Here is a 111,851-nt window from a genome sequence, read left to right as displayed (position 1 = left end):
GCCATGACTATCGCCATCGGCGACACGCTGCCTGCCGCCACCTTCAAGGAAAAGACCGCCGACGGCCCGGTCGAGATCAGCACCGAACAGCTGTTTGCCGGCAAACGCGTGGTGCTCTTCGCCGTTCCCGGCGCATTTACGCCCACCTGCTCGCTCAATCACCTGCCAGGCTTTCTCGAAAACCGCGACGCCATTCTTGCCAAGGGCGTCGATGACATCGCCGTCATTTCCATCAACGACTGGCACGTCATGGGCGCCTGGGCGCAATCGTCCGGCGGCTTGGGCAAGATCCACTTCCTCGCCGACTGGGACGGCTCCTTCACCAAGGCACTCGGTCTCGAAGCCGACCTTTCCGCCGGCGGACTTGGCATTCGCTCCAAGCGTTATTCCATGCTAGTGGAAGACGGCGTCGTGAAGACGTTGAATATCGAGGAAAGCCCCGGCCAGGCGACGGTTTCGGGTGCGGCTGCGATGATCGAGCAGCTTTAGGATTTTGATGAAATCGAGAAAGGCCGGGCGCCCTGCGCCGGCCTTTCGCTTGGCTGCGGGAGGACCTCAAGTCCTCTCTATTCCCTTTATCTGCTTGTTACCCGGATATAATAGCCATCCGGATCTGCGATGCAGAAATCGCGCAACCCCCATGGCTGTAGGGTAAGCTCCGATGCCGGATGGCCGCAGGTTCTGGCGACGTTATAAAGACCTTCCACATCCTCAAAGCTCAGCACGATTTCGACGCCAAGGCCAACTCGTTCTCCATTCGCAGCTCGTAGTGGATGATGAGGTCCGAGAGCCTCCCGCTTGTTGACGGAAATGATAGCCTCCCCATTCGAGAGCATCGTGTATTGCTCGCTTGTCTCGCCAACCACCTGGAAATTCAGTGCTCGTCGATAGAATTCTGTCGACGCCGCCACATCGGCAACAAACAGCTCTAGCCTTAGCTTCATGACATTGTCTCCTACCCGTCTCGTAAATTTTGTCACTCGATGCTGCGTGAAAATACAATTGCCGTGAGACTCATGGCGATAAGGCGCGGACATTATTGCCGGTAAATACTCCAGCCTTGTTCACCGCAAATTCCTGGCAGTTCTCCACCCGCCTCTTTTTCGCCGCATTTTATCGGCTACTAAACGTAATGTTATTACATAAATGAAAGCCCCGAGATGCCCTTTGACCGTGATCCCTTCGCTTCGTCCCTCATGGGGCGCTCGGCCTTGACGCGCCTTGCCTATGTGGCGGTTGGCATCGCAGTGCTTTGGGCTGTTATCGGCTGGGCGGTGGCGCTGGCATGAGCGATCTCATCCGACTCAATAATCTCACCGTCACCTATGAGCGTCATCCAGCCGTGCACCATATCTCGGGCGGCTTTGCGGCTGGTAGCCTGACGGCGATTGCCGGGCCGAACGGGGCGGGAAAGTCGACCTTGCTCAAGGCGATTGTCGGCGAATTGCGGCCGGCGGAAGGGTCGATCGATCGAGGAGCGCTGACGCGCAACGATTTCGGCTATCTGCCCCAAGCGGCCGATATCGTCAGACGCTTTCCGATTTCGGTTGCCGATACCGTTATGCTCGGTGCCTGGAAGAACGCCGGCGCCTTTGGCCAGTTCTCCCGCAAAGATACCGAGCGGGCGCGCGAGGCGCTTGGCGTCGTCGGGCTCTCGGGTTTCGAAAAAAGGCATATCGGCTCGCTTTCGGCCGGGCAGTTCCAGCGGGTGCTGTTTGCGCGGCTGCTGCTGCAGGATGCACGTGTCATCTTGTTGGACGAACCGTTCACTGCAATCGACCAGCGCACAACGCGCGACCTGCTTGACCTCGTGCTGCGATGGAACCGGGAGGGACGCACGGTCATCGCCGTGCTGCACGATTTCGAGCAGGTGCGAAGCTATTTCCCCGAAACGCTGCTGATCGCCCGGGAGCTCGTGGGTTGGGGCAGGACGGAAGACGTCATGAGCCCAACGAACCTCGTCAAGGCGCGCGCCATGGCCGAACGCTGGAATGAGGAAGCCGAAGCATGCCTGCCGGAAGAGGAGCATGATGGTCGCGAGCTCGCGAAGCGGGAGCCGGCCGAATGACCGTCTACGACATCTTCCTCGCACCTTTTGCGGACTACGGCTTCATGCGGCGCGCGCTGATCGCCTGCGTCTGCCTCGGCCTCGGCTCCGGACCGATCGGCGTCTTCCTGATGCTCAGGCGCATGAGCCTGATGGGCGATGCCATGAGCCATGCTGTCCTGCCTGGCGCCGCCATCGGCTATCTCATTGCCGGCTCGCTGTCGCTGACCGCGATGGGGCTTGGCGGGCTCGTGGCAGGCCTTTCGGTGGCGCTGCTCTCCGGGCTTGTCAGCCGCGCGACCGTGCTGCAGGAGGATGCAAGCTTTGCCAGTTTCTATCTGACCTCGCTGGCGCTGGGCGTCCTCATCGTGTCGCTGCGCGGCTCCAACATCGATCTCCTGCATGTGCTCTTCGGCACTATTCTCGCAATCGACGCGCCGGCTCTCTATCAGATCGGTGCGATTACAACGGTAACGCTGATGGCGCTTGCCGTCATCTACCGCCCGCTCGTCATGGAATGCTTCGATCCAGGTTTCCTGCGCGCCGTTGGCGGGTGGGGGCCGCTCTATCACTTCCTATTCCTGCTGCTGGTCGTCCTCAATCTCGTCGCAAGCTTTCAGGCGCTCGGCACCCTGATGGCCGTCGGGCTGATGATGCTGCCGGCCGCCGTCGCGCAGCTCTGGTCGCGCAGCCTGCCCGCAATGATGATGATCGGGACAGGAACGGCGACGGTATCAGGCTATATCGGCCTCATCGCATCCTACCATCTCGAATTTGCATCAGGCCCGACCATCATCATCACCGCCAGCCTGATCTACAGCTTCTCCATTCTCTTCGCACCCTCGGGCCTTGCCCGGCGGTTCTTTCCCCGTCCCCATCTCCGGGGCTAATCCGAACAAGGAGACTCGCATGAACACACAGAGACTGCTTCTCTCAGCCGCTGCGGCAGCCTTCGTCGCCTTCGGCGTCGCTGCCCCAGCCTCCGCCGAGACCCTCAATGTGGTCGCGTCCTTCACCGTGCTTGCCGATGTGGTGAAACATGTCGGCGGCGACCATGTGAAGGTGTCTAGCCTCGTCGGCCCGAACGGCGATCCCCATGAATTCGAGCCCTCGCCGGCCGATGCCAAGACGCTGAATGCCGCGAAGGTCGTCTTCGTCAGCGGCGAAGGGCTGGAAGGCTGGATGGACCGGCTGATCAGCGCCTCCGGTTACAAGGGGACACCTATTGTCGCTTCAGAAGGCATCAATACGCGCACCATGGTCGATGACGGCAAGACCGTCACCGATCCGCATGTGTGGAACAGCCCGGTTAATGTGAAAATCTGGGTCGCTAATATCGAGAAGGCTCTTTCCGCCGCCGATCCGGCCGACGCCGCCGACTTCAAAGCTAATGCCGAGCGCTATACGAAGGTGCTGACCGAACTCGACACCTATGCGCACGGCAAGTTCGACAAGATCCCGGACGATCGCCGCAAGGTGCTGACCAGCCATGATGCCTTCGGCTATTTCGGCCGGGAATATAAAGTAAACTTCCTTGCTCCGATTGGCTTTTCGACAGAGACGGAAGCTTCGGCCGCCAAGGTCGCTCAGCTGATCGAGCAGATCAAGACCGAGCATGTGAAGACCTATTTCTTCGAAAACTCGAACGATCCGCGCCTCGTCAAGCAGGTCGCCAAGGCAACCGGCGCGGAGCCAGGCGGCGAGCTCTATGTTGAATCGCTGTCAAAGGCTAACGGACCGGCTTCGACTTACGAAAAAATGTTCCGTTATAACGTAGACCAGCTCGCCGTAGCCATGGCGAAGTCGAGCTGATCGTTCAATGATCGAGGTCGCAGGCATAGGGTGCCTGCGACCACTCACTTAAAGGTTGAAATCGAAGACCATCAGGCCGGCCAGACCGCCGTCCGTGGAGGAAACGATCCGCTCGCCGACGGCGACGTGATCGGGATGCACCAGGTAAGCATCGCGTGCTTCGACACTTTCGAATGTGACGACAAATCCATCGGCGAAGCCGCCATGTAAGCCCTCAGGCGAGACATTCGGCCCATATTTCACGTCAACAATGCCCGGAATGACCTTCTGCAAGGCGACGACGGAGTCGAAGAGCGCGCTCTTCTCATCCTGTGTCAGGGCGGATTTGAGTCTAAGAAAAACGCAATGCAGGATCATAAGGCAATCTCCCTGGAAGTCGGCGGCAGCATAGAGGGAAAGGGCAGCCGTGCAAGGCGCCAATTCGCGAACATTGCGTTCCGGTGGCGGGGCGAATGACAACACGTTCAGCTCGAAGCGTAGCTCACGCAGACAGATGAGCTTTGGCTGCCGCAGCAATTTCGCGTGTCAGCTCAGCAAGCCGGTCGGCTGCGAGACGATTCACCTGCCAATATAGTGGAATGTCCAGTGGCGTATCGGGGACGAGTTCGATCAAACGCCCGGCCTTTAGATGCTCCCGCACGAGCTGGATGGGATTCATGCCCCATCCCATGGCTGAAAGACTGGCATCGACGAAGCCCTGCGTCGACGGCAGCCAATGGCTCGGATAGGCAAAATCCTCGCCGAATGTCTGGCGTATCCAGCGGCTTTGAAGCCTGTCCTTCTGGTTGAAGGTCAGTGCCGGTGCATTCTGGATCGCTTCCGGAGTCACGCCCTGTGAAAAATGCCGGGCGATGAAATCGGGGCTTGCCGTCGCATGGTAGCGGAGTGCGCCGAGGGACATGCGCCGGCATCCCTGGATCGGCTTTTCCGAGGCGGTGACAGCTGCGATAACCCGGCCGCGCTGCAGCCATTCTGCAGTATGATCCTGGTCATCGACAGCGATATTCAGCAGATAGGGGGAATTTTTGGCAAAACCGGATATGGCTTCCACGAACCACGTCCCGAGGCTATCGGCATTCGTGGCAATATGAAGCGTAACCCTTTGCTTGGGCTCGCGGGGATCGACGAGCGCCGGCAGGCGTCCGAACAGCTCGGCTTCCAACATGCCGACATTCTCCATATGGCGGCAGAGCCATTCGCCCTTTTCCGTCGCGGTGCAGGGGTTGCCCCTGACGATCAGGACGATGCCCAGGCGCTCTTCAAGCTGCTTCACCCGCTGCGACACGGCCGAAGGCGTGACGTTGAGAATGGCTGCCGCCTTTTCGAAGCTGCCGGTCTGGACGACGATGGAAACGGCGCGGAGAGCAGAATAGTCGAGCATAACTTAGTTTTTCTTAATCTGGATTAGCAACATTAAGTAGCCTAAATCTTCTTATGCCGATACCGGAAATGCTCATTGATTTTGGAGCATTTCGGCTAGGATGAATTTTTCGATCTATATGACGGGTCTCACGATGGGGCTCAGCCTGATTGTTGCGATCGGCGCGCAAAATGCCTTCGTCCTACGTCAGGGCCTTCGCAATGAGCATGTATTCGCCGTCTGCCTTGCATGCGCGCTCTCCGATGCCGCGCTCATCATCCTCGGAGTGACGAGCTTTCGCCAGATCTCCGCGCTGCTGCCATGGCTCGATCCTGTCATGCGCTATGCAGGAGCGGCCTTCCTCATCTGGTACGGAGCCAGGAGCCTCTATTCCGCCTTTCGTTCGTCCGCGGTGCTGGCTGCCGGGGAAGCGAAATCATCGAGCTTCCGGCAGACGCTTGCCATGTGCCTGGCGCTCACCTGGCTCAACCCGCATGTCTATCTCGACACGGTCGCGTTGCTCGGCACGATCTCAACCCGGTTTCCGGGAAACGAGGCTTCATTTGCGGCGGGTGCCATGACGGGCTCCTTCCTGTTCTTCTTTTCGCTCGGCTTTGGCGCGACATGGCTGAGGCCGATCTTCGCGAAACCCGCGTCCTGGCGCATCCTGGAAACGCTCATTGCTCTAACAATGTGGATGATCGCCACCAAGCTGCTGCGCGGAGTATGATTTCTGCGGCATATTCATGGACAGCCGCACGGCGCTCAGCGTAGAACAATTGTAGGTTTAGTTTTTGATCGCCACTACCGCTTGGCCTGACAGAGAAAGAAGACAATCGTGACGCCCTTTACCGGACTTTCGGCCTTTCCGATCACCCCTACCGACACTTTCGGACGTGTGGATGTTACAGCGCTCGCTCGCTTGCTTGAACGCATCCAGCTGGCGGGCGCTGATTCCATCGGGTTGCTCGGCAGTACGGGCGGTTACGCCTTTCTGTCACGCGACGAGCGCCGGCGGGCCGTACAGGCGGCGATGACAAGTGTCGGCGGCAAGATCCCGGTCATCGTCGGTGTCGGAGCGCTGCGGACAGACGAAGCGCAGGCATTGGCGCGTGATGCCAAGGCGGCCGGCGCGGATGGGCTACTGCTGGCCCCCGTATCTTATACTCCACTCACGGAGGAGGAGGTCTACCAGCACTTCGCAGCCGTCGCGGAAGCCGGGGAGCTGCCGCTCTGCATCTACAACAATCCCGGCACGACGAAATTCACATTCAGCGATGATCTGATTGCCCGCCTGGCAAAGGTGGCGAAAATCGCGGCGGTGAAGATGCCTTTGCCGCAGGGCGGCGATTTCCAGGGAGAAATAGGACGCCTGCGCCAGGAAACGTCAAAGGGTTTCGCCATCGGCTATAGCGGCGATTGGGGAGCAGCGGCCGCCCTACTGGCCGGCGCCGACGCCTGGTACAGCGTGATCGCCGGCCTCCTGACCGCCGAGGCGCTGGCGCTCACACGGGCTGCCCAAGCCGGCAACGTCGCCGAAGCCGAACGGCTCGATCAAAAATTCCAGCCGCTATGGAGCCTGTTCAAGGAATTCGGCAGCTTCCGCGTCATGTACGCGATTGCGGAAGCGCTCGATCTTTGCCGAGTCGATCCGCCGCGCCCGATCCTGCCGCTCTCCGCAGCCGAAAAGCCGCGCGTGAGAAGCGCGCTCGATCACATCTTGGCGTGATTGCGCCCCGCCTCCGCCGATATGCGGAGGCAACTCATCCATGACGGCAAATTCCGCGCCGCCGCTCCGGTCGCAGTCAGTATCAAGTCGCGTTAAAACCTTCATGATACTCGACACGCCCGTAGGGCACGGTCGCCCCCTTGAGGACCAATCTCATGAAATACTCTGCAGGCACTCCATCGAGCACCAGGTCGGGATCATTGTCGAAACCGAAACGCTTGTAGTAATCCGGATCACCAAGAACGACGCAGCCTTTGGCATCCATATTCGCCAGACGCAAAAGACCTTCGCGAACAAGCGCTCCGCCAATGCCGTGTCTCTGGCAATCCGGTGTCACCGAGAGCGGTCCAAGCCCATACCAGCCGACATCTTTTCCATCGATCGTAACCGGCGAGAAAGCGATATGTCCGACGACATCTCCGTCCTCGATCGCCACGAGAGAAATCGTCAACGCTTCGGCGCTGCGAAGAGCATCGACAATTTGCGCTTCAGTTTGACTGCTGTGCTCCATCGAGGCGAAGGCCATCTTCGTTGTACGGCGGATCGCTTCGGCGTCTCCCGGCTGCTCTGGGCGGATTTCCATTATGCGTCCTTTGTCGGTTGGCGATCCCATGCTTGCGGGCGTAAAAGGGGCTGTGCATCGCGCGAGCGGACGATAGAAGATCCTACTTCCGCTTAAACGGCTCCATACCCTTGCGCGCCAGCTCGTCGGCCCGTTCATTCTCCGGGTGTCCCGCATGCCCCTTCACCCAGTGCAGCGTCACCTTGTGCCTGCTGTAGGCCTCGTCCAGCGCCTGCCAGAGCTCGGCATTCTTCACCGGTTTCTTGTCCGCAGTCTTCCAGCCATTCTTTCTCCAGCCGAAGATCCACTTCGTGATGCCGTCCTTGACGTAGACACTGTCGGTGTAGAGATCGACCTCGCATGGGCTCTTCAGGGCGCCGAGTGCGGAGATCGCCGCCATCAGCTCCATGCGGTTGTTGGTCGTATCCGCCTCGCCGCCGGAGAGTTCTTTCTCCACCTCGCCGTAGCGAAGCACCGCGCCCCAGCCGCCGGGACCGGGATTGCCCGAGCAGGCGCCGTCCGTAAAAATATCGACGTGCTTCATGCCTTCAGCCCATATTCGGCTGAAGAAGCAATCTGGCGGTGGAAGCGCAGCTTGCGCAGATATTCGATCGGGTCTTTCTTCGTGACCATCGCACCGGCTGGAGTGGTCAGCCAGTCATAGAGCCGCGTCAGGAAGAAGCGCAGCGCCGAGCCGCGGGCAAGCGTCGGCAATGCAGCGATTTCGGCAGCATTCAGCGGCCGCACGCTCTGATAGCCCTCGAGCAGCGCCATGCCCTTGGTGATGTTGTAGGCGTGATCCTTCTCGAAGCACCAGGCGTTCAGGCAGATCGAGACGTCGTAGGCGAGCTGATCGTTGCAGGCGAAATAGAAATCGATCAGGCCTGACAGTGTATCGCCCAAGAAGAAGACATTGTCCGGGAAGAGATCGGCATGGATGACGCCTTCCGGCAGGTTCTTCGGCCAATGCTTTCCAAGGAAATCGAGTTCGCTGCGGATCTCATTCTGCAGGCCGGTTTCAACTTCGTCGGCGCGTGCCTCTGATTTTTCCCAGAGCGACTGCCAGCCCTCGAGCGAGAGTGCATTCGGGCGACGGATCTCGAAACCCTCGCCGGCAATATGCATGGCGGCAAGCGCCTTGCCGACTTCGCGGCAGTGATGTGCCTCGGGCTTGCGCAACCACATGCCCTCGAGGAAGGAGATCAGGGCGGCAGGACGCCCGGAGAGATGACCGAGCAAGGCGCCATCACGGCGCGGCAAGGGCAACGGGCAGGACAGGCCGCGGCTTGCCAGATGCTGCATCAACCCCAGGAAAAACGGCAGGTCACCCTTGTCGACGCGCTTTTCATAGAGCGTCAGGATCAGCGGATCGCGGCTCGTATGCAGCAGGAAGTTCGAATTCTCGACGCCTTCGGCAATGCCCTTGTAGGAGAGCAATTCACCGACATCATATTCGGTCAGGAACCACTTCAAATCGTCTTCGGTAATATCGGTATAAACGGCCACGAAACAGTCCCGAACTTGAGCGCCTTAGGTCGGCTATTCGCCGTTGACGAAAGCCATGTCTGCTGTCGTCAGCTCTATACTGCGAAGCTCGCGATTGACGAGGAAATTCTCGGTTTCCTTGACGGTTTCAGCGAGTTCCACCACAGCATTATAGCGGGCGCGGAAAGCTTCGATGATCTCGTTGACGATGACTTCTGGCGCAGATGCACCAGCCGAGAGGCCGACCGTCTTGATGTCGCCGATACTATCCCAATCGATCTCGGCCGCGCGCTGGACGAGCACGGATTTCTTGGCCCCTGCCCTCAGCGCCACTTCCACGAGACGCTTGGAATTGGAGGAGTTCGGCGCGCCGACAACGATGAAGAGATCGCAACCCGGCGCCGCCTCCTTCACCACTTCCTGGCGGTTGGTAGTGGCGTAGCAAATCGAGTCTGCCGCCGGTGCAGTGAGATTGGGGAAGCGCTCTTGCAGCCGCGCGATGACGCCGGCGGTATCATCGACCGAAAGCGTCGTCTGCGTGACGAAGCCGAGATTGTCGGGATCATCAGGCTCGTAGACGTCGGCATCCTCTACCGTTTCGATCAGCGACACGGCGCCTTCGGGCAGCTGACCCATGGTGCCGATAACTTCCGGATGGCCGGCATGGCCGATCAGGATGACGTGGCGGCCGAGGCGATTGTGGCGCATGGCCTGCTTGTGCACCTTGGAGACCAGCGGACAGGTGGCATCGAGGTAGAAGAGGTTGCGCGCATCGGCATCGGCCGGCACGGATTTCGGCACGCCATGCGCGGAGAAGACGACGGGCTGGGCGCGGTGCTCGGCCGGGATCTCTTCCAGCTCCTCGACGAAGATGGCGCCCTTGGCTTCCAGACCCTCGACGACATAGCGGTTGTGGACAATCTCGTGGCGGACATAAACCGGCGCGCCATAGGCCTTCAGCGCCAGCACGACAATCTGGATGGCGCGGTCGACGCCGGCGCAAAAGCCGCGCGGCCCGCAGAGCCGGATGGTCAGGTCAGGTTTGGAAACGGCTATGTTCATATCTCTTCCGAAATGCGACAGTGGCTTGAGCCATAGATAGGGCTGCCCTGCCGCCTGCTCCATTCAGTCCGCATGATTTTATTGGAAATCGCTACGCACTTGTTGGGATCATGCTCTAGACGAATATTCCTTCGAAATGAAGCTATTCTATTGCATGTCTCTACTGTGAGGGCGCGTCCGGATGGCGCTTGCGCCACCAGGATATGGCGACGATCGCTGCCAGCGCCACCGCCAAGCCATACCAGGTCACGGCATATTGCAGGTGATTGTTTGGCAGATCGATGATGGTGACGCCGCCGATCGGCAAGCCCCCTGGATTGGATGTCTTGTCGGCATCGATGAAGACAGGCAGCACCTTGTCCTTCGGCAGGCCGACGCTGGCAGCCATGACATCCAGATCCTTCCAGAAGAAGATGTTCTTGCCGAGATCATTGTCCGGCATGCCGTCGGGCCGGTCGACGAGCTTTGCGCGGGCCAGACCGATAACGGTCTGTTCGCCCGTCAGTTCGCCTTGCTTGCGCTTTTCGGGATCCTTGGCCTCGGTGGGAACGAAGCCTCGATTGATGAAGATGAAGCGGCCGTCGTCCAGCTGCAGCGGCGTGTAGATGTGATAGCCGGGGTCGCCGTCATAGGTCGCGAGAAAGTGCCTCTCCTTGTCATTGAGGTAATGGCCTGTCGCCGTCACCACACGATACTCAATGTCGCCGCCGGAGGCAGCCATCGTCTCTATCGTCGACAAAGGAACGGCGGGTGCGTCCTTGCGAGCGGCAATGTCGGCCAGAAGACCCTCTTTCCATTGCAGCCGCTCAACCTGCCAGGTGCCGAGCCCGACCAGAATGACGAATGCAACGAGCAGAAGTAGCGCCTTGGCGATTTGCCATAAGGGATTGGCACGGCGCACAGGCATTGCAGACTCAGTCACGATGGACGCGCCCTTCGGCGGCGTTGTTGCGATATTGCAGGGCGATCAGGATACCCTTGCACCAGCGCAGGGACAGAAGCGAAAGAATGATCGTCAACGGCGCGAACAGCACTATGTAGACCCAGATCGGCGGGGCATAATTGATCTGCATCCACAAGACCGAACCGATGATGATGAAGCCGACGATCAGGATGACGAAGACCGCTGGCCCATCACCTGCATCGGCGAAGGCATAATCGAGATCGCAGGCGGCGCAGCGCGGCTTCAGCGACAATAATCCATCGAAGAGCTTGCCTTGGCCGCAACGCGGACAACATCCCTGTATGCCGACCTTGAACGGATCGACGGGCGCAAAGAGAGCGCTGTCATTGTGGGATGCCTCGTTCGGCGTTTTGTCTTGCTCTGAGCTCAAAGTTCTGTCTCGATCGGTCTGCCATTGGGGGCGAACCTATCGATCTCGCCCCTGTCATTATCAGTAACTGCGATGCAAGCATCCGTCCAATCGAAAAGCGCGGCTAGCCGCGTAAGTAGCCCGGGAAAGGCATGCAGAAAGGATTGGATTTATGGTCCACAGTGAAGGCTCGACACCCGGCCAGATCATTATTCTCAACGGCGCGCCGCGGTCTGGAAAAAGCAGCATCGTCGAGGCGATACAGGCTGATTTCGAGGGCGTGTGGGTCAATCTCGGCGTCGATGCCTATGTGCGGCATATCACGCCCCCACGCTACCGTCCGGGCATCGGCCTGCGGCCCGGCGGCGGGCGGCCCGATCTCGAACCGCTGGTTCAGCGCTTTTATGCCGCACTCTATGCCTCGATCGCCGCGCATAGCCGCATGGGGCTGAATGTCGTCGCCGAGTTCGGTCATCACGACAGCTATTCGCAACCGCTCGGCATTCTCGCCGATTGCGCCCGGCTTCTGGCAGGGCTACCCAATCTGTTCGTCGGCGTGCGCTGCCCTCTCGATGTTGTTATGCAGCGGCGATTGGCAGAAGGGCCGGAAAGACAGGGCACTTACGTGAAGGTCGAGGCTGGCGTGCCTGCCCCTGGGCCGATCATTGCCTGGCAGGAACAGGTGCATCGCCCCGGAATCTATGATCTGGAGGTCGATACGTCGGTGAAAAGCCCTGAGGCCTGCGCCGAGGAAATCCGGCAATTGCTCGCTGGAGGTCTGCCCCATCCAACTGCGTTCGAAAGACTTGCCTCTAAAAATTGACGACGTAAAAAGGCGGACGCCTAGCGCCCGCCTTTATCTTCCCGAGATCGATACCGATCAGCCGGCCGCGAGCGGTGCGCCCCAGCTGCCCCAGATGTAGATGCAGAAGAACAGGAAGAGCCAGACCACGTCAACAAAGTGCCAGTACCAGGCGGCCGCTTCGAAGCCGAAATGCTGCTTCGGCGTGAAATCGCCCCGGATGGCGCGGACGAGGCAGACCAGCAGGAAGATCGTACCGATCAGAACATGGAAGCCATGGAAGCCGGTCGCCATGAAGAAGGTCGCACCATAGATCGAGTTTTTGAACGCGAAGGGCGCATGCGCATATTCATAGGCCTGCACGCAGGAGAACAGCGCGCCGAGCAGGACGGTCAGCGTCAGCCCCTGGATCAGCCCCTTGCGGTCGCCGTGCAGCAGCGCATGGTGTGCCCAGGTGACCGTGGTGCCCGAGAGCAGCAAGATGATGGTGTTGTAGATCGGCAGGTGCCAAGGGTCGAGAACTTCAAGGCCCTTCGGCGGGAACTGACCGCCGAGGAAGGCCGTCCGCGATGCCTGGATCGCCTCGTTCGGGAACAGGCTGACATCGAAATAGGCCCAGAACCAAGCGACAAAGAACATCACCTCGGAGGCGATGAACATGATCATGCCGTAGCGCAGATGCAGCGAGACCACGCGGGTATGCGCGCCCTCATGAGCCTCCTTGATCGTATCGGCCCACCAGCCATACATGACATAGAGAACCACGGCGAGGCCGATGAAGAACAGCCAGGGCTGGGCGAAATTGATTCCGAACAGATGCAGCGCGCCACCGTTCAGATAGCGCATGAAGCAGACACCGCCGAAGGTGATCACGAAGGCGCCAAAGGCCGCAATGATCGGCCACGGGCTGGGATCGATAATGTGATAATCGTGTTTTCTCTGATGCACTTCGGCCATATCAGCAATCCCCGAATAACTTTTTCCCATATTGCTTCCGGTCAAACCGAAAAGCACTCTCCATCAAAGTTTCTTTTCCACCGGCTTCGTACCGCCGTCGTTGGATGCCACGGGCTTTGCGCCTTCCCGTGGATAATAGGTGTAGGACAGTGTCAGCGCATTGATCGTCTTGGTTTCCACAGCCTTGGTGATCTCAGGATCGACATAGAAAACCACTGACATCTCGCGCTTTTCCCCAGGCGCGAGATCCGTCTCGTTGAAGCAGAAGCACTGGACCTTGTTGAAATAGACCCCGGCTTCCAGCGGCGAAACGTTGAAGATCGCCTGACCGCGTTCCATCTTGTCCGACTTGTTTTCGATCTGGAATTTCACCTCGACCGTCTCGCCGATCTTCGGGCTCACAGACTTCTGCAGTGGCTTGAAATCCCATGGCAGGCCCGGCGCGACGTTGGCATCGAAGGAAACCTGTATCTGCTTGTCGAGGATGACGTTCGAAACCTGCTCGACGCGCTGCGTGGTGCCGTTATAGCCTGTTACCTGGCAGAACATGCGATAGAGCGGCACGGCGGCGGCGCACATGGCACTCATGCCGACGACGAAGCTCAGGCACATGGCAACGATCATGCCGTTGTTACGGCCGTCGCTTCTGTTGCTCTTTGTGACCTCCCCCTCCATGACGCCTCCTCAAACGTGTCCGGAACCGACCTTGATGATGGTGATTGCGTAGAACAGCACCACCAGACCGGCAAGCACCAGCCCGAGCGCGATATTGCGCCCTCGCCGCGATTTCTTCTGCGCCTCGGTCAGCTTGACGAGCTCGATCATAGCCAGCCTCCGGCGCCGCCCGACATCAACACAGCAACGAGCCGGTCGATCAGCAGCGCGGAAAAGATCGCGAAAAGATAGAAAATGGAGAAGCCGAAGAGCTTCTTTGCCGGCACCATCTTTACGTCGCCATCGGCCATTCGCCAAACGGCGATGGAACAGTGGACGAAGATCACGCCCAGGATCGCGGCAACAATACCATAACCAAGGCTCGCAAAGCCCATGAAGGCCGGCACGACGCCGAAGATGGCGGTCAGCACCGCATAGACGACGATCTGATTCTTCGTCGTCTTAATGCCGGAGACATTCGGCAGCATCGGTACGCCGACGGCCTCGTAATCCCCCATCTTGAACAAGGCCAGCGCCCAGAAATGGGCCGGCGTCCAGAGGAAGATGATGAGGAAGAGCACGATGCTCTCGACCGGCACGCTGCCGGTCACGCATGCCCAGCCGATGACGGGCGGGAAAGCGCCGGCTGCACCGCCGATGACGATGTTCTGCGGCGTCGAGCGCTTCAGCCACATTGTGTAGACGACGGCATAGAAGAAAATGGTGAAGGCGAGAATACCGGCGGAAAGCCAGTTGATCGCAAGACCGAGGATCGTCACCGAGAAGCCCGACAACACCAAGCCGAACGCCAGGGCTTCTGACGGATTGATACGGCCTGAAGGTATCGGCCGGCGCGCGGTGCGGGTCATGACGGCGTCGATATCGGCATCATACCACATGTTCAAGGCGCCGGATGCACCGGCACCGACGGCAATACAAAGAATGGCGATAAAGCCGAGAACGGGGTTGATGTGGCCGGGCGCCAGCACCAGGCCAGTGAAAGCGGTAAAGACGACCAGCGACATCACGCGCGGCTTCAAAAGCTCGAAATAATCGCGCGCACCCGCTTCCGACAGGCTGGTTTCGCCTTGCTTCGCGAGCGCTTCGTGATTGTCGATGACAGTCATTCTCTCTTCCAATTATCCGTTGAACCGGACGCCGCTGATCACGGCGTCCGGAAATGAGCTACTTGATGCGCGGCAGCTCTTCCCATTGATGGTGCGGCGGCGGCGACGACAGCTGCCATTCCAGCGTGGTTGCGCCATCGCCCCAGGGATTGTCGCCTGCGACGCGCTTCTTTGCGAAGGCATCTATAACGCCCCAGAAGAAGAAGCAAAGGCCCACGGCTGCGACATAGGAGCCGATGGAGGAAACGAAGTTCCAGCCGGCATAGGCATCTGGATAGTCGATGTAGCGGCGCGGCATGCCCGCACGACCCAGGAAGTGCTGCGGGAAGAACACCATGTTCACGCCAATGAAGGTAATCCAGAAGTGCCAGTTGCCGATCCGCTCATTGTACATGTAGCCGGTCATCTTCGGGAACCAGTAGTACCAGGCTGCAAAGATGGCGAAGACGGCGCCGAGCGACAGAACGTAGTGGAAGTGGGCCACGACGTAATAGGTCGCATGCAGTTCTCGATCGAGGCCGGCATTGGCGAGCTGGACGCCGGTGACGCCGCCGAGCGTGAACAGGAAGATGAAGCCGAGCGCCCAGATCATCGGCGTGCGGAACTGGATCGAACCGCCCCACATGGTCGCAATCCACGAGAAGACCTTGACGCCTGTCGGAACCGCGATGACCATCGTCGCGAAGACGAAGTAGCGCTGCGTGTCGAGCGAGAGACCGGTCACATACATGTGGTGAGCCCAGACGACGAAGCCGACGGCGCCGATCGCGACCATGGCGTAGGCCATGCCGAGATAGCCGAAGATCGGCTTGCGCGAGAAGGTGGAGATGATGTGGCTGATCATGCCGAAACCGGGCAGGATCAGGATGTAGACTTCCGGATGGCCGAAGAACCAGAAGAGATGCTGATAGAGCAGCGGGTCACCGCCGCCTTCCGGCGCGAAGAAGGTCGTGCCGAAGTTGCGGTCCGTCAACAGCATGGTGATCGCACCGGCGAGAACCGGAAGCGACAGGAGCAGCAGGAAGGCGGTGATCAGAACCGACCAGGCAAACAGCGGCATCTTGTGCAGCGTCATGCCAGGAGCGCGCATGTTCAGGATTGTGGTAATGAAGTTGATTGCGCCGAGGATCGACGAGGCACCGGCGATATGCAGCGCGAAGATGACCAGATCGATCGCCGGGCCGGGATGGCCGACCGTGCCCGACAAGGGCGCATACATCGTCCAGCCGCCGCCCGCGCCGTAGGCGCCGGCCGGGCCTTCGACGAACATCGAAAGGATGAGCAGCAGGAAGGCGGGAACCAGCAGCCAGAACGAAATGTTGTTGAGGCGCGGGAAGGCCATGTCAGGCGCACCGATCATGATCGGCACCATCCAGTTGGCAAAGCCACCAATCATCGCCGGCATGACCATGAAGAAGATCATGATCAGCGCATGGGCGGTGACGAAGACGTTGTACATCTGCTTGCCGCCATCGATGGCGGCATCGCCGGAATAGCCATAGACCATCGATGCCAGACCGCTGAAGATCTGGATGCCGGGCTCCTGCAATTCCATGCGGATGGCAACGGAGAGGAGGAAGCCGATCACGCCCGCGAAGATCGCGAAGATCAGATAAAGCGTGCCGATGTCCTTGTGATTCGTCGAAAACAGCCAACGGTCAGCGAAGGATTGCTTGTGTGAGTGATGATCGTCATGCGCATGTGCGTCTTGAAGAGCGTGCGAGTGATCGTCGTGTGCCTTGGATCCAGCCATTGTTCCTACCCTCTTACTTCGCCGTGTTTTCCGCGACCTTGACGGTCGTCGGCTGATCGACGGCGGCCATCAGAGCCTTGTTCGCCTTGCCGACATCGGTTGCAGCAGCGGCAAGCCACTGCTTGTACTGATCATCGGAGACGACGCGGATGGCGATCGGCATGAAAGAGTGATCCTTGCCGCAGAGCTCGGAACACTGTCCATAATACAGGCCTTCTCGGTCGGCATTGAACCAGGTTTCGTTCAGGCGGCCCGGAATGGCATCGATCCTAACACCAAATGCAGGCATGGCGAAGGAATGGATGACGTCGGCCGGTGCGGCAGTGATGAGAAGGCGGATGTTCTTGCCGACGGGAACGACCATTTCGTTGTCGACGGCGAGCAGCCGCGGATATTTCGACTTGTCGTCCTTGCCAGCGGCGGTGCGGTCCTGCTCCTTCAGCATGAAGGAATCGAAGGCAACCGGGGTCGCGCCACTGCCTTCATATTCATAATTCCACTGCCATTGCGTCGCTGTCGCCTTGACGGTGACATCTGTCTTCTCCGGGAAGGTCAGCTGATCGGTCAGTAGATTGAAGGAGGGAATGGCCAGGAAGAGAAGAATGAGGACCGGTCCGATGGTCCAGATGACTTCGATCAGCGTGTTGTGGCTCGTCTTGGACGGAACCGGGTTCTTGGAAGCCCGGAACTTCACCATGACCACCACCAGGAGGACCAGAACAAGCAGCGTGATCGGAATGATAAACCAAAGCGTGTATGCTTCAAACCAGCGGATTTGATGCATGTTGCCGGTTGCAGCCTGCTGCATACCGGTTTCCCAAGGTCTCGGCTGATCGGCATAGCTACCTGTCGCAAAAAGCAGACAGATCATAGCCGCCAGAGCCGCGTAAGCTCTTTTCATCACGATGTCTCTCCCTCCAGCGTTTGATCCCAGATCTTCCTCAAACGCAGTATCCCTACAATCCATTGCGCTTCAAACCACAGTTTGGGGTGCTCCGCAACAACTCAAGCCATTTGTTAGTGCGGCATTTTTGCGCGAATCTCCCCCCATGCTTGTCCCGGACATGGCAAGCATTTCATCATCATACGAAAAATTGCATCGCGGTCCATGGCGGCGCCGGGACAAAATGGAGTAGACGTCGTATTTCCGCCGTACTCGGTTGGAATCCAGCAGCCGGGGCTTTTCATTTGCCGGCCTGGGCTTCAACAATAGCGGCACTGATTCGAATCTAGAGGTTTCCATGGGTTTTCGTTCCCTCGCCCGGCTTTTGCTTGTTACCGGCGGCGTCGCTGCCGCCGCGGCGGCACCCGCATGGGCGCAACAGGCACAGCAGACTCAGCCGCCGGCGCAGCAGACCCAACAGTTGCAGCCGGACCAGCCGGGCCAGCAACAGCCGCATACGCAGCAGGTTCCGACAAGTCAGGTTCCGCAACCGCCGGGTACGGTTCGCTCCAGCCATGGCGCGTGGTCCGTCGTCTGCGACAAGCCGGCCGGCGCCTCGACCGAGCAATGCGCTCTGATGCAGAACGTGATCGCCGAGGATCGTCCGGAAATCGGTCTGTCCGTCGTCGTGCTGAAGACGGCTGACCGCAAATCCAAGATCCTTCGCGTGCTGGCGCCGCTCGGCGTGCTGCTGCCGAACGGTCTCGGCCTCAATATCGACGGCAAGGATATCGGCCGCGCCTATTTCGTGCGCTGCTTCTCCGATGGCTGCTACGCCGAAGTTGTGCTGGAGGACCAGTTGCTGAAGACGCTGCGCAGCGGCGCCACGGCAACCTTCATCGTCTTCCAGTCGCCGGAAGAAGGCATCGGCATCCCTGTGGACCTCAAGGGCTTTGCGGACGGCTACGACGCCCTTCCCTGACCGGATGGGCTTGCTCTTGCGCGGTGCGAAGCCTACATCGGCTCTGAACGGAGCACCTGATCCATGAATACCGATCTCCTTACTCTTTTCGATGCCGATGAAGCCAAGCTGCGCGGCATCGTTGCTGAGGCGCTGTCCGGCGCCGACGACGGCGAACTCTTCGTCGAGCATGTACAGGCGGAATCGCTGACATTCGACAATGGCCGTATGAAGGGCGGCAGCTTCAACACCGAACAGGGCTTTGGCCTTCGCGCCGTTGCCGGCGAAGCGGTGGGCTATGCGCATGCGGGCGATCTGTCCGAAGCCGCCCTGAAACGCGCCGCCGATGCGGTGCGTGCGGTAACATCGGGCTATGCCGGTTCCTATGCGGCCGCGCCACAACGCACCAACAAGCTGCTTTACGGCGACGAGAACCCGATCGGCACGCCGAGCTTCGAGGAGAAGGCGAAGCTCCTGCAGCGGATCGACAGCTACCTGCGCGACAAGGACGATAAGGTCCGCCAAGTGACGGCATCAATCGCCGCAAGCTGGCAGGTGGTCGACATCCTGCGCGCCGACGGTCATCGCGTCCGCGATGTCAGGCCGATGACGCGCGTCAATATCTCCGTCATCGTCGGTGACGGCGACCGGCAGGAATCCGGCTCCTTTGGCACGGGCGGCCGCATTGGCTTCGGCGATTTCGTCACGGAAGACAATTGGCACCATGGCGCCGACGAGGCGCTTCGCCAGGCGCTTGTCAACCTCGAGGCGATCGAGGCACCCGCCGGCACGATGGACGTCGTGCTCGGCTCCGGCTGGCCGGGTGTCATGCTGCACGAAGCCGTCGGCCACGGGCTGGAAGGTGATTTCAACCGCAAGAAGACATCGGCTTTCGCCGGCCTGCTCGGCCAGATGGTGGCCGCTCCCGGCGTTACCGTCGTCGATGACGGCACGATCGAGAACCGCCGCGGCTCAATCACCGTCGACGACGAAGGCACGCCTTCGGCCTACAACGTGCTGATCGAGAACGGCAAACTGGTCGGCTACATGCAGGACCGGCAGAATGCGCGGTTGATGGGCATGAAGGCGACCGGCAACGGCCGTCGCCAAGGCTATGCCCATACGCCGATGCCGCGCATGACCAACACCTATATGCTCGGAGGCGACAAAACGCCGGACGAAATCATCGCCTCGGTGAAGAAGGGCATTTATGCCGTTTCCTTTGGCGGCGGTCAGGTGGATATCACCTCAGGCAAGTTCGTCTTCGGCTGCACCGAAGCCTACCTCATCGAGGACGGCAAGGTCGGCGCTCCGATCAAGGGAGCCATGCTGATCGGCAACGGGCCGGACGCAATGAAGCGTGTTTCGATGATCGGCAACGACATGAAGCTCGATACCGGCATCGGCAATTGCGGCAAGGCCGGCCAATGGGTTCCCGTCGGCGTCGGTCAGCCGCATCTGCGCATGGACCAGATCACGGTCGGCGGCACTAAGGCCTAGAGTTCCTCTCACCATTCGAGGGGGCGCCTGTCACGCCTCCGGACGGAAACGCCATTTGCGCTCCACCGCAGCGGTCAGATCCAGACCGTTGCGATGCGCGAATAGAAGAACATGGCCGAGCACATCGGCCGTTTCATCGGCAAGCGCGGTTGCCAGATCCGCGTCGCTCATGCCCTTGCTCCGCCCGCGGCCGGTGACCCTGTTCCAGATCTGGACCAACTCGCCCATTTCTTCCTGGAGTTTCAGCACGAACCAATCATCGTCGCGCTCCATGCCATTGTCGGCGGCGTAGCGTGCCGAAGCCGTTTCGAATTGCTCCATCAGATCTCTCAACATCGAAATCGTTCCCTTTATGTTCCCTTCATCAATGAACGATTCCCACCAAAAAGTCGAGCCGGCGGAGATTTGCTCCGCCGGCTCGCTTCTCTCCAATCGAGATTTTGCTCAGCCCTTGCTCGGTAGCAGCATGCAATCGAAGTCCTTGCGCTTCAGAGCGGAGCAAGCCGAACTTGCATCGTCGCGGCTTGCAAAGCCGGTGAAGCGGGCGCGATAGACCATGCTGGCGCCCTTGCCGACGGCCTCTGTATAGGGCGAGGCATTGGCGAGCGCATTGCCAGCCTTGGACTTCGCTTCCGAGAGCAGATCCTTGGCAGCCTGGGCGGTTGGCGTCGCGGCGATCTGCACCTGCCAGCTTCCGGACACCACCGGCTTGCTGGCAGCTGCCGTCTGCTTGTTATCGACGAGGATCTCGTCCATCGCAGCCGGACGATCCATCGGCACGGTGACATTCGAGGCGGCGGCGAATGCCATTGGGACGACCTCGGCACGCTTGCGTGCCGGTGCCGGTGTCGTCGTGGCAGTGGTCTGGGCATCGACATCGACGGCCACATCGTCCGATGCAGACGCCACTTCAACCTGCTTGCCCATCTTGCCGCCGCCGACGCTCGCCATCAGACGCGATGTCGCGACGGGGGCTGCCTTCGGCACGTAGCGGTCCAGCAGCGATGCCATCATCGCATCGCGGCCGCGCGCGGTGGCGCCGCCCATGACGACGCCGATCACCCGGCGATTGCCCTGACGCACAGCGCTAACGAGGTTGAAGCCGGAGGCATTGGTGTAGCCGGTCTTGATACCGTCCATGCCCTCATAGCGATACATCAGGTTGTTATGGCCGCGCACGTAATGGCCGCGGTAATTGAAGCTCGTCTGCGAGAAGAGCCGGTACTCCTGAGGGTAGTTGTTGATGAGTGCGACGGCGAGCGTCGACATATCGCGGGCAGTCGTCCACTGCTGCATGTTCGGAAGACCGGAGGCATTCAGGAAGGTGGTGCGGCGCATGCCGAGTTCGCGCGCCTTCTGCGTCATCATCCGCGCAAAGCCGCTCTCGCTGCCGCCGAGGGCTTCCGCCATGGCGGTGGCGGCATCGTTGGCGGACTTGATGATCATCCCGTCGACGGCTTCGCGGACCGTCACGGTGCCGCCGGGTTTCAGGCCGAGCTTGGTCGGCGGCTTAGTGGCAGCGAAGCGCGAAACCGGGATCCGGGTGCTCCAGCTCAGCTTACCGCGATGGATCGCCTCGAAGGTCATATACAGGGTCATCATCTTGGTCAGCGATGCCGGATGGTTGAGGTCATCCGCATTGCTCGATGCCAGCACTTTGCCGGTCTTTGCATCCATGATGAAATAGGCGCTGCCGGCGAAGCTTGCCACAGGAGCGCTCAACAGCAAGACGGCCGCAGACAAAGCCATCAAAAGTCGTTTCATAATTGTCCCCAACCGAAAGAATGCCAACACACCGCATCAATCCCTGTATGATTTTGCGACAAAAAGCCTGATATCGGTGCGATATTGAGGCAACAGCCTCGATAGTTCTTCAATTTTGCCTTTCCTGGTAAAATAACCATTAACGCATTGGAAATTATGACGAAGATTCAGTAAGGTTTAACGGGGATGCGCTACAGCGTTGACATTGGTCAACCGGGTCGAGCCGCATGGAACAGGGCATCAAGGTCCGCCTCAAGCGCACGATGATCTCAAGCGGGCTTGAGGCTTCCGCAATCTTGAAGGGTGCGGGACTGATGCGCGATGTGGCCGGGCTCGGCACGATCTTCACCCTTCATCACGTCCGCCCTGCCCTCTCCCGCCGTTTTGCGCCCAATGCCCATCTGGAGATCTCGCCCGACTTTCTCGATCAGGCGATCACTCGGCTGAAACAGGATGGCTACGAGTTCATCGCGCTCGACGCTCTTCCGTCACGAGCAAAAGTGGCTGCCGGCAAGCGGCCCTTCGTCGCCTTCACGCTCGATGACGGTAATCGCGACAATCTCGATTACGCATTGCCGATTTTTGCGCGCCATCACGTGCCCTTCACCGTCTTCGTTGCCCAGGGGCTTTCGGAGCGGACTCATAGCATATGGTGGGAGACGCTGGGCGAACTGCTGGGCCGGCTTGATCGGCTGACATTCGATTTCGGGTCGGGAGAAGAATTTCTGCCACTCGGCAAGAACAGCCAGAAGCATGCCGTATTTGCGCGCTTCGCCGCATTTGTCCATAATCATGAGGAAAGCGAAGCCGTCAGCCGGATCGATGAGCTTGCGCGGCGTCATGATCTGGAGCCGCTCGACATCGTCCGTACATCGATCATGGATCGCAACGAATTGCAGCAGCTAGCTTGCCATCCCCTTGCCTCCCTCGGCGCCCATACGGTTAGCCATCGGGCACTGGCAAGGCTTCCGGAAGCGGAGGCCGCGGCAGAAATGGCGCTTTCGGCTGACTACGTCGCCGATATCACGAGACAGCGACCAACCGCGATCGCCTATCCCTACGGCACGAACGAAGCCGTCTCGCCGCGCGAGGGTCGGCTTGCGGCGGAGCTCGGCTTCTCCGTCGGCGTCACCACGCGCCCCGGGACGATCACGACAGCAAACGCCAACTCGCCGCTATTGCTGCCGCGGCTATCGCTGAACGGCCATTACCAGAAGCCCCGCTATGCATCGGCGCTTGCATCCGGCATCCCCATGCGGCTGATGGGGCGCCGAGAAACGGCATAGGATTCAAAGCATGTCGCGCAAAAATGTGCAGCGGTTTTGCGGCGACGACATCCGTAACATCCAAAGACCTAAAGTGCGGGGAGCGAATCTTAGAGATCGCGGCGAACTTTAGGGATACATCCGCACCTTCTGCCAAGCACCCTCCGGTACATCGCGGCGAAATTCGATGCGATCGTGCAGGCGGAACTGGCGATCGTGCCAGAATTCGATCGACAGCGGCCGAATGCGAAAGCCGGACCAGTAAGGCGGGCGCGGAATATCGCCGATCGCGTAACGAGCTGTATATTCGGCGACGGCCTTTTCCAGCGCGAAGCGGCCTTCCAGAGGGCGTGACTGCTTTGAGGCCCAGGCCCCGATGCGGCTGCCGCGGGGCCTTGTCTTATAATACTCGTCGGCCTCCTTATCGCTCACCACCTCAACCAGGCCGCGCAGGCGCACCTGGCGCCGCAGCGACTTCCAGTGGAAACACATGGCCGCTTTCTTCTGAGAAAGAATTTCTTGGCCTTTCTGGCTCTCGAAATTTGTATAGAATACGAATCCGTCGCTATCGAAACCTTTCAGAAGAACCATGCGGACATTTGGCAAACCATCCTTATCCACCGTTGCCAGCGCTACCGCATTCGGATCGTTCGGTTCGGTGGTCTCCGCCTCACGCAGCCAGGACGCAAAGAGACTGAAAGGTTCGTTCTGCTCGGTGAAGTCACCGCTTGTTAACTCGTTTTCCGACATATTAATTCAAAAGCTCCGCAATTCCTAATAACCGCCGGCCTCTCTGGCTGGCCAAGAAGTTCGGGTGGAAGTCATAGCAAAGTCGATCGTTCATACAAAGCGCAAGCTTGCAAAAGGCGTGACGATGGCTGTCGCCCTCATCTCCCTTTTCACCCTTGGCGGCTGCGTCGGCGGCGGCATGGACTATCTGAGCTCGGCCAAAGTGGATCGCAGCGTATCGACGGGCACCGTGCCAACGGCCCCCGTAACAGCGGACAGCATCTCCGACGAGACCACAGTGCGCAATGCCGTCACCTCGGCGGATCTCAATAAGCTCAATGGACAGCCCATACCCTGGGCAAACACCTCGACCGGCAGCGCCGGTGTCATCGACACGATTGTCGAAAGCAACGCCTCCGGCGTGGTCTGCCGCCAATTCCGCACGAGCCGGCATTCCTATCAGGGTGTTGCCAACTTCTCCGGCAGGACGTGCCTTGTCGGCCTTGGCGAATGGCAATTGCTGAGCTTCCAGCAGGCGGGCTGACCGCCGCCCTCCTGTTTTTTCGTCGCCTTTAAAGCATTTTGGTTCCGCACGCATGATGTCGACATCTGCGCTCACGATTTGGCTGCGAATTTCGGGCATCATCTGTTAGCGATTGGCTAACCATGCCGCCAAATGGGGATCTGCCGCCCCTCCCCGCCGTAACGCCTGATTAGCAACTCTTCCCGCAGGATCGGTTCATCGGCGCACCAGCCTTGCCTCCCATGACAGGGGGCAGGATGGCGAAGCGCTATCAACTGGTTTCTTTGCTTGGGGTGCTGCGATGGGGCTCGGCACACCCACGAATGATGGCGGGAAAGATGCGCGATCCGTATAAGGTGCTGGGCGTTAGAAAAGATGCGGGAGCGGACGAAATCAAATCGGCCTGGCGTAGCTTGGCCAAGACCGCGCATCCCGATCACAATCCTGGCGATCCGACCGCCTCGGAGCGGTTTGCCGAAATCGGCCGTGCTTACGAGACGTTAAAGGATCCGCAGAAGCGCAGCCGCTACGATCAGATTGCGCGCATGGCAGAGGCGAAGGGCCAGAGCCAGGAACAGACGATCATGCAGCAGCGGCAAGCGGCTCGCGAGGCAGCCGAACGAGCCAAGGCCGCGCGTGCCAATGCCGATAAGATCATGGAAGAACTTGCCAGGGCTAATGCCCGCAAAGCGGCAGCATCCGCAGCATCCGGCCAACAGGGCAATGCCACCGAATCTCCGGAAGATATGGTCGAACGCATTTTCGGAGTGAAGACCGGCCAGGCGCAGGCCACGGCGGCAGCAGGCGCGAAACAGGCGGAAAAACCGCAGGAGCAACCCGATAGCGTGACACCGGAAGAGCGGCAGGTGGAAGAAGAAGAGCAGCTTGCTACGGTTTCGGCAGCAGCCGGCTCGCGCTCGGCCTTCGGCATCCTCGGCTCTCTGGTACGGCGCATCACGGGCGGCAGTGCGCCCGAAAAGCCGCCGGAGAAAACCCCGGAGGTCGCCGCCGAAGCCACGGTAACGCTCGACGACATGCTGAAGAGCCGCTGGATTGCCGTTCCGCTGCCCGACAACCGGGAGGCGCGCTTCCAGGCGACGACTGATATCTCCAATGGCCAGGTGCTTCACCTCAAGGGCCAGGGACTGAAACTGCAGGGCATGCTGCGCGGCGATGTCGCCGTCACCATTCACCTGTCGACCGACGGACGCTTCACGCTCGACGGCAGCGATGTGCGTACAATATTACCCGTTACGATAGAGAATGCCGTTCTTGGTTGCGAAACCACGGTCGAGGGATTGAACGGGCCGGTCAAGCTTACCGTGCCGGCCTGGTCCGGTTCGGATCAGATCATTCGCATTTCCGGCGAGGGATTGCCCGATGGCAATGGCGGAAAAGGCGATCTCATTGTCGAATTGCGGCTGATGCTGTGGGAAAAACCTGACGATAAGGTCACGGATCTCATGCGGAGCATGCGCGAAGGACTTTTCCTGTGAAATTTTGGTGACAACAGCACCCTTTGTTACGATCCCTAACAGTTGATGATCTTTACGATGCTTGAACCGGGGAACGGCCTATGCCATAGGCAGGTTCATCTAAAGTTCAAGGGAGCAGAATATGGCTCAATCCACTGGCCTCATGGCAGGCAAGCGCGGCGTCATCCTCGGCGTGGCAAACAACCGTTCGATAGCGTGGGGTATTGCCAAGGCCTGCTCGGATGCCGGAGCCGAACTCGCATTGACGTGGCAGGGCGATGCCCTGAAGAAGCGCGTCGAGCCGCTCGCTCAGGAACTCGGCGCCTTCATGGCCGGCCATTGCGACGTAACCGAGCCGGCGACGATCGACGCCGTCATGGACACGCTTGAGGCGAAATGGGGCAAGATCGATTTCGTCGTGCACGCCATCGCCTTTTCGGACAAGGACGAGTTGACCGGCCGTTACCTCGATACCAGCCGCGACAACTTCACGAAGACGATGGACATCTCCGTCTATTCCTTCACGGCGGTTGCACAGCGCGCCGAGCGAATCATGAATGACGGCGGCTCGATGATCACCCTCACCTATTATGGTGCGGAGAAGGTCATGCCGCATTACAATGTCATGGGTGTCGCCAAGGCTGCCCTCGAAGCAAGCGTGCGCTACCTCGCAGTCGACCTCGGCAGTCGCGGCATCCGCGTCAACGCGATCTCGGCAGGCCCGATCAAGACGCTTGCAGCGTCCGGCATCGGCGACTTCCGCTACATCCTAAAGTGGAACGAGTACAACGCACCGCTGAAGCGGACCGTCACGATCGACGAAGTCGGCAATTCCGCCCTCTACCTGCTGTCGGATCTGTCGACAGCCGTGACCGGCGAAATCCACCACGTCGATTCCGGCTATCACACAGTCGGCATGAAGGCCGTGGACGCGCCCGACATTTCCGTCGCGAAGGACTGACCAACAGGAATCTGACCGTGTCGCCCATCCTCTATGTGATACGCCACGGTCAGACCGATTGGAATGCCGAGCGCCGGCTGCAAGGGCAGAAGGATATCGATCTGAACGCCATCGGCCGCGAACAGGCGCGGCAGAACGGCATCGACCTCGCGGAAATCCTTGCCTTCGAAAACATTCCCTTCGATTTCGTCGCCAGCCCCTTGCGGCGCACGCGCGAAACCATGGAAATCGTTCGTCAGGCCATGGGCCTGCCGCCCAAGGATTACAGCACCGACGACCGATTGGTCGAAGTGTCCTTCGGCGCCTGGGAGGGCTTTACGCTCAAGGAATTGAAGGCGACCGAGCCTGACCGTCTTGCCGAGCGCAAGGCCAACAAATGGGATTTCATCCCGCCCGGCGATGATGCCGAAAGCTACGAAATCCTCTCCTGGCGCGTGGGTGCCTGGCTGACGTCCATCGACCGACCGACGGTCTGTGTCACGCATGGCGGCGTCATCCGCACATTGTTTCGTCTGATCGGCGATGTCGACAAGGAAGAGGCGGCCGAAATCCCCATCCACCAGGACCAGATCCTGAAAGTCGATCCGGGAATGAAGATTATCGGCTGGATGTAGCGCGCTTGCGCATGAGGCGAGAGAGAGTTGGCTCTCCGAACTGCTTGAAATCGATCAATCGAGAAATTTCGACGCTCAGCTCACCGCCCAGTACTTGGCGGTGTCGGGATTACTGGGCGGTGTCGGGATTACTGGACGATATCAAGATCGTTGACGACGCGCTTGCCGTCGACTTCCGTATAGAAGACCACGACCTTCACACCGGCCTGAAGGCCGCTAAAATCGAAATCCTCCGGCACTTGATAGCTCTTGCCGTCATCCAGCGTGATGTTGAAATTCTTCGCATCGACCTTCTTGATGACAGCCTCGACATCCGCGCTCTCGGCAAAACCAGCGACAGGAGCAAGCAGGCTTGCCGTGGCCAAAAGCGTCGCTACAAAAAAGCGCATCGTCGTCACCCTTCAGGTAAATTGATTATGATTTCTTATGCGGCCTAGAAAACACGTCGAATATGGCGGAAGTTGCCCCCAATAATGACTTCGCCCGCCCAATTGGTGAATGCATCGTCACAATCCACAATTCGGATTAATCTTTGTTTACCATGCCGATGCTTGAGGAGGAAAAGGGCCGGTCGCCGTTTCCCAGGCAAGTGAAAGAAAGATTTTGTCTTGTCGGCATTTTGGCCTATGAGTGGGCCGCAATTGCAAGTGCCAAGACGCGGCCTACCGTCAGGCTGCGCTAATCCGGGCGTTTTACATGTCGCATAATACATTCGGTCACCTTTTCCGCGTCACCACCTGGGGCGAAAGCCACGGCCCGGCGCTCGGCTGCGTCGTTGACGGCTGCCCTCCAGGCCTCCGTTTCAAGCTGCAGGAGATTCAGACCTGGCTCGACAAGCGCAAGCCGGGGCAATCGCGTTTCGTGACTCAGCGGCGCGAGGACGATCTCGTCAAGGTTCTCTCCGGCGTGATGATGGACGAGGACGGCGAGACGATGATCTCGACCGGGACGCCGATCTCGATGCTGATCGAGAATACCGACCAGCGCTCGAAGGATTATGGCGAGATCGCGCGACGCTATCGTCCTGGCCACGCTGACTATACCTATGACGTCAAATACGGGATTCGCGACTATCGCGGCGGCGGCCGCTCCTCAGCCCGCGAAACCGCAGCACGCGTCGCTGCCGGTGGTATCGCCCGTCTCGTCGTGCCCGGCGTGACCATCCGCGGCGCGCTGGTGCAGATCGGCAAGCATAAGATCAACCGCGCCAACTGGGATTGGGCTCAGGTCGATCAGAACCCGTTCTTTGCACCTGATCCGGAAATCGTGCCGGTGTGGGAAGAGTATCTCGACGGCATCCGCAAGGCTGGCTCATCGATCGGCGCAGTCGTCGAAGTCGTGGCCGAAGGCGTGCCGGCCGGTCTCGGCGCTCCGATCTACGGCAAGCTCGATCAGGACATCGCCTCGCTGCTGATGTCGATCAACGCCGTCAAGGGTGTCGAAATCGGTGAGGGTTTCGCCTCCGCTGAACTCACAGGCGAGGAAAATGCCGACGCCATGCGCATGGGGAACGACGGCAAGCGCATCTTCCTGTCCAATCATGCCGGCGGCATCCTGGGCGGCATTTCCACAGGCGAGCCTATTGTCGCACGCTTTGCCATCAAGCCGACATCGTCGATCTTGACGGAACGCCAGTCGATCGATGCCGATGGCAATAATGTCGATGTGCGCACCAAGGGTCGCCACGATCCTTGCGTCGGTATTCGTGCCGTGCCGATCGGCGAAGCCATGATTGCTTGCGCGGTTGCCGACCATTATCTGAGAGATCGCGGCCAGACGGGCCAGCAGAGATAGGAATTTCCAGATGCCTTACGACCAGAAGCGTGTTGTCGATGCAATCCGGGCTTTCGAAGCCGGCGAGATCGTCGTCGTCATGGACGACAACGACCGCGAAAACGAAGGCGACCTGATCGTTGCCGCCGTCCACTGCACACCCGACAAGATGGCCTTCATCGTTCGCCACACCTCCGGCATCGTCTGCACGCCGATGCCGCGCGAAGAAGCCAAGCGGCTGAACCTCAATGCCATGGTCGCAGAAAACGACTCGGCACATACGACGGCCTTCACTGTTTCCGTCGATTTCAAGCACGGCACTACGACCGGCATTTCCGCCGACGACCGGACGCTGACGGTGCGCAATCTCGCCAATCCGAATGTAGGACCTGCGGATTTCGTCCGCCCGGGCCATATCTTCCCGCTGGTTGCCCGCGAAGGCGGCGTGCTGATGCGTTCTGGCCATACGGAAGCCGCGGTCGATCTCTGCAAGCTCGCCGGCCTGCCGCCGATCGGCGTCATCTGCGAGCTCGTCAATGACGATGGCACCGTCACCCGCGGTCAGCAGGTGGTGAGCTTCGCCGAACAGCATGGGCTGAAGCTCGTTTCGGTCGCCGACCTTATCGCCTATCGTCAGCGCAAGGAAACGCTGATCGAACTCGGCGCCAGCTTTGATGTCGAGACGCCATTCGGCAAGGCGCGCGCCCATACCTATTCGCTGCCCTGGGATCCCATGCAGCACCTTGCCGTCGTCTTTGGCGACATTCGCGACGGCATCGACATTCCGGTGCGCCTGCATCCGGAAAACGTTGCCGAGGATATTTTCGGCAAGAACAGCCCGGTCGATTTCTATATGAAAAAGATCGCCGAAGAGGGCCGCGGCATCATTGTCTATCTGCGGGAAGGCTCTGTCGGCGTCGGCCATTTCGACAACGGCCGCAAATCACGCCAGGCCGGTCGCGAAGCCCATGCGGAAGCGCAAACGCGCGAGAGCGAGTGGCTGGAAATCGGTCTCGGCGCACAGATCCTGAAGGATCTCGGCGTGAGCTCGATCAAGCTGCTCACCAGCCGCGAGCGGCACTATGTCGGCCTAGAAGGTTTCGGGATCAAGATCGCCAAGACGGAGATTTGCTGATCTCCGACTTACCCTTGAGTGGGACGGTCGGCACAAAGTGTCGGGGTGGGGTGATCGCGTCGATCTCCATAGCCAAACAATTGTAAGCCCACCCGCCGCTGTGCGGTGACCTCCCTTCATAGGGGAGGTGTCGAAAACTCGCGATCAAGCAGCCCCATCATGATGTCATCGTGCCAGCTGCCGTTGACAAAAGCGGTTTCTCGCTCCCTTCCTTCGACAACGAAGCCGCATTTCTCATAGGCGCGGATGGCGCGTTTGTTGTAGGCGAGCACGCGTATTCCGATGCGATGCAGCTCCATCTCGCCGAAAGCATGACGCAGTAGAAGCATGATCGCTTCCGTGCCAAAGCCTTTGCCGAGCAAAGCGGGATTATAGATCCCGATCGCCATCGTCGCGCGCCTGTCCTGACGATTGACGTTGTCCAATCTGATTTCGCCGGCAAAAGCGCCCTTGATCTCGATAACCCATGCGTGAGGGTGATCGGCGAGACCCTGAACCCATCCGACCGCGCGCTCCCGAGTGATGGGCTTGATGTCCTCCTTGCCGACGCCATACATCTCCGCGATCTCGGCATTGGTGCCCAAGAAGAGGCGCTCATCGGCGTCCTCGGCGCATGGCGGGCGGAGCCTAACATTGCGGCCTTTTAGAATCAGCGACGACAACGAACTTTCCTCTTCGGGTGCTCTTCTGCCTATTGGGCTCTGTTAGTTGTGTCCCCTCAAAGGGGGCGACAAAGCTTACGATCGATCCGACCATGTGACGCCGAATACGCGAAGCCAATTGTCATAGGCAAATTTTCGCAAGGTCAGTTCATCGAATCCGCTCTTGTGCATAGCATCGACGAGGCGCGGCAAGCCGCTTGCGTCCCTGATCTCGCGAGGCATGACGGCGCCATCGAAATCCGATCCAAGAGCGACCCCATCCGATCCAACGCGGTGGACCAGATAGTTGATTTGGCGAACGACATCATCGAGCGGGGTATCTTCAGCAAGATGGGCATCGGCGCGAATGTCATTGACGGCCAAATTCAGCCCGATGACCCCGCCGGTGTCGCGGATGGCGTCCAATTGCCGGTCGGTGAGGTTTCGGGTCGATGGACATATGGTGTGAGCGCAGGCATGCGTGGCGACGAGCGGAGCGGTGCTCAATGCGGCGACATCCCAAAATCCGCGCTCGTTCAGATGAGAAACATCGATCATGATCCCCAGCTCGTTGCACCTTCTGACCAGAGCCTTCCCCACATCCGTAAGGCCGGGTCCCGTATCGGGCGATCTCGGATAGGCGAACGGTACGCCATAGCCGAAGATATTCGGGCGGCTCCATACGATGCCCAGGGATCGAAGGCCGGCATTGTAGAGGCTATCCAGATAGCCGAGATCGGGGCCGATGGCGTCGGCGCCTTCCATATGGAGCACGACGGCAAAGACACCATCACGTCGTGCCGCCTCGATCTCGCTGACGCTCGTTGCCAGACGGATTTTATCACCCGAACGCCCGATCAGCGTCTTTATGGCCGCAAGCTGCCCTTCGATCTGCAGCCGGGCATCGTCCGGATGCAAAGCTTCAGCATAGCGAACTTCGTAGCCATCATGCGTGATCGTCAGATCATCTACCGGCTCATGCTCCGGCGCGGCGTACATCGCAAACAATCCGCCGGCTAGCCCTCCTTCAAGTGCTCGCGGAAGATCGAGATGCCCGGCCTCGGATCGAGCCAGAAAATCCCGGCCGTCCGGCTTATAATCCAGTATGAACTGAACTGCATCATTATGCCCATCGAAAACCCGAACGGTGTCCATGCGATCGCTGTCCCCTAAAATCAGTGGCAGCTTCCCTGACGCCACTCAGTACCGATTTCCCGAAAGGGAACCGTCGGTCATCCCCGCCAGCCCTCGAGAAAAACGACCTTCTCGACGCCGGTGAAACGGGCGACGCGCTCCAGCTCCGCTTCTAGCTTCTCCAACCGGCCCGCCGATGCCTTGACACCCGGTTCCAGCCACAGGCGCTTGACGTCGAGAGTACCAGCCTTGCGGTCGGCCTTCATGTCGATCCGTCCGATCAGACGGTCGCCCTCCAGCAGCGGAAAGACATAATAGCCGTATTCGCGCTTCGGCTCGGGCACGAAAATCTCGATGCGGTAGAAGAAGCCGAAAAGGCGTTCGGTACGATTGCGGTCCCGCAGGGTCGGATCGAAAGGGCTGAGGACGCGGATGCGCGCCGGCGCTTCGGCGTGACTATCGAGCGTATCATGGAAGTCGAGGAAAGCAAGCGACGGTCGTGGCTTGCCGCCGGCGGCAGGCTCGATCAACACTTCGGTCAGTTCATCGCGATGCGTCTCGACCCAGCTTTTGGCCTCCTGCGGCGTCACCAGATCCCAGAAGGCGGCGATTTCACCTGAGGTCGCAAAGCCGAGGCGCTGCAGCGCGCTGCGGCAGGCCCAATCGACGAATTCGTCGTGCCCGACTTCCGGCTCATGAAAATGGGCCGGCAGCACACGCTCCACGAGATCATAGACCTTCTGGAAATTGGCGCGGCCGGCGATCGCGAACTTGCCGGTGCGCCAGAAATATTCGAGCGCCGTCTTGTTGGGGTGCCAGTTCCACCAGCCGCCGGAGACATGATCCTCCGCTTTGACCTCGCGGGCGGTGATTGCCCCATTCTTCAGCACGCGCTCGTAAGTTTCCTCGAAAGCCGCCTCGAACCCCTCGCCGCGCCATTTCCGCCAGCGCTCGATGATCGCCGCTTCCTCGCGGCGGAAGCGATGCTTCCAGTAGACGAAGAAGGCGCTCGGCAGGATCGAGGCGTCATGCGTCCAGTTTTCAAAGAGCGCGCCGTCCTTTTCCAGAAGCTCCGTCAGGTGCTCTCGCCGATAGGTCTGGTTGCGCGAGAACAGGATCTGGTGATGGGCGCGCTCGACGGTGGCGATACTGTCCACCTGCACGAAACCGATGTCGTGGATGAGCTGCAGCAGCCCCGCCTTGGTCAAGGCGCGGTTCGGCGGGTTGGCAAGCCCCTGTTTGGCAAGGAACACGCGGCGGGCGTCACGATTCGAGAGCAGATTCGTCATTGCAGGATCATAGGCATAAATTCCCATGCTTTCAAAGAGGCGTCGATTTGATAATTCGATGCAATGCGCTATAGCTCCGCGATCACACTACCGAACAAGGAAGCTGCTTGGACATCCGCTTCGAAAACGCCGGCGTCGATTATGGCAAGCGCACCGCGCTGTTTCCTCTGAATCTCACGCTTCAGGAGCGCCGTATCGGGGTGATCGGCCTCAACGGTTCCGGCAAGACGACCTTCGCGCGGCTCATCAACGGGCTCGTCAAGCCGACGACGGGACGCGTCTTGGTCGACGGGCTCGATACGGTCGGCAACGCCAGCGAGGTGCTTGGAAAGGTCGGCTACATCTTCCAATCGCCGCAGAACCAGATCATCTTGCCCATCGTGCGCGACGACATCGCCTTCGGCCTCAAGGCGCGCGGATATGACAAGGCGCGGATCGAATCCGCGGTCGAAGCCATTCTCGGACGGTTCGGCGTTAGCCACCTTGGGTCGCGCCGGGCACATGAGCTTTCCGGCGGGGAGTTGCAGATGGCCGCACTCTGCTCGGTGCTCGTCACCGGACCCGATATCCTTATCTTGGACGAACCTACCAACCAGCTCGATCTGAAGAACCGAGCGCTTGTGCAAAAGACTATGGCAACGCTTCCGGAGAAAGTGATCGTCATCAGTCACGACCTGCCGCTGCTTGAGGATTTCGAACGGGTGCTGCTGTTCGATCAGGGCCGGCTTGTTGTCGATGCGCCGGCAGAGGAAGCGATCGCCCGCTACAAGGAGATGGCAGGCTGATGCAGACGCTGCATGTCGATGTCGATACATGGTTGCACCGGCTTTCGCCACGCCTGAAGCTGCTGGCGCTTGCCGCACTCGGCCTCCTGCTGTTCCTGACCCAGTCTATCCCGGTGCTTGCCTGCGCAAACCTTATCGGTGCTGCCCTCTATCTTCGCAGCGGCCTGCCGGTGGGAGACGCAATAAAGCGGCTTCGGCCTATTCTGATCTCGATTGCCGTGCTCGCGATCTTCGCGGCCCTAGTCGGCCCACTTCACGCGGCGATCGTTACTGCCCTGCGTCTGACCGCGCTCGCGCTATTCGCCGCCACGGTGACGGCGACGACATCGATGGCCGCTTTCATTGACGAGATAACCGCCCTTGCCATGCCGCTGGAAAAAATCGGCTTGCTTAAGGCCGCCGATATCGGGTTGGCGATCGGCCTTGTGATCCGCTTCGTCCCCGATATCCTCGATCGCTACCGTGCAATCCGCGAGGCGCATCAGGCGCGCGGGATCAAGGTTCGCCTGGCAACCACGCTTGCGCCGCTCATCATCCTGACGCTGCGCGATGCCGACAATATCGCGGCGGCGATTGACGCGCGCGGCATTCGGCGTCAATGAACATAGATCTTTTTCGGAAGGAGCCGCCATGAACACCCGCGATCTCGTGCTTTCGGCACTTTTTGCCGCCATCATCGTGGCGCTCGGCTTGTTGCCGCCGATCCCGATCGGCATCATTCCGGTTCCGATCACGGCGCAATCGCTCGGCGTCATGCTCGCGGGTGTCGTGCTCGGCGCCAAGCGCGGGACGATCGCCGTGCTGCTGGTAGTGGTGCTTGTTTCGATCGGCCTGCCGGTCCTTTCCGGCGGTCGCGGCGGCCTTGCCGTCTTTGCCGGCCCGACAGCCGGCTTCTTCGTCGGCTGGATTTTCGCAGCCTTCGTCACCGGCTATCTCTCCGAACGATTGGTCGAGCCGGAACAGAGCGGCCTGACGCAGGGTATCGGCTTCTTCATCGCTGCGGTCATTGGCGGCATCGTGGTGCTCTATGCATTCGGCATTGCCTGGCTGGCGATCAATATCGGCTTCAGCAAGGCATTTATCGGGTCCTTGGGCTTTGTGCCGGGAGATGTCATCAAAGCAGTGGTCGCGGCTCTCGTCGGCCGCGCCGTCATGGTCGGCTACCCGCTTCTGCCGCAGCGGAGCTAAATCGAGACTAAGCCAGATATTTGTAGAGCCAGTCGCGCGTGTCTTCCGGCAGCGGCACCGGGTCATGCTCGTCGCCGCGCACCGCGAGCCAGAGGATTTCCACCTCTGCTGCCAGTTCATTGTCGGTTTCGACCGCCACGACGAAACCGACCGACTTGCCGCCGATCTTGTTGACGCTGATCGAGTAGCGGGCGAGTTCATCATAGTGCAAGGCACGGTGCAGCGAACAGGAGACCTTCTTGGCGATGTAGACGGGCTCGTCATCGACCAGCGGCCGCGTGCGCCAGAAGTTCGAGAGTGCGGTCTCCGCCTGCGAGATATAGGATGCGATAAACATCTGGCCGTGCCGATCGACATCACGCGGCGGCACCCTTACCTCGATGACATCGGATCGTTCTGCTCTCGCCATGACGCAATAAACCTTGGCCAACGCCATACTGACCTTAATGAAAGCTTAACACCACGCTTCGATAAGTAAACGGGCGCCATTCCAAAGTGGTTAAGATGGATTGTTGACATTGTAGTGACACGGTCCATGTCCTGTAATAGGCGTCACACCTTCTTTATAGATTGGCCCCATGAGCACACGTCTTTACGAACACCCGATCTTCCTTGAACACATCGTTCCGGAAGGTCACCCCGAACGGCCAGACCGGCTGCGATCGTTGAATATCGCGCTGGAGCATCCGAATTTCGAGCGGCTGGACCGGCGAAAAGCGCCTGCCGCAAACGAGGATGCGGTGCTGCTTGCTCATCCTGAAGAGCATCTGGATTTCGTGCTGCGTTCGATGCCGGACAGAGGCGACGACGGCGAGATCAATCAGCTCGAAGCCGATACCTATGCCAGCCCGAAGACGCTGCAGGCGATCATGCACGGCGTCGGCGGCGCCATGGCGGCGGTCGACGATGTCTTCTCGGGTGCGGCCGACAATGTCTTCGTCGCAGCCCGTCCGCCGGGCCACCATGCCGAGAAGGCCAAGGCCATGGGCTTCTGTTTCTTCAACAATGCCGCGATTGCCGCACGCCATGCGCAAAAGGCTCATGGTGCCGAGCGTGTCGCCATCGTCGATTGGGACGTGCACCACGGCAACGGCACGCAGGACATCTTCTGGGACGATCCGTCCGTGCTCTTCTGTTCCACCCACCAGATGCCACTTTATCCTGGCACGGGGAAAAAGGACGAGAACGGCGCCCACAATACCATCGTCAACGCACCGCTTTCGCCTAACACGGGGGGCGATCATTTCCGAGAGGCCTTCAAGTCGCGCATCCTTCCGGCGCTCGCCGACTTCAGCCCTGATCTCATCATCATCTCTGCTGGTTTCGACGCCCATCACCGCGATCCCCTGGCGCAACTGAATCTGACCGGCGAGGATTTCGACTGGGCGACGGGGCGGCTGCTTGAGGTTGCCGACCGCAGCGCCAAGAACCGGGTCGTCAGCCTGCTCGAAGGCGGCTATGATCTAGAGGGCCTCGCCGAATCGGCGGGGATGCATATTCTACGCATGATGAGAGGTTGACGATGAGCGAGAGCGCCAAGGCAGATGTATCAGGCTATTCCTTCGAGAAGGCCGTGGCGGAGCTTGAAAGCATCGTTGCACGGCTTGAGCGCGGCGATGTGGCGCTCGATGAATCCATTTCGATCTATGAGCGTGGCGAAGCGCTGAAGAAGCATTGCGAGGCGCTGCTTTCGGCTGCGGAAAACCGCATCGAAAAGATCAGACTCGACCGCGCCGGCAAGCCGCAGGGCACGGAAGCGCTGGATGGTGCCTGAGACAAAGCCAGAAAATTTGAGTTTGGATGACATTGCCGGTAGGTTGACCCGGTAGGTTGTGTCCCAACCGAAAGGAGAGCCGATATGTCCTTCTTCCCAGGCAACGATCCGCAGGCCGGCGACGCCTTCGCTTGCGATGCGATCGAAAATCTGATTATCCCGCGCACCAGTGACCTCGGCGGCTTCTCCGTGCGGCGCGCGCTTCCGAGCAGCCGGCGGCGGCTGGTGGGGCCGTTCATCTTCTTCGATCGCATGGGGCCTGCCATTTTACGGCCGGGTCAGGCGCTCGACGTGCGCCCGCATCCGCATATCGGCCTTTCCACCGTCACCTATCTGTTCGATGGCGAAATCCGCCATATGGACAGCCTCGGCACGGCCAAGGTGATCCGCCCGGGCGACATCAACCTGATGACGGCCGGGCGCGGCATCGTGCATTCCGAGCGCACGCCGGAGAACCTGCGCGACCATCCGTTTTCCATGTCCGGCCTGCAGACGTGGCTGGCGCTGCCCGACGAGAAGGAAGAAATCGATCCGTCCTTTGCCCATACAGAAAAGGACGAGCTGCCTGTGATCGCCGATGGCGGCGTGAGCGGGCGCGTTGTCATCGGCGATTTCGAGGGCCTGAAATCGCCGGTGAAATCCTTCTCGGACACACTCTATGTCGATCTGCAGCTGCAGCCGAACACGACGTTTCCTTTTGGGGCAGCACATGAGGAACGAGCGGTCTATATTCTCTCCGGTTCGCTCGTCGTCGCCGGCGACCGTTTCGAACAGGATCAGCTCCTCGTCTTCCGGCCGGGCGACGCGATAACGCTGGAGGCCGCTGAAAAAGGCTGTCATCTCATGCTTTTTGGCGGTGCAGCGCTCAATTCGAAGCGCTATATCTGGTGGAATTTCGTCTCGTCCTCGAAGGAGCGCATCGAAAAGGCCAAGGAAGAATGGCGCACGGGCCGCTTCGATATCGTGCCGGGCGACGAGGAAGAGTTCATTCCCCTGCCGGAGGGCTAACGGGTTCATAACACTCCCACATGTTTCTTGTTCGGGAACACCTTGAATTCGGCGCCTTTTGTCGCAATCTGTTTTGACGTAAAGGCGGACAACCGCCCAAGAATAGCAAGAAAGAGGCTTCAGCCTTGACACAAATGCCACAGACGCCCCTGCTGGACCGGGTCCAATATCCTTCCGACCTGCGAAAGCTGGAGGACCGGGAATTGCCGCAGCTCGCCCGCGAAGTTCGCGACGAGATGATCGATGCGGTATCGCGCACCGGCGGACATCTTGGTGCCGGCCTCGGCGTCGTCGAGCTGACCATTGCGATCCACAGCGTCTTCAATACACCGAACGATCGTCTGATCTTCGATGTCGGGCATCAATGTTATCCGCATAAGATCCTGACCGGGCGCCGTGACCGCATCCGCACGCTGCGGCAGGAAGGCGGCCTTTCCGGCTTCACGCGCCGTGCCGAAAGCGAGTATGATCCTTTTGGCGCCGCGCATTCCTCGACATCCATTTCCGCCGGCCTCGGCATGGCCGTTGCCGCCGAGCTCGATAATACCGACCGTCGCGTGATCGCCGTCATCGGCGACGGCGCCATGTCAGCCGGCATGGCTTATGAGGCGCTGAACAATGCCGGCGCGCTCGATGCGCGGCTGATCGTCATCCTCAACGACAATGACATGTCGATTGCCCCGCCGACAGGAGCGATGAGCGCTTATCTCGCCCGCCTCGCCTCCGGCCGCACCTATATGGGCTTCCGGGATTTCGGCAAGAAGCTGACCGCCTATCTCGGCAAGAAGGTCGACCGCGCCATCACGCGGGCAGTCGAACATGCACGAGGTTATGTGACCGGCGGCACCATGTTCGAGGAGATGGGCTTCTATCATATCGGCCCTATCGACGGCCACTCCTTTGAGCATCTGCTGCCCGTGCTGCGCAACGTGCGCGACAATGCACAAGGCCCTGTGCTGATCCATGTCGTGACGCAGAAGGGCAAGGGTTATGCGCCCGCCGAGGCGGCTGCGGACAAATATCATGGCGTCAACAAGTTCGACGTCATCACCGGCGCTCAGACGAAGGTGAAGCCGAATGCGCCAAGCTACACTAGCGTCTTTGCGGACGCTTTGGTGCAGGAGGCGGCACTCGACGAGAAGATCGTCGGTATCACCGCCGCCATGCCGAACGGTACCGGCCTCGACAAGCTGCAGGAGTTCTTCCCCAAGCGCTGTTTCGATGTCGGCATTGCCGAGCAGCATGCTGTGACTTTCGCCGCCGGCCTTGCTGCCGAAGGTTACAAGCCCTTTGCCGCCCTTTACTCCACCTTCCTGCAGCGCGCCTATGACCAGGTGGTGCATGATGTGGCCATCCAGGGCCTGCCGGTTCGCTTCCCGATCGACCGCGCCGGCTTCGTCGGCGCCGATGGGCCGACACATGCCGGCTCCTTCGATACCGCATTTCTCGCCACGCTACCTGGTTTCGTCGTCATGGCCGCGGCCGATGAGGCGGAACTCAAGCATATGGTGCGCACCGCCGCTGCCTATGATCTCGGCCCGATTTCCTTCCGCTATCCACGCGGAGAAGGCGTCGGCGTCGATCTGCCGGAGCGCGGCCAGATCCTCGAAATCGGCAAGGGCCGCGTCATCAAGCAGGGTTCGAAGGTCGCGTTGCTATCCTTCGGCACGCGCCTGGCCGACAGCCTTGCCGCCGCCGAAGATCTGGATGCTGCCGGACTTTCGACGACGGTCGCGGACGCACGCTTCGCCAAGCCGCTCGACCACGATCTCATCCGCCAACTTGCCGCCCATCACGAGATCCTGATCACGATCGAGGAAGGTTCCGTCGGCGGCTTCGGCAGTCAGGTCATGCAGTTCCTTGCCAATGAAGGCCTGCTCGACAATGGCCTCAAAATCCGCTCGCTGGTCATGCCCGATATCTGGATGGAACAGGCCAAGCCCGAGGCCATGAATGCCATGGCCGGCCTTGACCGCGCCGGCATCGTGCAGACGGTATTCCGCGCACTCGGCCATGGCCGTATCGTCGAAGTTGCTGGATAAACGCAAAAATCAGGCGACCCCAAGGCTGCCCGATGTCGTCAACCATCGAGCCCGTTGAAGATCGCCACGCGGTCCCGGCCGGCGGCCTTGGCCTGATAGAGCGCGGAATCGACATTTTTTAACAGCACGGCACGTGTTGCGCCATCATCCGGCGCCAGTGCTGCACCGATGCTCAGCCGTGCGGAGACGGATACGCCATCCACTGTGAACGGCGTTCGGAATGCCATCAGCAAGCGCTCGGACAGAGAGACAAGTGCGCTCCTGTCGGTCGGGTCCGGCACGAAGATGGCGAATTCGTCGCCTCCCATACGAACGACCATGTCATCGGTGCGGATCACAGAGCGGATGCGGGATGCCGCCTCGCAGAGAACTTCATCGCCGACATTATGACCGAAGCGGTCGTTGATGGATTTGAAGCCATCCATGTCGAGATAAAGAACGCCGAAGTGGCGGCCAGCGGCAATGGCTGAACTCAATGCGCTATCAACCAGGCTTTCCAGCGCCGACCGGTTGAAGAAACGGGTCAGTGGATCGGTCATGGCTGCCGCGCGCAAGCTGTTCTCGGCTATTCCCATCAGCAAGTTCGTTTTCTGCAGACGCAGAAGCGCACTTGCGATCTGGGCAAAGCGCCTGAGACTTTGCTCCTCACTCGAGGAGAACTGCCTTGGCTTCTGATCCAGAATGCAGAAGGCACCTACCGGCAGTCCGTTCTCCAGTCGCACGGGAGCGCCTGCATAAAAGCGGAAATAGGGATCGTCGAGAACGAAGGGGGCGGTCTTCAGGTCCGGTTCTTCCTTGAGATCTGGCAGGACCAGCAGTTCGTCATCGAAAACCACCCGCGTGCAGATCGACATATCGCGCGAGCATTCGGCGATCTTCAGGCCTGCCTGGCCTGCTATGCGCTGCCAGTCCTCATCAATGATATTGATGGCTGCATACGGCGTTTCGAACACACTCCTCGCCAGTTCGGCAAGGATCGCAAGCTCAGGTGTGGGGCTGTTGTGAATCGCATTCAGGGATCGTACGGCCAAAAGCCTCTGTGTTTCATTGGCCGGAACTCGGACGAGCTGTCCCATTCGAATCTCCCTCTGCGATCAGCGTGCGACTTATGGAGTTAGCGGTTCTTCGCTCAGGGCAACCCTGCCGACGATAAAATATCTAACAAATCTCGACCGAAAGGATGACTCACCAGCGCGCGAGAACGATCCTGCGGCTTAAACAACCTATCCCCGAAAGGGAGAGGCATTACCGCAGCAAAACTGGGCAAGTTGTGGCAATGGAATAGTATCATCCATGAAAAACGAAACGGCCCGCCGCAAAGCGGCGGGCCGAGAACGCTAGCGGCAGCGATTCGCAGAGATGGATCAGAATTCTTCCCAATCGTCCTGGGGCGCGGCAGCGGTTGCCTTGCCGGCAAAGGCTTTGGCGACCGTGCGCCCGAGAGCGCGGGCCGGCGACACCGCCGGCTTCGAACGCGCCGTTGCCACGACGGGTCGTGCAAGCGTTGCCTGCGCGGCCGCCGCCTGAATGGAGTTACCAAGGCGGAACTGCTGGAGCAGCTCATTGAGTGCTGCAGCCTCGCGAGCAAGCGCATGGCTGGCCGCCGTCTGTTCCTCGACCATGGCAGCATTCTTCTGCGTACCCTGATCCATGTTGTTGACCGCCGTGTTGATCTCCTGCAGGCCGGTCGACTGCTCGCGGGTAGCCGTCACGATTGCGCCGACATGGCGGTTGATTTCCTGCACCTCGGATACGATCAGTTCAAGGGCCTTGCCGGTCTCGCCGACCAGCGACACACCCGTATTGACCTGATCGCTCGATGTCGTGATGAGCGACTTGATTTCCTTGGCGGCATTGGCCGAGCGCTGCGCAAGCTCGCGCACTTCCTGGGCAACGACGGCAAAGCCCTTGCCGGCATCTCCGGCACGTGCTGCCTCGACACCGGCATTGAGCGCCAGAAGATTGGTCTGGAACGCGATGTCATCGATGACGCTGATGATGTTGCTGATCTCGCCAGAGGACTTTTCGATCTGCTGCATGGCCGCGACGGCTTTACGAACCACTTCGCCCGATCGTTCCGCACCGAGGCGGGCGCGTTCGACGAGATGGCCGACATCCTCGGCCCGCTTGGCGGAATCACGAACCGTGATCGTGACCTCTTCGAGTGCTGCGGCCGTCTCTTCGACGGCAGCGGCCTGCTGCTCGGTGCGGTGCGCCAGATCATCGGCCGCCGAACGGATTTCGTCAGCACCGGCATTGATGGCGGATGCATTTTGGCCAACGGACCGCAAAGCCGCTTCAAGCTTCTCGACCGCATGGTTGAAATCGGCGCGGACGCTGTCGAACTGCGGCGCGAAGCTGTCGTTAAGACGGGTTGCGACATTGCCCGAAGACAGGGCTGAGAGGCCGCCGGCGAGCGCTTCCATGGCGAAACGGATTTCACCTTCTTCACGCGCCTTCTGCTCATCATTCATCAGGCGCTGACGTTCGGCATCACCACGCATGCGCTCGGTCTCGCCGGCAAGACGCAGCTTCTCGATGCCGGCCTCCTTGAAGACGAGGACGGCATCCGCCATGCGGCCGATTTCATCGCCGCGGCCAACAGCCGGGACTTCGATGTCGTGCTCGCCATTTGCCAGACGGCCCATGGCCGCCGTCATGCCAACGATCGGGCGCACGATGATGCGCGAGAGCAGCCAGGCAAGCACTGCGGCGGCGAGCGAGGCGAAGATGCTGCCGAGGATGAGGGTCAAGCGAAGATCGCCGTTGGCGTCGTCCTGCATGGCTGCGAGGTTGCTTGCCTTGGCGCGGGCAGCCTGCTTGATCTTGGCCGCGGCATCGCGGAAGCCGTCAAGCTGGCCCTTGGTTTCGTTCTGACCGATCTTGACGATCTGATCGAGCGGCATTTCGGTTTCCTTGCGCGCCTTGGCCTGCGGCTCCGCGAGCTGATGGAAATAGAGATCGGCCGCCTTCTGCATGTTGTCGATCGCCTGCTGGAGATCCGGTGAATCGGCAGCTGCCTGCTTGGCGGCGGCGATGCTCTTCAGCATCCGCTCGCGATTGTTGAAGATATCGCCATAGGTGCTATCGCTGCGCAGAAGCAGAAAGCCGCGCAGGTTGACGGCCTGCTCCAGCATGGCCTGCAGCGAATCATCGATCAGGCTGACGAGCTGCTGCGACCTTTCCTGTTCGACGGCAGCGCCGGCGGAAACCTCTTCCTTGGAATAGACGAATGCGGAAACGCAGGCGAAAATGGCAATCAGAGCCGTAAATGTGATGGCAAGCTTGCCATTCAAGGAGAGCTTTTTCGCGGACATGAGCGGGCGCCTCCTGAGCGCAGGTCCTGGCGAGCATTTTTAGAACCGCGCGAGGAAGGATGCGGCTATGCTCGGAGAATTCAGGGAGGGGGCATGATTGGGACGCTGACGCGCGAAGCCTTCATGGCAGGCGGCGATCTTGAAGCGGATCGCCACAATCAAGGGCATCAGTAGAGGCTTCGGCTTTAAATTTATTTAATTTGAGAGGCGGTTTGTATGCCGCTAGTTCACGGCAGCCGCGGCCAGGATCAGGATATCCAAATCGTGCTCGGGATAGAAATCCTGCGCCGTCATCTGGAACGTCGTCGCGCCGATCTTCTTTACATTCGTACCACAGAAGCTGATGTAGTTCTCGGGACGACCCTTATCGACCGTCAACTCGAAATGCTTGATCGGCCCGGACCAGTTGGCTCCGGTCGTCAGCACATAGGAGATCCAGCTTTCGGTGTAACCGCGACCACCCTTGTCGGCCGCCGCGGCAAGTTTCACCGCTGTCTTCAGAAAAGTCTCGTCGAGGCAATATTTGCCGCGATAGGCCTGCAGCTGCTGCTTTTGGTACTCTTCATCGCCGGCGAAGGTAATGGCGACAGTGCCGCCGACGCTTGGCTTGTAGCGATGCTCAACCGTAATCTTCGCCTTGGCCGGGAATTTCGTGCGCCACCAATAGGTGGTATGCAGCGTCCACATCGGTGTGGGATGATGCTTCATGCCTTGGCCGTCATTGTCGTATTCGTCGTCGGCAATCAAACCGCGGGCCGTCCAATCCTCGAGTACATCGAGGGGCAGCTTTGCCACGGCATCCATGGCCGCCTTGCTCAGCGGTAGCAGGGGTACGCCATGAGCCTTCAATTCATCCGTCATGTCGACCCCGGCAACCGATACGCGCTGCTGTAGGGTCGGGACAATGGCCTTGCCATCCTGCGTCACGCTGAAGCCGAGGAAATTATCGGAATCGACATTCCCCGTATCGACCATGCTGTCTATGTCGCCCTTGATGTCGGGCATCGGGAAGGCGACGACGCTTTCGACGTCCTTGTCGGAGGTATTTTCGAACACGTAATCGACGCGCACTTCGCTCTGCGAAATGAACAGTTTTTCCTGATCCATGCTGATATCGCCGGTGCGGACATAGGCGAGACCGCCGGTCTTCAGCTCGGCCATCGTATCATTTGCCATAGCAGGAACGGCGATCATCGCCATCAGCACTGCACAGCCACAGATCTTTCGCATGGTGCCCTCACCGTTGATGACAACGATTATCGCCTGTCGCAATCCTGCGTCAACGACGATATCAGCATAAAAGGCTTGCAACACAGCCCATTGCCCGGCATGGACAGCCCATGTCAGAACCACAACGCCTCGACCAGCTTCTCGTCACCCTTTCGCTCTTCGCCAGCCGCTCTCGCGCTCGCGATGCGATCCAGCGCGGCACGGTCGCCGTGAACGGCAAGATCGTGACGAAGCCCGGGGCACTCTTCACCGAAGACGCACAGATCAGCATCGACGATCCGGCGCAGGATTATGTTTCCCGTGCGGCGCTGAAGCTGGTGGCGGCCCTCGATCATTTCGGTCTCGATCCGCGCGGACAGAATTGCCTCGATGTCGGCGCATCGACCGGAGGCTTTACCGAGGTGTTGCTTGAGCGCGGTGCCGCCCATGTCACGGCAATCGACGTTGGCCACGACCAGATGCATCCGCGTGTGGAAGCCGACGCGCGCGTGACCAGCATCGAAGGGCTGAACGCGCGCAATCTGACCGCCGAGGACATAGGCGAACCCTTCTCCTTCATCGTTTCCGATGTTTCTTTCATTTCGTTGAAGCTTGCTCTCGCGCCGGCGCTTTCACTCGCCGAACCCGGCGCGCGGGCGGCGCTGCTGGTAAAGCCGCAATTCGAGGCGGGTCGCGATGCGATCGGCAAGTCCGGTCTCTTGAAGGACCCCTCCACCGCTCCGGCGGTGGCGGCCGAACTCGAGCGCTGGTTCACCGAAGATATGGGCTGGCAAAGCCTCGGCCTCATCGCCTCACCGATCGCAGGCGGCGACGGCAATCAGGAATTTCTTCTCGCAGGGATCAAGCCATGAGCACCGAAACCGTTACCATCCAAAAGCTCGGCGCCCAGGGCGACGGCATCGCGCAAGGCGCCGATGGCCCGATCTACATACCCTTCACGCTTCCGGGCGAAAGTGTCGCCGTCGCGCGGGTGAAGAGCCAGGGCACGCTGATGTCGATCACGGCGGCCTCGCCGGATCGCCAGGAGCCGCACTGTCGGCATTTCGGCCCACATGGCGTCAACGGCGCCTGCGGCGGATGTACCCTGCAACATTATGCCGATGCCCCCTATCGCTCCTTCAAGCGTCAGCTCGTGGTCGATGCCCTGCGCTCCAAGGGCCTGACGCCAGAAGTGGACGATATCGTCGCCGCACATCCGGGCGAACGGCGCAGGGTCGTCTTCGCTGCGCGCAAGACTGAAAAGGATATGCTGATCGGCTTCAATCAGGCCGAAAGCCACCACATCGTCGCCATCGAGGAATGTCCCATCGCCTCGGCCGGCATTATGGCCAGGCTGCCCGCCATCAAGACGATTGCGGCGGCAATCGCCATCAACGCCGAAGCCTTCCGCATCTCCGTATTGGAGACGCAGACGGGCCTCGACCTTGCCGTCGACGGCATCAAGTCTCTTTCGGACAAACAGCGCCGCAGCACGATCGAAACAGTGTTGTCGCTTCGCGGTATCGCCCGCGTCTCGCTGAACGGCGAGATCCTGGTCGAACCGGTAAAGCCGATAATCGATTTCGGCGGCGTCCAGGTCGCGCCGCCGCCGGGCGCCTTCACGCAGGCAACCAAGCAGGCCGATGATGCCATGGCGGAACTGGTTGTGACCCATGTGGGCAAGGCAAAACGCATTGCCGATCTCTTCGCAGGCAGCGGCACCTTCTCGCTGCGCCTGGCGCGGATCGGACGCGTGCATGCGGTGGAAAGCGAAGACAAGCCGCTCGCGGCATTGGATCACGCTGCCCGCAACATGCAGGGACTGAAGCCTGTCAGCGTCGAACGCCGCGACCTCTTCCGCCGGCCGCTGATGACGCAGGAACTGAAGGTCTACGACGCCGTCGTCTTCGACCCGCCCCGCGCCGGCGCGGAATTCCAGAGTAAGGAGTTGGCTCGATCGCAGGTCAAGAAGATCGTGGCCGTCTCCTGCAACCCGCTCACGCTCGCGCGCGATCTGGCCCTGCTGGTCGAGGGAGGCTACCGGATTACCCGGGTGACGCCGATCGACCAGTTCCTGTGGACCTCACATGTCGAGGTGGTTGCGGCGCTTGAGAAATAAGTCTTCACCGCTTCATGAAGGCTTCGAAAGCCGCGCGGGCTTCGGCGCTTTTCAGCTGGGCGGCGAAATGCTCGGCTTCCTTCTGGATGCGGTCTAAGACGGCCTCAGGTGGACCGCGCATGAGATCACGGGCAATCCTGAGCGCCTCCGGCGGCTTGGCGGCGAGTTTGGCTGCCAGCGACAGTGTCTCGGCCTCCACCGCCTCCGGTGGCACCACCTTCCAGATCAGCCCGGCTTCCTTGGCGTCAGCAGCAGAAAAACCTTCCCCAAGCGCAAGCAGCGCGAAGGCGCGTTGATGGCCCATGGCGCGCGGCGCTAGCAGGCTCGAGGCCGCTTCGGGAACCAGAGCAAGATCCACGAAAGGTGTCTTGAATAGGCTGCGATCGGAAGCAATCGTAAGATCGCAATGCAGATGGATCGTGGTGCCAATACCGATCGCCAGACCATCGACGCCGGAGACGACGGGCTTCTTCGTGCTGGCCAGTGCGACGAGGAAATCGAACACTTCATGCCCCATATTGCCGCTCATGGCGAAGGCGAGGAAATCGGCGAGATCATTGCCGGCAGAAAAGCAGCCTTCCGTGCCCAGGAAGGCATGAACGCGGATATCTGGCGCAGCTTCCGCAGCCTTCAGCGCGTCAGTCATCGTCTGATACATGACGCGAGTGATAGCGTTCTTCTTTTCCGGCCGGTTGAAACGGATGATCTGGACCTGCGATGCAGTCTCGGGGCGTTCGATGAGGATATGGTCGGTCATGGCTCTTCCTCAGGCGAGTGCGATGCGAGCGGCTTCGAGGCTGGATGCACCGGCAATGACCCGATCAGACAGAGCGGCGGTCTCGGCCAGGAGATTTTCGGCAGCGAAGCGGCAAAGCGCGATGCGCTTGGCCCCCTCACCGTCGCCAGCTTTCGCAAGACCGCCCTTTGCCAGATAAGAGCCTGTTAGTACGAGGCCGAAAAGCCGCTGGTAAGGCGTGGCGCCTGCCAATGCTTCGGCAATAACGCCCTCTGCTTGTTTCGACAGGAGCCATTCGCTTGCCTTTTCCAGATCGGCAATGGCTGCCTGCAGCCGCGGCGCCGTTTCGCCGAAACCCTCAAGATTGGACTTGGCGACCGTATCGGCGATATCACGCAATTGGGCGATGAAGCCGCGCACGTGGTCGCCATTGGCGAGCGTCAACTTGCGCGTCACCAAATCGATGGCCTGGATACCGTTCGTGCCCTCATAGATCGGCGCGATACGGGCATCCCTCAGCAGGCGCGCAGCACCTGTCTCCTCTATGAAGCCCATGCCGCCATGAACCTGAATGCCAAGCGAAGCGACATCGACGCCGGCATCTGTGGAGAAGGACTTGGCAATCGGCGTCAGCAATGCGGCGCGCTCCTGCCAGAAGCGGGCCTTCTGCGGATCACGATGCGACATGTCGATCGCCTCCGCACAAGCGTAGCAGATCGCGCGCGAGCCCTGTGTCAAAGCCTTCATCGTCAGCAGCATACGCGCGACATCGGGATGCTCGATGATCGGGCTCATGCCCGAGGATGTCGTACCCGGCGCGCGGCCCTGGGTGCGCTCGCGGGCATAGGCAATGGCTTTCTGAGTTGCCGCTCCGGCAATCGCGACACCCTGGATGCCGACAGCCAAGCGGGCATTGTTCATCATCGTGAACATGCAAGCGAGGCCTTTGTTCTCCTCGCCGACGAGCCAGCCAACTGCACCCTTTTCCGACCCGTATTTTCCATCACCATAAATTATCGTGCAGGTCGGCGAACCGTGAATACCCAGCTTATGTTCGAGGGAATGGGCAAAATAATCGTTACGAGCGCCAAGAGAACCATCATCGTTGATCAGGAATTTCGGCACGAGAAAGAGCGAAATGCCGCGCGTGCCGGCAGGCGCATCCGGAAGACGGGCGAGGACGAAATGAACGATATTCTCCGCCGCCTCGTGATCGCCCCAGGTGATGAAGATCTTCTGGCCGAAAAGACGATAGGTGCCGTCGTCGCGGCGTTCGGCACGGGTGCGCAAGGCGCCGACGTCGGAACCGGCATGCGGCTCGGTCAGGTTCATGGTGCCGGACCATTGCCCGGATACGAGCTTTTCCAGGTATTTGCTCTTGAGGTCGTCACTGCCATGGGCAATCAGCGCCTCGACAGCGCCCATGGTCAGCGTCGGCGCGAGACCGAATGCCATGGAAGCCGAGTTCCACATTTCCAGCGTCGCGACATTCAGCATATGCGGCAGGCCCTGCCCGCCGAATTGCTCGGGGGCGGTCAAACCGTTCCAGCCGCCGGCGATCCAGTCGCGATAGAGCTTTTCCCAACCATCGGGAAGCACCACCTTGCCATCGACCAGTTTCGCACCCTGCTTGTCGCCAATCTCGGCAAGGGGCTCCATCTCCTCGCCGGCAAAACGGCCTGCTTCCGACAGGATGGCATCGACGACATCGGCGCTCAGGTCGCCCAAAATGCCTTCGTCCATCGCGCGCTGCATGCCCGCGACATGCTTCAGCGTGAATGCGATTTCTTCGACTGGCGCCTTATACATGCTGCTTCCTCCGCACTGGCATTAGCGATGAGCCGCCTCACCCGGATCATCAATCACATCTGCTACAGCTAGTTTATTTTTACGTAAACGTCAATTTTTTCATATTGCAAGCGGCATCGATTTCCACCATCTCGCGCACCCGAATCCAACACGCGTTTGACGTGGTGGTGGCAACGCCGCCTAAATCCGGGATTATTCTACCAGGGCTCGGACGTGCATAAACAATCGTCATGAATGAAGACTAAGGCAACTGTTCAGACAAAGCGAACGATGCCCCCATGAACACGCTCACGTCAGTCAATTCTATACCCGGTTTTATCTGGGCGTACCGTATCCGCCCCGGCGCAGCCAAGCCGGAGCGCCTGCCCGATGATACCGATCGCTCGACGCTTTTCAGCGATGACGGTTTTCTCTGGCTGCATCTCAATCTCGTCGATGCCCGCGTGCCGGCCTTCCTCGAGGACGCACCTGGATTGAACGAAGCCGCGCGCGTCGCTTTGACCACGCATGAGACCCATGCGACGATTACGGTCGATGATCAGATGCTGTTCGGCACATTAGTCGACTTCCAGCGTGACTTCGCTCACAACACCCACGATATCGGCTGGCTGCATTTCGCCGTCACCGATCGCATGCTGATCACGACGCGGCTACAGCCACTCCGCAGCCTCGACAGAACCCGCATGCTGATTGAGAAGAATGCCACACGATTTGCGAGCCCGGTGGATATTTTCGAGCTGATCGTCGTCGAATTCCAGCGGACGCTGATTTCGGTGGTCATAGAGATCAGCGAAGAATTAAATGCCATCGAGGACTTCGTGCACGGCAACACGACGCACGACGAGCGTGCCAAGCTGCCGCCCATTCGAAGGACCATCGTGCGTCTTCATCGTCATCTTGGCACCGTTCTCTCCCTGATGCGCCACGCCGCCGCCTCGGACGACGAGGAAATGCCGCTCGGATTTGAGGATGTTGCGGGCCGCCTGACCGGGCGGCTGGAAGCAGTCGAACACGATGTCTACGCATTGCAGGAGCGGGCGAGGCTGCTGCATGAAGAGATCGATTCAAAGCTTGCCTCCGAGATCAACCGGCATCTCTATATCCTGTCGATCATGACTGCGTTCCTGCTGCCGCCGACGCTGGTGACGGGCTTCTTCGGCATGAATACATCCGGCCTGCCGCTGGCGGGCGGTGCAAGCGGCACTGGATACGCCGTTGGCTTCATCATTGCCTCCATGCTGCTGGCATGGTGGCTGCTCAAGCGCGTCAATATTCTCTGATGTCGAACCATGCAAAAAGCCGCCCGGCGGGAAACCGGACGGCCGGCGTTGGTCGTTCTGAAAGCGCTGCTTAGAAATACGGCGAGTAGCACTGACGGCGCGGGCCGGAATTTGGCTGGAAGGTATTGTCGTAAGCGCGATAGGAGCGATAGCGCGACTCGCACCAAGCGACGTGCCGCGGGTTGATGCCTACGGACGGAGCTGGAGCCGGCTCGTAATAACGCGGCTGGCTGGCGATCGCGCCACCGATCAGCGCGCCTGCGCCGAAGGCTGCCAGCGGGAACCAATAGCCATCATGATAGCGATAACCATGACGATAGCCGCCGCGATAACCGCGATAGCCACCATACCAGCCACGGCGATAGTAACCGCCATGGCGCCACTGCACCTGCTCGACGTTGCCAGGCGCGGCCTGGGTGGGCGAGGATTGATTCACGATCGGGGCAGCAGGCATCTGAATGGCGAAAGACGGTGTGAAGCTCGTCAGGGCGACTGCAGCCGTCAGGGCGACTGTCGCGATTTTTGCACGGAAACCAAGCATTTTTATCTCCATTTCCCTGGTTCGGCTTGCTACTCAAGCCTGTAGGCGTTTCATGTCGGGAATGCTCCCGAGCAAGGTTTCACTGCCTGCTTCCTCGCATATCCGAGTAGACGACAAGAACGCGGCAGCACGTTATTTAGTTCCTTAAATCCCTACCGAATTAAGGAGTTATGCGGGACTCCGGGATGAACCTATAGCGATTTCACTCTTAACCCAAGATTAACCAGCAATCCTTACTATTATTTCATGAAAGGATACCGAAAGAGTAACCTACTCATTTGCAGCTTGCTGACGATCCTGGCCCTGATGGGGCCGGTCTCCAAACCTTCGGCCGGTGAAAACCAGCCATGGAACGATCCGAAAAACGCCCTGATCGTCGATGCTTACGAGCTGAACACCATCGACTGGAATGCGTTTTTACAGGACAAGAGGATCGCCGGATTCATCTCCAAGGCGTCCGATGGGCTTCCTGAAAGCTTCAGTTGCACCGGCGACCATGGCGGCGATACGGTGGCCCATTGCAGGACGATGTGGCGTAAGTACGCGGTCAGCCGGGAACTGTTTCAAACACGCCGAATGCTGGCAAAGGCGAACGGCCTGTTATGGGGCGCTTATCATCTGGGACGGCCCGGCAATCCGATCGATCAGGCCAATCATTTTCTCGATTACGCCAATCCGCAGCCGGACGAGCTGATGGTGCTCGACATTGACGGCATGGACGCCGCGCAATTCATGTCACTTGACGATGCGCAGATCTACGTCGCCCACATCAAGGTCAGAACCGGGCGCTATCCCATTCTCTACGTCAACCACAATACGGCGCGCTATATCGCCGATCATCGCGGCACCTATCCGCTGCTGTCGCGGTTGCCCTTGTGGTATGCGCGCTACAAGCCCGATGTGAAAGGCACCTTTCCTCTCGGCAATTGGGATAATTACGCCATCTGGCAGTTTGCTTCGTCGGACAATTGCTCGGAGAAAAGCTGCCCTTACCGGGTGCCGGGCACGCTCACCGATATCGACGTCAACGTCGTGCCGATGACGAAGGTTCAGCTTGCGAAGATCTGGCCGCAGGGCGATCTCCTGCCGGCCAAACCCCTGCCTGCACCGGATCTGACGATCGCGCTCGCACAAATGTGCAGCGGACCGCGGCAGATGCTCGTTTCGCTGATGCTCGAAGTCGATCCCGTCGTCACGGCCTCGACCCCGCAGACGAAGCCGGTCGAGATCAACGAGCTGAATTACCAGGATTTCTAGAGTGTGATGCCGAGAAGTGTGGGCGGTTTTCGGACGACATAACGCTCTACTTCTTTGATGCTGGAGCGGATTCAGATTTAGGTCGAATAGACCTAAAATCATCCGACTCTAGGCTTCGATCTGCACATCCGTCTTCGGGCGCGAGCAGCAGGCGAGGATGTAACCCTCGTCGATCTCGTCGTCGAGGATGCCGCCATTGTGGCTCATCTCGACTTCACCGGAGAGCTTCATGACACGGCATGTGCCGCAAAGGCCGGATTCGCAGGCCGCGCCGATGCGCACGCCGGCGCCACGGGCCGCCTGAAGCACGGTCTGGCCCGCGGCACAGGCCACATCCCTGCCCGCCATGGTGAAGCGGATCGTAGTCGCCGCCTCGCCGGGGGCGTCGTCGGAGACTTCCGCAAGCGGCGTTGCCGCATTGGCCGGCTGGAAGCTTTCCTGGTGATAGCGCGACATGTCAAAGCCATGGGCTTCCAACATGGAACGCACGGCATCCATGAAGACTTCCGGACCGCAGCAGAAGATGATCCGGTCCATGAAATCGGGTGCCAGCAGACCAATCTTCGCCTTGTCGATGCGGCCCTTCAAGCCCGACCAGAGGTCGGTGCGGCCACAGCCCTCGACGATAAAACCGAGATTGAGGTTCGGCATGAAGCGCGCGAGATATTCGAGCTCCGAGCGGAAAATAATGTCCGTCGGGCTGCGCGAGCAATTGACGAAACTAATGTCAGACAGCGGTGCGATATCGGACATATACCGCGTCATCGACATCATCGGCGTGATGCCGGAGCCGGCCGAGACGAAGAGATATTTCTCGCCGGGATGGCGAATATGGCTGAAATCGCCGAGCGGGCCAAAAGCCTTGATGCGCATGCCGGGCTTCAGGTTCTCGAACATCCAGCGGGTGCCGATGCTATCCTTCTGCGCCTTCACCGTCACGGCGACCGAGAAGGGCCGCGACGGCGTGGACGATAGCGTATAGGTACGCATGACCGGCTCCGGAGCCGTCGGCAGCTCCAGCGTCACGAACTGGCCCGGCAGATAGCGGAACCAGTTGTCCTTGTCGGACCCGAAAGTGAAGGTCATCACGTCGGGCGCTTCGGGCGTGACCGAGAGACATTCAAGCAAATGCTGCCTGTCGTTCCAGGGCTGCATCTGGTCGAGGTGTCGATGCGGATAGGAGACGGTCATGTTCATACTCAGGCAACCGCAGACAACTTGGCCTGGTCGCCCTGCAGCCGGTTGATCATGAAAGTGGTGTACCATTCGACAAACTGCATGACGCCGCCTTCATGGATTTCCGAATAGGGACCTGGCTCATAGGCTGGCGAGCGGATGCCGAAGGCATTTTCCTCGACGATGCGGCGATCCTGGTCGTTGGTTTCGGTCCAGACGTGCGTCAGTTCCTCGAGATTGTAGTCGACACCCTCGACGGCATCCTTGTGAACGAGCCATTTCGTGGTCACGGCGGTTTCCTCGGCGCTGATCGGCAGGACGCGGAAGGAAATCGCGTGGTCGCCGAGCATGTGGTTCCACGTCGTCGGATAGTGGAACAGCAGCATGGTGCCGATGCCGTTGATCGTCACGTCGGGCGAGAGCGGCCGCCTGACGGCATTCTGGCCGGACATGGTGTAGCTCTCGGCGCCTTCGATCAGCGGCATGCGGGCGGTGCGGAACTGCCCGTCAGGAGAGATCTTGAATTCGCTCGGCAGGCCGGCGGCCTCGCAGCGCTGCCAGTGCTCGGTGATGACGGGATCGTTCATCGCGCCCTGTACGCCGGTCACGGTCGGCGCTTCCGGGAAGGTGCGGCACAGTTCGGGGTGATTGGCCGCGCAATGATAGCACTCGCGGTTATTTTCCCAGACGAGCTTCCAGTTGCCCTTCTCGATAATGGTGCTCTGGAAGGCGACCTTGGCTTCGCTGATGCGATGCGGGGCCATGTAAGGCTCGATCGTGGCGCGAACCGGCGCGAAATCCGGTGCGTTCTGCGCGAGGCAGATGAAGATGTAGCCAGCGACACTTTCGCAGTGTACCGGCTTCAGCGAATACTGGCTCTTGTCGAAATCCTCGGCCATCTGACGGGCAAACAGCAGCGAGCCGTCGAGCTCGTAGGTCCATTGGTGATAGGGGCAGACTAGCTTTGCCGACGATCCGCGCTCGGTCGTACACACGCGCGAGCCGCGATGGCGGCAGCTATTGTGGAAGGCGCGGATGACCTGATCGCGACCACGAACGATCACGACGGGATAATCGCCGATCTGGACTGTGAAGTAATTGCCCGCACGCGGCACTTCGCAATCATGGCCGATGAAAAGCCAGTCGCGATAGTAGATCGTCTCCATGTCGAGCTTGAAGTAATCCGGATCGGTGTAGAAGGGTTGCTCCAGGCTGAAACCCGTCCGGTGGTTCTTCAGTTGCCGCAGAACTTTGCTGCCGATATCCATTTGCCTATCCTTGCGCAATACCGGAAGACGAGCAGAGGACATGCAAGGCCGTTGGGAACGGCCGAAAGCAATGCCCCGACCGCCCGCCGCGGTCAGTAACCCATATGTGCCCAAGGCTGGTTTCCGGGCTCTGGAGCGGCCCTGCTTCCAGGACCCCATGGCACCTTCCCAGACCGATCGGTCCAGTGGCTTTATCCGCCATGCCTCACTCCACCACCGTTGCGGGGGCAGCGCCGGATTTTGACCGGCTTCCCAATTCTCCATCTCCCTAGCAGACGGCACCTTGAGATTGATATCATCATAGCTCTCGGCCTCATCGGCCGCTGCGTTGCAATGCGACATCGGCTTCGAATTTGACGACAGGCAAAACCGGACGATAGGACGGTTGCAGGCCGTGAGAATATTGACAGGCAATTCAATCGCTTGGGCGCCTGCATCGAAGACGGTCCGGGCATCGCATGTCCATTCCACCAATGACGCTTTATTCTGATTGCGACAAGCCAGCGAACGGCCGCTAATCAGGACAATAAGTGGGCGGCGGAGAGCGCCTGCAGAGTCGGCAGCGGTAGTCTTCGCTCAGGCGCGATCAAGCTCGGCTCAAGCTCCGTAATCCATCATGTCCTCCAAAGAATTTTATAGCGAGATCCGGCATGGCCAAACTCAGATATTTCGACGCTGGGAAGCCCGCCGAGCCCGAACCGGCGCCAGCGGTATCGACGACGGGATATACCGAATTCCTGCGCACAGGTCGCATCAACCGCAACAGACTACATTGGCTGGCGGAAGAGCGGGAATATCTTACCCATGAGCAGGTGGCTGTGCGCACGGCACAGAAGCTCAGGGATGCCGGCGAAAAGACCCATGACCGGCTCAACAGCTTCCACAAGTCCATCCGCTTTCCGAAGCTCATCTTTCACCACACGCTAAAGGACACGCCGCATCTCGGCTATTGTCACGTCACCGCGGCGCGGACGCAGTTCGCGCATTACGAGGACGTGAACTGGGCCTTCTATATCGCCAATTTCTTTGCCCGCATCGGCCAGGAAGAGAACTTCTTCGAAGACATCAGCCTCAAATATTCGCGGATGTATTTCGCCGTTGCCATTCATCCGGACAAGCAAGCCGAAGACAAGAAGCTGACGATCAATCGCGATATTCGCGGCAATGGCGTCCTGTTCCATACCCACGATCCGCAGATCGCCATCCGCAATGTTCTCTTGCTCGGCGCCCGCAACGAGCAGCTTCGCGACATCATTCGCCAGCTTTGACGATTGATCCGAAAACTCGAAGAGCATAAGAAACGGCCTGAACTGCAAGCAGGCAGGCCATGGCACGACACATAGACATTCTCGAACATCCGCAAACGGCGATCGAAGTTGCGACAGCGACTCTCGCCGAGGGTCTGCCGATCGGGCTGCCGACGGAGACGGTCTACGGCCTTGCCGCCGATGCCACCAATCCAGCCGCCATTACCCGGATCTACGAGACGAAGGGCCGGCCGCGCTTCAATCCGCTGATCTGCCATATGAGCGATCTCGCTATGGCCGAGCGCTATGCGATCTTCGATCCCATCTCGCGCAAACTCGCGGAAGCCTTCTGGCCTGGCCCGCTGACGCTGGTGCTGCCGTTGAGACCAGACAGCGGCATTCATCCGCTGGCGACCGCAGGGCTCGATACAGTGGGCATCCGCGTGCCGCAAGGTTTTGCCGGTGAACTGATCCGTGCCTTCGATCGGCCGCTTGCCGCGCCGAGCGCCAATGCCTCGGGCAAGATCAGCGCCACCAGCGCCGATCACGTGAGTGACGACCTAGGGGAGCGGATCACGCTCATCCTCGACGCCGGTGCCTCGGCTATCGGCGTGGAGTCGACCATCGTAAAGGTCGAGGATGGCGAGATGCGCCTCTTACGACCGGGCGGTCTTGCGGCAGGCGAGATCGAGCGGGTGGCCGGCAAGGCGCTGAAGCGCAAGAAGAAAGCCTCGGCTGCCATCGAAGCGCCGGGGATGATGGCTTCGCATTATGCACCGGGCGCAGCCGTGCGCCTCGACGCGACTGAGGTTTTCGCGAACGAAGCGCTGATCCGCTTCGGGACACAAGATATTCCCGGCAGCGAAAAGGCCATTGCCGTGCTGGACCTCAGCGCCAGCGGCGATCTCGCCGAAGCCGCAGCAAACCTCTTTGACTTCATGAAGCGCGCCGATGCTACCGGTGCTGCGACCATTGCCTTTTCGCATATTCCCGACGAGGGCCTCGGCGAGGCCATCAACGACCGACTGCGTCGCGCCGCCGCGCCCAGAGAATAAATCAGCCATCGGCAAAGGACACGCCATGAGCAGCTCCGTCCCCTCTTCCGACCTTCTCGATCGCTTCGCCGTCATCGTCGGCGAAAGGCATGCCGTACGGGACCCGACGGAAATTGCGCCGCATCTGGTGGAAAACCGCGGTCTCTATCACGGCGCCTCGCCCATCTTGCTGAAGCCCGGCTCGGTGGAAGAGGTTTCGGCGATTCTCAAGCTTGCCAGCGAAACCGGCACGGCCATCGTTCCACAGACCGGCAATACCGGCCTTGTCGGCGGCCAGACGCCGCGCGAGGGCGGCTCCGATATCATCCTGTCGCTGGAGCGCATGAATCGCATCCGCGACATCGATCCCGTCGGCAATACGATGATCGTTGACGGCGGCTGCATTCTCGCTGATGTTCACAAGGCGGCGGCTGAGCATGGCCGCATGTTTCCGCTTTCGCTGGGTTCCGAAGGCTCCTGCCGCATTGCCGGCAATCTTTCCACCAATGCCGGGGGCACGGCGGTTCTTGCCTATGGCAACATGCGCCAGCTCTGCCTCGGCCTCGAAGTCGTGCTGCCCACGGGCGAGATCTGGAACGGATTGCGCCGCCTGAAGAAGGACAATACCGGCTACGATCTGCGCGATCTCTTCATCGGCGCGGAAGGCACGCTCGGGGTCATCACCGGCGCAGTGCTAAAACTCTTTCCGCAGCCGCTTGGCCATCAGGTGGCCTTTGCCGGCCTGCAATCGGTTGATGACGCGTTGACTTTGTTCAAGAACGCGTCGAGCCTCTGCGGCACTGCGCTGACCGGCTTCGAGCTGATGCCGCGCATCGGCGTCGAATTCACCACGCGACATATTCCGGGCGTGCGCGATCCGCTGGAGACGGTGCATCCCTGGTATGTGCTGATCGACATCTCCACCTCGGATTCGGCCGAAACGGCCGAGCGGATGATGACGACGCTGCTGGAAAAAGGCTACGAAGACGGTCTGGTGCAGGATGCGACCATCGCCGGCTCCGAAGCGCAGCAGAAGGCCATCTGGCATATGCGCGAGAGCATGTCGGACGCCCAGAAGCCGGAGGGCGGCTCGATCAAGCACGATGTTTCCGTGCCGGTCGCGCAGATCCCACAATTCATGGCGGAAGCCGAAAAGGCCGTTGTCGCCGCCATGCCTGGCGCGCGCGTCTGCGCCTTCGGCCACATGGGCGACGGCAATATCCACTACAACATCTCGCAACCCGTCGGCGCCGACAAGGCCGAGTTCATCGGCCGCTGGCGCGAGATAAACAAAATCGTGCATGGTCTGGTGCTGCAGCATGGCGGCTCGATCTCCGCCGAGCACGGCATCGGCCAGCTGAAGCGCGACGAGTTGGCATCCATCCGCTCCGATATCGAGATGGATCTGATGCGACGCATCAAGACGGCCTTCGACCCGGCGGGGATCATGAATCCTGGGAAGGTCTTGAAGGTCTAGGGTCTAGACCGTCAAGACGACGCGTTCAGAGGCGAAGCAGCCGATCTGGCAGGAAATCACAGTGCCATCGGCATCAATGTCTTCGCCGGCATAGGCAATCACAGGCACGAGGCGCGATTGCTGCAGCAGGCGTGCTTCTGCCTCTGTCGGCATGCGCGCGGTGATGTCGGTGGAGCGCCGCCAATAATCCGTTATGGCATAATCCCTCAAGGCTGCCGTGAACGAGCCCATTGCAGCGAACTTCCCCGCCAAGCCCGGAAAGCGCCTCGCCGAGCAGCTGCGCGTGACGACGGATACGGGAAGCGCGTCGGCATAGGCGATCACGCACATGTCCAGCACAGCCTCGCCCGGCTCGAGATTTAGCCTTGCAGCTATATCGACGCTTGCCGGAACTTCCCTGGCCGAAAAAACCTTGCGCGTGAGGTTCGCATCCGTCGCGGTCAGATCCTTGCTGAACCGCACCTTGTCGCCCAGTTGGAAACGAACGGGGATATCTGCGCGGACATAGGCGCCGCTTCCGCGCGCCACGCGCAGCAAGCCCTCCCCTTCCAGCTCCGCGATCGCACGCCGCATCGTCACCCTGGAGACGCCGAACTGCTCGGACAGAGCACGTTCGCTCGGCAGCCGGCTACCGGGTGCATGCCTGCCCTTGTCGATAGCGCGTCGGAGTTCCGCAGCAACGCTCGCCCAGCCTCCAGCAGTTTTTGCATCTTTGCCCTGTCGATTTTTCTCGTCTATCACAATACCGTCGCCTTGAAATTGGTATATACCAATTTATAAGATCCAGATCGTTTATGGAAGGGTTCGCATGGGCGACAAGCGCATATATGTGACAACGGTTAGCAGCAGCGGCGTGCACGGGTTCAGCAAGCAGACCAAGGATCATATTCAACTGCTGGCAGGGCTCGGCGTCGAAGGCGATGCGCATATGGGGGTGACGGTGAAGCACCGCTCGCGCGTCGCGGTCGATCCGACCCAGCCCAATCTGCGCCAGGTACACCTCATCCAGGAAGAGCTGTTTGACGAGCTCACCGAAAAGGGGGTCTCCGTCGCTCCCGGCGATATGGGCGAGAATATTGCCACCCGAGGGATCGACCTACTCTCGCTGCCCCAGGGGACACGTCTGCATATCGGCGCGGAAGCGATCGTCGAGGTGACGGGCCTGCGCAATCCCTGCAAGCAGATCGACAATTTCCAAAAGGGCTTGCTGCATGCCGTGCTCGACAAGGATGCCGATGGCGGGCTGATCCGCAAGGCGGGGATCATGAGCATCGTCGTGCAGGGCGGCCGTGTGCAGCGAGATGACGACATTCGTGTCGAGTTGCCGCCGCTGCCGCATGTGAAGCTCGAGCGGGTTTGATAATGAAAAAGCGGCCCTCCGATGGAGAGCCGCTTTTAATCTTATTTAGTACCATTCGGCAAAGCCGCCGAGTGGATCAATCGAAATCCTCATTGCCCGAATTGCCACCGCCATTGCGGTTGCCGGAGATGATCTCGCGCTTGCCGACATGGTTGGCGGGGCCGACCAGGCCGTCCTTTTCCATCCGTTCGACGAGTGAGGCAGCGCGGTTGTAGCCGATGCCGAGGCGGCGCTGGATGTAGGAGGTCGAGCACTTCTTGTCGCGCATGACGACCTTGATCGCTTGCTCGTAGAGATCATCGCCGTCTTCCGAGGCAATCGCGCCCTTGTCGAAGACAGCCGTATCTTCTTCCTCGTCTTCTTCGTCCTCGTCGGCGGTCACCGTGTCGAGATATTCCGGACGGCCCTGCAGTTTCAGGTGCGCCACGACCTTCTCGACTTCCTCATCCGAAACGAAGGGGCCGTGAACGCGGGAAATGCGGCCGCCGCCGGCCATATGCAGCATGTCGCCTTGGCCGAGGAGCTGTTCCGCACCCTGCTCGCCGAGAATGGTGCGGCTGTCGATCTTCGACGTCACCTGGAAGGAGATGCGGGTCGGGAAGTTTGCCTTGATCGTGCCGGTGATGACGTCGACCGAGGGACGCTGCGTCGCCATGATCAAATGAATGCCGGCGGCGCGCGCCATCTGCGCCAGGCGCTGGATCGCGCCTTCGATTTCCTTGCCGGCGACCATCATCAGGTCGGCCATTTCGTCGACGATGACGACGATATAGGGCATCGGCGTCAGGTCCATTTCCTGGCTCTCTTCGATCGGGGCACCAGTGCCCTTGTCGAAGCCGGTCTGGACCATGACGTGGATCGTCTCGCCCTTTTCCTTTGCGGAGGCAACGCGGCTATTATAGCCGTCGATGTTGCGCACGCCGAGGCGCGACATCTTCTTGTAGCGATCCTCCATTTCGCGCACCGCCCATTTCAGCGCCATCACGGCCTTCTTGGGATCGGTAACGACGGGGGTCAGCAGGTGCGGGATGCCGTCATAAACGGAGAGTTCGAGCATCTTTGGATCGACCATGATCAGACGGCACTGCTCCGGTGTCATGCGATAGAGCAGCGACAGGATCATCGTGTTGATGGCGACGGACTTGCCCGAGCCAGTGGTGCCGGCAACGAGCAGATGCGGCATCTTGGCGAGTTCGGCGATGACAGGTTCGCCGCCGATCGTCTTGCCGAGGCCGAGCGCGAGCTTGTAGCCGCTCTTCTCGAAATCGGGCGAATCGATCATCTCGCGGAAATAGACGGTCTCGCGGTTGACGTTCGGCAGTTCGATGCCGATCACGTTGCGGCCGGGGACCACAGCGACACGGGCCGAGAGGGCCGACATCGAACGGGCGATATCGTCCGCAAGGTTGATGACGCGCGAGGATTTGACGCCGGGCGCCGGCTCGAATTCATAGAGCGTGACGACCGGGCCGGGACGGACATGGATGATCTCTCCCTTGACGCCGAAATCCTCCAGCACGCTTTCCAGCAGGCCGGCATTCTGCTCCAGCGTTTCCTGCGTCATGATCACGCCGGAGCGGATGGCAGGCTCCTGCAGCAGTTCGCGCGGCGGCAGCTCGTATTCGCCGTCAGCGGAACGGGCAATCGGCCGCCATTCGGGCGGCGTCAGCGATGCGGGCCGGCGCGGCGAGATCCGCGATGGCGGTGCGTCGATCAGGCGCTGCGCCGCGGCTTCGACCGCGGGGAGCGTCGGCGCAGCCTTGGCGACCGGTTGGGCCGCAGCCGGCGCGGCGGCCTTCGTCGGCATCGGCGCCACGACCATGACGGGCGCGGGCCGGGTTTCGGCGTCGGCACCATAGACGGCGGTTACGAAAGCGGGCGGCACGAATGTTTCGGCTGGCAGCACCACAGTCTGCGGCTCGGCAGCAGGTACTTCGACGACAACGGGGGCCACCTCGACGACGGGGGCCAGAACGGCAGCCTCAAGCGCGGCAAGCTCGTCCATGGCCGGCGTGCTGATATCTGCCGCTGACGGTCTGGAAACGGTTTCGACATGAGCTGCGATCTCGACTGCCGCAGGCTGCGCGACAACGGGCTGCGGCTCGACTGCGGCAGCCGGACGGCGGCACTCGACGACGCGGAACTTGGCGATGATCGATTCGGCATCGACTTCCGGCTTGGGCGTCGCCGGCTGCTTCGGCTCGCCCTTGAGGGCAGAGACGAATTCGCCGTCGAATGGCATCGCATCCCAAAAAGCGAAATCGGAAAGATGGACAAGACGCGACTCGACCACAGGCGCGGCTAGGGACTCGGGAACATTTGACTGAACAGGGGAAGCATCCAGCGCGATCGCAGGAGCTTTCGAGAATGCGGTAGCGATAACGGTCATCTCCAATGCGTCCGGCTCGGTTGCCGGGGAATTCTGAATTACTGTCGGAATATAGCCTTCCACCACCAGCGGCATGTCTTCGAGCGCTGGCAGATGGAAGTCTGATGATTGCATCGGCTGCTGAATGACGGCGGCGATCGGAGCCTCGACGGCCGGCGGCTCCATGACCCGCATCGCGGCGTGCGCGGAAGCCTGCGGCCGCATCTCAGCCTTCGGCTCGACAGGCGGACGGCGGCTGATGATTTCGTTTTCGCGGGTGCGGGTAAAGCGCACGTTCGGCCCCATCAGGAAGGCATTCTGCCAGCCGGGCGAAGCGAGATCTTCCGCGGAGATTCCCTGCGGCAGAACCGGCATTTCCTGCTCGCTCGTAACGGCGGCAGCCTGCAGCGCCTCTACAACAGGCGGCGGGGCCGCGGCGGTGCGCTTCCTCACCTCTTCGGCAAGGCGCTTTTCCTCGGCGTGACGCTGCTCTTCAGCCTTGCGCTTGGCTTCGCGGGCGTTGCGGATCTTCTCTTCCAGGAACGCGCGGCGAGCCGCGATCTGCTCGGCGCGGCGCGCCTCTTCGGCCGCCTGCTCCGGGTCGAGATCGCCCTCCGGCTGGACGCCTTGCGAGGCATTGGAAAGTGTCGTTCGGGAAAGACGCATGAGACCTGCAACCCAGTCATTGATATTGCCGTTGGCTTCTCAAATCGAATAGGGCAAGGATGGTTAATAAGTTCCTTCCTGCGCTTGTGGAAAGCAGCCATTCCGCACCGGAAAAACACATCCGAATATCCTCGGAATCTCCATGGAAACAAGGGCATGACGCAGCTCAGCCGCGCGGAAGCGCGGCAATGAGACAGGTTAAATTTTTTGTCGGGCCCGCTAGCGCGATGAGGACAGCTGCGCGATGGAAAGCAGCGTGTCGGCGCTGATACCCACGCCCGGGGAGGAACTCGTCAGAATCGAAAGCGCAGGGGATGTCGAGGAGGTCGTATTGTTCTGCAGGTCGTACATGGCCGAGAATCGCTGCAGCAGCTGATTGAGCTTGTCGGGATCGTGCAGGTCGCTCACATTGATGAAATTACCGAGCATCTTTGCCTGGGTATCGACGTCCATATTGGAGATCGAGCTCGGCAGATTGAAGGTGGTCGTGACGACCTCATAAAGGGCGGCATCACCCATGATGTCGTAGATCGAATTGATATCAGGCGCCTTACGCTGGAAATAAAGCGCAAGGCGTACGCCGGGATTGCTGTCACCCTGCTGATCTTCCAGCGTCTGATGCAGGAAGAGATCATTGGTCGCTGAAAGCGCGCCCTGGTTTTGCGCCGTGCCGAGCTTGCTGTCGGTCAGGTTTCCGTCGGTGCCGAAATTGAACGCCTCGACGATACTCTTGAACTTGGCGCCGTCAGCCGTGTTGATGAAGCTCTTCGCATCGGACGGATCGGACGCAAAAGCTTTCTTCAGCGTCGCCGTATCGACCGTCTTTGGGTCGATACCGTTGGCCGTCAGAATGAAATTCGTAAGTTTGCTGTCGGCCAGCAGATCCGTAACGCTGGTCACCTTGACGATGTTGGTGGCGAAATAGGTGGCGGCCGTCTTGGCATCGCTGGTAGCCTTGGTCAGTTCGGCGCCCGACAGTCCCGCCGTGCTGTGGCTGGAATATTGCGAGATATAGCTGTTGATCTGCGTCTGTGACAGAGCCTGCACCGGCGGCTTCAAGTTGCCTTTGCTGTCGAAATTGAATGCCTTGGCAAGGGCCGTGAACCTGGGGTCCTTGAGCGAGTTGACATAGCTCTTCGGATCATAGGGATCGCTTTCGAGAATCTTGGTCAGCTGTGACTTAGTGACTTCGTTTTCGCCGATACCGTAGGCGCGCAACGCCATCTGATAGAGCTCTGGCGCGCTGTCATTGGCGGCACTGCTGTCGGACGTATTGCTCGCAAAAAAATCCTTGATGGTTTTCACATCGGCGATGCGGTTCTTGTAGTTGTTGACCGCATCCGTGTTCAGGGTCGACTGCGACGATTGGTAATTACTCATATAGGCCTTTGAGGCCGCGTCGATCTCAGTCTGCGACTGCGCCGTCTGGCCGGAAGCAAGCGTCCCGTCCGACTGGAAATTGAACTGGGAGACGGCGTAAGTCAGGCCGAAGATGGCAGCAGTCGTCGGATCGGCGAAGGCGTTCTTGAAGACGGCGGCGGGCGTCGTCGGATCGATGCCGTAGGCCGTCTTGACGTAGTCGAAAAGACGCGTGTCCGATGTCAGCTGGTCGACCGACGTAATGGAGCCGATATGGTTCTTGTAATAGAGATCGTTGTCGGCCGCGCCGACGCTCGTAACGAAGGAGGGCACGGTGAAATTATAGGCGCTCATCACATCGGCCTGCTGGCTGAGCGTCTGCGGCCCACCCGGATAGTTCGCGGTATAGCCGGCCGTGGTGGTGCTTATCTGGCCGGACGTCTGCGCCTGCGAGCCGGATGCGACCGTGCCGTCGCTCTGGAAATTGAACTCGGCCATGACGGCGGTCAGTCCGTTCGAACTCGCGGTACTGGCGTCCTTGGCCGATGCATTGAACTGATCCGCGGTGATGTAGGACGGGATATTGAAAGCCGTCTTGACGTATTGGAACAGTTGCGGATTGGACGTCAGCTGGTCGACCGAGGTGATGTTGCCGATATTGGCCTGGTAATAGGCCGTATCGCCGTCCGGCGTCGACGTTTTGACAGTGCCGTCGGCATTGAAATTGAATTCCGCCGCCAGAGCCTTGTCGGCGGCGCTGCCGTTCTGATTGACGTAGCTGTTCGGATCGCTGGGATCGCTCGTCAGCATCTGCTTCAGAGCCGAATTCGATACATAGGTCGGATCGATGCCATAGGCCTGCAGCACATAATTGCGCAGGCGGGTGTTGCCGAGCAGGTCATCAACCGTCTTAACCGAGGCGATGTTCTGGCTGTAATAACTCGTTTCGGTCGCCGCCGACGTCTCCTCATTCGTAAAGGATTGTTGGTAAAGCCCGATCAGGTCGTCTTCCTGTGTGCTGGTTTGCGCGGTATTCGTCGAGCCTGTCGCGCTCGTGCCGAAATTGAACGCCGCAGCGAATTCCTTATAGCGCGGATCGGTGAGCTTATTGGCGAAACTGCTGGAGTCGCTAAGGTCGCTGGTCAGGACCTGTTTCATAAAGGCCTTGGCATAGGTCATGTCGGAAAGCCCGTAGGCTTCCATCGCATAACTGTATAACTGATAGTCATTCAGGAAGCTGTCGACATCAGTTACTTTGCCGATATTGGCGTTGTAATAGTCGATCAAACGCTTGTTTTGCGACTGCTGCGCCACCTGATTGAGCGACGTCGTCATATCTCTGGTTGCGATCGTATAACCAAGATAAGTGGAAATCATCAGCAGAATCCCAATAGATCTCTAATAAAAGCGGCGAATCTGGCTGACATTATTTCATATAAACCTTACCTGAGACTTACAGGCACTCGCCCAATGCGTGTACTATATTGATGCACCACCCTGCCCTGTATTCACCTTATGGAAACCCTGATGCATCCGACTTTGCTAACCATTTGAGGATGCAAAGTTTTCTTAACCTCGATTTTTAAGCTGTCTGGAAGGGACGGCGCCTAATCTGCCCAACAACGAGAGGACAAAAGTTCTCCGAGAGAAGACCGGAACAACCGGCTCTCAGGTAAAGCAAGGGTAGAGAAATCGATGACTAATACCGTCCTGAAGCCCGACTGGGCTGGAACCACACTGCGGCTTGATCCGGCGCGCTTCCCGCAACAGGTCAGCTATGCCATGCGAGGTGCCGAGGGTGACGTCACCATTACGATCGATGAGCGCGGCGCAGTGCTGCGCAAGATCCTGCCGTCCAGCGGCCTGCCGCTGTCCGTCGCCTTGCCCAAGCGTGCATTCAAGGGTGTTGCAGCCCGCGCCATCGACCATGGCGACGGCGAAGTCACCGTCACGCTGGAACTGCATCACTCCGATCCGGATCTCTGCATCCCCCTTCTCGTCGCTCATGACTTGAGCGATATCGCCGCCGACTGGCGCTCCTGGTCGGAAGCCTTCCGCATCCCGATGCTGATGATCGAAGCCGACGGCGTGGCCCGTCCGCTGGAAGAACATCTCGGCGGCGTCCGCTCGCAGGACAGCCAGCCGCGTCGCCGCCATTCCTACTTCGCAAACCGCCGCCCCCGCTTCCTCGTGCGCCGCACAACAGGCAAGCTCGGCATCAAGATGAAGATCCAGGGCCGCGAGATCATCGCCAGGCATTAAGCCGATAAGGCTTGAAACCGAATATCGCCGGAAATCGGCCGCGGGAGAACCGATCCCGCGGCCGAAATCTTTGCATTTTCAGGGGCTAAGAAACAGGAACGACAGGAAGAGCCCGGCGAAAATGATCAAGCCGACGCGATTGTTCGACTTGAACAGCGCAAGGCATTGGGCACCGTCGTTGATGTCGAGCACAGCGATCTGATAGGCGAACATGCCGCCGGCGACGATCAGACCGAGATAGGCAAGCCAGCTTGTCCCAACGAGCGCAAAGGACAGCAGCATCAGAAGCAGCGTCACCCCATAGAGCCCGACCAACCAGAGGCGCGTCTGATCGCCGAAAAGCCGGGCAGTCGAGCGCACGCCGATCAGCTCGTCATCCTCCTTGTCCTGATGCGCATAGATCGTGTCGTAGCCGATGGTCCAGAGGATGGCTGCGAGATAGAGCACGATCGGGGCCAGCGACATGCTGCCGAAGAGGCCCGCCCAGCCCATCAGCGCTCCCCAGGAAAAGGCAAGGCCAAGGAAGAATTGCGGCCAGTCCGTGAAGCGCTTGGCAAAAGGATAGAGCGCAACGATGGCGAGCGAGAGAATGCCGAGCACGACGGCAAACCAATTGAATTGCAGCAGAACCAGCAACCCGACCAAAGCCTGCAGCGCTATGAAAACCTTGGTCTGCATGCGCGTCACGCGGCCCGAAGGCAGCGGGCGCGAACGCGTGCGTGCGACCGACATGTCGATCTCGTGGTCGACGAGGTCATTGTAAGCGCAGCCGGCGCCACGCATTGCGACGGCGCCGACGAAATAGAGAAAGAGGTGATAGATCACCACGAATCCGGGAGAGCCCTGCCCCGAGGCGACGGAGGCATTGGCCGCAAGCGCCACTGACCAGAAGCATGGCCACATCAGGAGCTGCCAGCCGATCGGCCTGTCCCAGCGTGCAAGCTGGGCGTAAGGCCATAGCTTCGGAGGCAGAACGCGGTAGACCCAGTTGCCGGATGGCGCGTCAGCGACGCGCCCGTTGATGTCGCCTGTCTTTTGCATAGGCGAGTAGTAGTGACATCCGGCACCGGAGGTCAAGCGGCGAGGCCATAACGAGACACGACCTCGCCCGTTGCTCAGTTCATGGTGAAATTGAACTTGTAGCTGGCGGAAACGCCGATCAACAGCTGGTTGCGATCGCCGCGCTCGCGCACGAGGCTGCTGTCGGCGGCCGGGCCGGTGAGCCGGGTATATTCAAGGAAGGTGCTGGTGGTCCAGTTCTGCGAGGCCTTCCAGGTGAGTGCGCCGCCGAAGCCGACGGATTTGACGCCGCCGCCGGGCTTGTAGCCGCTAAGGCCGGAGGCGGCCGATTCGCGTGCATTAACGCCGTAGTAGGTGTCGAAATAGTCGCTGCTGGCAAGCGTCATGCGCGGACCGGCCGAGGCGCGAAGCTCCGGCGTAATGTCGGTAAAGGCATCGACCGCGGCATCAGCGACGACGCCGCTATGGGCGCGAATGCCCTGGCGAACTTCTACGCGGGCGCGCAGCCAATCCGTGGGATAGGCCTCGGCAAAGCCGCCGGCTTCCACACCCCACTTGACCTTCTTCAATCCTCTTAGTTCGTGGCCGTCGCCGCTATCGCGGCTCGGCACGAACTTGCCGACGATGCCGATGCGGAATGCATCGCTTTCGATCAGGGCAAAGGACGGATTGTCGTTGCGCGAGGAAAAACGAGGGCCTGGGCCTTGCCGGCCGATGGATACCAACGGCGACCATTGCAGCTTGTTGTGCTTGCCGCCTTCGAACTTCGGTGCAGAGAAACCGGCCGCGCCGACGCTCAGGTACCAGTCACCCGACCACAAATGCTGGCCGTCCCCCGCCTCGGCAGCGCCGGCGCAAGCGACGGCGGAGAGGCCACCAATGAAAAGGACCCTTAACTTTTCAAACACAACGAAACTCCATGATACGCAATACAAAGGGTCATATGACCCGAGAGTTGCTGCAAATTATGCGGATCGCGTTACCGCTCCCTTAACCAAAAGACGGTGAATTCGGTAAAAATATCAAATTCAGCTTGGTCCAATTCAGACGCCGCTCGACATGCGACGACCTATCGCGTTGATTTAATTTCTGTATAGATACTCAATCTTGGGTAATGGTCGCAATTGCCAAGGCCCGCCATCTCATAGCCCCCAACTTCAAAAGATGAGAAACGAATGAAGAGCATATCTCCGATCTCCTTAGGTCTGATCCTGACTGCCGGCATGGCGCTTTCCGGTTGCGTCGGCACGCCCATCGGCGGCGCAAAACAAAGCCATTTTTCGGGAAGTGCCGCCCCCGGCAAGAAGACGAAGATTACGAGTACTTCGCTCGTGAAACAGGACTGCACCTTTGCGGGATTTCCCTATACGGGCGTCATCAAGCAGCCTGCCCACGGCAAGGTTGACGTCGAGCATGGGCCAGTTACAGCGAAGTTTTCGAAAGACAGCACTGCCTATCTGTGCTCGGGCAAGACGGTCCAGGGGAACATCGTCTACTACACGCCGAACCCTGGTTTCTCAGGCACCGACCAATTCACCCTGCGCCTTACGGGGCTCAACACAGATGGTACGGTGCAAGACGGCACCTTCACCGTCCATGTTGGTAGATAGCGAGTTTGACGACGCGCAGGCGTGAGTAAAAAAGGCCGGACCGTAGCTTTCCATGGTCCGGCCCGTCAAACGGCGCGATGACGGAGGCTCAGAACGTCACCTTCTCCAACGGCGCGCGCTCTGCCTCGAATTCCTTCAGCTGTGCCTCGCGCTCCGCGATGTAATTGCGGTTGTCGGGGACGGCGAACTGGTTTTTGGTGATCTGGAGCTGCATGATGAAGAGCTCATCCCAGCGGAAGCCCATTTCGGAACCGGCCAGATAGAACTCCCACATGCGGAAGAATTTTTCGTCGTAGAGCGCCACGGCCTCGGCCTTGCGCGCCACGAAACGGTTGCGCCAGTGCCTGAGCGTATAGGCATAGTGCATCGGCAGGGTTTCGACATCCCGCGTGAGCAAGCCGGCCTTTTCCAGCGGCGGCGTGGTCTCGCCGATCGACGGGATGTAGCCGCCTGGGAAGATATACTTTTCTATGAAGGCGTTGGTGGCAAAGCTCGGCTTCGGGCGGGCAATGGAGTGCAGCAGCATGACGCCGTTGTCATCAAGCAGCTCCGAAACCTTGCGGAAGAACTTGCCGTAGTCGCCGATGCCGACATGCTCGAACATGCCGACCGAGACGATACGGTCGAATTTCTTGCCGGTCATGTAGCGATAATCCTGCAGCTCGAAGCGGACGCGATCGGAGAGGCCACGCTTGGCCGCCCGCTCGCGCGATACTTTCAGCTGTTCTTCGCTGAGCGTGATGCCGGTCACGTCGAGGCCGGGATAGGCTTCGGCAAGATACATGGCCATGCCGCCCCAGCCGGAGCCGATCTCCAGTACCTTCTGACCGGGCTCGACCAGAAGCTTCGCCGCGATATGGCGCTTCTTGGCCAGTTGCGCTTCATCCAGGCTGATGCCAGGCGGATTGAAATAAGCGCAGGAATACTGCCAATCGTCATCGAGGAAGAGATCGAAGAGCTTCGCTGAGAGATCGTAGTGATGCGCAACATTGTATTTGTTGCGGTTGATCGGCGAACGGCTCTTGATCTGCTGCCAGACGATGCGACCGATCAGCAGCGCCGCCATGCGGAAGTCGAAAATCTCATTGGTGGTATTCTGCTTCACCAGCGACAGGAACTCGTAAATGTCCCCCTGCTCCAGGATGAAGCGGCCTTCCATATACATTTCGCCGAGCTTGAGCGTCGGATCGCGGGCAACCGCATCTTCTGCCTGCTGATCGGCAAAACGGACGGCCACCGTCTCTCCGGTTCCGTCGCCGACCATATGGGTCTCGCCGGATGCGAGCGTAAGCCTGAGTGAACCTTTACGGATGATTTTCTTGACGAGAGAAAAGAGTGTCGACGCCATGGACGCCCCGAATGTTATGACATGACATTAAGGCAACTTTAACGCCTCCCAGCATTGTGGCAAGCGCACCTTTCCACAGTCATTGGCACTCCGGCAACAACGCTGCCAGAGTGTGACATTCTTGCATAAAATTCCGCTAAGTCCTTATTTTCGTTTGAGGGCATCGGCCAAAGCGGCCCCAAAACTACCCTGCTGTTCGGTCTTCGGACGGGTATTTCCCTTAACGCCAGCGTTGCGCGGACCACCCTGTTCGCGTGTGTCACGCTCCGACGGGGCTGCCACAGTGCCGCCATCTTTGCGCATGGAAAGGCCGATTCGCTTACGCTTCGCATCGACTTCCACGACCCTGACCTTGACGACATCGCCGGCCTTCACGACCTCATGCGGGTCCTTGACGAAACGATCCGCCAGCTGCGAGACATGCACCAAACCGTCCTGATGGACGCCAATATCGACGAAGGCGCCGAACGCGGCGACATTGGTGACGGTACCTTCCAGCAGCATTCCGGGCTTGAGGTCGCTGATCTCGTTGACGCCCTCGGCAAAGGTTGCGGTCTTGAAACTCGGGCGCGGATCTCGACCCGGCTTTTCCAGTTCGGCGATGATATCACGCACGGTCGGCAGGCCGAATTTGTCGTCGATGAATTGCCTGGGATCGAGGGCCTTCAGCATTGCCGTATCGCCCATCAGCGTGCGGAGATCGCGGCCGCAGGCAGCGACGATCTTCTTGGCGACGCCATAGGCTTCCGGGTGCACCGAGGAAGCGTCGAGCGGCTCCTTGCCATTCGGGATGCGCAGGAAGCCGGCGCATTGCTCGAAGGTGCGCTGGCCGAGACGGGCGACCTTCAGGAGATCACGCCGTGTCTCGAATGCGCCTTCGACATCACGATGCCTGACGATGGCGTCGGCGATCGACGGGCCGAGGCCGGAGACGCGGGCAAGCAGCGGCGCCGAGGCCGTGTTCAAGTCGACACCGACGGCATTCACCGCATCTTCGACCACGGCGTCCAGCGAGCGGGACAGCTTCTGCTGGTCGACATCGTGCTGGTACTGGCCGACGCCGATCGATTTGGGCTCGATCTTCACCAACTCTGCCAGCGGATCCTGCAGGCGGCGGGCGATGGAGACGGCGCCACGCAGCGAGACGTCAAGGCCGGGGAATTCCAGCGCTGCCGTTTCCGAGGCGGAATAGACCGATGCACCGGCTTCGGAGACGATGACCTTGGTCGGCTTCGGCGCCGGCAGTTCGGCCAGCATGTCGGCCACAAGCTTTTCAGTTTCGCGGCTGCCGGTACCGTTGCCGATGGCGATCAGCTCGACCTTGTGCTTGCGGATGAGCGAGGCAAGTACGGCCTGCGTGCCGCGCACGTCATTCTTCGGTGGGAAAGGATAGACGGTCGTCGTTTCCAGGAGCTTGCCGGTGCCGTCGACGACTGCGACTTTGACGCCGGTGCGGATGCCCGGATCGAGGCCCATGGTGGCGCGCGAACCGGCAGGAGCTGCCAGCAGCAGATCCTTCAGATTGCGGGCGAAGACATGGATCGCTTCCTCCTCGGCACGTTCCCGCAGCTCGCGCATCAGGTCGAGCGACAGCGACATGGAGAGCTTTACGCGCCAGGTCCAGCTTGCGACCTCCGTCAGCCAGCGGTCGCCGGGCCGGCTGGCGCCGATATCATAGGCCGCAGTGATCATGCGCTCGACGGGCTTGTTGGGCGAGACGGCATCCGTATCAACCTCGATGGTCAGCGTCAGCACTTCTTCGTTCCAACCGCGCAGCATGGCAAGCGCGCGATGGCCCGGAGCCGTCGCCCAACGCTCCTGATGGGCGAAATAATCCGAGAACTTGGCGCCTGCCTCCTGCTTGCCGTCAACGACGGTGGCCTTCAGCGTAGCATTGGTCTTCATGTAATTGCGCAGCTTGCCGAGCAGATCGGCATTTTCGGCAATGCCTTCGGCGATAATATCGCGCGCGCCTTCCAGCGCCGTCTTCACGTCAGGCACATCGGCCGTGATGAACCCTTCGGCCAGCACCGTAGGCTCCTTGGAGCGATCAGCAAGGATCGTGTCGGCCAAGGGGCCGAGGCCGCGCTCTCTGGCAATCTCGGCGCGCGTGCGGCGCTTCGGCTTGTAGGGCAGATAGAGATCTTCCAGCTCGGACTTGGTGGCGACGGTGACGATCTTGCCCATCAACTCATCGGTCATCTTGCCCTGGCCGGCGATGGATTCGATGATGGCGGCGCGACGGGCTTCGAGCTCACGTAGATAGACGAGACGTTCCGAGAGCGTGCGAAGCTGGGTGTCATCGAGGCCGCCGGTCACTTCCTTGCGGTAGCGGGCAATGAACGGCACGGTCGCGCCCTCGTCCAAAAGCTCGATGGCCGCCTTGGCTTGATCCGGGCGTGCATTGATCTCGGAGGCGATGGTTGCGGCAAGGGAACGGATATCAGCGGCCATGTGTCTCTCTGAACTGTACAATCGTGAGGGGACCATAAGCATGATCCCACGGACATAAGAAGCGGTTTTCGCCGCGGAACACGCCAATCCCGGTGCGGAGATGGCGTGGAGGGCAAAGCAGCATCCGCTTTAGCGGGATAAAAAGGCATAGCAATGTTGCCGGCTCTGCCTCCACAGGATTTGCCGCTTGACCTTTGGCTCATCCCCCCTTAACCGCGCAAAAGGACGCAATGAAAGGGCAAGCCATGAGAGTTCTGTTGATCGGATCGGGCGGACGCGAACACGCACTGGCCTGGAAACTGGCGCAATCGCCTCTCATGACGGAACTCTATGCCGCACCGGGCAATCCCGGCATTGCCGAGCATGCGACGCTTGCCGCACTCGATATCGACAATCACGATGCCGTCGTTACCTTCTGCAAGGACAAGGCCATCGACTTCGCCGTGGTCGGCCCGGAAGCGCCTTTGGTCGCCGGTATTGCCGACGTCCTGCGTGCCGCCGATATCGCCGTTTTTGGCCCTTCCGCAGCCGCAGCCCAGCTTGAAGGATCCAAGGGTTTCACCAAGGATATCTGCGCCCGCTACAATATTCCGACGGGCGCCTACCAGCGCTTCAACAATGCACCGAAGGCGAAAGCCTATATCCGCGCTCAAGGCGCGCCGATCGTCGTGAAAGCGGATGGGCTTGCAGCGGGCAAGGGCGTCACCGTCGCCATGACCATCGACGAAGCGCTGGCCGCGATCGACGATTGCTTCGAGGGCGCTTTCGGTGAGGCCGGCGCGGAAGTGGTGATCGAGGCTTATCTCGACGGCGAAGAAGCAAGCTTCTTCTGTCTTTGCGACGGCAAGCATGCGCTAGCGCTCGCGACCGCGCAGGACCATAAGCGTGTCGGCGATGGCGATACCGGCCCGAACACCGGCGGCATGGGCGCCTATTCCCCCGCCCCTGTCATGACGCCTGACATGGTGGAGCGCACCATGAAGGAAATCATCGAGCCGACGATGCGCGGCATGGCGGAAAGCGGTCATCCCTTCAGCGGCGTCTTCTTCGCCGGGCTGATGATCACCGCCAAGGGGCCGGAACTGATCGAATACAATGTCCGCTTCGGCGATCCCGAATGCCAGGTGCTGATGATGCGGCTGAAGAGCGACCTGCTACCGCTGCTTTACGCCTGCGCCAACGGCACGCTGGATCAGGTAACGGCCGAATGGAGCGACGACCCCGCACTGACCGTCGTCATGGCCTCGAAAGGCTATCCCGGCTCCTATGCCAAGAACACGCCGATCACGGCGCTGCCGACCAGCGGTGACGGCGAGAAAGTGTTTCATGCCGGCACAGGCCTGCAGGACGGCGCACTCGTCGCGACCGGCGGACGTGTGCTAAATATCACGGCAACGGGCAAGACAGTGAGCGAAGCAAAAGAACGGGCCTATGCCCTGGCGGGCAAGGTGAAATGGGATAACGGCTTCTATCGCAATGATATCGGATGGCGCGCAGTGGAGCGTGAAAGGTAAACATCACTGCGGCTCTGCAATCGCAAGTCCATTAAATTTTTACCTAATCTTCTGACGGGATGGAAATAAAGCTGCCGTAATGTCTCCGACACTATAGGCGGAGTTTCTGGTTATGCGTTCCTTTTTTCTGACCTTGGCATGCGTGCTGGCAGGCGGCTCCGCCATGGCCTCGTCCATTCAGCCGATCGACGGCACGATGATCGGCGGGAGAGGCAGCATTATCGCCAAAAGCTGCGCCGAATGCCCTCCTCTCAAGCCGCCGGCCACCGAAAAGGAATATATCGTGCCGACGCTGGAGCCCGGCACCCAATCCGTCGCCGTGCGCAATATCGATGGTCAGAAAAGGGTCGTACGCACTGAAGCCTGGATGGGTGGCTCGCCTGTTAACTTCGTCAGCAAGCCTACGCCAGAAGCGCTCGCGGCGGCCGGTGAACCCGTGGACGGCATCGACATGACCGCTCAGACGGCGGCTTTGTCCAATTCCTCCGCAGCTCACGAACCTGCGCCGCTCGATATTTCCGACTTCCAGCTTCGCCAGTAATCCTCGTAAGGCGTTCCGGCGCCCTTTGGCACCTGCCGAATGCTGACTACATTAATATTTCGAAATATATCCTTCTGATATTCGAGAGAGCTACATAATCTCTGAGAAAATCCAAGTTTCGTCGACGCTATCCTTAAATAAAACTACGTATTACTTACAACTGTTGCGCATATCTCCGGTTTAATTTAGAATTAAATACAACCAAAGCCTCGCAATTAAAGCTTTTTTAGACATAAACAGCGATTTTACTGCCACCGGACAGCAGCATGTCATTCAAGCGGCGGCAAGCGTATTGGGATTCTCTCAGGCGATCGCACAGGCGGTAGGAAACCGCACCGGTATTCACCCCTGTGGGAGGCACCATGAAGAATCTCAAGATTTCGCATCAATTATTTGCCCTGCTTGGCGTCCTGATGGCCGCCTTTGCGGTGGCGACTTATTTCCAGATCCGGTCCCAAGCCGATTCGATTTATGATGATCGCTTCGACATGCTGCGCACGCAGGTCGAATCCGGCATCTCGGTTCTAAACCATTATTATCAGCGTGAAAAATCCGGCGAAATGACCCATGAGGCGGCCCAGGCCGAAGCCTTCAAGGTCCTGTCACACGTAAGCTTCGCGCCGGCAGGCTATTTCTTCGGCTTCGATTACAATGTGATCCAGCGCATTCATCCGAGCCCGGTCAATATCGGCAAGGACATGTCCGGCCAAGTCGACAAGAACGGCACCCATTTCAGCAAGGAAATGGTCGAGAAGGGCATCAAGGGCGGCGGCCGCACCATCTATTACTGGAACAAGCCGGGTCACTCCGAAAGCGAGTTCTTCCTGAAGGGCAGCTATTCGGCAGCATTCGCGCCCTGGCAGATCGTGCTTGGCTGCGGTGTCTACATGGATGACCTCGAGGCGCAGATCAATGCCACCATGTGGCGTGCGCTCATGATCTGCGGCATTGTCTTCCTGATCGGCATCGCCGCCGCCTTCTACTTCATCCGCGGCATCACGAAGCCACTGACCGACGTCCATGCAGCCCTGAAGGCCGTCGCCGACGAAGACGTGAAGATCGCCATCCCCCATACCGAGATGCAGAATGAAATCGGGCTGATGGCGAAGGCAACGCAGGCGCTGCAGGAAAAGGTTCGCGAACGTCATGCGCTTGCCGACCGCCAGGCGGCACAGGAGCTGGAAATCAGCAGCGAGCGCGAGCAGAACCTGCGCCAGCAGCAAGATGAGGCCCGCGAACAGGCCCGCGTCGTCGCGGTCATCGGCAAGTCGCTCGAAGAGCTTGCTCGCGGCGATCTGACGGTGCGCTGCGGCGATCTCGGCGCTAGCTATGCCGGCCTTCGCAACAACTTCAACGAGGCGCTATCGCATCTCGAAGCCGCGATGGGCCGCGTCAACGCCAAGGGCAATGACATCGGCCTCAGCAAGGAAGAAATCCGCCGCGCCTCCAACGAGCTATCGCAACGCACCGAACGTCAGGCGGCAAGCCTGGAAGAAACCTCGGCAGCACTCGACGAGCTCACCGTCGCCGTCCGCCAGACCGCGGAAGGGGCCGATGAGGCCAGCAAGCGCGTCCATGCCGTCAGCGCCGAAGCATCGCGCAGCGATGCCGTGGTTGCCCAGGCAATCGAAGCCATGAGCGGCATCGAGAAGTCCTCGGCCGAAATCGGCAAGATCATCGGCGTCATCGACGAAATCGCCTTCCAGACCAACCTGCTGGCGCTGAACGCCGGCGTAGAAGCGGCCCGCGCGGGTGAATCCGGTAAGGGTTTTGCCGTCGTCGCCCAGGAAGTGCGTGAGCTCGCCCAGCGCTCCGCCGCAGCCGCCAAGGAGATCAAGGATCAGATCGCTCGCTCCTCCGGCCAGGTCGACCAGGGCGTCCGTCTCGTCGGCGAGGCAGGCGAAGCGCTGAAGCGCATCTCCGGTCAGATCAAGGCCGCCAACGAGATCGTCTCGAAGATCGCCCACAGCGCCTCCGAGCAGGACACGACGCTGCGCTCGATCTCCTCTTCGATGAACCAGCTCGATGCCGCCACGCAGCAGAACGCTGCCATGGCCGAAGAGACCACCGCATCGGCCGAGACGCTCGCCGCCGACACGGAAGATCTTCTCGCTCTCATCCGCGGATTCCGTGTCAACGAAGGCCGCGCCGTTATGGATCATCGCCGCGCCGCCTGAGCTGCGCAGGACAGAAAACGAAACCGCCGGGCTCGCGTCCGGCGGTTTTCTTTTGAGCAAAGCTTTGTGCGTTAGTCCGCGACCTTCAGGCGCTCAACCAGCAGGTCGATCTCGCGATCGGAATAGACCTCGATACCGGCCTGCTTGAGCAATGCCGCCGTGACGCCGCGGCCGCTCTGCCGGCTACCGGAGAAGGTTCCGTCATAGATGAAGCCCGAGCCGCAGGACGGACTGCCGTCGATCAGGAGAGCGTAACGACAGCCTGTTTCCGTCGCCAGCGTCAGCGCATTTTCCGCCGCCTGGCGAAACTCCGCCGTGACATCACCGCCGGTGATCTCCATCACCCTTGCTGTGCCGGCAAGCACGTCCTCGCCGGCTGCGCCGCCGGCAATTTCGGCCGGAGGTCTCGGAACCACCATGCCCGCGGACATTTCCGGACAGATCGTGACCAGCCGCCCCTCCTCGCGCCAGCGATCGATCGCCGGATGGACAAGAGGCTTGGAGCGGCCGTCATAGCGGACGGCATGGCCCATGAGGCAGGCGCTGACGAGAATCTTTCCAGTCATCGCGCCCCCATGTCTTATCCCGCGATCTTCGAGAAGTCGGCGACCGTGCCGGTCGCTTGGCGGATCAGGCGCAGTAGGGCCAGGCGATTGGCGCGGATGGCGGCATCTTCATCATTGACGAGCACGTCTTCGAAGAAGCGGTCGACGGGTGCGCGCAGCTTGGAAAGGGCTGACATGGCCGAACGGAAATCTTCCTTGGCGATCGCATCGGAGGCCTCAGCAGAGGCGGCCTTGACGGCAGCAAAGAGATCCTTTTCCGCGTCGAGTTTCAGCAAGGCTTCCGAAACGCCGTCGGCAACGACGGTGCCCTTCTTCTCTTCGGCGGCCAGAAGCTGCGTGGCGCGCTTGGTGCCGGCCAGAAGATTCTTGCCATCTTCTGACGTAATGAAGGCGGTCAGCGCCTCGACGCGGCGGGCGACCATCAGCAGATCGTCGGCCTCCGGCGTCAGCACTGCGTCGATCAGGTCATGGCGGGCACCGAGATCGCGGAGATAGACTTTGAGGCGATCGTGGAAGAAGGCGAGCAGGTCGGCATCCCTGGTGGTGGCGAGCAGCGGCAGGCGCACGCCACGCTCCAATAGGATACGGACAACACCGAGGGCTGCGCGGCGCAGTGCATAAGGGTCCTTCGAGCCCGTGGGCTTTTCGTCGATTGCCCAGAAGCCGACGAGCGTATCCAGCTTGTCGGCCAGCGCGACGGTGATTGCAACCTTGTCTTCGGGAACGCGATCAGAGGGACCTTGCGGCTTGTAATGATCTTCGATCGCCGTTGCCACCGAGGCATTCTCGCCCTGCAGCGATGCGTATTTGCGGCCCATTACGCCCTGCAGTTCGGGGAATTCGCCGACGGCTTCGGTGCGCAGATCGGCCTTGGCGAGCACGACGGCGCGGTCGACCAGGGCAGCATCGGCGCCGGTGATCTTGGCGAGGTCAGCGGCCAGCGCACGGATGCGGGCGACGCGCTCGCCCTGGCTGCCAAGCTTGGCATGGAAGGTGACGTTCAGAGCGTCGAGCTTGGCCATACGCTGATCGAGCGGCTTCTTCAGATCGAGGCCGAACTTCTTGGCGGAGGCTTCCAGCGTTTCGAGATCGGGCAGATCGCCCTGGTCCCGCTTCCAGAAGTGCAGCGCGTCGGACAGACGGGCGCGCACGACCTTGCCGTTGCCATGGATGATTTCCTTGCCGCCATCCGTCGCCTGGATATTGGCGACGAGAATGAAGCGGTTGGACAGCGTCTCGCCGGCCGGTGGCCGCGTGACGAAACACTTCTGATTGGTCTTGATGGTCAGGCGGATGATCTCGGACGGGATCGAGAGATAATCCTCCTCGAAGGAGCCCATCAGCACCTGCGGCCATTCGACGAGGCCGGAAACTTCCTCCAGCAGGCCTTCATCCTCAACCAGTTCGAGACCATTGGCAAAGGCGACATCGCGGGCATCATGCAGGATGATGTCCTTGCGGCGCTCGGCATCGAGAACGACATGGGCCTTTTCCAGACTCGACGCATAATCCTCGAAACGCTTGACCGTGATCGGGCCGGGGGCATGGAAGCGATGGCCGTAAGTCACGTTCGAGGCGACGATGCCGTCGATCTCGAAGGGAATGACCACGGTCTCTTCATGCTCGGTGCCGAAGGTGCAGACGATCGACTGCAGCGGGCGCACCCAGCGCAGCGAGCCAGGCTTTACCGAGGCCTTGCCCCAGCGCATGGATTTCGGCCAGGGGAAGTTTCTTATGATGTCGGGCATCACGGCCGCGACGATTTCCTCGGCGGCACGGCCGGGCTTGGAAATGATCGCCACGTAGAAATCGCCCTTCTTCGGGTCACTCTGCACCTGCGCCTCGGAAATGGAGGACAGGCCGGCGCCGCGCAGAAAACCTTCGATCGCCTTTTCATTGGCATCGGTGCGCGGCCCCTTGCGCTCCTCCCGCACATCGGCCGAGCGCGCGGTCAGGCCGCGAATGTCGAGCGTGAGGCGCCGCGGCGTCCAATATTCCCTGGCCCCCTCATAGGAAAGACCCGCTTCGACCAGGGCATCGGTCACCAGCTTCTTCAGGTCACCGGCAGCCTTGCGCTGCATACGGGCGGGAATTTCCTCGGAGCGGAGTTCGAGAAGGAGATCGGGCATGGGAGCTGTCTTTGCGTTGAGGCAGAAATGGTCCGGGCGGACTTAGCAAGCCCTGTGACAAAAGTCACCAAGGCAAACGGCGAATTTACCAACCTCCGCCGCCGCCACCGCCGCCACCGCCTCCGGAGAAGCCACCGCCACCGCCGCCACCTCCTCCACTACCGAAAGCAGAGGACGAGCTGGAGACGGGTGCGGGAATGGTCGAGGCGATGGTGGAAGCCATCGAGGAAGAGAAGTCGCCGATCGTTCCGCCAATGTTGCCCGGGCGGAAGTCGCCGGAATACCACATCGGCACATAGGCGGCGGCGGCTGTTGCCCCCGCTGCCGTGGCAAGCCATGTCTCGAAGGCGCTGGACCATGGTTTTTCAACGCCGAGTGCTACCGCATAGGGCAGCAGCGTTTCGAAATGCCCTGGCGACATCTGTGGTGCGCCCTGCATGTTCATCCGGTCGCGTTCCGCCAGCGTCAGATATTGTCTGAGACCGGCAATGCCATCCATCATCTTACGCCCGAGCGGCGTCGGCGCGCCCATCAGGAAATAGAAGACGACGTTGAGCGCGAAAATGCCGACGATGCCTGCCACCAGCGGCAAGAGACCCGCCTCCCAGAGCGGCACGACCGCGGCGGCAAAACCGCTAACGGCAATCGAGACGAAGACGAAGCCGAAAAAGGCGAAGAGCAGCACCGAAAGAATGCGCTGGGCAAGGCTGGCGCTGTGCCTGCGGAACCTGCGACCGATCGAGCTCGCAAAGATCGTCACGAAAATCGAGAGGAAACCCGGCGTGACGATGAGCGGGAGAGCATTCTCGTGGAGGCGGCCGAAGATGACGATGGCGGCCAGAATGAGGACCGACAGGGCAACACCGCCGATAATGTAGAGAGAATTGGCCTTATAATATTCGCCGCGATGATCGCGCTCGATGGCGCTGCGGAATTTAGAGCCGAGCCGCTGCACAGCCTCGCCGTTCGCCTTGTCGATGACAAGTGGGGAGAATGGCCCGACGGCCTGCATCAGCACCTTGTCGCCACCGCCCAGATCAGTGCCAGCCTTGCCCGTGGGGCGGATGACTACCTTTCCCGTGAGATCGTCGAGAATGACATAGCCGCGCACGGCAAGATCGATCGCCGTTGCCGAGAATGCCGTCCAGCTGGAACTGGCGAAACCCTTGTTGTCGATATAGTTGACCAGCGCCGGCGAAATGCCTTCGGGCGGATCCCAGCGCGGGACCATGACGCCGGCCGGCGGGTCGCGGCCAACCGCAATCCAGCTCCGCATGTAATAGACAAACAGCAGGATCAGGCCGCCGACGGCGATCGTCGTGTCGAGATGATCCCTGAGAAACCAGCCCCATTGCTGACTGTCGCTCGGCGGCTCAATCGCCCCTTTTGCAAGCTTGATGGCGATTGTCAGACCTTCGGCGCTCGCGAGCGGCCGGGTTGTCGTAAAGGTAGCTACATTGCCGTCCGCGGTGGCGCTGGCACTCTTGCCGTTGGCATCGAGCGGCCCGGTGAAGAAAGCAAGCTGTTGCGGGCGCACGCCGTCAGGCAATGTGACGGTTGCCCTGGCGTTGATGATCGGGAACAGCCAGCCATTGCCGGTCACGTTCCAATAGAGTTCGTCGTGATCGTCGAAATAGCGCATCTGACGATTTGTGTCGTAAGTGATGCGGAAGCTATGCGGGCCGGGTTTCAAGACCCGCTCGGCATTGCCGATGTATATGCGCTCGCCGCCCCTGATGCGCTCAGCGCGCCAATCCTCCGGCTGGTCGTCACGCTCGACGGACACGACCTTGAAATCCACCTGGATTTCCCGGCCGCCGGCATCGGTCATAACAAGCGGAAAATCGCGGAAAATACCGCGTCGAATGTCTTGGCCCTCCGCATTGACAGCAATGGTCTCGACCACCCGCATGGAGCCGTTGCGATGCAGGGCAATCGCCTGATCGAAACTGGTGATAAGTTCGGCGGCCGTTACCGCCGGTGCGCAAAGCAGCAGGCACAGAGCCAGGAAGAACCCGCAAAGCCGTGTCATCACTCCCCCAAAAGGATGGCTGCGGCGCCATTGCAGGCGCCGCCTTGCGTCAAGAATGCTTCCGCACCCCACCATCCCCCGGAATGGCGGAGCGTCAATCTTCGTAAGCAACCCCGAGCGAAGCCAGCACGTTCCAATAGGACGGGAAGGTCTTGGCGACGCAATCGGGGTCGAGAATGGTGATGCCGCCGATCTTCAGGCCGGCGAGTGCAAAGCTCATGGCAATGCGGTGATCGGCGAAACTGTCGATCTCCGCAGGCAGCACTTTGCCGGCGAGGCTCGGATCGGATGCGACGATCAGATCATCGCCCTCTTCCGTGCCGAGGTTCGGAACGATGCGCGACAGGCCGCTCGATAGCGCGCGGATACGATCGCATTCCTTGACGCGGAGGTTCTCGATGCCGACGAAGCGCACCGGCGTTTCATTGAAGGCGGCGAGAACGGCAAGCGTCGGGATAGCATCCTGCATCTGCGAGCCGTCGATGACGGCCGGAAGATGCGGAAACTTCGAGATCAGATCATAGGCTTTCGCATCCGGCTGCGAGAACTGCTCGGCCGGCGTGCCTAGATCGATCTTGCCGCCACTCAGCACCTCGGCTGCCCAGAGATAGGTCGCGGCGGAGGCATCGGGCTCGATAACGAAGTCAGCGGCATGGTAGCCGGTCGGCTCGACGCGCCAGGCGGCGGGGCTCACACGCTCCGCCTTGGCACCGAAAGCGCGCATGGCCGCGACCGTCAGATCGATATAGCCGAGAGCACCGATATGCTCGCCGAGCAGCTCGACATCGACGGCACGGTCGCCGCCGGCCGCCATCATCAACAGCGCCGAGACATATTGGCTGGACAGGCCACCATCGATCTGCACGCGGCTTGCCTCGAAACGACCGGTGCCGTTGATGATGACGGGCGGGCAACCGGTTTCGGCCGAAGCGTCGACGCCGAGCGAGCGCAGCGCGTCGACGAGCGGCCCGATCGGCCGCTTGCGCATGTGGGCGTCGCCGTCGACGATGACCTTGCCGTCGACCAGCGCCGCAGCAGCCGTCAAGAAGCGCGTCGCCGTGCCGGCATTGCCCAGGAAAAGCGGGGCTGCCGGCGCCTTCAGCTTGCCGCTGCCGGTCACAATGAAGGTCGTGTCGTCGGGCTCGTCGATGACTACGCCCATGGCGCGCAGCGCTTCGGCCATATAGCGGGTATCGTCGCTCTTCAGCGCGCCAGTCAGCCGGCTGGTGCCCTTGGCAAGGCCCGCGAGCAGCAGCGCGCGGTTGGTGATCGACTTCGATCCCGGCGGCATGGCCCGCCCGGTCAGAGGTTTGCCCGGCGGGATAATCGTGAGTTTGGCTCTACCCATCATCATTCTCTTTGGTCAGTCAGGAAGCCAGCCGATGGCCAGCGGTCGGCATCCTTTACCGCCTGATATGAAAAACCGATAGCGGAAATCTCAGAACTTTACCGTGGGAACGGCGCGATCGGCTTCGTTGGTCACCTCGAAATAGGCCTTCTTGACGAAGCCGAAGGGACCAGCGATGAGATTGTTCGGGAAGGTCTCGACTTTGACGTTCAGATCGCGTGCGGCACCGTTGTAGTAGCGGCGCGACATCTGGATCTCGCCTTCCACACCTTCCAGCGAGCGCTGCAATTCGAGGAAATTGGTATTAGCCTTGAGATCGGGATAGGCTTCGGCGAGCGCGATCACGCGGCCGAGGGCCTGCGACAACAAGCCCTCGGCCTGGCCTCGGGCGGCGACATCTCCAGACGGCACGGCCTGCGCCTTGTTCCGCAGTTCGACGACCTCTTCCAAGGTCTGGCGCTCGTGGCCGGCATAGCCTTTGACCGTCTCGACCAGATTGGGAATGAGATCGGCGCGGCGCTTCAACTGCACGTCGATACCGGACCATGCCTCTTCCGCGACTTGTCGTGCACGAACGAGCCCGTTGTAAATGAAGACGACATAGAGCGCGGCCAGCACTATGATCGCGAGAAGAACAAGCATCTGAAATCCCCCGTGGCGACTGCAACCCAAGGGACACTAGGCAGATTTCACGCCAATGTCACCCGGCTTTAACGGCAGCGCAGAGCCAAGATAGGCTGTTGCGATGCCCGATCCTGGGGAAGCTTGCCTTATGCGGCCTGCTGGTTCCAGTTGATGCCGCCGGCATCCGTCAGCAGGAAAGCTTCGCCGCAAGCTTTGGCCAGCGTGCGCACGCGCAGGATGTAACTCTGGCGTTCCGTCACGGAGATGACGCCGCGGGCATCGAGAAGGTTGAAGACATGGCTCGCCTTGATGCACTGGTCGTAAGCCGGGAAGACGCACTTGTGCAGGCGATGGTTTTCGTTGTCGCCAGGGGCGCCGGCCGCCAGCAATGCCTGGCATTCCTTCTCCGCATCGATGAAGTGGCGATGCAGCATCTCGGTATTGGCATATTCGAAATTATGCCGGGAATATTCCTGCTCGGCCTGCAGGAAGACATCACCATAGGTGATCTTGTCTTCGCCTTCGAGGCCGTTGAAGTTCAGGTCATAGACGCTGTCGACACCCTGAACATAGATCGCAAGACGCTCCAGCCCGTAGGTCAGCTCACCGGCAACCGGTGCGCATTCGATGCCGCAGACCTGCTGGAAGTAGGTGAACTGCGAGACTTCCATGCCGTCGCACCAGCATTCCCAGCCGAGGCCCCATGCGCCGAGCGTCGGGCTTTCCCAATCGTCCTCGACGAAGCGGATATCGTGCAGCAGCGGATCGAGGCCGATCGCCTTCAGCGAGCCGAGATAAAGCTCCTGAAGGTTCGGCGGATTGGGCTTCAGGATGACCTGATACTGGTAATAGTGCTGCAGGCGGTTCGGGTTCTCGCCGTAGCGGCCATCGGACGGACGACGCGACGGCTGCACATAGGCAGCCCGCCACGGCTTCGGGCCGAGCGAACGCAGCGTGGTCGCCGGATGGAACGTGCCAGCGCCGACCTCCATGTCGTAAGGCTGCAGAACCGCGCAACCCTTGTCGGCCCAGTAATTGTGCAGCGTCAAGATCAGCGCCTGAAAGGAGCGCTTCGGATTCATATGGTCGGGCACATTGGCAGTCATGGGAACTGATTTCTTCCGCTAGCGAATGGTTTGGCGGACAGGTGCCACGGCGTGGCGAATGGGTCAAGGCTTTGCAGCACAAACGGCGATGCAGCCCACCTCACCGAAGCGTATGAGTTCTACTCATCCTCGCGCTTCACATGATACTCGCCTGTCTTCGGGTCCTTGACCAGCGTTCCCATGGCGCCGGTACGGCGTTCCGTTTCGGCGCGGCGGGATTTCTCGGCGAGCCGCTGGGCATCGCGTACGAAACGCCGATACAGGAACCAGATCCCGCCGACGGCGATGATGAAGAAGATGATCCGGGACATTAGCCAGCGCTCCCGCCTACAATCCGTACCGGCCCCACAATGCCTTTTCCTCCGCTGCTTCCGCAAGCCCGGATGCAATCCCGGCGCCCAGGCCATCCATGCCGCCAAGCGAAATGCCGGGAGCCTTGCGGCCGAAAAGGCTGCGCGGCGTGGTGATCAGCGTTGGCTTGACCTTGTCGCCGAAGCGCTTCCTCAATTCCTGACGCATGTCTCCCAGGCCGTCGATTAGGCCAAGCTCCAGCCCGCGGCTGCCGGTCCAGAACAGGCCGGAGAACACCGTTTCATCCGCCGAGAGCTTTCCTGTGCGACGCTCGAGCACCATGTCGATGAAGACTTTGTGGATCTCGAGCTGCAGGCTCTTCAGATATTCGATGTCCTTTTCCTTTTCGGGCTGAAACGGATCAAGGATCACCTTGTTCGCACCGGCTGTGTAGACGCGGCGCTCGACGCCGATCTTCTTCAACAACTCCGGAAAGCCGAACCCGCCGGAGACGACACCGATCGAACCGACGATGGAGGTGGCATCAGCAATAATCTCGTCGCCTGCCAGCGCAATCATATAGCCGCCAGACGCGGCAACGTCCTCGACGAAGACCAGGACCTTCTTATCTTTCTCGGCGGCCAGATCGCGTATGCGATTGTAAATCATTCGCGACTGCACCGGAGAACCACCTGGCGAATTGACAACGATTGCAACAGCCGGTGCCGTCTTCACGTTGAAGGCCTTTTCAAGTGCCTGCGAAACGCCGGAGAGATTCAGCGATTGCCGCAGCGGCCCTCCACCGGAAGAGATGACGCCGCTCAGACGGACGACGGGGACGATTACCTCCTCCTTGCGGAAGCGCTTCGGAAGCATGCGTCTCAAGAACCCAACCATTCGTCATCCCTGTTTCATGATGTTTGCTGCCCGTGATGTATGCATGGAAACGCCAAACGCAATATTGCGGATCGTATTTGATGCCCTGATGCGGAGCGCACCGAATGGCTAGCGGCGCGGATACGAAGCGCGGCCGTTGTTCATATCATCGACGAAATCGGTGAATTTATGCGTCCCCTCGCCGTGCATGATCAGGGGCGCACGCAGCACCAGCCTTGCCCTCGAACCCTTGATCGCCGTCACCAGGATGCGCACCGCACTTTCGCCTTCGCGGGGATGGATAGGGGTGATTTCTATGCCGCCGAAGCGGCGGCCGCAGGCGGCGATGATCTCGCCGATCGATTCCGGCCGGGCGATCAGCGACAGCTGCCCGCCAGGGATCATGATCGCACCTGCCGTGCGAATCCATTTTTCGAAAAGCCCATCCGTCATGGCATGCGCCTCGGCCTTCAAGGCATCGGGCGTCAGCCGATCACTGGCATCGTTGAAGGGCGGGTTCATGATGACGTGGTGGAAACTGTCGTCGACAAGTCCCGCTTCATTGCGATCCTTGCCGGTCAGCGTCACATCGGCTTCGATAACGGAGACGCGGCCGGCAAAACGGGCATTTTCCGGTAGCAGGAGGCTCTTGCGCGCAAACTCGGCCATATCGGACGAGCGCTCGAACAGCACGACCTCCGCCCGGTCGAGTCTGGAAGCCACAGCCATTCCGGCTGCTCCAGCACCTGCACCGAGATCCGCCACCCGGATCGTACGCTCGTCGGCCACGAGCGCTGCCAGCAGCATCGCATCCATACCGGAACGATGCCCCCTGCCCTTCGGCTGCACGATGTGGAAGCCGCCGCGGTGGAAGGCATCGATGGTTTCGGAGGGCTTGCCGGTCATGGCCGATCTCAGGTCCGCACCGGCCGCAACTCGCCACCGAGGCCGGCATCGATCAGGATGCGCCGGGCCAGATCGGCACGCTCCTCCTCCACCAGAAAGCGGCGCGGCAGCATGCCGAGTGAGCCCTCCAGAATGCTCATCGCCTGATCCGCAACGAAGCAGTGAATCCCGGCATCCTTCATCAGGCTCTCGGCAAATGAGAGTAGGACCGGGTCGTTGGTGCGGATCAGCTCGTGCATAAGCCTTAGAATTCCTGTCAAATTTACGCGACGAGACAATTCGCCTCTTGCCGCCTCTTTCGCCCCTTCTTATTGTGCTTTTCACAAAATGAACAGGAGTCCGGATCGTTGGGCGTCGTGATACCGCTTGAAGAAAGCAAGAATAAACTGGCATCCATCAAGCCGTTGGTGGACCTGACCAAGGCGGATATGGAACGCGTCAACCAGCTCATCCTATCCAAGGCGGGCTCCGATGTGCAGATGATCCCCGAGGTTGCGGAGCATCTGATCTCCTCCGGCGGCAAGCGTTTGCGGCCGATGCTGACCATCGCCTCCGCAGCTCTTTACGGCTACCAGGGCGACAATCACATCAAGCTCGCGACATCGGTCGAATTCCTGCACACAGCGACGCTGCTGCACGACGATGTGGTCGACGAAAGCGATCTGCGCCGCGGCAAATCCACGGCCCGGATGATCTGGGGCAATCAGGCAAGCGTGCTGGTCGGCGACTTCCTGCTCGGCCAAGCTTTCCGTATGATGGTGGAAGTCGGCTCGCTCGATGCTCTCGACGTCTTGTCCTCGGCTGCTTGTGTCATTGCCGAAGGCGAGGTGCTGCAGCTTTCCGTTTCCAAGAACATGGAGACGACGGAAGACGATTATCTCTCGGTTATCCGCGCCAAGACCGCAGCGCTCTTCGCCGCAGCGGCTGAAGTCGGCCCGATCGTCGCCAATGCCGGCAAGGCGGAGCGCAATGCGCTGAAATCCTACGGCACCAATCTCGGCCTCGCCTTCCAGCTCGTCGACGATGCGCTCGACTACGGCGGCAAGGCCGCCGATCTCGGCAAGAATGTCGGCGACGATTTCCGCGAGGGCAAGATCACGCTGCCGGTCATCCTCGCCTATCGCCGCGGCACGGAGAAGGAACGCGCCTTCTGGCGTGAGGCCATCGAAACCGGCAACAACAGCGACGAGAATCTCGAAAAGGCTCTCGGGCTGATCACGAAATATGGCGCGCTGGCCGACACAATTGCCCGTGCCGTCCATTACGGCACCATCGCGCGCGACGCCCTGGCACCCCTGCCGGAAACGCCTTGGAAATCGGCACTTCTGGAAGTGATCGATTTCTGCATCGAACGCGTTAATTGATGGCGGTGGCCTGAATTTGTTGCAGGGCCGCTTCAAAAAAGCCATCCTGTTGTGAATCAGTTGACACGAACGCTTTATGCCGCCGGCGTCTTCGCCGGCTGTCCCTTGATGAAAGGCTTTCCAATGCGGCAGAGACTTGCCATCCGTTTCCTCTCGGGCGTAGCCCTGGCGGCGGTCCTTTCGGTGTCCGCCCTGAATGTCGCGCGGGCCGATGATAAGCCGGCGGCTGCACCGGAGGCCAGCGCCCCGGTCGCCTTCGATACGGATAGTGTCGATACGTTCGCAGGCGCGTTCCTCGCTGCCCGCACCGCCGATGTCGATCATGACTACAATACTGCCATTGCGCTCTACAAAAAGGCGCTGATGATCGACCCGAGCAATCCGGAAATTCGCCAGCGGCTGATGATCTCGCTGCTGCTCAACGGCAATCTGGAAGAAGGCGTCAAATACGCCAACGAGCTGAAGAGCGATCCTTCTGTCGAACGCGTGACCACCATCGTGCGCGGCATGGATGCCATCCGCCGCCACGAATACCGTACCGCGCAGGAAATCCTCAAATACAACGGTCCGAACGATCTCGACCGGATGATGACCAATCTGCTCGCCGCCTGGGCGCGCGCCGGATCCGGCCGCGGCAAGGAAGCGATCTCGATGATCGACAAGATGAAGGGCCCGGATTGGTTCAACATCTTCAAGAACTATCATGCCGGCGCCATTGCGCTGACGATGGGCGACCTGAAGTCGGCACGTTCTCACCTTAACGATGCGATCCTGGACAAGACGGGCGGAGCGACGGCTCCCGATACGTTTATGCGCGCCGTCATGGCGCTCGCGCGCCTCGAAGCCAAGGCCGGCGACAAACAGAAGGCCCTGGATGCGATCTCCGTCGGTGATAATCTCGTCAGCAATTATGCCCCGTTGAATGCGCTGCGCGACAGCATCAGTAAGGGCGATACGCCGGACCAGCAGGTCACCAATGCCAGCGAGGGTGCGGCCGCCGTTCTCTTCACCATCGGTGCCGCGCTGAACCGTGATGGTGCCGAGGATGTCGTCTCGCTTTACCTGCAGATCGCCAATTCGCTCGACCCGAAAGCGGCCGATACGCTGGTGCTGCTCGGCGGACTGGCCGAAAAGCAGGAGCAGACCGATCGTGCGATCGGCTTCTACAGGAAGGTGCCCGATAATTCGCCGATGGCCCGCATCTCCGAGCTGCAGCTCGGCCTCGCGCTCGCCCAGGCAGGTAAGGTCGACGATGCACGCAAGCATCTGAAGGCGCTGATCGATTCCGATCCCAACGATGTCCGCAGCTATCTCGCCTATGGCAGCGTGCTTTCCGATGCCAAGGACTTCCAGGCCATGGCGGACAATTACGACAAGGCCGTGCAGATCATCGGTCCCGTGCCGAAGCGCAGCGATTGGGCGGTGTTCTTCCAACGCGGCATTGCCTATGAGCGGCTGAAGAAGTGGGCGGATGCAGAGCCGAACTTCAAGAAGGCCCTTGAGCTCAATCCGGATCAACCGCAGGTTCTGAACTATCTCGGCTATTCCTGGGTCGACATGAACATGAACCTCGACCAGGGTTTGAACATGATCAAGAAGGCCGTCGATCTGAGACCGGATGACGGCTACATCGTCGATTCCCTTGGCTGGGCTTATTTCCGCCTCAACCGCTTCGACGATGCGGTGAGCGAATTGGAGCGGGCAGCGCAGCTCAAGGCCGGCGATCCGACGATCAACGACCATCTCGGCGATGCCTACTGGCGCGTCAATCGCAAGCTCGAAGCCGTCTATCAGTGGAACCGGGCGCTCGCCTCGAAGCCGGAAGAAGCCGATATTCCGAAGATCAAGGAGAAGGTCGAGAAAGGCTTGCCGCCGCTCGACAACGATCCGAAGACCGTCGACAAGAGCAAGCTGCCCGATCCGGCGCCAGCCCCTTCGCCCGACACGAACGCTCCGGCGCCGGTCGATAAGAAGTCCTAAGATTTCCATGAACACGATCTTGGCAGCGGGCGATTTCGACCTTACGGAAGAAGCGCCCGCAAAGATCAATCTCGCGCTGCATGTCACCGGCCGCCGTGCGGATGGCTATCATCTGCTCGACATGCTCGTCAGCTTTGCCCGCCATGGCGACCGTCTCTTCTTTCGCGCAAGCGAGGATGATGATTTCAGCCTTTCGGGACGGTTCGGCCCGCTCCTCTCAGCCGATGCCGAGGCCGGCGACAATCTCGTTCTCAAGGCACGCGATCTCTTGCGACAGGCAGTCAACTCGGCCGGCTTCGATGCGCCCCCTGCCTATATCCATCTGGAGAAGAACCTACCGATCGCATCCGGCATCGGCGGCGGCTCGGCGGATGCAGCGGCGACCTTGCGCGGGCTGATGCGGCTATGGCGTGTTATCCTGCCGGAGACGACAGTCAAGACCATCGCCTTGAAGCTTGGCGCCGATGTGCCGATGTGCCTTGCCAGCCAACCCCTGGTCGCGCGCGGCATCGGTGAGGCGATAGACTTGCTGCCATTCTTTCCTTCCTTTCCGATGGTTCTCGGCAATCCGCTCGTTGGCGTCTCCACGCGCGACGTGTTTCGCCAGCTGTCACGCAAGGACAATCCGCCATTGCTGTTTCCGTCGCAGATGCCGCAAGGTCGAGGCGAATGGATCGACACGATCAAGGCCCTGCGCAACGATCTCGAACCGCCGGCGCGCTCGGTCTGCGGCGAGATTGGCATGCTTTCCGGACTGATCGAAAGTGAATCCCCAATCCTGACACGCATGTCTGGTTCCGGTGCGACATGCTTCGGCATTTTCGCAGATATCGAACTGGCGAAGAAAGCCGCCGCATCGCTTCACAGGCAGAAGCCGGGTTGGTATTTCCAGGTAACCGAAACGATCCCAGGAGAGGCATGATGGCAGCGTCAAGCAACGAAAGATCCTTCATTCCCGTCGGCATCGCCGTGTTGACCGTTTCCGATACACGCACGCTCGCTGACGATAAATCCGGCGATACGCTGGTTGCCCGCATTGCAGAGGCGGGCCACAGGCTTGCTGCCCGCGCCATCGTACCAGACGACAAAGAGCGCATCCGCGCGCAGGTGGAAGCCTGGACGAAGGACGATGCGGTCGACGTCGTGATCACCACCGGCGGTACGGGCTTTACCGGCCGCGATGTCACGCCCGAGGCGGTGGAGCCGCTGTTCGAAAAGCGCATGGACGGCTTTTCCGAGGTCTTTCATCGCATTTCCTATGACAAGATCGGCACGGCGACGATCCAGTCGCGAGCAACTGGCGGTGTGGCCAATGCCACCTTCATCTTCGTGCTGCCGGGCTCTCCCGGCGCCTGCAAGGATGCCTGGGACGGCATCTTGAAGGCGCAGCTCGACTATCGCCACATGCCCTGCAATTTCGTGGAGATCATGCCGCGCCTCGACGAGCATTTAAAGCGGGGCGCCGGATCGAGATAGGTCTTCTGCTCGCCGCGATATTGCGCGCGGGTCATGCCTTCGGGAGAACAGGAATTGATTCCCAAGAATCGCCGCTGAGAATGATGCAGCTCCGGCCGGATACATCGCTCATTAGCAGTGTCCAGCTGCCGCTCTCGGCCGCGTAGATCTCGACAATCGTGCTCTGATCGAGCTTCCCGACCGCCGAAAGCTTTTCCGAAAGATGGTCGCCAAGAAACGCGACGATATCGACGCGTTGAGCGCAGGCCAAGGTTACCTGAGCAGCGGCAATGCCGGGAAGAAGAATTGCATTCACAACGAAGACGGTTGCCGTGAGGCGGCGGAACATCTTGCGTTTCATAACGCACCTCCTTTCGCCGAAATCCCGGCGGAAAAGGAGAGTTCCGCTGACCAGTTCCGCCTAAATCGGCATCTTCATGGTCGGCCACAACGCGACACGCGTAAGGTGCCGCCACACAGGAATTATCGCACCTATTCCTGCGTTTACAAATGGAATCTGCGGAACGCAGGGCCTTATCGCGCGGCGCGCGCCACCCAGGACGGAATGAGTTCGCTTGAAAGTCTGCGGCCCTTCTGGCCCTTGGCGAAATCCACAAGTCTCATGCCCGACCTGGCGATCGCGATGGCCTGATGTTTGGAAAGCAGCAGGCCCAGCTCCAATGGCGGCGAACGGCGGCCGATCCGCTTCAGAAAGGGGCGCCGATAGCCGCGTGATGCCGTAAACCGCGCCGGGCCTTTGTTCAGGGAGACATATTCAGCGATCTCGTCGATCCAGCCCGCTTGCGGCCGCGCACCCGGCTCGACCAGCAACAGCCATTCGCCGCGGGCCGACCGCATTATGTCCTTGATATCCCACTGCGAATAAATGCGGCAGCCGGCAGCATCCGCCACTTTAGATGTGCCATCACTCGAACCGTGATCGAGCACGACCACATCGCTGACCAGCCCCTCGACCGCGCCTGCCACCAATGCCGCCAATGTCTGCGCCAGTTCTGGTTCATGATCCTGGCATTCTATGATGACCGTCAACATTGCCCATTTATAGAGCAGCGCATAATTTATTGCCAGCACCTAACCCTCAGGTCCGCACGTTTAAGAAAAGCATCATAAGCCGACGGAATTTCTCAAAATCGGCATCGCCATATGCCTCTCCTGAATGCAGTGGAAAATGCTGGTCGTGGATTTTTGTTCTTGCAATGTTCTCATTTGTCGGATAGGAATTTAATCATCTTAGATGCGGCATGCGATGGCATGAACCGCCCTGGAGCTACCGATGAACGAGCAGTCCCTTGCAGGGCAGGCCGCTTTCGCGCCTGCCAATACGGCAGACGTTGCCAACGCTTTGATCGCCGATTCCGGTCTCAGGATCGACGCCGAACGCCGGCGTGGGCGCGGCGCCGGATTGAACCCCAGCGGCCGCTTCGAGCCGCAGCAGCGCGAAGCCTTCGATGACGGCTGGCAAAGCTGGGAGGAGTTGCCGCCCTTCAAGACCGAGGTGCAGGTGGAGAAGCCGCGCACGGCCATTACCCGTAACGAATCCCCCGATATTTCTTTCGATCGTTCCATCAATCCCTATCGCGGTTGCGAGCATGGCTGCATCTACTGCTTCGCACGGCCAACGCATGCCTATATGGGGCTATCTGCCGGACTGGATTTCGAATCGAAGCTATTCGTCAAGCCGGATGCGGCCAAGTTGCTGGAGCGCGAATTGGCAAAGCCCGGCTACAAGCCGCGCGTTATCGCCATCGGCACCAATACCGACCCCTATCAGCCGATTGAGAAGGAATGGCGGATCATGCGCCAGATCCTTGAGGTGCTGAACCGGGCAAACCACCCAGTTGCCATCGTCACCAAATCGGCGCTGGTCATGCGCGATATCGATATTCTGAAGGAGATGGCAGCCAAGAACCTTGTGCGGGTGGGAGTATCGGTGACGACACTCGACCGGAAGCTCGCACGCACCATGGAACCGCGGGCAGCGACACCGCCACGGCGGCTGGAAGCGATCCAGGCTTTGAACGAGGCCGGCATCCGCACCGCGATCATGGTGGCGCCGATTATCCCTGCGCTCAACGATCATGAAATCGAGCGTATCCTCGATGCTGGCAAGGCTGCGGGGGCTCAGGAGGCGAGCTATGTCATTCTGCGGCTGCCGCTGGAGGTGAGCCCGCTGTTTCGCGATTGGCTGCTGCAGCATTATCCGGATCGCTATCGCCACGTCATGTCGCTGATCCGCTCCATGCGCGGCGGCAAGGATTACGATGCCGAATTTGGCAAGCGCATGAAGGGTGCCGGACCTTATGCCTGGCAGATCAGCCGCCGCTTCGAAATGGCGACGCGCCGGCTCGAGCTCACGCGTCGCAATATCGCAATGCGCGACGATCTGTTCATACCGCCTGACGGCAGCGGCGTGCAGTTGTCGCTGCTTTGATATTCCTTGCGGGTTTTCCCTGACCCCGCTGGAAAAGCCCCTCGGTTCGCCGCCCTGATCCACCGGGGGCTTGCAGGAGATCGGGTGGTGTGCGAGCTTCGCCGCATGACACGCAGCACATCACCCGATTCTCCAATGCTCTTCGAGGACGCGCCGCTCGTTCCCACTTTCGAGCTGGAGCTGATTGCGCGCCGGGCCGGCCATTGGCCTGTCGCTGGGGCCGATGAGGCTGGCCGGGGGCCGCTTGCCGGACCGGTGGTCGCAGCCGCCGTCATTTTAGACCCGGAGCGCATCCCGCAAGGGCTCAACGATTCAAAACAGCTAACCGCAGTCAGGCGCGAAGAGCTGTTCATCGAGATTCTCGCAACGGCAACGGTTTCCATTGCCTCGTCGAGTGCCGGCCGTATCGACACGACCGATATCCGCAAAGCTAGCCTCGATGCGATGCGGCGCGCCATTTGCGGGCTTGCCGTACCGGCAAGCTATGTATTGACCGACGGGCTCGATGTGCCTGCCGGGCTTGCGTGCCCCGGAAAGGCCGTCGTCAAAGGAGACGCGCGCTCCTTCTCCATCGCTGCCGCATCGATTGTCGCAAAAGTGACCCGCGACCGGATGATGGCGCGGGCAGGTATTGTCTTTCCGGCCTATGGTTTCGCAGCCCATGCCGGTTACGGCACTCCTCAGCATCGCGCTGGTATCGAGGAGCATGGTCCCTGTTCGCTGCACCGCATGAGCTTCCGCCCTTTGCGCAAAGAGGCCGTCTGAGCACTCAGCCCGTCAGCCCAGCGACGATTTCGGCCGCGCATTTTCTGATATAGGCGATGTCTGTCCCGTAGATGCCGTCATGCCCATCCTGCAGGTTTCGGCGATATCTTTCGACACCGCGCGCAGCTTCCCGCTCCATGAAAGCCAACAGAGTCTCAAGCCTCGCGATAATCATGTCCGGCAATGAAAGACGCTCGGCATGGGACAAGCCATAGATATCGACAAAGGTCCGGGCACGACCGACTTGGGCGACAAGTGTATCCATTCCCTCGACGGCGACGCTGGAGGACAAGGGGGCCCAGCGATAGACGGCATAGGCTAGATCCCACATTCGCGGGCCAGGATGCGCCGCCTCGAAATCGATGATACCGGTCACTTCGCCATCGTTCAGGACGACATTGTAGGGGGCAAAATCCCCATGGCAGATGACCTCGCAGGGCGATCGGGCTGGCAGTTGCCATGCATTGCTGGCCTCAACGCTTTTTGCGAACAATGCGGAGCAATCATGATAGCGACGCAGCAGCGATGCAGCCGACCGCAGCGCCATTTCGCCGCGCATATCAATGCAGTCATCGAGATCGCCGGTATCTCCGGGCAGATAGGTTACCCGCTCCCAGGCTTCGTCATACCCAGCCGGACGGGGAGCTGCATCGAAACCATGTCGGTGCAGCGCAGCCAGCAAGGCGTGCACACCCGGTGTCCATGCCGCAGCCGGTCTCACGATAAGATCGCCTTGCCGAAATGGTTCGCTGCCAGCCATTGACTGCATCCACTCTCCCCCATCCACTGATCTTGCTTCCTCTTGCGCAGATGATCAATCATGGCTGGGTATAAAACAAAAAAAGCCCTACCGAAGCAGGGCTCTTTCGAGTTTCGATATTCCCGGCGCTTAGTTCAGCCGGGCCTTCACTTCCTTGACCGCGTCGTTGAAGAGACCGGACTGGACGTTGCCGTCGGCCTTCTTTGCCAGAACTGATTCAGCAGCGGCGATCGCGAGATCGACGGCGGCGGAGCGGACCGCCTTCATCGCATCCGCTTCGGCCTGCTTGATCTTCTGCTCGGACAAAGCCGTCCGGTTGGCAACGAATTCCTCGGTCTTCTTGCGAGCCTCGGTCGTCAGCATTTCAGCTTCACGCTCGGCGGCGGCAACGATGTGCGCTGCTTCAGCCTCGGCTTCCTTGCGCTTGCGCTGATATTCGGCCAGCAGATGCTGGGCTTCTTCGCGCAGGCGCTTGGCTTCTGCCAGCTCGTTGCGGATCTGATCGGCGCGGTCGTCCAGCGACTTTGCCATCATCCCCGGAACCTTGAGGTAAACGATCAGGCCAAGGAAGATGAGAAGGCTGACAAAAGCGAAGAACGTGTTGTCGAAAGCGAACTCCATGGATCAGCCCTCCTGCTTGGCGGCAGCTGCCGCAACCGCTGAAGCGACGTCGGCCTTGCCGGCGACATTGCCGACCAACTGCTCGACGACAGCACCGGCCGTCTCTTCGGCAATCGCGCCGACATCGCCGAAGGCTTTCGCCTTGATTTCCGCGATGCGGGCTTCGGCAGTCTTGAGCTTCTCAGCCAGGCTTGCCTCGATCGCCTTGCGATCTTCTTCGGCCTTGGCTTTAGCGGCATCGCGAGCAGAGGCGCCGATGGAATTTGCCTTAGCGCGTGCAGCAGCCAATTCGCTTTCGTAAGTCGCGACGGCTGCGTCGGCCTCGGCCTTCAGGCGAGAGGCTTCCTCAATATCCTGGGCAATCCGGTCGTGCCGGCTTTCCAGAATAGTGCCGACCCGCGGAATAACGATCTTCTGCATGGCCACGTAGAAGATGACGAAGGTGATCACCAGCCAAAGCAGCTGTGATGGATACGTCGTATGGTCAAACGGCGGGAATACGCCGCCGTGATGGCCTTCATTCGGCGCGCCCGTTTCCGTGTGCACCGCTCCGGCGGCCGGCGGTGCTTCTTCAGCATATGCCGGGGTCACAAACATGCTCACCTCCAGGTGGTCTGCAAATACAAAGAATCACGGCTCGCTGCCCGCGAACCGTGATCTATGACGCCGCTGATATCAGACGGCGAAGAGCAGGAGGAGAGCGACGAGCAGCGAGAAGATGCCCAGAGCTTCCGTAACGGCGAAGCCGAATACCAGACGGCCGAACTGGCTGTCAGCAGCCGACGGGTTGCGCAGTGCGCCGGACAGGTAGCTGCCGAAGATATTGCCGAGGCCAAGAGCCGTGCCGGCCATACCAAAGCAAGCCAAACCTGCGCCGATGAACTTTGCTGCTTCCGCGTCCATGTTGAACTCCTTTGAAATGGTTGTGCGGTGAATGACTGACGCCGATAGACGCCAATGTCTTTATCCTTAGTGGCCACCCGGATGGATTGCGTCGTTGAGGTACATGCAAGTCAGCACCGCAAAGACGTAAGCCTGAAGGAAGGCGACAAGGAACTCGAGACCGGTGAGGGCGACGGTCATGATAAGAGGAAGGACAGCTCCGCCGATGCCGAGCGCGCCGAGGGCTCCGAGCGAGGCGACGAAGCCTGCGAACACCTTGAGCGTGATATGACCAGCCAGCATGTTGGCGAAAAGACGAACGGAGAGCGAAACGGGACGGGACAGGAAGGAGATGATTTCAATCGCCACCACCAGCGGCAAGAGAACTCCCGGAACGCCCTCAGGAACGAAGATCTTGAAGAAGCCGAAGCCGTGCTTGATCAAACCGTAGAAAATGACGGTGAAGATGACGAGCAATGCAAGCGCCAGCGTCACGATAATCTGGCTGGTGACGGTGTAGAAGTAAGGAACGAGGCCCAGCAGGTTCGCCGTCAGCACGAACATGAACAGCGAGAAAACCAGCGGGAAGAACTTCATTCCCTTCGTCCCCGCCCCCTCTTTCAACATCGAGGCTATGAACTCATAGGCCATTTCCGCCACCGACTGCGAACGGGTCGGAACGACGGCGCGGGGTGCGCTGGCGAAATAAAGGAAGCCCGCGGACAGCACTGCGGAAGCAACCATGAACAGAGAGGCATTGGTGAACGAAAAATCAATTCCACCGATATCGATCGGGATAATCTTAAAGATCAGGAACTGATGGGTAGGATCGTTTGCCACCGCTTGTTCTCTTTCATTTTTCCGCTCCACCGAGCGGATGCTTCTCACCTGGAAACAACACCGCAGCGTTGCTTCCGCTCATTTCCTATCAGGCTCACGTCCCGGCGGCTCCGGTGTCGCCACCTTGCCTGCGGAGCGCAGCACATTCAGCACGCCGGCACAGAATCCGAGAAGCAGAAAAATAATCATGCCCCACGGCGTCGTACCGATAAAACGGTCGAAGACATAGCCTAGAACGACACCAACGATGATCGCAGCTATGAACTCACTGGAAAGCTTCATCGCCTGAGCATAACCCTTACGGCTTTCCTCGGCGCGAACCTCCTCGCGTTCACCCTCTCTCACCGCAGCGCGCTTGTTCGCCAATTCGGCTCCCAGCTGCGCTCGCCGCTGTTCCAGACCCTCGTCGCGGTCATCCGTCATGATAGCATCCTCCCCATTTCGCTGCGCGTAATCCCTATACCCCGGTCAACGCGTAAACGAACGGCAGGTTTCGCCACCTTTCGGCCCGTTTTGAAGTCGCGCGCAACATAGTTTTAGGAAAAAGCATAGTCAAGGCGTAGACACCATCTGTCCAGCCATAAATTAGCCCAATTAAATCATGACTTTAGACTGAAAGAGCCATATTGACCGAAAACTGAGCGGAAGAATCCTCTTCGGCCCGTGCTTTCCCGTGGCTTTTTTGCGAGGAGAAGCGGGCCCTGCAGGGGTGGCAATCTGCCGGAACCGGCCGCCTCAGCTCCAGCCGCCGCCATAAGTCCTATAGAAGATGTGCATGCCTATGCGGCCGACCTTCACCATTTCAGCGGCCCATTTCGGTCGAACGTAGACAGCGTGATAATGCGTGGCGGAGCCGACTTCCGGTAGCCAGATCTTGCCGGCGGTCACCGCCATGGCGACCTGGCGGGCAATGCGCCAGTGTTCTGGCGAATTGACGCGCTCCTTGACGTTGTCGCAGGCGAAGGAAAACTGACAGGCGTTGGTCCAATCCTCATTCTGATAGACGACGCCGCAAATGGTCTTTGGATAGGCGGGGTTGCGGACACGGTTGAGGATGACCTGGGCAACGGCCGCCTGCCCCTTCACGGACTCGCCGCGAGCCTCGAAATAGATGCCGGTGGCAAGGCACTGCTGCTCATCCGACGAGAAGACCGACGGCGGCAGGACATTGGCGGCCCAGGCATGATCCTTCGGGCCGATCTGCGGCACGAAGCGTCCCTCATCGTCCTGATCCTTGGCGAGAATGGAATCGAAGGGAGAGACGCGGGCATAATCCGGCGCCGGTGAGGCATAGGCGGCGGCCAGAACATCGGCATTCTGATTGGTGACCAGATTGGCGATATAGGCTGGTACGCTCTCGTCCGGCTTCGGCGGCTCCTTCTTGTAGAAAGCGGTGGCAATCTGGATTTCCTTGCCGCCGAGTTTCGGTTTCAGGAATGCAGTGCGCTCGCCGGTTGCCGATTCCGGCCGAAGCAGCAGGCTTTGGCGCTGCAGCACCGAGCCTGCGGAGAAATCCTTCGGCGGCTGCATGGGCGTGATGGCCACCACTCTGCCCTTCTTGTCCTGCCTGTTGATACGCTCTTCGTCGGGCCTGGGATCGCTGCCCTTGACTTCGGACTGGAACGCGACACGTCGGCCATCCGGCAATACCAGGCCACCGTCTCCAATGGCAGACGACGCCTTGGCGTCGCCAAAGGCCAATTCCGCCTGATGGGTGGAACCGGCCGGCGAGTCTGTCATCACCATGCGCCAATTGGCGCCTTCCCGGTCGATCCCGGCAAGCAGACCGGCAAGATCGCCATAAGCGGCCATTGATGGAAAAATAAGCCAGGCGCAAAGCCCGAAGACGGCTGGCGAGATCCAATTTTGTGGCAGGAACCGCGACGTGCGGCTGACATAACGCGAGCGAGACAACACCGGACTCCAAACGGCACTCGAAACTAGGAGCCGGAATAATCTCCCATTAACCTTGATGGATGGTTAATTCGGGCGAATCTATGGTTATGCAGGCGGTGAACCGAAAACCAAAAAGGCCTGGCGGAGATCCGCCAAGCCTTTTGAACGAACAGCACGAATATCTGCGTCAAATGATAACGTGCGAGCCCAGTTCCACCACGCGGTTGGCAGGCAGGCGGAAGTAGTCCGAGGGGTCGGTCGCAGCGTTGGCGAGGGCGATGTAAAGCCGGTCCTGCCAGTGCGGCATGCCGGATTTTGCATCCGGCACCAGCTTGCGTCGGCCGAGATAGAAGGAGGTCGACATAATGTCGAACTTCAGGCCGGTCTTTCGCAGGGTCGCGAGCGCCTGCGAGACATTCTGCGATTCCATGAAGCCGAAGCGCAGTTCGACGCGCGAGAAACGATCCGAGACTTTCTCGACGGTATAACGATCCTCCTGGGCGACGCGCGGCTTGTTGGTGGTGCGGATCGTCAGGATGACGTTCTTGTCGTGCAGGACATGATTATGCTTCAGATTGTGCAACAGTGCGGCGGGTGCGGATTCCGGATCGCTCGTCAGAAAGATCGCTGTACCGGGCACATGTGCCGGCGAGTGATCGCTCTTGCGCTCGATCGAGCTGACGAAGGACGATAGCGGGATATCGGTGTGGCGTGTCTTTTCCATAAGGATCGCGGTGCCGCGGCGCCAGGTCCACATGATGACGGTGAAGGCCGTCGCGATCATCACCGGCACGTAGCCGCCGTCATGGATCTTCAGGAGGTTGGCGCCGAGGAAGACGAATTCCAGCAGCAGAAGCGGTGTGAGCACGGCAACCGCCATCGGCAGCGTCCAGTTCCAGCGGACCCGCACGAATTCAAATGCCATGATCGAGGTAACGACCATCGCGCCGGTGACTGAGATACCATAGGCCGTTGCCAGCGCATCCGAGGTCTTGAAGGCCAGCACCAGGAAGATGACGCCGAAGAACAGGACCGTGTTGACCGACGGTAGGAAGATCTGCCCGGTATTGGTCTCTGACGTGAAGAGGATTTCCATACGCGGCAGGAAGCCGAGATGAATGGCCTGGCGCGTCAACGAGAAAGCACCCGTGATGACGGCCTGGCTCGCGATGATCGTCGCCATCGTGGCAAGGATGACCACCGGCAGGATCGCCCAGTGCGGATACATCAAGAAGAACGGATCCGACATGGCCATCGGCTCGCGCAGCACCAGCGCGCCCTGACCGAAGTAGTTCAAGGTCAGCGACGGAAACACCAATACGAACCAGGCCCACTGGATCGGGCGGCGGCCGAAATGGCCGAGGTCGGCATAGAGCGCCTCCGCGCCCGTCACCGTCAGGAACACGGCACCGAGAACCACGACGCCGAGGAAGCCCTCGCGCATCAGAAAGCTCACCGCATACCAGGGATTGAGCGCTGCCAGAATACTGTAATCATCGGAAATATGCATGATGCCGGCAACACCCATGACGATGAACCACAGCGCCGTGATCGGGCCGAAGAAACGGGCGACGGCACCGGTGCCATGCGACTGGATCGCGAAAAGCAATGCCAGGATCGCCACCGATATCGGCACGATATAATCCGATAATTGCGGGGTCACGAGCTTCAGACCTTCGACGGCCGAGAGGACCGAAAGCGCCGGCGTAATCATCGCGTCGCCGAGGAAGAGTGCCGCACCCAGCAGACCCAGCAACATTAGAATGGCGGTATGGCCATTGGCCGTCTTCATCAACAGCGCCAGAAGCGAGAGCGTGCCGCCTTCGCCATCATTGTCGGCGCGAAGCAGAAAAAGGACATATTTGATCGTGACGATGATCGTCAGCGTCCAGAACATCAGCGACACGACGCTGATGACTTCGCCGCGCGTCAGGCCGTCAGCGGCCACCGGCTTCAATGCTTCGCGAAAGGCATAGAGCGGGCTCGTCCCGATATCGCCATAGACAACGCCGATCGAACCGAGGGCGAGGTAGGCGAGCTTGCGAGCGTCCATTTTCCCGTCGGGAGAATGATGGGTTTCGTTAGACATTCAGGATCACTAGACTCTCAGAGCCAGCCTTTCCAGCGAAAAAAGAAAAACGGAACGATGGCGGAAACCACCATCAGCAACAGCGATGCAGGGTAGCCGAAATCAAAATGCAGTTCGGGCATATGCTCGAAATTCATGCCATAGACGGAGGCGACAAGCGTCGGCGGCAAGAACACCACGGAAGCGATCGAGAAGATCTTGATGATGGCGTTCTGCTCGATGTTGATCAGCCCGAGCGACGCGTCGAGCAGGAAAGTGATGTTTCCAGCGACGAAGGACGCATGCTCGGAAAGGGACTGAACATCCCTCGAAACATTATGACAGAGGTCTCTTGCTTCGTGGTCCTGCTGCATGGCGGGGATAGCTTGAAGGAAGGTCAGCAGCCGCGACAGCGAACTCAGACTGTCACGTATCTTGCTGAGCGTACGGTGATAGCGCGCTATGTCCTTGAGTTTTTCTTCGAGATAGTTCCCCGGCCGGCGGACCTTCTTCACGCGATCGCCAAAGACATGCACCGACAATATATCGACACCCGCAACCGTCTGTTCAAGGACCTCGGCGGTACGATCGACGATGGTTTCTAGCAGCTTCGCCAGGAGTGCAGCGCCGGTGCGCCGCTCCGGCGGAATACGCGGAAGAGCTGCAATGAAGAGAGCGAAGGACTTCGGCTGAGCATAACGAATGGTGATCAACCGATGTCCCGCCAGGATGAAGGCGACATCGGTCAGCATCGGCAGGCTGGTGTCGGCCTTGCACAGGAGCGAGGCCGTCAAAAAGACCGAGCCATCCTCGATATAGAGCCGGCTCGACGGCTCTATATCCTTCATATCCTCACGCGTCGGCACTTCGAGCCCAAGCAGGCGTTCGATATTGGCTTCCTCTTCGCGCGAAGGATCGACCATGTCGATCCACACGGCATCATCAGGCAACCGGTCGGTCACCGAGAGATCGGGAAGTTCGATCGGCTTCGAACCTGAGCAATAGGCAGTTATCAACTGCGCGCTCCTGCGGCGGCACGGATGCAGGCGGCTTCAGTCCGCGTTGCCCGCACCCATCGCGATCTCACCAATGGTCGACAAAAAAAGCTCATAAAACCCCGGTCGTATCCCGCCCGTCCGGCCGGGAATCCGTGTTCATGTTCCATTGCGCTGCTGTACCAATCCGTCGTCCGTCCCGGCGAAAACGCCTGAGCGGTCGAAATAAAACCACCATTTGGCGGAGATTGGTCATCGGAAACGACCGACCAGTTCCACGCAGGCGGCGCATATGCAGCAAAGCTCGCAAAGAATCAAGTCACAACCTCTTCATCGCGCGCTTCGCCGCAGTTTGGCCAATCCTGCGAAGTCATAGCACAGGCTGCCGACAAGACAATCCGCCGCTTCAGGGAAAGCAGGCCCGTTTTGGTGAATTATTCAAATATGATCGCCGGTGCCGCGCGCTGCGGGGTATCCGCGACTTGCTTCCAGACATTGGCCGCGATTTCGCGATAGATATTTGCGACTACCCCATTCGGCTCGGCAGCGACAAGCGGTGTTCCTGCGTCCGAAGTCTCGCGAATGCTCATGGTCAGCGGCACTTCGCCGAGGAAAGGCACGCCGATGCGCTCCGCCTCCTTGCGGGCGCCGCCATGGCCGAAAATATCATAGCGCGCGCCGGTATCGGGGGCGATGAAGTAGCTCATATTCTCGACGATGCCGAGGACCGGAACCTCGACCTTGCGGAACATGTTCAGGCCCTTGCGCGCATCGATCAGCGCCAGATCCTGCGGCGTCGAGACAATGACGGCACCGGCAAGCGGCACCTGCTGCGCCATGGTCAGCTGCACGTCGCCGGTGCCGGGCGGCATATCGACAACAAGCACGTCGAGCTCGCCCCAGGCGACCTCGCGCAGCATCTGTAGCAGTGCCGATTGCACCATCGGCCCCCGCCAGATCATCGCGGTTTCCTCCTCGACGAGGAAACCCATCGACATGACCTTCAGGCCGTAATTCTCCATCGGGTTGATGATGCGGCCATCGATCTGGGTCGGGCGTCCGGAAATCTTCAAGAGACGCGGCATCGAAGGGCCGTAGATATCGGCATCCAGAATACCGACGCGCAGGCCGTTGGCCAGCAGGCCCAGAGCCAGATTGACCGCTGTCGTCGATTTGCCCACGCCCCCTTTGCCCGAGGCGACCGCGATGATGGCTTTGACGCCCGGCACGCCGATCTTGGCGGTGCGGGGCGGCTGTTGCGGCGCATGTTGATGAGAATGCGGATGGGAATGGCCGTGCGGCGCAGCCTGTGCAGGCGCAGGCCGCGGCGCCGGAACGCCGGCCTTCTTATCGGCGGTCAGAGCCACAAGCGCGCCCTTGACGCCGGGCATGTCCTTGATGACGCGCTCGGCCGCAAGCCGCAGCGGTTCCAGCTCCTTGGCACGCTCCGCGGGAACCGTAATAGAGAAATAGACCTTGCCGTCGGAAATGAAGACATCCGATACCATGCCGAGCTCAACGATATTGTGCTCCAGGTCGGGGCCACGAACCGTCTTTAACGTTTCCAGCACCTGTTCCTTGGTGATGTCTGCCATTTCATCCTCACTGCAGAATCTTTTCGGCAGCGCGGCATAGACGAGCGCTTTCCGAAATCATTCTGGTTTAGATAGTGGAGAGGCGTGGCTTCGCCAACCTAATTCGGGACGCCGTCGATAAAAACGTCTTCGTTGCGGCCGGCAGGTCCGCCGGGTCCATAAAGAAAGAACCCTTACCAGCCGCAACGCTCTCCCAATTCGGAAAGACAGGATCGCAGGCTGACATAAATCATTCATTTGAAAGATATAGGGCAGCAACGCGAAAATCGCGCCGAATATGCGCCGGAACCGAATAGACGTGCCAAAAAAGTAACAACCGCCGCCGATTCCTTCGCCGGGAGAAGCTATGGCGAAGGTGTCGGCGGCGGTCGCTTGATACGCGCACGTTTCATCGGCGCTGTTATCAAAGTCCCCTCTGGACCTCTGTTTCTTCAGAAGCAGGAAGCATGCCAGTTTTCGGAAATCCGGAAAGCACCGATTCTTCAGCAGGTTATCCGAATCGCACCCGGATCAGGGGAGCAAATAGTCGCTGCGGGCTTCATCATATTTTATTCGCAGCGCACAAAAATCATTCACATGCTGCGCAATTTCCAATCACCGCTGTATCGTGCCATCGCCGCAAACGGAGAGGCATCATTATTTTATCAATCCGACGCGCAGAGCCTTGGCGACGGCCTGCGTGCGGTTGACGGTATCGAGCTTCTTAGTCGCGCGGTTGAGGTAATGATTGACCGTATGCTCCGAGAGAGAAAGGATTTCAGCGATTTCGGCGCTGGTCTTTCCAGCTGCCGTCCAATTCAGGCAATCGATCTCCCGGTCAGTAAGGGCGTCAATGACGCGAACATCCAGGCTGCGAATTTCGGCAAGCCGGTCGAAGACATGAACCGCAATATAGAAGAGATCCTTAATCTCCTGCGGTGAAAAGCGCTCACGATCGCCAGCCAAAGATACGGCACCGCGAAGACCCGAGACATCGTGGGTCGGAAAATAGGCGAAATGCGTCATACGGAAACGCTCGAACAAAGCTACGACAAGCTGCGATTTGTTCTCTTCCCGATTGGAGCTTGCCGCCACATCATAAAGAAAAGGCAGTGTGGAGCCCCGCAGACGCTGCAACACGGGGCTGGTCGACAGCAGGCTTTCCTGATCGTAGATCGACAACAGTTCTGCCGGCCAGTTGTTGATCACCGAATTGCTTTGCAAGTCGGAAGAGGTAATCGACGGGAGATTAAGCACCATGAAGGCACGACAACGATAGGCCTCGGTCAACCCCTTCATGAAACGGAACACGTCGAACTGCGTCTTGAGTCTGGCGATTTCCTCGATCAGATCCTCATCGCGAGGGGACATTCCTGCTTGCACCAATGCCGCCATCATCAGTCTTCTTTATGTAAAAGAGGGTAAAAAATACGGAACTTCCGTCTCATGCCCTCGCGATTAACGTGCCGGCGTCGCTATCAGCCACCCGGCGAAATATAAGTTTTGCGAAATCATGATCGCCTCAATGCCCATTACTATTGTCTCCCCCTCGCCCCTCGCCAAAAGCTTTATGTCTTCAGCCATCACCTCAGGATAATGGCAGTTCTTCGCCATATCTCAACAGTAAAATTCAAGATAAACGAGCAATTCCGCTAAGATCCCGCGCCGGCAGCATTAAATCCTGGGATTTCCCGCGATCGTTGCGCCAGACCTACTGGGATCAGCGTTTTGGGCCCATGCGGTTGCGCATGTCCATCATGATCGAATCAGCGGCAACGACCACCAGTGGCGCCCATGCCTGCAGCTTCTGCTGCGTGACGCGATAGGCCGGGCCGGTCACTGAGACTCCCGCAAGCATATGACGGTCATCGGAGCGGATCGGCGCCGCGACGCAGCAAATGCCGCTTTCGTGCTCTTCGAGGTCGAAGGCGTAGCCCCGCGCCCTGATTTGCGCGATATCAGAGAGCAGTTCTGAGGCAGAGTGCAGGGTATGTTCCGTGTAAGGGCGATATTCAAGACCAGAGATTCTCGTTGCGAGCTCGGCATCGTCGAGGGCGGAGAGCGCCGCCTTGCCAACGCCGGTACAGTAGGCCGGAGAGGCATTGCCGACCTGTGAATACATTCGCACGGATTGCTGACCCTCGACCTTGTCGAGATAGATGACCTCCGCCCCCCGCAGAACGCCGAGATGGACGGTTTCACCCGTCACCTCCTGCAAACGGTGAAGGTGCGGCTCTGCAATCGCCCGAAATTCGTTGCGCGCCCAGCTGCGCGAGGCCAGCGTCAAGAGCCGCAATCCGATCCGATAGCGCCCGTCGCGGTCGACCTCCAGAAGCCCCTCTTCGACAAGATGCGACAATTGCCGATGCAGCGTGCCGCGCGGCTGATCGGAAAGCGAGAGAATGTCGGTAAAGCGCATCGGGCTATCGGCGAGCGCGACGAGGTCGAGCAGGGAGACAAGCTTTCCGAGCGTCCCGGTTTCCCGGTCGCGATGCTTTTTATTTTTTTCAGTCTCCGAACCCGGACCCATATTCATTCATTTATCTCTGGCAAAACCGCACTGTCCTTGACACTGTGCAAGGGTAGCCAGATAATTCCATATAGTCAAATTATGTTCCGAATAATGGAACTTTCGATTGGTGTAGGGAGGAGATATCTTGGCGGATATTCAGGCGCAATTTCCCGATCTGAAAGATCGCACCGTCCTCGTCACCGGCGGAGGCTCTGGCATCGGCGCAAGCCTCGTGGAAGCTTTTGCGCGGCAGGGGGCGAAGGTCGCCTTCATCGATATAGCCGAGGAGCCCAGTAAGGCGCTTGTGGCCAAAACTTCAGGCCAATTCGCCCATCCCATTGTCTTCTACCATGCCGACCTCAGCGATGTCGGCGCCATCAAAAGCACGGTTGCAGCCATCGAGTCCGATCTCGGGGCGATCCGCGTCCTTGTCAACAACGCTGCCTGGGATGACCGGCACGACATCGACACCACGACCGAAGAATATTGGGACAACAATCAGGCGATCAATCTGAAGCAGGTCTTCTTCGTTTCACAGGCGGCGGTACCGGGCATGCGGGCAGCCGGCGGCGGCGCGATCATCAATTTCTCCTCGATCGTCTTCAAGATGAACCCGCCACTTCTATCCTCCTATGCGACTGCGAAGTCCGGCATTATCGGGCTGACCAAGAGTTTTGCCGGACGCTTCGGCCCCGAAAACATCCGCGTCAACGCAGTTTTGCCTGGAATGATTGTCACACAGCGCCAGCTCGACCTCTGGCTGACCGAGGACGGGATGGCGACGATGATAGACCGGCAATGCCTGAAACGCGTGCTCAACGCCGACGATCTGGTCGGGCCTGTGCTCTTCCTCGCTTCGGAGTGCTCCGGCGCCATGACCGGACAAGCCATCACCGTCGATGGCGGCATTTTCTAACCTCAAGATTTCGATGTAAGATTTGGAGCATTTCTCATGACGAAACCGGTATATGTCGCAGTAGACTGGGGCACCAGCAGTTTCCGGCTATGGCTGATCGGCGAAGACGACAGCATTCTCGCTGAGTGCCGCAGCGGCGAAGGCATGACCACGGCGGCGCAGACCGGCTTTGGCAATGTGCTGCAGGCCCATCTCGACGCCATATCGGCACCCGACGCCATTCCCGTCATTATCTGCGGCATGGCCGGCGCGCGTCAGGGCTGGGTGGAAGCCGGCTACATCGACACGCCGACCTCGCTTGCCGCAATCCTCACCGCCGCGGTTTCAGTGCCCGGCCAATCCCGGGACATCCGCATCCTGCCGGGCCTTGCGCAACGCAGCCAACAGGTGCCAGACGTCATGCGCGGCGAGGAAACGCAGCTCCTCGGGACGATTACCGCCGATGCCAAGGGCGAACAACTCGTCTGCATGCCGGGAACCCATTCGAAATGGGTGCGCGTGCTGGATGGCCGCGTGACGGGCTTCTCCACCTTCATGACTGGCGAACTTTTCGACGTCATTACCAAGCATAGCATCCTGTCGCATGCCGTTGCCGGCGCTGCCGATATGGCCGCCGATACGCAAGCATTCGAAGCCGCCCTCAAAGCGGTCGTGGACAAGCCGGCGCTCCTGACGAATCTACTATTTACGGCCCGCTCCGGCCAGCTTCTGAACGGGCTGACGGCAGCCGGCGCACAGGCGCTGATATCAGGCACACTGATCGGTGCGGAAATCGCCGGCGCGCGCGCTTCGGCGGGAGAGAATGCGGCCATCACCCTCGTCGCCTCCGGCCGCCTCCAGGCTCTCTACGAGGATGCGTTCCGCGCCCTCTCGCTCACCTTTAAGACGATCGACGCCGATGCCGCCGTCCGTCGCGGACTTTCCGCTGCGGCCGAAGCAATTTGGTTCAAGAAAGAAAGCCAAAGCTGATGACAACACGTACCCCCTTCCCACCCATGAAGCGCCCGCTCATTGCCATTCTTCGCGGCATCAAACCGGAGGAAACGGCTGACATCGTCGGCACGCTGATCGAGACGGGCTTCACGGCAATTGAAATCCCGCTGAATTCGCCGGAGCCGTTCCGCTCCATCGAGATCGCCGCCAAGATGGCGCCTGCCGATTGCTTGATCGGCGCCGGCACGGTGCTGACGGTCGAAGATGTCGACAGGCTGGACGGAGCCGGCGGCAAGCTCCTGGTGACGCCGAATGTCGAGCCTGCGGTCATCAGCCGCGCCCGCGACAAAGGCATGGTGACGATGCCCGGCGTCTTCACCGCCACGGAAGCACTTTCGGCTGCGCGCGCGGGCGCCACCGGTATCAAATTCTTCCCCGCCGGCGTGCTCGGCGCCTCCGGCATCACAGCCATTCGCGCGGTGCTGCCGCCGGAACTCGTCATCGCCGCGGTGGGTGGCGTCTCGGACAAGAATTTCGCCGATTACACCAAGGCAGGCATTCTGGCTTTCGGCCTCGGCACCAGCCTCTACAAGCCGGGAATGACGGCAGCGGAGGTTGCCGAACGCGCCAAAGTCACCATTTATGCCTATGATGCAGCCGTAGGAGCCTGAGCTATGACCGACATTCATGATTTTCAGGGGAATATTCTCTGCAATACCTCCTCGGTCCTCGGCGAAGGCCCCACCTACGATCCTGATACGGATACCGTCTGGTGGTTCAACATCCTCGGCAAGGAATTACACGAATTGCACCTGCCTACCGGCAAGAAGCAGGTTCATGAACTGCCGATGATGGCAAGCGTGCTGGCTCGGGTCGATGCGGAACGGCAGATGATCGCGACCGAACAGGGTCTCTTCCTTCGCAACATCGCGACCGGCGAATTGACCTTCTATACGGCTATCGAAGCCGACAAGCCCGAGAACCGCTCCAATGACGGACGCACCCATATTTCCGGATCGCTCTGGATCGGCACCATGGGCAAGCGCGCCGAGATGCAGGCGGGCGCGATCTATCATGTCGCCGGCGGCAAGGTCACCAAGATCTTCGATCAGATCAGCATTCCGAATTCCATCTGCTTCTCCCCGGACGGCACGATCGGCTATTTCACCGATACGCGCGTCAGCCAACTCATGCGCGTGCTCGTCGATCCCAAGACAGGGCTTCCGATGGGGGAGCCGATCGTCATGGTTGACAGCATGGAAGACCCAGGCGGCCTCGACGGCTCGGTTTGCGATGCAGATGGCTATATTTGGAACGCGCGCTGGGGTTCCGGCTTCGTCGACAAATACAGCCCGGACGGCCTGCGCATCGAGCGCTATCGCGTACCTGCCATGCAACCCTCCTGCCCCGCCTTCATCGGCAAGAATGCGGACCGGCTGGCCGTGACGACTGCCTGGGAAGGGCTGGATGAGGAGGCGCGCTCTATGCAGCCGCAGGCGGGTGCGCTTCTGGAGCTCGGCCTGACGGTGAAGGGCGTTTTCGACCCCCCATACAAGCTTTGATTGAGGGCCGCCTTCAGCACCTCTACGCTGGAGGCGGCATTGCTTTCGACGGAAAATGCAAATCGAGATGACAGCTCCAACCCTGGAAAAATCCAATCGTCCATTGAGCTGCCCACTATATTAGCAATCTTTCTGGTTGTCTTTTGCCGCCGTAGTTATTGATTTCCCGCCATATTCTTTTTGCTTCCGAGCTGCGTGACGTAATTTTCTGCAACTTTTGACGGAACCAAAACCTCCCTGAGCCATTGCTTCTAGGACCGGTACGATAACGGCCGGTAGCACAAAGTTCCACTCGCGCTGGTAAGCATGCGCGTACGACGAAGCATGCCCATCAGAATGAAAGGTAGGTTCACGATGACTGGGAAACTCTTCACTTCCGTTGCCGCAGGCGCCATTTTTGCCACGGCTTCCGTGCTTTCACCCATGGCTTTTGCCCAGGCGCAGCAGCCATCGAATGGCGGCGCGGGCAATAATGCGCCGGTGACGCAAAGCGCGCCGGCAACGCCTGACGTCACCAAGCCCGACGCCTCGGCAGCACAGAAAAGTGCTCAGGCTCCTGCCCCCGCAGCAAGCGGTCAGGCAGGTTATCTGACTACACAATCTGCCGATCAGATCAGCGCCAAGACCTATATGGGCCAGTCGGTCTATAACGGCCAGAATGAGAGCATCGGCAGCATCAATGACCTGATCCTGCAGAAGCAAGGTGGCGTCGTTGCCGCAATCGTCGGTGTTGGCGGTTTCCTTGGCCTAGGCCAGAAAAACGTCGCCGTTCCTTTCGACAAGATCAGCGCCACGCAAAATCCGCAGGACGGGACGGTGAAGCTGACGACGACGGAAACAGCCGATTCTTTGAAGGCCGCGCCAGAGTTTAAGACCCTCTCGATGCAGGCTTCCGAAAAGGCGGCTCAGTCGTCCGGCACGTCGACAATGCCGGCAACCGACAACACGACTACTTCGTCGACCACTAATAAATAAATATCGACAAAGGTCGGACGAAATACAGAAGCGGCGGCCTTCGAGCCGCCGCTTTCTTTGACTATTTCATGCTGTTTTTCAGGATCAAGCGATTTCGCGTTCGTGGCTCAGATCGAAGTAATGGGCCTGCAGATAACGAAGCGTTGCAGCGCTGTCGGCCGGCTTTC

The 111,851-nt window shown here is 59.9% G+C and carries 111 protein-coding genes and 1 riboswitch (1 of these 112 only partly in view); of the genes, 48 read left to right on the top strand and 63 right to left on the bottom strand.

Annotation, left to right across the window (positions count from 1 at the left end; all coding sequences use genetic code 11):
- Nucleotides 1–3: 3 nt before the first annotated feature.
- Nucleotides 4–489, top strand: a complete 486-nt coding sequence (locus tag ACYJRZ_RS09505; protein WP_459458280.1) for a redoxin family protein — start codon at nt 4–6, stop codon at nt 487–489.
- An 86-nt stretch (nt 490–575) separates the two neighbouring features.
- Here the strand turns inward: ACYJRZ_RS09505 and ACYJRZ_RS09500 are convergent, their stop codons facing one another.
- The gene (locus ACYJRZ_RS09500; RefSeq protein ID WP_459458278.1) at nt 576–944 is read right to left on the bottom strand and encodes a VOC family protein; all 369 of its coding nucleotides are present in this window, start codon (nt 942–944) and stop codon (nt 576–578) included.
- Between the two features lie 216 nt (nt 945–1,160).
- Here ACYJRZ_RS09500 and ACYJRZ_RS09495 point away from each other — a divergent pair, with 216 nt between their 5' ends.
- From ACYJRZ_RS09495 to ACYJRZ_RS09480, 4 genes are read left to right on the top strand one after another with little or no spacing between them, the layout of a single operon-like run.
- On the top strand, nt 1,161–1,289 hold the full coding sequence (locus tag ACYJRZ_RS09495) for a hypothetical protein (RefSeq protein WP_459458276.1): 129 nt from the start codon (nt 1,161–1,163) through the stop codon (nt 1,287–1,289).
- A complete protein-coding gene (locus tag ACYJRZ_RS09490) occupies nt 1,286–2,068 on the top strand; it encodes a metal ABC transporter ATP-binding protein (RefSeq protein WP_459458274.1) in 783 nt (260 codons plus the stop codon). Before ACYJRZ_RS09495 ends, ACYJRZ_RS09490 begins: the two co-directional genes overlap by 4 nt.
- Nucleotides 2,065–2,937, top strand: coding sequence for a metal ABC transporter permease (locus ACYJRZ_RS09485; protein WP_459458272.1), 873 nt, complete (start codon nt 2,065–2,067; stop codon nt 2,935–2,937). Before ACYJRZ_RS09490 ends, ACYJRZ_RS09485 begins: the two co-directional genes overlap by 4 nt.
- A 19-nt stretch (nt 2,938–2,956) precedes the next feature.
- Nucleotides 2,957–3,859 (top strand): metal ABC transporter solute-binding protein, Zn/Mn family, encoded by a 903-nt coding sequence (locus tag ACYJRZ_RS09480; RefSeq protein WP_459458270.1) that lies wholly within the window; start codon nt 2,957–2,959, stop codon nt 3,857–3,859.
- A gap of 48 nt (nt 3,860–3,907) precedes the next feature.
- Here ACYJRZ_RS09480 and ACYJRZ_RS09475 read toward each other — a convergent pair whose 3' ends face one another.
- Both ACYJRZ_RS09475 and ACYJRZ_RS09470 read right to left on the bottom strand, forming a co-directional pair.
- The gene (locus ACYJRZ_RS09475) at nt 3,908–4,216 is read right to left on the bottom strand and encodes a Dabb family protein (protein WP_459458734.1); all 309 of its coding nucleotides are present in this window, start codon (nt 4,214–4,216) and stop codon (nt 3,908–3,910) included.
- 124 nt (nt 4,217–4,340) lie between these two features.
- On the bottom strand, nt 4,341–5,240 hold the full coding sequence (locus ACYJRZ_RS09470; protein WP_459458268.1) for a LysR family transcriptional regulator ArgP: 900 nt from the start codon (nt 5,238–5,240) through the stop codon (nt 4,341–4,343).
- A gap of 100 nt (nt 5,241–5,340) precedes the next feature.
- Between ACYJRZ_RS09470 and ACYJRZ_RS09465 the strand changes: the two genes are divergently transcribed.
- Nucleotides 5,341–5,949 carry a LysE/ArgO family amino acid transporter gene (locus tag ACYJRZ_RS09465; protein WP_459458266.1) on the top strand — a complete coding sequence of 203 codons (609 nt, stop codon included), beginning with the start codon at nt 5,341–5,343 and terminating at the stop codon, nt 5,947–5,949.
- Between the two features lie 108 nt (nt 5,950–6,057).
- Nucleotides 6,058–6,948 (top strand): dihydrodipicolinate synthase family protein, encoded by an 891-nt coding sequence (locus tag ACYJRZ_RS09460; RefSeq protein ID WP_459458264.1) that lies wholly within the window; start codon nt 6,058–6,060, stop codon nt 6,946–6,948.
- Nucleotides 6,949–7,030: 82 nt separating this feature from the next.
- Here ACYJRZ_RS09460 and ACYJRZ_RS09455 read toward each other — a convergent pair whose 3' ends face one another.
- The 6 genes from ACYJRZ_RS09455 to ACYJRZ_RS09430 all read right to left on the bottom strand — a co-directional run bounded on the left by ACYJRZ_RS09455 (nt 7,031) and on the right by ACYJRZ_RS09430 (nt 11,391).
- Complete coding sequence (locus tag ACYJRZ_RS09455) at nt 7,031–7,531, bottom strand: GNAT family N-acetyltransferase (RefSeq protein WP_459458262.1); 501 nt, start codon at nt 7,529–7,531, stop codon at nt 7,031–7,033.
- Between the two features lie 82 nt (nt 7,532–7,613).
- Nucleotides 7,614–8,054, bottom strand: a complete 441-nt coding sequence (rnhA, locus tag ACYJRZ_RS09450; RefSeq protein WP_459458260.1) for a ribonuclease HI — start codon at nt 8,052–8,054, stop codon at nt 7,614–7,616.
- Nucleotides 8,051–9,016 carry a homoserine kinase gene (locus ACYJRZ_RS09445; RefSeq protein ID WP_459458258.1) on the bottom strand — a complete coding sequence of 322 codons (966 nt, stop codon included), beginning with the start codon at nt 9,014–9,016 and terminating at the stop codon, nt 8,051–8,053. The genes rnhA and ACYJRZ_RS09445 overlap by 4 nt, the downstream gene beginning before the upstream one ends.
- 33 nt (nt 9,017–9,049) lie before the next feature.
- Nucleotides 9,050–10,057 carry a 4-hydroxy-3-methylbut-2-enyl diphosphate reductase gene (ispH, locus tag ACYJRZ_RS09440; RefSeq protein WP_459458256.1) on the bottom strand — a complete coding sequence of 336 codons (1,008 nt, stop codon included), beginning with the start codon at nt 10,055–10,057 and terminating at the stop codon, nt 9,050–9,052.
- A 160-nt stretch (nt 10,058–10,217) separates the two neighbouring features.
- Complete coding sequence (locus tag ACYJRZ_RS09435; RefSeq protein ID WP_459458732.1) at nt 10,218–10,964, bottom strand: SURF1 family protein; 747 nt, start codon at nt 10,962–10,964, stop codon at nt 10,218–10,220.
- Nucleotides 10,965–10,971: 7 nt separating this feature from the next.
- On the bottom strand, nt 10,972–11,391 hold the full coding sequence (locus ACYJRZ_RS09430; RefSeq protein WP_459458254.1) for a DUF983 domain-containing protein: 420 nt from the start codon (nt 11,389–11,391) through the stop codon (nt 10,972–10,974).
- A 151-nt stretch (nt 11,392–11,542) separates the two neighbouring features.
- On the opposite strand from ACYJRZ_RS09430, the gene ACYJRZ_RS09425 reads away from it, so the two are divergent.
- Nucleotides 11,543–12,193 carry a chloramphenicol phosphotransferase CPT family protein gene (locus tag ACYJRZ_RS09425; protein WP_459458252.1) on the top strand — a complete coding sequence of 217 codons (651 nt, stop codon included), beginning with the start codon at nt 11,543–11,545 and terminating at the stop codon, nt 12,191–12,193.
- A gap of 57 nt (nt 12,194–12,250) precedes the next feature.
- Here ACYJRZ_RS09425 and ACYJRZ_RS09420 read toward each other — a convergent pair whose 3' ends face one another.
- The 6 genes from ACYJRZ_RS09420 to coxB form a co-directional block, all read right to left on the bottom strand.
- Nucleotides 12,251–13,129, bottom strand: coding sequence for a cytochrome c oxidase subunit 3 (locus ACYJRZ_RS09420; protein ID WP_106996830.1), 879 nt, complete (start codon nt 13,127–13,129; stop codon nt 12,251–12,253).
- Nucleotides 13,130–13,192: 63 nt separating this feature from the next.
- The gene (locus tag ACYJRZ_RS09415; protein WP_459458250.1) at nt 13,193–13,804 is read right to left on the bottom strand and encodes a cytochrome c oxidase assembly protein; all 612 of its coding nucleotides are present in this window, start codon (nt 13,802–13,804) and stop codon (nt 13,193–13,195) included.
- A gap of 9 nt (nt 13,805–13,813) precedes the next feature.
- Nucleotides 13,814–13,954 carry a hypothetical protein gene (locus tag ACYJRZ_RS09410; RefSeq protein WP_015339051.1) on the bottom strand — a complete coding sequence of 47 codons (141 nt, stop codon included), beginning with the start codon at nt 13,952–13,954 and terminating at the stop codon, nt 13,814–13,816.
- Nucleotides 13,951–14,910: a heme o synthase gene (locus ACYJRZ_RS09405; protein ID WP_459458248.1), complete on the bottom strand. Its 960-nt coding sequence runs from the start codon at nt 14,908–14,910 to the stop codon at nt 13,951–13,953. The genes ACYJRZ_RS09410 and ACYJRZ_RS09405 overlap by 4 nt, the downstream gene beginning before the upstream one ends.
- A gap of 58 nt (nt 14,911–14,968) precedes the next feature.
- Entirely contained in the window at nt 14,969–16,663 is a 1,695-nt protein-coding gene (gene ctaD / locus ACYJRZ_RS09400) for a cytochrome c oxidase subunit I (RefSeq protein WP_459458246.1), read from the bottom strand.
- Between the two features lie 13 nt (nt 16,664–16,676).
- The gene (gene coxB, locus ACYJRZ_RS09395; RefSeq protein ID WP_459458730.1) at nt 16,677–17,564 is read right to left on the bottom strand and encodes a cytochrome c oxidase subunit II; all 888 of its coding nucleotides are present in this window, start codon (nt 17,562–17,564) and stop codon (nt 16,677–16,679) included.
- A 340-nt stretch (nt 17,565–17,904) separates the two neighbouring features.
- Between coxB and ACYJRZ_RS09390 the strand changes: the two genes are divergently transcribed.
- Entirely contained in the window at nt 17,905–18,528 is a 624-nt protein-coding gene (locus ACYJRZ_RS09390; RefSeq protein ID WP_459458245.1) for an invasion associated locus B family protein, read from the top strand.
- Nucleotides 18,529–18,591: 63 nt separating this feature from the next.
- The gene (gene tldD, locus ACYJRZ_RS09385; RefSeq protein WP_459458243.1) at nt 18,592–20,007 is read left to right on the top strand and encodes a metalloprotease TldD; all 1,416 of its coding nucleotides are present in this window, start codon (nt 18,592–18,594) and stop codon (nt 20,005–20,007) included.
- Between the two features lie 30 nt (nt 20,008–20,037).
- Here tldD and ACYJRZ_RS09380 read toward each other — a convergent pair whose 3' ends face one another.
- Both ACYJRZ_RS09380 and ACYJRZ_RS09375 read right to left on the bottom strand, forming a co-directional pair.
- Complete coding sequence (locus ACYJRZ_RS09380) at nt 20,038–20,343, bottom strand: pyrophosphatase (RefSeq protein WP_459458241.1); 306 nt, start codon at nt 20,341–20,343, stop codon at nt 20,038–20,040.
- A gap of 108 nt (nt 20,344–20,451) precedes the next feature.
- Complete coding sequence (locus tag ACYJRZ_RS09375; protein ID WP_459458240.1) at nt 20,452–21,771, bottom strand: serine hydrolase; 1,320 nt, start codon at nt 21,769–21,771, stop codon at nt 20,452–20,454.
- A gap of 227 nt (nt 21,772–21,998) precedes the next feature.
- On the opposite strand from ACYJRZ_RS09375, the gene ACYJRZ_RS09370 reads away from it, so the two are divergent.
- A complete protein-coding gene (locus tag ACYJRZ_RS09370) occupies nt 21,999–23,057 on the top strand; it encodes a polysaccharide deacetylase family protein (RefSeq protein ID WP_459458239.1) in 1,059 nt (352 codons plus the stop codon).
- Nucleotides 23,058–23,165: 108 nt separating this feature from the next.
- On the opposite strand, the gene pdxH is transcribed toward ACYJRZ_RS09370, so the two are convergent.
- On the bottom strand, nt 23,166–23,786 hold the full coding sequence (pdxH, locus tag ACYJRZ_RS09365; protein ID WP_112605952.1) for a pyridoxamine 5'-phosphate oxidase: 621 nt from the start codon (nt 23,784–23,786) through the stop codon (nt 23,166–23,168).
- 64 nt (nt 23,787–23,850) lie between these two features.
- Between pdxH and ACYJRZ_RS09360 the strand changes: the two genes are divergently transcribed.
- From ACYJRZ_RS09360 to ACYJRZ_RS09345, 4 genes are all read left to right on the top strand, one after another.
- Nucleotides 23,851–24,309: an RT0821/Lpp0805 family surface protein gene (locus tag ACYJRZ_RS09360; protein ID WP_015339041.1), complete on the top strand. Its 459-nt coding sequence runs from the start codon at nt 23,851–23,853 to the stop codon at nt 24,307–24,309.
- A gap of 317 nt (nt 24,310–24,626) precedes the next feature.
- Nucleotides 24,627–25,784: a DnaJ domain-containing protein gene (locus tag ACYJRZ_RS09355; protein ID WP_459458728.1), complete on the top strand. Its 1,158-nt coding sequence runs from the start codon at nt 24,627–24,629 to the stop codon at nt 25,782–25,784.
- Nucleotides 25,785–25,905: 121 nt separating this feature from the next.
- On the top strand, nt 25,906–26,724 hold the full coding sequence (gene fabI / locus ACYJRZ_RS09350; RefSeq protein WP_459458236.1) for an enoyl-ACP reductase FabI: 819 nt from the start codon (nt 25,906–25,908) through the stop codon (nt 26,722–26,724).
- A gap of 17 nt (nt 26,725–26,741) precedes the next feature.
- Nucleotides 26,742–27,338: a histidine phosphatase family protein gene (locus ACYJRZ_RS09345; protein WP_459458235.1), complete on the top strand. Its 597-nt coding sequence runs from the start codon at nt 26,742–26,744 to the stop codon at nt 27,336–27,338.
- Between the two features lie 128 nt (nt 27,339–27,466).
- Here the strand turns inward: ACYJRZ_RS09345 and ACYJRZ_RS09340 are convergent, their stop codons facing one another.
- Nucleotides 27,467–27,727 (bottom strand): DUF1344 domain-containing protein, encoded by a 261-nt coding sequence (locus tag ACYJRZ_RS09340; RefSeq protein WP_015339036.1) that lies wholly within the window; start codon nt 27,725–27,727, stop codon nt 27,467–27,469.
- 307 nt (nt 27,728–28,034) lie between these two features.
- Between ACYJRZ_RS09340 and aroC the strand changes: the two genes are divergently transcribed.
- A complete protein-coding gene (gene aroC / locus ACYJRZ_RS09335) occupies nt 28,035–29,132 on the top strand; it encodes a chorismate synthase (RefSeq protein WP_459458232.1) in 1,098 nt (365 codons plus the stop codon).
- A gap of 10 nt (nt 29,133–29,142) precedes the next feature.
- Nucleotides 29,143–30,246: a 3,4-dihydroxy-2-butanone-4-phosphate synthase gene (gene ribB / locus ACYJRZ_RS09330; protein ID WP_459458231.1), complete on the top strand. Its 1,104-nt coding sequence runs from the start codon at nt 29,143–29,145 to the stop codon at nt 30,244–30,246.
- A 116-nt stretch (nt 30,247–30,362) separates the two neighbouring features.
- Here ribB and ACYJRZ_RS09325 read toward each other — a convergent pair whose 3' ends face one another.
- The 3 genes from ACYJRZ_RS09325 to ACYJRZ_RS09315 all read right to left on the bottom strand — a co-directional run bounded on the left by ACYJRZ_RS09325 (nt 30,363) and on the right by ACYJRZ_RS09315 (nt 33,310).
- Nucleotides 30,363–30,908, bottom strand: coding sequence for a GNAT family N-acetyltransferase (locus ACYJRZ_RS09325; RefSeq protein WP_459458229.1), 546 nt, complete (start codon nt 30,906–30,908; stop codon nt 30,363–30,365).
- A 75-nt stretch (nt 30,909–30,983) separates the two neighbouring features.
- Nucleotides 30,984–32,042 (bottom strand): dipeptidase, encoded by a 1,059-nt coding sequence (locus ACYJRZ_RS09320; RefSeq protein WP_459458227.1) that lies wholly within the window; start codon nt 32,040–32,042, stop codon nt 30,984–30,986.
- A gap of 77 nt (nt 32,043–32,119) precedes the next feature.
- On the bottom strand, nt 32,120–33,310 hold the full coding sequence (locus ACYJRZ_RS09315; RefSeq protein WP_459458226.1) for a winged helix-turn-helix domain-containing protein: 1,191 nt from the start codon (nt 33,308–33,310) through the stop codon (nt 32,120–32,122).
- A gap of 107 nt (nt 33,311–33,417) precedes the next feature.
- On the opposite strand from ACYJRZ_RS09315, the gene ACYJRZ_RS09310 reads away from it, so the two are divergent.
- From ACYJRZ_RS09310 to ACYJRZ_RS09300, 3 genes are read left to right on the top strand one after another with little or no spacing between them, the layout of a single operon-like run.
- The gene (locus tag ACYJRZ_RS09310; protein WP_459458224.1) at nt 33,418–34,095 is read left to right on the top strand and encodes an energy-coupling factor ABC transporter ATP-binding protein; all 678 of its coding nucleotides are present in this window, start codon (nt 33,418–33,420) and stop codon (nt 34,093–34,095) included.
- The gene (locus tag ACYJRZ_RS09305; protein ID WP_459458223.1) at nt 34,095–34,697 is read left to right on the top strand and encodes an energy-coupling factor transporter transmembrane component T family protein; all 603 of its coding nucleotides are present in this window, start codon (nt 34,095–34,097) and stop codon (nt 34,695–34,697) included. Before ACYJRZ_RS09310 ends, ACYJRZ_RS09305 begins: the two co-directional genes overlap by 1 nt.
- A 28-nt stretch (nt 34,698–34,725) precedes the next feature.
- The gene (locus ACYJRZ_RS09300; RefSeq protein ID WP_459458222.1) at nt 34,726–35,283 is read left to right on the top strand and encodes a biotin transporter BioY; all 558 of its coding nucleotides are present in this window, start codon (nt 34,726–34,728) and stop codon (nt 35,281–35,283) included.
- Nucleotides 35,284–35,290: 7 nt separating this feature from the next.
- On the opposite strand, the gene ACYJRZ_RS09295 is transcribed toward ACYJRZ_RS09300, so the two are convergent.
- A complete protein-coding gene (locus ACYJRZ_RS09295; RefSeq protein WP_459458220.1) occupies nt 35,291–35,692 on the bottom strand; it encodes an acyl-CoA thioesterase in 402 nt (133 codons plus the stop codon).
- 169 nt (nt 35,693–35,861) lie between these two features.
- On the opposite strand from ACYJRZ_RS09295, the gene ACYJRZ_RS09290 reads away from it, so the two are divergent.
- The 4 genes from ACYJRZ_RS09290 to dxs all read left to right on the top strand — a co-directional run bounded on the left by ACYJRZ_RS09290 (nt 35,862) and on the right by dxs (nt 40,107).
- Complete coding sequence (locus ACYJRZ_RS09290) at nt 35,862–36,803, top strand: histone deacetylase family protein (protein WP_459458218.1); 942 nt, start codon at nt 35,862–35,864, stop codon at nt 36,801–36,803.
- 2 nt (nt 36,804–36,805) lie between these two features.
- Nucleotides 36,806–37,057 carry an exodeoxyribonuclease VII small subunit gene (locus ACYJRZ_RS09285; RefSeq protein ID WP_095434136.1) on the top strand — a complete coding sequence of 84 codons (252 nt, stop codon included), beginning with the start codon at nt 36,806–36,808 and terminating at the stop codon, nt 37,055–37,057.
- Between the two features lie 84 nt (nt 37,058–37,141).
- Nucleotides 37,142–38,065 (top strand): pirin family protein, encoded by a 924-nt coding sequence (locus ACYJRZ_RS09280; RefSeq protein WP_459458215.1) that lies wholly within the window; start codon nt 37,142–37,144, stop codon nt 38,063–38,065.
- Between the two features lie 125 nt (nt 38,066–38,190).
- Nucleotides 38,191–40,107: a 1-deoxy-D-xylulose-5-phosphate synthase gene (gene dxs / locus ACYJRZ_RS09275; RefSeq protein WP_459458213.1), complete on the top strand. Its 1,917-nt coding sequence runs from the start codon at nt 38,191–38,193 to the stop codon at nt 40,105–40,107.
- A gap of 38 nt (nt 40,108–40,145) precedes the next feature.
- On the opposite strand, the gene ACYJRZ_RS09270 is transcribed toward dxs, so the two are convergent.
- From ACYJRZ_RS09270 to ACYJRZ_RS09260, 3 genes are all read right to left on the bottom strand, one after another.
- Nucleotides 40,146–41,183 carry a GAF domain-containing protein gene (locus ACYJRZ_RS09270; protein ID WP_459458211.1) on the bottom strand — a complete coding sequence of 346 codons (1,038 nt, stop codon included), beginning with the start codon at nt 41,181–41,183 and terminating at the stop codon, nt 40,146–40,148.
- Between the two features lie 288 nt (nt 41,184–41,471).
- Nucleotides 41,472–43,424 carry a methyl-accepting chemotaxis protein gene (locus ACYJRZ_RS09265; protein ID WP_459458209.1) on the bottom strand — a complete coding sequence of 651 codons (1,953 nt, stop codon included), beginning with the start codon at nt 43,422–43,424 and terminating at the stop codon, nt 41,472–41,474.
- 222 nt (nt 43,425–43,646) lie between these two features.
- Entirely contained in the window at nt 43,647–44,654 is a 1,008-nt protein-coding gene (locus ACYJRZ_RS09260; RefSeq protein ID WP_459458207.1) for a DUF4424 domain-containing protein, read from the bottom strand.
- A gap of 110 nt (nt 44,655–44,764) precedes the next feature.
- Here ACYJRZ_RS09260 and ACYJRZ_RS09255 point away from each other — a divergent pair, with 110 nt between their 5' ends.
- Nucleotides 44,765–45,505: a TlyA family RNA methyltransferase gene (locus ACYJRZ_RS09255; protein WP_459458205.1), complete on the top strand. Its 741-nt coding sequence runs from the start codon at nt 44,765–44,767 to the stop codon at nt 45,503–45,505.
- Complete coding sequence (locus ACYJRZ_RS09250; protein WP_459458203.1) at nt 45,502–46,752, top strand: class I SAM-dependent RNA methyltransferase; 1,251 nt, start codon at nt 45,502–45,504, stop codon at nt 46,750–46,752. Before ACYJRZ_RS09255 ends, ACYJRZ_RS09250 begins: the two co-directional genes overlap by 4 nt.
- A gap of 4 nt (nt 46,753–46,756) precedes the next feature.
- On the opposite strand, the gene ACYJRZ_RS09245 is transcribed toward ACYJRZ_RS09250, so the two are convergent.
- A complete protein-coding gene (locus ACYJRZ_RS09245; RefSeq protein WP_459458201.1) occupies nt 46,757–47,509 on the bottom strand; it encodes a crotonase/enoyl-CoA hydratase family protein in 753 nt (250 codons plus the stop codon).
- A gap of 9 nt (nt 47,510–47,518) precedes the next feature.
- Nucleotides 47,519–49,297 carry an acyl-CoA dehydrogenase gene (locus tag ACYJRZ_RS09240; RefSeq protein ID WP_459458199.1) on the bottom strand — a complete coding sequence of 593 codons (1,779 nt, stop codon included), beginning with the start codon at nt 49,295–49,297 and terminating at the stop codon, nt 47,519–47,521.
- Nucleotides 49,298–49,575: 278 nt separating this feature from the next.
- Between ACYJRZ_RS09240 and ACYJRZ_RS09235 the strand changes: the two genes are divergently transcribed.
- Entirely contained in the window at nt 49,576–50,577 is a 1,002-nt protein-coding gene (locus ACYJRZ_RS09235) for a transporter (protein ID WP_459458197.1), read from the top strand.
- Between the two features lie 70 nt (nt 50,578–50,647).
- On the opposite strand, the gene ACYJRZ_RS09230 is transcribed toward ACYJRZ_RS09235, so the two are convergent.
- Nucleotides 50,648–51,118: a BA14K family protein gene (locus ACYJRZ_RS09230; protein WP_459458195.1), complete on the bottom strand. Its 471-nt coding sequence runs from the start codon at nt 51,116–51,118 to the stop codon at nt 50,648–50,650.
- 306 nt (nt 51,119–51,424) lie between these two features.
- Between ACYJRZ_RS09230 and ACYJRZ_RS09225 the strand changes: the two genes are divergently transcribed.
- Entirely contained in the window at nt 51,425–52,375 is a 951-nt protein-coding gene (locus tag ACYJRZ_RS09225; protein WP_459458726.1) for a glycoside hydrolase family 25 protein, read from the top strand.
- 108 nt (nt 52,376–52,483) lie between these two features.
- Here ACYJRZ_RS09225 and ACYJRZ_RS09220 read toward each other — a convergent pair whose 3' ends face one another.
- Nucleotides 52,484–53,572, bottom strand: a complete 1,089-nt coding sequence (locus ACYJRZ_RS09220; protein WP_459458193.1) for an FAD-binding oxidoreductase — start codon at nt 53,570–53,572, stop codon at nt 52,484–52,486.
- 2 nt (nt 53,573–53,574) lie between these two features.
- Nucleotides 53,575–54,819, bottom strand: a complete 1,245-nt coding sequence (locus tag ACYJRZ_RS09215; RefSeq protein WP_459458191.1) for an aromatic ring-hydroxylating oxygenase subunit alpha — start codon at nt 54,817–54,819, stop codon at nt 53,575–53,577.
- A gap of 97 nt (nt 54,820–54,916) precedes the next feature.
- Nucleotides 54,917–55,120, bottom strand: a riboswitch (cobalamin riboswitch).
- A gap of 349 nt (nt 55,121–55,469) precedes the next feature.
- Here ACYJRZ_RS09215 and ACYJRZ_RS09210 point away from each other — a divergent pair.
- The 3 genes from ACYJRZ_RS09210 to ACYJRZ_RS09200 are packed head-to-tail and all read left to right on the top strand — an operon-like array spanning nt 55,470 to nt 58,577.
- Entirely contained in the window at nt 55,470–56,087 is a 618-nt protein-coding gene (locus ACYJRZ_RS09210; protein ID WP_459458189.1) for a DUF6656 family protein, read from the top strand.
- 59 nt (nt 56,088–56,146) lie between these two features.
- On the top strand, nt 56,147–57,121 hold the full coding sequence (locus ACYJRZ_RS09205) for an L-threonylcarbamoyladenylate synthase (protein WP_459458187.1): 975 nt from the start codon (nt 56,147–56,149) through the stop codon (nt 57,119–57,121).
- 25 nt (nt 57,122–57,146) lie between these two features.
- Nucleotides 57,147–58,577, top strand: a complete 1,431-nt coding sequence (locus ACYJRZ_RS09200) for an FAD-binding oxidoreductase (protein WP_459458185.1) — start codon at nt 57,147–57,149, stop codon at nt 58,575–58,577.
- Between the two features lie 3 nt (nt 58,578–58,580).
- Here the strand turns inward: ACYJRZ_RS09200 and phnF are convergent, their stop codons facing one another.
- A complete protein-coding gene (phnF, locus tag ACYJRZ_RS09195; protein ID WP_459458183.1) occupies nt 58,581–59,318 on the bottom strand; it encodes a phosphonate metabolism transcriptional regulator PhnF in 738 nt (245 codons plus the stop codon).
- A 67-nt stretch (nt 59,319–59,385) separates the two neighbouring features.
- On the opposite strand from phnF, the gene ACYJRZ_RS09190 reads away from it, so the two are divergent.
- Nucleotides 59,386–59,937 carry an MOSC domain-containing protein gene (locus ACYJRZ_RS09190; RefSeq protein WP_459458181.1) on the top strand — a complete coding sequence of 184 codons (552 nt, stop codon included), beginning with the start codon at nt 59,386–59,388 and terminating at the stop codon, nt 59,935–59,937.
- A gap of 76 nt (nt 59,938–60,013) precedes the next feature.
- Here the strand turns inward: ACYJRZ_RS09190 and ACYJRZ_RS09185 are convergent, their stop codons facing one another.
- Nucleotides 60,014–62,971, bottom strand: a complete 2,958-nt coding sequence (locus ACYJRZ_RS09185) for a DNA translocase FtsK (protein WP_459458179.1) — start codon at nt 62,969–62,971, stop codon at nt 60,014–60,016.
- A gap of 219 nt (nt 62,972–63,190) precedes the next feature.
- Entirely contained in the window at nt 63,191–65,707 is a 2,517-nt protein-coding gene (locus ACYJRZ_RS09180) for a DUF1217 domain-containing protein (protein WP_459458177.1), read from the bottom strand.
- Between the two features lie 318 nt (nt 65,708–66,025).
- On the opposite strand from ACYJRZ_RS09180, the gene ACYJRZ_RS09175 reads away from it, so the two are divergent.
- Entirely contained in the window at nt 66,026–66,592 is a 567-nt protein-coding gene (locus ACYJRZ_RS09175) for a DUF6101 family protein (protein WP_015339003.1), read from the top strand.
- Between the two features lie 78 nt (nt 66,593–66,670).
- Here ACYJRZ_RS09175 and ubiA read toward each other — a convergent pair whose 3' ends face one another.
- Together ubiA and ACYJRZ_RS09165 are read right to left on the bottom strand one after the other, a co-directional pair.
- Complete coding sequence (gene ubiA / locus ACYJRZ_RS09170; protein WP_459458174.1) at nt 66,671–67,633, bottom strand: 4-hydroxybenzoate octaprenyltransferase; 963 nt, start codon at nt 67,631–67,633, stop codon at nt 66,671–66,673.
- 74 nt (nt 67,634–67,707) lie between these two features.
- Nucleotides 67,708–68,493, bottom strand: coding sequence for a MipA/OmpV family protein (locus ACYJRZ_RS09165; protein WP_459458724.1), 786 nt, complete (start codon nt 68,491–68,493; stop codon nt 67,708–67,710).
- A gap of 294 nt (nt 68,494–68,787) precedes the next feature.
- Here ACYJRZ_RS09165 and ACYJRZ_RS09160 point away from each other — a divergent pair, with 294 nt between their 5' ends.
- On the top strand, nt 68,788–69,222 hold the full coding sequence (locus ACYJRZ_RS09160) for a hypothetical protein (protein ID WP_459458172.1): 435 nt from the start codon (nt 68,788–68,790) through the stop codon (nt 69,220–69,222).
- 88 nt (nt 69,223–69,310) lie between these two features.
- On the opposite strand, the gene ACYJRZ_RS09155 is transcribed toward ACYJRZ_RS09160, so the two are convergent.
- The gene (locus ACYJRZ_RS09155; protein WP_459458170.1) at nt 69,311–70,570 is read right to left on the bottom strand and encodes a class I SAM-dependent methyltransferase; all 1,260 of its coding nucleotides are present in this window, start codon (nt 70,568–70,570) and stop codon (nt 69,311–69,313) included.
- A gap of 144 nt (nt 70,571–70,714) precedes the next feature.
- Nucleotides 70,715–73,024 (bottom strand): Tex family protein, encoded by a 2,310-nt coding sequence (locus tag ACYJRZ_RS09150; protein ID WP_459458168.1) that lies wholly within the window; start codon nt 73,022–73,024, stop codon nt 70,715–70,717.
- A 245-nt stretch (nt 73,025–73,269) separates the two neighbouring features.
- On the opposite strand from ACYJRZ_RS09150, the gene purD reads away from it, so the two are divergent.
- From purD to ACYJRZ_RS09135, 3 genes are all read left to right on the top strand, one after another.
- A complete protein-coding gene (gene purD, locus ACYJRZ_RS09145; RefSeq protein ID WP_459458166.1) occupies nt 73,270–74,538 on the top strand; it encodes a phosphoribosylamine--glycine ligase in 1,269 nt (422 codons plus the stop codon).
- A 112-nt stretch (nt 74,539–74,650) separates the two neighbouring features.
- A complete protein-coding gene (locus ACYJRZ_RS09140) occupies nt 74,651–75,079 on the top strand; it encodes a plant virulence effector HPE1-like domain-containing protein (protein WP_459458164.1) in 429 nt (142 codons plus the stop codon).
- A gap of 362 nt (nt 75,080–75,441) precedes the next feature.
- Nucleotides 75,442–77,256: a methyl-accepting chemotaxis protein gene (locus ACYJRZ_RS09135; RefSeq protein ID WP_459458162.1), complete on the top strand. Its 1,815-nt coding sequence runs from the start codon at nt 75,442–75,444 to the stop codon at nt 77,254–77,256.
- Between the two features lie 71 nt (nt 77,257–77,327).
- Here ACYJRZ_RS09135 and ACYJRZ_RS09130 read toward each other — a convergent pair whose 3' ends face one another.
- The 10 genes from ACYJRZ_RS09130 to ACYJRZ_RS09085 all read right to left on the bottom strand — a co-directional run bounded on the left by ACYJRZ_RS09130 (nt 77,328) and on the right by ACYJRZ_RS09085 (nt 87,373).
- On the bottom strand, nt 77,328–77,822 hold the full coding sequence (locus ACYJRZ_RS09130) for a 2-thiouracil desulfurase family protein (protein ID WP_459458160.1): 495 nt from the start codon (nt 77,820–77,822) through the stop codon (nt 77,328–77,330).
- Nucleotides 77,823–77,836: 14 nt separating this feature from the next.
- Nucleotides 77,837–79,951, bottom strand: coding sequence for a glycine--tRNA ligase subunit beta (gene glyS, locus ACYJRZ_RS09125; protein WP_459458158.1), 2,115 nt, complete (start codon nt 79,949–79,951; stop codon nt 77,837–77,839).
- Between the two features lie 85 nt (nt 79,952–80,036).
- Nucleotides 80,037–81,983 carry a DUF2207 domain-containing protein gene (locus tag ACYJRZ_RS09120; protein ID WP_459458156.1) on the bottom strand — a complete coding sequence of 649 codons (1,947 nt, stop codon included), beginning with the start codon at nt 81,981–81,983 and terminating at the stop codon, nt 80,037–80,039.
- Between the two features lie 94 nt (nt 81,984–82,077).
- Nucleotides 82,078–83,334 carry a 3-phosphoshikimate 1-carboxyvinyltransferase gene (locus tag ACYJRZ_RS09115; protein WP_459458722.1) on the bottom strand — a complete coding sequence of 419 codons (1,257 nt, stop codon included), beginning with the start codon at nt 83,332–83,334 and terminating at the stop codon, nt 82,078–82,080.
- Between the two features lie 87 nt (nt 83,335–83,421).
- The gene (locus tag ACYJRZ_RS09110) at nt 83,422–83,973 is read right to left on the bottom strand and encodes a LemA family protein (protein ID WP_459458154.1); all 552 of its coding nucleotides are present in this window, start codon (nt 83,971–83,973) and stop codon (nt 83,422–83,424) included.
- 128 nt (nt 83,974–84,101) lie between these two features.
- Nucleotides 84,102–85,061 carry a glycine--tRNA ligase subunit alpha gene (locus ACYJRZ_RS09105; RefSeq protein WP_459458152.1) on the bottom strand — a complete coding sequence of 320 codons (960 nt, stop codon included), beginning with the start codon at nt 85,059–85,061 and terminating at the stop codon, nt 84,102–84,104.
- Nucleotides 85,062–85,180: 119 nt separating this feature from the next.
- Nucleotides 85,181–85,372 carry a hypothetical protein gene (locus ACYJRZ_RS09100; RefSeq protein WP_112335442.1) on the bottom strand — a complete coding sequence of 64 codons (192 nt, stop codon included), beginning with the start codon at nt 85,370–85,372 and terminating at the stop codon, nt 85,181–85,183.
- Nucleotides 85,373–85,388: 16 nt separating this feature from the next.
- Nucleotides 85,389–86,249, bottom strand: coding sequence for a S49 family peptidase (locus ACYJRZ_RS09095; protein WP_459458150.1), 861 nt, complete (start codon nt 86,247–86,249; stop codon nt 85,389–85,391).
- 108 nt (nt 86,250–86,357) lie between these two features.
- Entirely contained in the window at nt 86,358–87,134 is a 777-nt protein-coding gene (locus tag ACYJRZ_RS09090; RefSeq protein WP_459458148.1) for a tRNA1(Val) (adenine(37)-N6)-methyltransferase, read from the bottom strand.
- 8 nt (nt 87,135–87,142) lie between these two features.
- Nucleotides 87,143–87,373: a putative signal transducing protein gene (locus tag ACYJRZ_RS09085; RefSeq protein ID WP_459458146.1), complete on the bottom strand. Its 231-nt coding sequence runs from the start codon at nt 87,371–87,373 to the stop codon at nt 87,143–87,145.
- Between the two features lie 108 nt (nt 87,374–87,481).
- Here ACYJRZ_RS09085 and ACYJRZ_RS09080 point away from each other — a divergent pair, with 108 nt between their 5' ends.
- The 4 genes from ACYJRZ_RS09080 to moaB all read left to right on the top strand — a co-directional run bounded on the left by ACYJRZ_RS09080 (nt 87,482) and on the right by moaB (nt 91,954).
- Nucleotides 87,482–88,498, top strand: coding sequence for a polyprenyl synthetase family protein (locus ACYJRZ_RS09080; protein ID WP_459458144.1), 1,017 nt, complete (start codon nt 87,482–87,484; stop codon nt 88,496–88,498).
- Between the two features lie 123 nt (nt 88,499–88,621).
- Nucleotides 88,622–90,478 (top strand): tetratricopeptide repeat protein, encoded by a 1,857-nt coding sequence (locus ACYJRZ_RS09075; RefSeq protein ID WP_459458142.1) that lies wholly within the window; start codon nt 88,622–88,624, stop codon nt 90,476–90,478.
- A 7-nt stretch (nt 90,479–90,485) separates the two neighbouring features.
- A complete protein-coding gene (locus ACYJRZ_RS09070; RefSeq protein ID WP_459458140.1) occupies nt 90,486–91,400 on the top strand; it encodes a 4-(cytidine 5'-diphospho)-2-C-methyl-D-erythritol kinase in 915 nt (304 codons plus the stop codon).
- Nucleotides 91,400–91,954, top strand: a complete 555-nt coding sequence (gene moaB / locus ACYJRZ_RS09065) for a molybdenum cofactor biosynthesis protein B (protein WP_459458720.1) — start codon at nt 91,400–91,402, stop codon at nt 91,952–91,954. Before ACYJRZ_RS09070 ends, moaB begins: the two co-directional genes overlap by 1 nt.
- Before the next feature lie 31 nt (nt 91,955–91,985).
- Here the strand turns inward: moaB and ACYJRZ_RS09060 are convergent, their stop codons facing one another.
- Together ACYJRZ_RS09060 and ACYJRZ_RS09055 are read right to left on the bottom strand one after the other, a co-directional pair.
- Nucleotides 91,986–92,294 (bottom strand): hypothetical protein, encoded by a 309-nt coding sequence (locus tag ACYJRZ_RS09060; protein WP_459458138.1) that lies wholly within the window; start codon nt 92,292–92,294, stop codon nt 91,986–91,988.
- A gap of 173 nt (nt 92,295–92,467) precedes the next feature.
- The gene (locus ACYJRZ_RS09055; RefSeq protein WP_459458718.1) at nt 92,468–92,986 is read right to left on the bottom strand and encodes a glycosyl transferase; all 519 of its coding nucleotides are present in this window, start codon (nt 92,984–92,986) and stop codon (nt 92,468–92,470) included.
- Nucleotides 92,987–93,227: 241 nt separating this feature from the next.
- Here ACYJRZ_RS09055 and ACYJRZ_RS09050 point away from each other — a divergent pair, with 241 nt between their 5' ends.
- Together ACYJRZ_RS09050 and ACYJRZ_RS09045 are read left to right on the top strand one after the other, a co-directional pair.
- The gene (locus ACYJRZ_RS09050; protein ID WP_459458136.1) at nt 93,228–94,385 is read left to right on the top strand and encodes a PA0069 family radical SAM protein; all 1,158 of its coding nucleotides are present in this window, start codon (nt 93,228–93,230) and stop codon (nt 94,383–94,385) included.
- Between the two features lie 105 nt (nt 94,386–94,490).
- Entirely contained in the window at nt 94,491–95,150 is a 660-nt protein-coding gene (locus tag ACYJRZ_RS09045) for a ribonuclease HII (RefSeq protein WP_459458716.1), read from the top strand.
- A gap of 4 nt (nt 95,151–95,154) precedes the next feature.
- Here ACYJRZ_RS09045 and ACYJRZ_RS09040 read toward each other — a convergent pair whose 3' ends face one another.
- From ACYJRZ_RS09040 to ACYJRZ_RS08985, 12 genes are all read right to left on the bottom strand, one after another.
- Entirely contained in the window at nt 95,155–95,910 is a 756-nt protein-coding gene (locus ACYJRZ_RS09040; protein ID WP_459458134.1) for a phosphotransferase, read from the bottom strand.
- Nucleotides 95,911–96,039: 129 nt separating this feature from the next.
- A complete protein-coding gene (locus ACYJRZ_RS09035; RefSeq protein ID WP_459458132.1) occupies nt 96,040–96,531 on the bottom strand; it encodes a F0F1 ATP synthase subunit B in 492 nt (163 codons plus the stop codon).
- A 3-nt stretch (nt 96,532–96,534) separates the two neighbouring features.
- A complete protein-coding gene (locus ACYJRZ_RS09030) occupies nt 96,535–97,128 on the bottom strand; it encodes a F0F1 ATP synthase subunit B (protein ID WP_459458130.1) in 594 nt (197 codons plus the stop codon).
- A gap of 78 nt (nt 97,129–97,206) precedes the next feature.
- Entirely contained in the window at nt 97,207–97,434 is a 228-nt protein-coding gene (locus ACYJRZ_RS09025) for a F0F1 ATP synthase subunit C (protein WP_015338972.1), read from the bottom strand.
- A gap of 66 nt (nt 97,435–97,500) precedes the next feature.
- Nucleotides 97,501–98,253, bottom strand: a complete 753-nt coding sequence (locus tag ACYJRZ_RS09020) for a F0F1 ATP synthase subunit A (protein ID WP_112335429.1) — start codon at nt 98,251–98,253, stop codon at nt 97,501–97,503.
- 78 nt (nt 98,254–98,331) lie between these two features.
- The gene (locus ACYJRZ_RS09015) at nt 98,332–98,676 is read right to left on the bottom strand and encodes an AtpZ/AtpI family protein (RefSeq protein WP_459458127.1); all 345 of its coding nucleotides are present in this window, start codon (nt 98,674–98,676) and stop codon (nt 98,332–98,334) included.
- Nucleotides 98,677–98,988: 312 nt separating this feature from the next.
- A complete protein-coding gene (locus ACYJRZ_RS09010) occupies nt 98,989–100,167 on the bottom strand; it encodes a cell wall hydrolase (protein WP_459458125.1) in 1,179 nt (392 codons plus the stop codon).
- A 169-nt stretch (nt 100,168–100,336) separates the two neighbouring features.
- Entirely contained in the window at nt 100,337–102,202 is a 1,866-nt protein-coding gene (locus ACYJRZ_RS09005; RefSeq protein ID WP_459458714.1) for a potassium transporter Kup, read from the bottom strand.
- A gap of 53 nt (nt 102,203–102,255) precedes the next feature.
- On the bottom strand, nt 102,256–103,233 hold the full coding sequence (locus tag ACYJRZ_RS09000; RefSeq protein WP_459458123.1) for a magnesium transporter CorA family protein: 978 nt from the start codon (nt 103,231–103,233) through the stop codon (nt 102,256–102,258).
- 413 nt (nt 103,234–103,646) lie between these two features.
- Nucleotides 103,647–104,807: an iron-sulfur cluster carrier protein ApbC gene (gene apbC, locus ACYJRZ_RS08995; RefSeq protein WP_459458121.1), complete on the bottom strand. Its 1,161-nt coding sequence runs from the start codon at nt 104,805–104,807 to the stop codon at nt 103,647–103,649.
- Nucleotides 104,808–105,443: 636 nt separating this feature from the next.
- Entirely contained in the window at nt 105,444–106,184 is a 741-nt protein-coding gene (locus tag ACYJRZ_RS08990) for a helix-turn-helix transcriptional regulator (protein ID WP_459458119.1), read from the bottom strand.
- 322 nt (nt 106,185–106,506) lie between these two features.
- A complete protein-coding gene (locus tag ACYJRZ_RS08985; RefSeq protein ID WP_459458712.1) occupies nt 106,507–107,316 on the bottom strand; it encodes an IclR family transcriptional regulator in 810 nt (269 codons plus the stop codon).
- 127 nt (nt 107,317–107,443) lie between these two features.
- Here ACYJRZ_RS08985 and ACYJRZ_RS08980 point away from each other — a divergent pair, with 127 nt between their 5' ends.
- The 5 genes from ACYJRZ_RS08980 to ACYJRZ_RS08960 all read left to right on the top strand — a co-directional run bounded on the left by ACYJRZ_RS08980 (nt 107,444) and on the right by ACYJRZ_RS08960 (nt 111,684).
- Nucleotides 107,444–108,214: an SDR family NAD(P)-dependent oxidoreductase gene (locus ACYJRZ_RS08980; RefSeq protein WP_459458117.1), complete on the top strand. Its 771-nt coding sequence runs from the start codon at nt 107,444–107,446 to the stop codon at nt 108,212–108,214.
- Between the two features lie 36 nt (nt 108,215–108,250).
- Nucleotides 108,251–109,183: a 2-dehydro-3-deoxygalactonokinase gene (locus ACYJRZ_RS08975; protein ID WP_459458115.1), complete on the top strand. Its 933-nt coding sequence runs from the start codon at nt 108,251–108,253 to the stop codon at nt 109,181–109,183.
- The gene (locus tag ACYJRZ_RS08970; RefSeq protein WP_459458113.1) at nt 109,183–109,818 is read left to right on the top strand and encodes a 2-dehydro-3-deoxy-6-phosphogalactonate aldolase; all 636 of its coding nucleotides are present in this window, start codon (nt 109,183–109,185) and stop codon (nt 109,816–109,818) included. Before ACYJRZ_RS08975 ends, ACYJRZ_RS08970 begins: the two co-directional genes overlap by 1 nt.
- Before the next feature lie 3 nt (nt 109,819–109,821).
- Nucleotides 109,822–110,709, top strand: a complete 888-nt coding sequence (locus tag ACYJRZ_RS08965; RefSeq protein WP_459458111.1) for an SMP-30/gluconolactonase/LRE family protein — start codon at nt 109,822–109,824, stop codon at nt 110,707–110,709.
- A 354-nt stretch (nt 110,710–111,063) separates the two neighbouring features.
- Nucleotides 111,064–111,684: a PRC-barrel domain-containing protein gene (locus tag ACYJRZ_RS08960; RefSeq protein ID WP_459458109.1), complete on the top strand. Its 621-nt coding sequence runs from the start codon at nt 111,064–111,066 to the stop codon at nt 111,682–111,684.
- 84 nt (nt 111,685–111,768) lie between these two features.
- Here ACYJRZ_RS08960 and ACYJRZ_RS08955 read toward each other — a convergent pair whose 3' ends face one another.
- Nucleotides 111,769–111,851, bottom strand: partial view of a putative bifunctional diguanylate cyclase/phosphodiesterase gene (locus ACYJRZ_RS08955; protein ID WP_459458107.1) — the end only. The gene runs 1,273 nt beyond the window's last position; 83 of the gene's 1,356 nt are visible here — the last part of the coding sequence; its start codon lies off the right edge, out of view — the gene reads right to left on this strand; the stop codon is at nt 111,769–111,771.

It is taken from the genome of Rhizobium sp. No.120 (genome assembly GCF_054558365.1).
This window is presented reverse-complemented; position numbering and strand designations above follow the sequence as displayed.

Excerpts from the sequence above, each read along its gene's own strand:
- ACYJRZ_RS09485 (WP_459458272.1), top strand. The coding sequence starts at position 2,065 with ATGACCGTCTACGACATCTTCCTCGCACCTTTTGCGGACTACGGCTTC.
- ACYJRZ_RS09055 (WP_459458718.1), bottom strand. The coding sequence starts at position 92,986 with ATGTTGACGGTCATCATAGAATGCCAGGATCATGAACCAGAACTGGCG.
- ACYJRZ_RS09060 (WP_459458138.1), bottom strand. The coding sequence starts at position 92,294 with ATGAAACGCAAGATGTTCCGCCGCCTCACGGCAACCGTCTTCGTTGTG.
- ACYJRZ_RS08960 (WP_459458109.1), top strand. The coding sequence starts at position 111,064 with ATGACTGGGAAACTCTTCACTTCCGTTGCCGCAGGCGCCATTTTTGCC.
- ACYJRZ_RS09415 (WP_459458250.1), bottom strand. The coding sequence starts at position 13,804 with ATGGAGGGGGAGGTCACAAAGAGCAACAGAAGCGACGGCCGTAACAAC.
- fabI (WP_459458236.1), top strand. The coding sequence starts at position 25,906 with ATGGCTCAATCCACTGGCCTCATGGCAGGCAAGCGCGGCGTCATCCTC.
- ACYJRZ_RS09470 (WP_459458268.1), bottom strand. The coding sequence starts at position 5,240 with ATGCTCGACTATTCTGCTCTCCGCGCCGTTTCCATCGTCGTCCAGACC.
- ACYJRZ_RS09025 (WP_015338972.1), bottom strand. The coding sequence starts at position 97,434 with ATGGACGCGGAAGCAGCAAAGTTCATCGGCGCAGGTTTGGCTTGCTTT.
- ACYJRZ_RS09295 (WP_459458220.1), bottom strand. The coding sequence starts at position 35,692 with ATGGCGAGAGCAGAACGATCCGATGTCATCGAGGTAAGGGTGCCGCCG.
- ACYJRZ_RS09160 (WP_459458172.1), top strand. The coding sequence starts at position 68,788 with ATGAAGAGCATATCTCCGATCTCCTTAGGTCTGATCCTGACTGCCGGC.
- ACYJRZ_RS09100 (WP_112335442.1), bottom strand. The coding sequence starts at position 85,372 with ATGTCCCGGATCATCTTCTTCATCATCGCCGTCGGCGGGATCTGGTTC.
- ACYJRZ_RS08975 (WP_459458115.1), top strand. The coding sequence starts at position 108,251 with ATGACGAAACCGGTATATGTCGCAGTAGACTGGGGCACCAGCAGTTTC.
- ACYJRZ_RS09260 (WP_459458207.1), bottom strand. The coding sequence starts at position 44,654 with ATGCGAAAGATCTGTGGCTGTGCAGTGCTGATGGCGATGATCGCCGTT.
- ACYJRZ_RS09425 (WP_459458252.1), top strand. The coding sequence starts at position 11,543 with ATGGTCCACAGTGAAGGCTCGACACCCGGCCAGATCATTATTCTCAAC.
- ACYJRZ_RS09175 (WP_015339003.1), top strand. The coding sequence starts at position 66,026 with ATGACTAATACCGTCCTGAAGCCCGACTGGGCTGGAACCACACTGCGG.
- ACYJRZ_RS09235 (WP_459458197.1), top strand. The coding sequence starts at position 49,576 with ATGAACACGCTCACGTCAGTCAATTCTATACCCGGTTTTATCTGGGCG.
- ACYJRZ_RS09315 (WP_459458226.1), bottom strand. The coding sequence starts at position 33,310 with ATGACGAATCTGCTCTCGAATCGTGACGCCCGCCGCGTGTTCCTTGCC.
- ACYJRZ_RS09465 (WP_459458266.1), top strand. The coding sequence starts at position 5,341 with ATGAATTTTTCGATCTATATGACGGGTCTCACGATGGGGCTCAGCCTG.
- glyS (WP_459458158.1), bottom strand. The coding sequence starts at position 79,951 with ATGCCCGATCTCCTTCTCGAACTCCGCTCCGAGGAAATTCCCGCCCGT.
- ctaD (WP_459458246.1), bottom strand. The coding sequence starts at position 16,663 with ATGGCTGGATCCAAGGCACACGACGATCACTCGCACGCTCTTCAAGAC.
- apbC (WP_459458121.1), bottom strand. The coding sequence starts at position 104,807 with ATGGCAGACATCACCAAGGAACAGGTGCTGGAAACGTTAAAGACGGTT.
- coxB (WP_459458730.1), bottom strand. The coding sequence starts at position 17,564 with ATGAAAAGAGCTTACGCGGCTCTGGCGGCTATGATCTGTCTGCTTTTT.
- ACYJRZ_RS09300 (WP_459458222.1), top strand. The coding sequence starts at position 34,726 with ATGAACACCCGCGATCTCGTGCTTTCGGCACTTTTTGCCGCCATCATC.
- ispH (WP_459458256.1), bottom strand. The coding sequence starts at position 10,057 with ATGAACATAGCCGTTTCCAAACCTGACCTGACCATCCGGCTCTGCGGG.
- ACYJRZ_RS09480 (WP_459458270.1), top strand. The coding sequence starts at position 2,957 with ATGAACACACAGAGACTGCTTCTCTCAGCCGCTGCGGCAGCCTTCGTC.
- ACYJRZ_RS09405 (WP_459458248.1), bottom strand. The coding sequence starts at position 14,910 with ATGACTGTCATCGACAATCACGAAGCGCTCGCGAAGCAAGGCGAAACC.
- ACYJRZ_RS09120 (WP_459458156.1), bottom strand. The coding sequence starts at position 81,983 with ATGACACGGCTTTGCGGGTTCTTCCTGGCTCTGTGCCTGCTGCTTTGC.
- ACYJRZ_RS09135 (WP_459458162.1), top strand. The coding sequence starts at position 75,442 with ATGAAGAATCTCAAGATTTCGCATCAATTATTTGCCCTGCTTGGCGTC.
- ACYJRZ_RS09320 (WP_459458227.1), bottom strand. The coding sequence starts at position 32,042 with ATGGACACCGTTCGGGTTTTCGATGGGCATAATGATGCAGTTCAGTTC.
- ACYJRZ_RS09285 (WP_095434136.1), top strand. The coding sequence starts at position 36,806 with ATGAGCGAGAGCGCCAAGGCAGATGTATCAGGCTATTCCTTCGAGAAG.
- pdxH (WP_112605952.1), bottom strand. The coding sequence starts at position 23,786 with ATGTCGGAAAACGAGTTAACAAGCGGTGACTTCACCGAGCAGAACGAA.
- ACYJRZ_RS09250 (WP_459458203.1), top strand. The coding sequence starts at position 45,502 with ATGAGCACCGAAACCGTTACCATCCAAAAGCTCGGCGCCCAGGGCGAC.
- aroC (WP_459458232.1), top strand. The coding sequence starts at position 28,035 with ATGTCGCATAATACATTCGGTCACCTTTTCCGCGTCACCACCTGGGGC.
- ACYJRZ_RS09455 (WP_459458262.1), bottom strand. The coding sequence starts at position 7,531 with ATGGAAATCCGCCCAGAGCAGCCGGGAGACGCCGAAGCGATCCGCCGT.
- ACYJRZ_RS09040 (WP_459458134.1), bottom strand. The coding sequence starts at position 95,910 with ATGGCTGGCAGCGAACCATTTCGGCAAGGCGATCTTATCGTGAGACCG.
- ACYJRZ_RS09255 (WP_459458205.1), top strand. The coding sequence starts at position 44,765 with ATGTCAGAACCACAACGCCTCGACCAGCTTCTCGTCACCCTTTCGCTC.
- ACYJRZ_RS09030 (WP_459458130.1), bottom strand. The coding sequence starts at position 97,128 with ATGTTTGTGACCCCGGCATATGCTGAAGAAGCACCGCCGGCCGCCGGA.
- ACYJRZ_RS09505 (WP_459458280.1), top strand. The coding sequence starts at position 4 with ATGACTATCGCCATCGGCGACACGCTGCCTGCCGCCACCTTCAAGGAA.
- ACYJRZ_RS09140 (WP_459458164.1), top strand. The coding sequence starts at position 74,651 with ATGCGTTCCTTTTTTCTGACCTTGGCATGCGTGCTGGCAGGCGGCTCC.
- purD (WP_459458166.1), top strand. The coding sequence starts at position 73,270 with ATGAGAGTTCTGTTGATCGGATCGGGCGGACGCGAACACGCACTGGCC.
- ACYJRZ_RS09495 (WP_459458276.1), top strand. The coding sequence starts at position 1,161 with ATGCCCTTTGACCGTGATCCCTTCGCTTCGTCCCTCATGGGGCGCTCG.
- ACYJRZ_RS09375 (WP_459458240.1), bottom strand. The coding sequence starts at position 21,771 with ATGAAACGACTTTTGATGGCTTTGTCTGCGGCCGTCTTGCTGTTGAGC.
- ACYJRZ_RS09390 (WP_459458245.1), top strand. The coding sequence starts at position 17,905 with ATGGGTTTTCGTTCCCTCGCCCGGCTTTTGCTTGTTACCGGCGGCGTC.
- ACYJRZ_RS09435 (WP_459458732.1), bottom strand. The coding sequence starts at position 10,964 with ATGCCTGTGCGCCGTGCCAATCCCTTATGGCAAATCGCCAAGGCGCTA.
- ACYJRZ_RS09340 (WP_015339036.1), bottom strand. The coding sequence starts at position 27,727 with ATGCGCTTTTTTGTAGCGACGCTTTTGGCCACGGCAAGCCTGCTTGCT.
- ACYJRZ_RS09215 (WP_459458191.1), bottom strand. The coding sequence starts at position 54,819 with ATGGATATCGGCAGCAAAGTTCTGCGGCAACTGAAGAACCACCGGACG.
- ACYJRZ_RS09240 (WP_459458199.1), bottom strand. The coding sequence starts at position 49,297 with ATGTATAAGGCGCCAGTCGAAGAAATCGCATTCACGCTGAAGCATGTC.
- ACYJRZ_RS09205 (WP_459458187.1), top strand. The coding sequence starts at position 56,147 with ATGGCACGACACATAGACATTCTCGAACATCCGCAAACGGCGATCGAA.
- ACYJRZ_RS09420 (WP_106996830.1), bottom strand. The coding sequence starts at position 13,129 with ATGGCCGAAGTGCATCAGAGAAAACACGATTATCACATTATCGATCCC.
- ACYJRZ_RS09225 (WP_459458726.1), top strand. The coding sequence starts at position 51,425 with ATGGGGCCGGTCTCCAAACCTTCGGCCGGTGAAAACCAGCCATGGAAC.
- ACYJRZ_RS09105 (WP_459458152.1), bottom strand. The coding sequence starts at position 85,061 with ATGACTGCCAATGTGCCCGACCATATGAATCCGAAGCGCTCCTTTCAG.
- ACYJRZ_RS09280 (WP_459458215.1), top strand. The coding sequence starts at position 37,142 with ATGTCCTTCTTCCCAGGCAACGATCCGCAGGCCGGCGACGCCTTCGCT.
- ACYJRZ_RS09075 (WP_459458142.1), top strand. The coding sequence starts at position 88,622 with ATGCGGCAGAGACTTGCCATCCGTTTCCTCTCGGGCGTAGCCCTGGCG.
- ACYJRZ_RS09355 (WP_459458728.1), top strand. The coding sequence starts at position 24,627 with ATGCGCGATCCGTATAAGGTGCTGGGCGTTAGAAAAGATGCGGGAGCG.
- ACYJRZ_RS09190 (WP_459458181.1), top strand. The coding sequence starts at position 59,386 with ATGGGCGACAAGCGCATATATGTGACAACGGTTAGCAGCAGCGGCGTG.
- ACYJRZ_RS09290 (WP_459458218.1), top strand. The coding sequence starts at position 35,862 with ATGAGCACACGTCTTTACGAACACCCGATCTTCCTTGAACACATCGTT.
- ACYJRZ_RS09045 (WP_459458716.1), top strand. The coding sequence starts at position 94,491 with ATGACACGCAGCACATCACCCGATTCTCCAATGCTCTTCGAGGACGCG.
- ACYJRZ_RS09115 (WP_459458722.1), bottom strand. The coding sequence starts at position 83,334 with ATGATGGGTAGAGCCAAACTCACGATTATCCCGCCGGGCAAACCTCTG.
- ACYJRZ_RS09265 (WP_459458209.1), bottom strand. The coding sequence starts at position 43,424 with ATGTCCGCGAAAAAGCTCTCCTTGAATGGCAAGCTTGCCATCACATTT.
- tldD (WP_459458243.1), top strand. The coding sequence starts at position 18,592 with ATGAATACCGATCTCCTTACTCTTTTCGATGCCGATGAAGCCAAGCTG.
- ribB (WP_459458231.1), top strand. The coding sequence starts at position 29,143 with ATGCCTTACGACCAGAAGCGTGTTGTCGATGCAATCCGGGCTTTCGAA.
- ACYJRZ_RS09130 (WP_459458160.1), bottom strand. The coding sequence starts at position 77,822 with ATGACTGGAAAGATTCTCGTCAGCGCCTGCCTCATGGGCCATGCCGTC.
- rnhA (WP_459458260.1), bottom strand. The coding sequence starts at position 8,054 with ATGAAGCACGTCGATATTTTTACGGACGGCGCCTGCTCGGGCAATCCC.
- ACYJRZ_RS09270 (WP_459458211.1), bottom strand. The coding sequence starts at position 41,183 with ATGGGACAGCTCGTCCGAGTTCCGGCCAATGAAACACAGAGGCTTTTG.
- ACYJRZ_RS08990 (WP_459458119.1), bottom strand. The coding sequence starts at position 106,184 with ATGATGGCGGCATTGGTGCAAGCAGGAATGTCCCCTCGCGATGAGGAT.
- ACYJRZ_RS09180 (WP_459458177.1), bottom strand. The coding sequence starts at position 65,707 with ATGATTTCCACTTATCTTGGTTATACGATCGCAACCAGAGATATGACG.
- ACYJRZ_RS09155 (WP_459458170.1), bottom strand. The coding sequence starts at position 70,570 with ATGGCGTCGACACTCTTTTCTCTCGTCAAGAAAATCATCCGTAAAGGT.
- ACYJRZ_RS09220 (WP_459458193.1), bottom strand. The coding sequence starts at position 53,572 with ATGAACATGACCGTCTCCTATCCGCATCGACACCTCGACCAGATGCAG.
- ACYJRZ_RS09070 (WP_459458140.1), top strand. The coding sequence starts at position 90,486 with ATGAACACGATCTTGGCAGCGGGCGATTTCGACCTTACGGAAGAAGCG.
- ACYJRZ_RS09305 (WP_459458223.1), top strand. The coding sequence starts at position 34,095 with ATGCAGACGCTGCATGTCGATGTCGATACATGGTTGCACCGGCTTTCG.
- ACYJRZ_RS09095 (WP_459458150.1), bottom strand. The coding sequence starts at position 86,249 with ATGGTTGGGTTCTTGAGACGCATGCTTCCGAAGCGCTTCCGCAAGGAG.
- ACYJRZ_RS08965 (WP_459458111.1), top strand. The coding sequence starts at position 109,822 with ATGACCGACATTCATGATTTTCAGGGGAATATTCTCTGCAATACCTCC.
- ACYJRZ_RS09380 (WP_459458241.1), bottom strand. The coding sequence starts at position 20,343 with ATGTTGAGAGATCTGATGGAGCAATTCGAAACGGCTTCGGCACGCTAC.
- ACYJRZ_RS09035 (WP_459458132.1), bottom strand. The coding sequence starts at position 96,531 with ATGGAGTTCGCTTTCGACAACACGTTCTTCGCTTTTGTCAGCCTTCTC.
- ACYJRZ_RS09185 (WP_459458179.1), bottom strand. The coding sequence starts at position 62,971 with ATGCGTCTTTCCCGAACGACACTTTCCAATGCCTCGCAAGGCGTCCAG.
- ACYJRZ_RS09090 (WP_459458148.1), bottom strand. The coding sequence starts at position 87,134 with ATGACCGGCAAGCCCTCCGAAACCATCGATGCCTTCCACCGCGGCGGC.
- ACYJRZ_RS09210 (WP_459458189.1), top strand. The coding sequence starts at position 55,470 with ATGGCCAAACTCAGATATTTCGACGCTGGGAAGCCCGCCGAGCCCGAA.
- ACYJRZ_RS09005 (WP_459458714.1), bottom strand. The coding sequence starts at position 102,202 with ATGGACGCTCGCAAGCTCGCCTACCTCGCCCTCGGTTCGATCGGCGTT.
- ubiA (WP_459458174.1), bottom strand. The coding sequence starts at position 67,633 with ATGCAAAAGACAGGCGACATCAACGGGCGCGTCGCTGACGCGCCATCC.
- ACYJRZ_RS09500 (WP_459458278.1), bottom strand. The coding sequence starts at position 944 with ATGAAGCTAAGGCTAGAGCTGTTTGTTGCCGATGTGGCGGCGTCGACA.
- ACYJRZ_RS09110 (WP_459458154.1), bottom strand. The coding sequence starts at position 83,973 with ATGCTTGTTCTTCTCGCGATCATAGTGCTGGCCGCGCTCTATGTCGTC.
- ACYJRZ_RS09085 (WP_459458146.1), bottom strand. The coding sequence starts at position 87,373 with ATGCACGAGCTGATCCGCACCAACGACCCGGTCCTACTCTCATTTGCC.
- ACYJRZ_RS09200 (WP_459458185.1), top strand. The coding sequence starts at position 57,147 with ATGAGCAGCTCCGTCCCCTCTTCCGACCTTCTCGATCGCTTCGCCGTC.
- ACYJRZ_RS08985 (WP_459458712.1), bottom strand. The coding sequence starts at position 107,316 with ATGGGTCCGGGTTCGGAGACTGAAAAAAATAAAAAGCATCGCGACCGG.
- ACYJRZ_RS08970 (WP_459458113.1), top strand. The coding sequence starts at position 109,183 with ATGACAACACGTACCCCCTTCCCACCCATGAAGCGCCCGCTCATTGCC.
- ACYJRZ_RS09230 (WP_459458195.1), bottom strand. The coding sequence starts at position 51,118 with ATGCTTGGTTTCCGTGCAAAAATCGCGACAGTCGCCCTGACGGCTGCA.
- ACYJRZ_RS09015 (WP_459458127.1), bottom strand. The coding sequence starts at position 98,676 with ATGACGGATGACCGCGACGAGGGTCTGGAACAGCGGCGAGCGCAGCTG.
- ACYJRZ_RS09475 (WP_459458734.1), bottom strand. The coding sequence starts at position 4,216 with ATGATCCTGCATTGCGTTTTTCTTAGACTCAAATCCGCCCTGACACAG.
- ACYJRZ_RS09490 (WP_459458274.1), top strand. The coding sequence starts at position 1,286 with ATGAGCGATCTCATCCGACTCAATAATCTCACCGTCACCTATGAGCGT.
- ACYJRZ_RS09410 (WP_015339051.1), bottom strand. The coding sequence starts at position 13,954 with ATGATCGAGCTCGTCAAGCTGACCGAGGCGCAGAAGAAATCGCGGCGA.
- ACYJRZ_RS09370 (WP_459458239.1), top strand. The coding sequence starts at position 21,999 with ATGGAACAGGGCATCAAGGTCCGCCTCAAGCGCACGATGATCTCAAGC.
- ACYJRZ_RS09150 (WP_459458168.1), bottom strand. The coding sequence starts at position 73,024 with ATGGCCGCTGATATCCGTTCCCTTGCCGCAACCATCGCCTCCGAGATC.
- moaB (WP_459458720.1), top strand. The coding sequence starts at position 91,400 with ATGGCAGCGTCAAGCAACGAAAGATCCTTCATTCCCGTCGGCATCGCC.
- ACYJRZ_RS09245 (WP_459458201.1), bottom strand. The coding sequence starts at position 47,509 with ATGACCGACCATATCCTCATCGAACGCCCCGAGACTGCATCGCAGGTC.
- ACYJRZ_RS09050 (WP_459458136.1), top strand. The coding sequence starts at position 93,228 with ATGAACGAGCAGTCCCTTGCAGGGCAGGCCGCTTTCGCGCCTGCCAAT.